This is a genomic window from Arthrobacter sp. YD2 (assembly GCF_030410475.1).
Taxonomy (GTDB): domain Bacteria; phylum Actinomycetota; class Actinomycetes; order Actinomycetales; family Micrococcaceae; genus Arthrobacter_B; species Arthrobacter_B zhangbolii.
This window is the reverse complement of record NZ_JAUHHB010000004.1, coordinates 170,059-284,673: the sequence shown is the minus strand read 5'-3', so window position 1 is coordinate 284,673 and position 114,615 is coordinate 170,059. Positions and strand designations below refer to the sequence as shown.

The 114,615-nt window shown below is 66.3% G+C and carries 101 protein-coding genes and 5 tRNA genes (2 of these 106 cut by a window edge); 42 read left to right on the top strand and 64 right to left on the bottom strand.

Annotated elements, in window-relative coordinates; translation table 11 throughout:
• Nucleotides 1-343, bottom strand: the 5' portion of a protein-coding gene (locus QWJ37_RS16080) for a phosphoglyceromutase (protein WP_227905191.1). It extends 410 nt beyond the left edge of the window; only the first 343 of its 753 coding nucleotides appear in the window; it begins with the start codon at nt 341-343; the stop codon falls past the left edge of the window.
• Nucleotides 344-499: 156 nt separating this feature from the next.
• On the opposite strand from QWJ37_RS16080, the gene QWJ37_RS16075 reads away from it, so the two are divergent.
• Complete coding sequence (locus QWJ37_RS16075) at nt 500-1,261, top strand: class I SAM-dependent methyltransferase (protein WP_290245929.1); 762 nt, start codon at nt 500-502, stop codon at nt 1,259-1,261.
• Between the two features lie 18 nt (nt 1,262-1,279).
• On the opposite strand, the gene QWJ37_RS16070 is transcribed toward QWJ37_RS16075, so the two are convergent.
• Nucleotides 1,280-1,606 carry a DUF2516 family protein gene (locus QWJ37_RS16070; RefSeq protein WP_227905246.1) on the bottom strand — a complete coding sequence of 109 codons (327 nt, stop codon included), beginning with the start codon at nt 1,604-1,606 and terminating at the stop codon, nt 1,280-1,282.
• Nucleotides 1,607-1,624: 18 nt separating this feature from the next.
• Entirely contained in the window at nt 1,625-2,776 is a 1,152-nt protein-coding gene (locus tag QWJ37_RS16065; protein WP_290245928.1) for a PLP-dependent transferase, read from the bottom strand.
• Nucleotides 2,777-3,040: 264 nt separating this feature from the next.
• Here QWJ37_RS16065 and tmk point away from each other — a divergent pair, with 264 nt between their 5' ends.
• From tmk to QWJ37_RS16040, 5 genes are all read left to right on the top strand, one after another.
• A complete protein-coding gene (gene tmk, locus QWJ37_RS16060; RefSeq protein ID WP_231710133.1) occupies nt 3,041-3,643 on the top strand; it encodes a dTMP kinase in 603 nt (200 codons plus the stop codon).
• Entirely contained in the window at nt 3,640-4,782 is a 1,143-nt protein-coding gene (locus QWJ37_RS16055) for a DNA polymerase III subunit delta' (RefSeq protein ID WP_227905183.1), read from the top strand. Before tmk ends, QWJ37_RS16055 begins: the two co-directional genes overlap by 4 nt.
• Nucleotides 4,782-6,398, top strand: coding sequence for an alpha/beta hydrolase (locus tag QWJ37_RS16050; RefSeq protein WP_290245927.1), 1,617 nt, complete (start codon nt 4,782-4,784; stop codon nt 6,396-6,398). The genes QWJ37_RS16055 and QWJ37_RS16050 overlap by 1 nt, the downstream gene beginning before the upstream one ends.
• Before the next feature lie 85 nt (nt 6,399-6,483).
• Nucleotides 6,484-6,559 (top strand) — tRNA-Thr (locus QWJ37_RS16045).
• 220 nt (nt 6,560-6,779) lie between these two features.
• Nucleotides 6,780-7,115 carry a hypothetical protein gene (locus tag QWJ37_RS16040; RefSeq protein WP_227905178.1) on the top strand — a complete coding sequence of 112 codons (336 nt, stop codon included), beginning with the start codon at nt 6,780-6,782 and terminating at the stop codon, nt 7,113-7,115.
• A 159-nt stretch (nt 7,116-7,274) separates the two neighbouring features.
• On the opposite strand, the gene csrA is transcribed toward QWJ37_RS16040, so the two are convergent.
• The 30 genes from csrA to QWJ37_RS15890 all read right to left on the bottom strand — a co-directional run bounded on the left by csrA (nt 7,275) and on the right by QWJ37_RS15890 (nt 32,547).
• On the bottom strand, nt 7,275-7,526 hold the full coding sequence (gene csrA, locus QWJ37_RS16035) for a carbon storage regulator CsrA (protein ID WP_227905177.1): 252 nt from the start codon (nt 7,524-7,526) through the stop codon (nt 7,275-7,277).
• An 80-nt stretch (nt 7,527-7,606) separates the two neighbouring features.
• Complete coding sequence (locus tag QWJ37_RS16030) at nt 7,607-8,629, bottom strand: hypothetical protein (RefSeq protein ID WP_290245926.1); 1,023 nt, start codon at nt 8,627-8,629, stop codon at nt 7,607-7,609.
• A complete protein-coding gene (locus QWJ37_RS16025) occupies nt 8,604-10,661 on the bottom strand; it encodes a flagellar biosynthesis protein FlhA (RefSeq protein ID WP_290245925.1) in 2,058 nt (685 codons plus the stop codon). The genes QWJ37_RS16030 and QWJ37_RS16025 overlap by 26 nt, the downstream gene beginning before the upstream one ends.
• Nucleotides 10,658-11,785 carry an EscU/YscU/HrcU family type III secretion system export apparatus switch protein gene (locus tag QWJ37_RS16020; RefSeq protein ID WP_227929414.1) on the bottom strand — a complete coding sequence of 376 codons (1,128 nt, stop codon included), beginning with the start codon at nt 11,783-11,785 and terminating at the stop codon, nt 10,658-10,660. The genes QWJ37_RS16025 and QWJ37_RS16020 overlap by 4 nt, the downstream gene beginning before the upstream one ends.
• A complete protein-coding gene (locus QWJ37_RS16015; RefSeq protein ID WP_227905170.1) occupies nt 11,786-12,544 on the bottom strand; it encodes a flagellar biosynthetic protein FliR in 759 nt (252 codons plus the stop codon).
• On the bottom strand, nt 12,545-12,820 hold the full coding sequence (gene fliQ, locus QWJ37_RS16010; RefSeq protein WP_227905168.1) for a flagellar biosynthesis protein FliQ: 276 nt from the start codon (nt 12,818-12,820) through the stop codon (nt 12,545-12,547).
• Complete coding sequence (fliP, locus tag QWJ37_RS16005; RefSeq protein WP_290245924.1) at nt 12,820-13,674, bottom strand: flagellar type III secretion system pore protein FliP; 855 nt, start codon at nt 13,672-13,674, stop codon at nt 12,820-12,822. Before fliP ends, fliQ begins: the two co-directional genes overlap by 1 nt.
• Nucleotides 13,671-14,180: a flagellar biosynthetic protein FliO gene (gene fliO / locus QWJ37_RS16000; protein WP_290245923.1), complete on the bottom strand. Its 510-nt coding sequence runs from the start codon at nt 14,178-14,180 to the stop codon at nt 13,671-13,673. Before fliO ends, fliP begins: the two co-directional genes overlap by 4 nt.
• Complete coding sequence (gene fliN / locus QWJ37_RS15995) at nt 14,180-14,878, bottom strand: flagellar motor switch protein FliN (protein ID WP_290245922.1); 699 nt, start codon at nt 14,876-14,878, stop codon at nt 14,180-14,182. The genes fliO and fliN overlap by 1 nt, the downstream gene beginning before the upstream one ends.
• Nucleotides 14,879-14,882: 4 nt before the next feature.
• A complete protein-coding gene (locus QWJ37_RS15990; protein ID WP_290245921.1) occupies nt 14,883-15,767 on the bottom strand; it encodes a flagellar motor switch protein FliM in 885 nt (294 codons plus the stop codon).
• A gap of 74 nt (nt 15,768-15,841) precedes the next feature.
• Nucleotides 15,842-16,654 (bottom strand): flagellar motor protein MotB, encoded by an 813-nt coding sequence (locus QWJ37_RS15985; RefSeq protein ID WP_227929410.1) that lies wholly within the window; start codon nt 16,652-16,654, stop codon nt 15,842-15,844.
• The gene (locus tag QWJ37_RS15980; protein ID WP_227905154.1) at nt 16,651-17,463 is read right to left on the bottom strand and encodes a MotA/TolQ/ExbB proton channel family protein; all 813 of its coding nucleotides are present in this window, start codon (nt 17,461-17,463) and stop codon (nt 16,651-16,653) included. The genes QWJ37_RS15985 and QWJ37_RS15980 overlap by 4 nt, the downstream gene beginning before the upstream one ends.
• The gene (locus QWJ37_RS15975; RefSeq protein ID WP_290245920.1) at nt 17,463-17,816 is read right to left on the bottom strand and encodes a flagellar FlbD family protein; all 354 of its coding nucleotides are present in this window, start codon (nt 17,814-17,816) and stop codon (nt 17,463-17,465) included. Before QWJ37_RS15975 ends, QWJ37_RS15980 begins: the two co-directional genes overlap by 1 nt.
• A 208-nt stretch (nt 17,817-18,024) precedes the next feature.
• Nucleotides 18,025-19,218, bottom strand: coding sequence for a flagellar hook protein FlgE (locus QWJ37_RS15970; RefSeq protein WP_290245918.1), 1,194 nt, complete (start codon nt 19,216-19,218; stop codon nt 18,025-18,027).
• 42 nt (nt 19,219-19,260) lie between these two features.
• On the bottom strand, nt 19,261-19,770 hold the full coding sequence (locus tag QWJ37_RS15965; RefSeq protein ID WP_341482045.1) for a flagellar hook capping FlgD N-terminal domain-containing protein: 510 nt from the start codon (nt 19,768-19,770) through the stop codon (nt 19,261-19,263).
• Between the two features lie 14 nt (nt 19,771-19,784).
• Nucleotides 19,785-21,392 (bottom strand): flagellar hook-length control protein FliK, encoded by a 1,608-nt coding sequence (locus tag QWJ37_RS15960; RefSeq protein WP_290245917.1) that lies wholly within the window; start codon nt 21,390-21,392, stop codon nt 19,785-19,787.
• Complete coding sequence (locus QWJ37_RS15955; RefSeq protein WP_290245916.1) at nt 21,389-22,084, bottom strand: C40 family peptidase; 696 nt, start codon at nt 22,082-22,084, stop codon at nt 21,389-21,391. Before QWJ37_RS15955 ends, QWJ37_RS15960 begins: the two co-directional genes overlap by 4 nt.
• Nucleotides 22,081-22,515, bottom strand: coding sequence for a flagellar FliJ family protein (locus QWJ37_RS15950; protein WP_227905141.1), 435 nt, complete (start codon nt 22,513-22,515; stop codon nt 22,081-22,083). Before QWJ37_RS15950 ends, QWJ37_RS15955 begins: the two co-directional genes overlap by 4 nt.
• A complete protein-coding gene (locus QWJ37_RS15945; RefSeq protein ID WP_227905139.1) occupies nt 22,516-23,847 on the bottom strand; it encodes a FliI/YscN family ATPase in 1,332 nt (443 codons plus the stop codon).
• A complete protein-coding gene (locus QWJ37_RS15940; protein WP_290245915.1) occupies nt 23,844-24,455 on the bottom strand; it encodes a FliH/SctL family protein in 612 nt (203 codons plus the stop codon). The genes QWJ37_RS15945 and QWJ37_RS15940 overlap by 4 nt, the downstream gene beginning before the upstream one ends.
• Entirely contained in the window at nt 24,445-25,488 is a 1,044-nt protein-coding gene (fliG, locus tag QWJ37_RS15935) for a flagellar motor switch protein FliG (protein WP_290245943.1), read from the bottom strand. The genes QWJ37_RS15940 and fliG overlap by 11 nt, the downstream gene beginning before the upstream one ends.
• A 26-nt stretch (nt 25,489-25,514) precedes the next feature.
• Complete coding sequence (fliF, locus tag QWJ37_RS15930; protein ID WP_290245914.1) at nt 25,515-27,110, bottom strand: flagellar basal-body MS-ring/collar protein FliF; 1,596 nt, start codon at nt 27,108-27,110, stop codon at nt 25,515-25,517.
• A complete protein-coding gene (fliE, locus tag QWJ37_RS15925; protein WP_227905133.1) occupies nt 27,110-27,415 on the bottom strand; it encodes a flagellar hook-basal body complex protein FliE in 306 nt (101 codons plus the stop codon). The genes fliF and fliE overlap by 1 nt, the downstream gene beginning before the upstream one ends.
• Nucleotides 27,415-27,807 (bottom strand): flagellar basal body rod protein FlgC, encoded by a 393-nt coding sequence (gene flgC / locus QWJ37_RS15920; RefSeq protein ID WP_227929404.1) that lies wholly within the window; start codon nt 27,805-27,807, stop codon nt 27,415-27,417. Before flgC ends, fliE begins: the two co-directional genes overlap by 1 nt.
• Nucleotides 27,807-28,148 carry a flagellar basal body protein gene (locus QWJ37_RS15915; RefSeq protein ID WP_227905129.1) on the bottom strand — a complete coding sequence of 114 codons (342 nt, stop codon included), beginning with the start codon at nt 28,146-28,148 and terminating at the stop codon, nt 27,807-27,809. The genes flgC and QWJ37_RS15915 overlap by 1 nt, the downstream gene beginning before the upstream one ends.
• Nucleotides 28,149-28,333: 185 nt before the next feature.
• Nucleotides 28,334-28,678, bottom strand: coding sequence for a hypothetical protein (locus QWJ37_RS15910; protein ID WP_227905127.1), 345 nt, complete (start codon nt 28,676-28,678; stop codon nt 28,334-28,336).
• A complete protein-coding gene (gene fliS / locus QWJ37_RS15905; protein WP_227929403.1) occupies nt 28,668-29,105 on the bottom strand; it encodes a flagellar export chaperone FliS in 438 nt (145 codons plus the stop codon). Before fliS ends, QWJ37_RS15910 begins: the two co-directional genes overlap by 11 nt.
• Before the next feature lie 2 nt (nt 29,106-29,107).
• Nucleotides 29,108-30,442 carry a flagellar filament capping protein FliD gene (fliD, locus tag QWJ37_RS15900; protein ID WP_290245913.1) on the bottom strand — a complete coding sequence of 445 codons (1,335 nt, stop codon included), beginning with the start codon at nt 30,440-30,442 and terminating at the stop codon, nt 29,108-29,110.
• A gap of 180 nt (nt 30,443-30,622) precedes the next feature.
• On the bottom strand, nt 30,623-31,549 hold the full coding sequence (locus QWJ37_RS15895) for a flagellin (protein WP_290245912.1): 927 nt from the start codon (nt 31,547-31,549) through the stop codon (nt 30,623-30,625).
• Nucleotides 31,550-31,704: 155 nt separating this feature from the next.
• On the bottom strand, nt 31,705-32,547 hold the full coding sequence (locus QWJ37_RS15890) for a sigma-70 family RNA polymerase sigma factor (RefSeq protein ID WP_290245911.1): 843 nt from the start codon (nt 32,545-32,547) through the stop codon (nt 31,705-31,707).
• A 304-nt stretch (nt 32,548-32,851) separates the two neighbouring features.
• Between QWJ37_RS15890 and QWJ37_RS15885 the strand changes: the two genes are divergently transcribed.
• The 4 genes from QWJ37_RS15885 to QWJ37_RS15870 are packed head-to-tail and all read left to right on the top strand — an operon-like array spanning nt 32,852 to nt 36,037.
• Nucleotides 32,852-33,337: a flagellar protein FlgN gene (locus tag QWJ37_RS15885; RefSeq protein ID WP_227905111.1), complete on the top strand. Its 486-nt coding sequence runs from the start codon at nt 32,852-32,854 to the stop codon at nt 33,335-33,337.
• A 19-nt stretch (nt 33,338-33,356) separates the two neighbouring features.
• The gene (gene flgK / locus QWJ37_RS15880) at nt 33,357-34,757 is read left to right on the top strand and encodes a flagellar hook-associated protein FlgK (RefSeq protein WP_227929399.1); all 1,401 of its coding nucleotides are present in this window, start codon (nt 33,357-33,359) and stop codon (nt 34,755-34,757) included.
• A gap of 3 nt (nt 34,758-34,760) precedes the next feature.
• Nucleotides 34,761-35,651: a flagellar hook-associated protein FlgL gene (gene flgL, locus QWJ37_RS15875; protein ID WP_227929398.1), complete on the top strand. Its 891-nt coding sequence runs from the start codon at nt 34,761-34,763 to the stop codon at nt 35,649-35,651.
• Complete coding sequence (locus tag QWJ37_RS15870) at nt 35,648-36,037, top strand: flagellar assembly protein FliW (RefSeq protein WP_227905105.1); 390 nt, start codon at nt 35,648-35,650, stop codon at nt 36,035-36,037. Before flgL ends, QWJ37_RS15870 begins: the two co-directional genes overlap by 4 nt.
• Before the next feature lie 69 nt (nt 36,038-36,106).
• Here the strand turns inward: QWJ37_RS15870 and QWJ37_RS15865 are convergent, their stop codons facing one another.
• From QWJ37_RS15865 to QWJ37_RS15835, 7 genes are all read right to left on the bottom strand, one after another.
• The gene (locus tag QWJ37_RS15865; protein WP_227929397.1) at nt 36,107-36,943 is read right to left on the bottom strand and encodes an aldo/keto reductase; all 837 of its coding nucleotides are present in this window, start codon (nt 36,941-36,943) and stop codon (nt 36,107-36,109) included.
• Nucleotides 36,944-37,047: 104 nt separating this feature from the next.
• On the bottom strand, nt 37,048-37,509 hold the full coding sequence (locus QWJ37_RS15860; protein ID WP_290245910.1) for a hypothetical protein: 462 nt from the start codon (nt 37,507-37,509) through the stop codon (nt 37,048-37,050).
• Nucleotides 37,510-37,519: 10 nt separating this feature from the next.
• Nucleotides 37,520-38,230 carry a bacterial proteasome activator family protein gene (locus tag QWJ37_RS15855; RefSeq protein ID WP_269437556.1) on the bottom strand — a complete coding sequence of 237 codons (711 nt, stop codon included), beginning with the start codon at nt 38,228-38,230 and terminating at the stop codon, nt 37,520-37,522.
• A gap of 44 nt (nt 38,231-38,274) precedes the next feature.
• On the bottom strand, nt 38,275-38,532 hold the full coding sequence (locus tag QWJ37_RS15850) for a hypothetical protein (RefSeq protein WP_290245909.1): 258 nt from the start codon (nt 38,530-38,532) through the stop codon (nt 38,275-38,277).
• Between the two features lie 131 nt (nt 38,533-38,663).
• The gene (locus QWJ37_RS15845; RefSeq protein WP_227905095.1) at nt 38,664-38,864 is read right to left on the bottom strand and encodes a YbdD/YjiX family protein; all 201 of its coding nucleotides are present in this window, start codon (nt 38,862-38,864) and stop codon (nt 38,664-38,666) included.
• Nucleotides 38,861-41,173 carry a carbon starvation CstA family protein gene (locus QWJ37_RS15840; RefSeq protein ID WP_227905093.1) on the bottom strand — a complete coding sequence of 771 codons (2,313 nt, stop codon included), beginning with the start codon at nt 41,171-41,173 and terminating at the stop codon, nt 38,861-38,863. Before QWJ37_RS15840 ends, QWJ37_RS15845 begins: the two co-directional genes overlap by 4 nt.
• 163 nt (nt 41,174-41,336) lie before the next feature.
• Nucleotides 41,337-42,314 (bottom strand): NAD(P)H-quinone oxidoreductase, encoded by a 978-nt coding sequence (locus QWJ37_RS15835; protein WP_290245908.1) that lies wholly within the window; start codon nt 42,312-42,314, stop codon nt 41,337-41,339.
• Nucleotides 42,315-42,376: 62 nt separating this feature from the next.
• Here QWJ37_RS15835 and QWJ37_RS15830 point away from each other — a divergent pair.
• A tRNA-Ser gene (locus tag QWJ37_RS15830) sits at nt 42,377-42,464 on the top strand.
• Between the two features lie 144 nt (nt 42,465-42,608).
• Nucleotides 42,609-43,658 carry an SMP-30/gluconolactonase/LRE family protein gene (locus QWJ37_RS15825; protein WP_290245907.1) on the top strand — a complete coding sequence of 350 codons (1,050 nt, stop codon included), beginning with the start codon at nt 42,609-42,611 and terminating at the stop codon, nt 43,656-43,658.
• 228 nt (nt 43,659-43,886) lie between these two features.
• Here the strand turns inward: QWJ37_RS15825 and QWJ37_RS15820 are convergent, their stop codons facing one another.
• Nucleotides 43,887-45,698, bottom strand: coding sequence for an NAD(P)/FAD-dependent oxidoreductase (locus tag QWJ37_RS15820; RefSeq protein ID WP_290245906.1), 1,812 nt, complete (start codon nt 45,696-45,698; stop codon nt 43,887-43,889).
• A gap of 203 nt (nt 45,699-45,901) precedes the next feature.
• Here QWJ37_RS15820 and QWJ37_RS15815 point away from each other — a divergent pair, with 203 nt between their 5' ends.
• Nucleotides 45,902-46,390, top strand: a complete 489-nt coding sequence (locus QWJ37_RS15815) for a MarR family transcriptional regulator (RefSeq protein WP_290245905.1) — start codon at nt 45,902-45,904, stop codon at nt 46,388-46,390.
• Nucleotides 46,387-47,016: a hypothetical protein gene (locus QWJ37_RS15810; protein WP_227905076.1), complete on the top strand. Its 630-nt coding sequence runs from the start codon at nt 46,387-46,389 to the stop codon at nt 47,014-47,016. The genes QWJ37_RS15815 and QWJ37_RS15810 overlap by 4 nt, the downstream gene beginning before the upstream one ends.
• A gap of 12 nt (nt 47,017-47,028) precedes the next feature.
• Here the strand turns inward: QWJ37_RS15810 and galK are convergent, their stop codons facing one another.
• From galK to QWJ37_RS15785, 5 genes are read right to left on the bottom strand one after another with little or no spacing between them, the layout of a single operon-like run.
• Nucleotides 47,029-48,237: a galactokinase gene (gene galK, locus QWJ37_RS15805; protein WP_290245904.1), complete on the bottom strand. Its 1,209-nt coding sequence runs from the start codon at nt 48,235-48,237 to the stop codon at nt 47,029-47,031.
• A complete protein-coding gene (gene galT / locus QWJ37_RS15800) occupies nt 48,234-49,328 on the bottom strand; it encodes a galactose-1-phosphate uridylyltransferase (protein ID WP_227905242.1) in 1,095 nt (364 codons plus the stop codon). The genes galK and galT overlap by 4 nt, the downstream gene beginning before the upstream one ends.
• Before the next feature lie 48 nt (nt 49,329-49,376).
• Nucleotides 49,377-50,339 (bottom strand): carbohydrate ABC transporter permease, encoded by a 963-nt coding sequence (locus tag QWJ37_RS15795; protein ID WP_290245903.1) that lies wholly within the window; start codon nt 50,337-50,339, stop codon nt 49,377-49,379.
• A gap of 1 nt (nt 50,340) precedes the next feature.
• Entirely contained in the window at nt 50,341-51,294 is a 954-nt protein-coding gene (locus tag QWJ37_RS15790; RefSeq protein WP_290245902.1) for a sugar ABC transporter permease, read from the bottom strand.
• A gap of 10 nt (nt 51,295-51,304) precedes the next feature.
• The gene (locus QWJ37_RS15785; protein ID WP_290245901.1) at nt 51,305-52,627 is read right to left on the bottom strand and encodes an extracellular solute-binding protein; all 1,323 of its coding nucleotides are present in this window, start codon (nt 52,625-52,627) and stop codon (nt 51,305-51,307) included.
• A gap of 177 nt (nt 52,628-52,804) precedes the next feature.
• Here QWJ37_RS15785 and QWJ37_RS15780 point away from each other — a divergent pair, with 177 nt between their 5' ends.
• The 4 genes from QWJ37_RS15780 (at nt 52,805) to QWJ37_RS15765 (ending at nt 61,349) form a co-directional block, all read left to right on the top strand.
• Nucleotides 52,805-53,803, top strand: a complete 999-nt coding sequence (locus QWJ37_RS15780; RefSeq protein WP_290245899.1) for a LacI family DNA-binding transcriptional regulator — start codon at nt 52,805-52,807, stop codon at nt 53,801-53,803.
• A gap of 143 nt (nt 53,804-53,946) precedes the next feature.
• Entirely contained in the window at nt 53,947-55,839 is a 1,893-nt protein-coding gene (locus QWJ37_RS15775; RefSeq protein ID WP_290245898.1) for a sugar-binding domain-containing protein, read from the top strand.
• Between the two features lie 84 nt (nt 55,840-55,923).
• On the top strand, nt 55,924-56,490 hold the full coding sequence (locus tag QWJ37_RS15770; protein ID WP_290245897.1) for a septum formation family protein: 567 nt from the start codon (nt 55,924-55,926) through the stop codon (nt 56,488-56,490).
• 362 nt (nt 56,491-56,852) lie between these two features.
• Complete coding sequence (locus QWJ37_RS15765) at nt 56,853-61,349, top strand: ExeM/NucH family extracellular endonuclease (protein ID WP_290245896.1); 4,497 nt, start codon at nt 56,853-56,855, stop codon at nt 61,347-61,349.
• A 156-nt stretch (nt 61,350-61,505) separates the two neighbouring features.
• Here the strand turns inward: QWJ37_RS15765 and QWJ37_RS15760 are convergent, their stop codons facing one another.
• On the bottom strand, nt 61,506-62,615 hold the full coding sequence (locus tag QWJ37_RS15760; RefSeq protein WP_290245895.1) for a glutamate--cysteine ligase: 1,110 nt from the start codon (nt 62,613-62,615) through the stop codon (nt 61,506-61,508).
• Nucleotides 62,616-62,793: 178 nt separating this feature from the next.
• Here QWJ37_RS15760 and QWJ37_RS15755 point away from each other — a divergent pair, with 178 nt between their 5' ends.
• Nucleotides 62,794-63,639: an alpha/beta fold hydrolase gene (locus QWJ37_RS15755; protein WP_290245894.1), complete on the top strand. Its 846-nt coding sequence runs from the start codon at nt 62,794-62,796 to the stop codon at nt 63,637-63,639.
• A gap of 67 nt (nt 63,640-63,706) precedes the next feature.
• Here QWJ37_RS15755 and QWJ37_RS15750 read toward each other — a convergent pair whose 3' ends face one another.
• Entirely contained in the window at nt 63,707-64,627 is a 921-nt protein-coding gene (locus QWJ37_RS15750) for a PRC and DUF2382 domain-containing protein (RefSeq protein ID WP_290245893.1), read from the bottom strand.
• 71 nt (nt 64,628-64,698) lie between these two features.
• Complete coding sequence (locus QWJ37_RS15745; protein WP_290245892.1) at nt 64,699-65,379, bottom strand: hypothetical protein; 681 nt, start codon at nt 65,377-65,379, stop codon at nt 64,699-64,701.
• 199 nt (nt 65,380-65,578) lie between these two features.
• Here QWJ37_RS15745 and QWJ37_RS15740 point away from each other — a divergent pair, with 199 nt between their 5' ends.
• The gene (locus QWJ37_RS15740) at nt 65,579-67,072 is read left to right on the top strand and encodes an aldehyde dehydrogenase family protein (protein WP_290245891.1); all 1,494 of its coding nucleotides are present in this window, start codon (nt 65,579-65,581) and stop codon (nt 67,070-67,072) included.
• 83 nt (nt 67,073-67,155) lie between these two features.
• On the opposite strand, the gene QWJ37_RS15735 is transcribed toward QWJ37_RS15740, so the two are convergent.
• Nucleotides 67,156-68,106, bottom strand: coding sequence for a zinc-binding dehydrogenase (locus QWJ37_RS15735; protein WP_227905045.1), 951 nt, complete (start codon nt 68,104-68,106; stop codon nt 67,156-67,158).
• A 213-nt stretch (nt 68,107-68,319) separates the two neighbouring features.
• Nucleotides 68,320-70,311 (bottom strand): FAD/NAD(P)-binding protein, encoded by a 1,992-nt coding sequence (locus tag QWJ37_RS15730; protein WP_290245890.1) that lies wholly within the window; start codon nt 70,309-70,311, stop codon nt 68,320-68,322.
• A 97-nt stretch (nt 70,312-70,408) separates the two neighbouring features.
• Here QWJ37_RS15730 and QWJ37_RS15725 point away from each other — a divergent pair, with 97 nt between their 5' ends.
• The 4 genes from QWJ37_RS15725 (at nt 70,409) to QWJ37_RS15710 (ending at nt 74,496) form a co-directional block, all read left to right on the top strand.
• Entirely contained in the window at nt 70,409-72,532 is a 2,124-nt protein-coding gene (locus QWJ37_RS15725; RefSeq protein WP_290245889.1) for a prolyl oligopeptidase family serine peptidase, read from the top strand.
• 83 nt (nt 72,533-72,615) lie between these two features.
• Nucleotides 72,616-72,706 (top strand) — tRNA-Ser (locus tag QWJ37_RS15720).
• Nucleotides 72,707-72,828: 122 nt separating this feature from the next.
• Nucleotides 72,829-73,443, top strand: coding sequence for a GNAT family N-acetyltransferase (locus tag QWJ37_RS15715; RefSeq protein WP_290245888.1), 615 nt, complete (start codon nt 72,829-72,831; stop codon nt 73,441-73,443).
• 12 nt (nt 73,444-73,455) lie between these two features.
• Nucleotides 73,456-74,496 carry an aldo/keto reductase gene (locus QWJ37_RS15710; protein ID WP_290245887.1) on the top strand — a complete coding sequence of 347 codons (1,041 nt, stop codon included), beginning with the start codon at nt 73,456-73,458 and terminating at the stop codon, nt 74,494-74,496.
• An 86-nt stretch (nt 74,497-74,582) separates the two neighbouring features.
• Here the strand turns inward: QWJ37_RS15710 and QWJ37_RS15705 are convergent, their stop codons facing one another.
• A complete protein-coding gene (locus QWJ37_RS15705; protein WP_290245886.1) occupies nt 74,583-75,131 on the bottom strand; it encodes a hypothetical protein in 549 nt (182 codons plus the stop codon).
• Between the two features lie 88 nt (nt 75,132-75,219).
• Here QWJ37_RS15705 and QWJ37_RS15700 point away from each other — a divergent pair, with 88 nt between their 5' ends.
• Nucleotides 75,220-76,056, top strand: a complete 837-nt coding sequence (locus QWJ37_RS15700) for a crotonase/enoyl-CoA hydratase family protein (protein WP_290245885.1) — start codon at nt 75,220-75,222, stop codon at nt 76,054-76,056.
• Here the strand turns inward: QWJ37_RS15700 and QWJ37_RS15695 are convergent.
• Nucleotides 76,032-76,610, bottom strand: coding sequence for a hypothetical protein (locus QWJ37_RS15695; RefSeq protein ID WP_290245884.1), 579 nt, complete (start codon nt 76,608-76,610; stop codon nt 76,032-76,034). The genes QWJ37_RS15700 and QWJ37_RS15695 overlap by 25 nt on opposite strands.
• Before the next feature lie 242 nt (nt 76,611-76,852).
• Here QWJ37_RS15695 and QWJ37_RS15690 point away from each other — a divergent pair, with 242 nt between their 5' ends.
• Nucleotides 76,853-77,698: an alpha/beta hydrolase gene (locus QWJ37_RS15690; RefSeq protein ID WP_290245883.1), complete on the top strand. Its 846-nt coding sequence runs from the start codon at nt 76,853-76,855 to the stop codon at nt 77,696-77,698.
• A gap of 9 nt (nt 77,699-77,707) precedes the next feature.
• Here QWJ37_RS15690 and QWJ37_RS15685 read toward each other — a convergent pair whose 3' ends face one another.
• On the bottom strand, nt 77,708-79,870 hold the full coding sequence (locus tag QWJ37_RS15685) for a RecQ family ATP-dependent DNA helicase (protein ID WP_290245882.1): 2,163 nt from the start codon (nt 79,868-79,870) through the stop codon (nt 77,708-77,710).
• A gap of 95 nt (nt 79,871-79,965) precedes the next feature.
• Here QWJ37_RS15685 and QWJ37_RS15680 point away from each other — a divergent pair, with 95 nt between their 5' ends.
• Both QWJ37_RS15680 and QWJ37_RS15675 read left to right on the top strand, forming a co-directional pair.
• Entirely contained in the window at nt 79,966-81,372 is a 1,407-nt protein-coding gene (locus QWJ37_RS15680; protein WP_227905028.1) for a phosphomannomutase/phosphoglucomutase, read from the top strand.
• A gap of 3 nt (nt 81,373-81,375) precedes the next feature.
• Entirely contained in the window at nt 81,376-81,831 is a 456-nt protein-coding gene (locus tag QWJ37_RS15675) for a hypothetical protein (RefSeq protein WP_227905027.1), read from the top strand.
• A 98-nt stretch (nt 81,832-81,929) separates the two neighbouring features.
• On the opposite strand, the gene QWJ37_RS15670 is transcribed toward QWJ37_RS15675, so the two are convergent.
• Nucleotides 81,930-83,813 (bottom strand): phosphoenolpyruvate carboxykinase (GTP), encoded by a 1,884-nt coding sequence (locus tag QWJ37_RS15670; protein WP_227905026.1) that lies wholly within the window; start codon nt 83,811-83,813, stop codon nt 81,930-81,932.
• A gap of 303 nt (nt 83,814-84,116) precedes the next feature.
• On the opposite strand from QWJ37_RS15670, the gene QWJ37_RS15665 reads away from it, so the two are divergent.
• The 4 genes from QWJ37_RS15665 (at nt 84,117) to QWJ37_RS15650 (ending at nt 88,598) form a co-directional block, all read left to right on the top strand.
• Nucleotides 84,117-84,192, top strand: a tRNA-Arg gene (locus QWJ37_RS15665).
• 97 nt (nt 84,193-84,289) lie between these two features.
• On the top strand, nt 84,290-85,714 hold the full coding sequence (locus tag QWJ37_RS15660) for an NAD(P)/FAD-dependent oxidoreductase (protein WP_227905025.1): 1,425 nt from the start codon (nt 84,290-84,292) through the stop codon (nt 85,712-85,714).
• A gap of 134 nt (nt 85,715-85,848) precedes the next feature.
• Nucleotides 85,849-86,535 carry an ABC transporter ATP-binding protein gene (locus QWJ37_RS15655; protein WP_290245881.1) on the top strand — a complete coding sequence of 229 codons (687 nt, stop codon included), beginning with the start codon at nt 85,849-85,851 and terminating at the stop codon, nt 86,533-86,535.
• Complete coding sequence (locus tag QWJ37_RS15650) at nt 86,532-88,598, top strand: YhgE/Pip domain-containing protein (RefSeq protein WP_290245880.1); 2,067 nt, start codon at nt 86,532-86,534, stop codon at nt 88,596-88,598. The genes QWJ37_RS15655 and QWJ37_RS15650 overlap by 4 nt, the downstream gene beginning before the upstream one ends.
• A 16-nt stretch (nt 88,599-88,614) precedes the next feature.
• Here the strand turns inward: QWJ37_RS15650 and QWJ37_RS15645 are convergent, their stop codons facing one another.
• From QWJ37_RS15645 to upp, 3 genes are all read right to left on the bottom strand, one after another.
• Nucleotides 88,615-89,139, bottom strand: a complete 525-nt coding sequence (locus tag QWJ37_RS15645; RefSeq protein WP_290245879.1) for a histidine phosphatase family protein — start codon at nt 89,137-89,139, stop codon at nt 88,615-88,617.
• A gap of 63 nt (nt 89,140-89,202) precedes the next feature.
• Nucleotides 89,203-90,069 carry a winged helix-turn-helix domain-containing protein gene (locus QWJ37_RS15640; RefSeq protein WP_227905015.1) on the bottom strand — a complete coding sequence of 289 codons (867 nt, stop codon included), beginning with the start codon at nt 90,067-90,069 and terminating at the stop codon, nt 89,203-89,205.
• A gap of 534 nt (nt 90,070-90,603) precedes the next feature.
• Entirely contained in the window at nt 90,604-91,236 is a 633-nt protein-coding gene (gene upp / locus QWJ37_RS15635; protein ID WP_227905014.1) for a uracil phosphoribosyltransferase, read from the bottom strand.
• A 74-nt stretch (nt 91,237-91,310) separates the two neighbouring features.
• Here upp and tadA point away from each other — a divergent pair, with 74 nt between their 5' ends.
• The 3 genes from tadA (at nt 91,311) to QWJ37_RS15620 (ending at nt 92,506) form a co-directional block, all read left to right on the top strand.
• Complete coding sequence (gene tadA, locus QWJ37_RS15630; RefSeq protein ID WP_227905013.1) at nt 91,311-91,781, top strand: tRNA adenosine(34) deaminase TadA; 471 nt, start codon at nt 91,311-91,313, stop codon at nt 91,779-91,781.
• 75 nt (nt 91,782-91,856) lie between these two features.
• Nucleotides 91,857-92,342: a pyridoxamine 5'-phosphate oxidase family protein gene (locus QWJ37_RS15625; protein WP_290245878.1), complete on the top strand. Its 486-nt coding sequence runs from the start codon at nt 91,857-91,859 to the stop codon at nt 92,340-92,342.
• Between the two features lie 74 nt (nt 92,343-92,416).
• Nucleotides 92,417-92,506, top strand: a tRNA-Ser gene (locus QWJ37_RS15620).
• A gap of 99 nt (nt 92,507-92,605) precedes the next feature.
• On the opposite strand, the gene QWJ37_RS15615 is transcribed toward QWJ37_RS15620, so the two are convergent.
• A complete protein-coding gene (locus tag QWJ37_RS15615) occupies nt 92,606-93,031 on the bottom strand; it encodes a nuclear transport factor 2 family protein (RefSeq protein ID WP_227905010.1) in 426 nt (141 codons plus the stop codon).
• Between the two features lie 439 nt (nt 93,032-93,470).
• Between QWJ37_RS15615 and QWJ37_RS15610 the strand changes: the two genes are divergently transcribed.
• A complete protein-coding gene (locus QWJ37_RS15610; protein WP_227929367.1) occupies nt 93,471-93,998 on the top strand; it encodes a DivIVA domain-containing protein in 528 nt (175 codons plus the stop codon).
• A 498-nt stretch (nt 93,999-94,496) separates the two neighbouring features.
• Here QWJ37_RS15610 and QWJ37_RS15605 read toward each other — a convergent pair whose 3' ends face one another.
• The 3 genes from QWJ37_RS15605 to QWJ37_RS15595 all read right to left on the bottom strand — a co-directional run bounded on the left by QWJ37_RS15605 (nt 94,497) and on the right by QWJ37_RS15595 (nt 101,035).
• A complete protein-coding gene (locus QWJ37_RS15605) occupies nt 94,497-94,970 on the bottom strand; it encodes a hypothetical protein (protein ID WP_227905000.1) in 474 nt (157 codons plus the stop codon).
• 22 nt (nt 94,971-94,992) lie between these two features.
• On the bottom strand, nt 94,993-100,518 hold the full coding sequence (locus QWJ37_RS15600; protein ID WP_290245877.1) for a DUF6531 domain-containing protein: 5,526 nt from the start codon (nt 100,516-100,518) through the stop codon (nt 94,993-94,995).
• Between the two features lie 235 nt (nt 100,519-100,753).
• Nucleotides 100,754-101,035: a pyrophosphorylase gene (locus tag QWJ37_RS15595; RefSeq protein ID WP_227904994.1), complete on the bottom strand. Its 282-nt coding sequence runs from the start codon at nt 101,033-101,035 to the stop codon at nt 100,754-100,756.
• 229 nt (nt 101,036-101,264) lie between these two features.
• Between QWJ37_RS15595 and QWJ37_RS15590 the strand changes: the two genes are divergently transcribed.
• From QWJ37_RS15590 to QWJ37_RS15575, 4 genes are all read left to right on the top strand, one after another.
• A complete protein-coding gene (locus QWJ37_RS15590; protein WP_290245875.1) occupies nt 101,265-104,156 on the top strand; it encodes a hypothetical protein in 2,892 nt (963 codons plus the stop codon).
• Nucleotides 104,153-105,496 (top strand): hypothetical protein, encoded by a 1,344-nt coding sequence (locus QWJ37_RS15585; protein WP_290245874.1) that lies wholly within the window; start codon nt 104,153-104,155, stop codon nt 105,494-105,496. The genes QWJ37_RS15590 and QWJ37_RS15585 overlap by 4 nt, the downstream gene beginning before the upstream one ends.
• A gap of 62 nt (nt 105,497-105,558) precedes the next feature.
• On the top strand, nt 105,559-109,929 hold the full coding sequence (locus tag QWJ37_RS15580; protein ID WP_290245873.1) for an FtsK/SpoIIIE domain-containing protein: 4,371 nt from the start codon (nt 105,559-105,561) through the stop codon (nt 109,927-109,929).
• A 72-nt stretch (nt 109,930-110,001) separates the two neighbouring features.
• Complete coding sequence (locus QWJ37_RS15575) at nt 110,002-111,987, top strand: serine/threonine-protein kinase (protein ID WP_290245872.1); 1,986 nt, start codon at nt 110,002-110,004, stop codon at nt 111,985-111,987.
• Between the two features lie 117 nt (nt 111,988-112,104).
• Here the strand turns inward: QWJ37_RS15575 and QWJ37_RS15570 are convergent, their stop codons facing one another.
• A complete protein-coding gene (locus tag QWJ37_RS15570; RefSeq protein WP_227929361.1) occupies nt 112,105-112,986 on the bottom strand; it encodes a manganese catalase family protein in 882 nt (293 codons plus the stop codon).
• A 163-nt stretch (nt 112,987-113,149) separates the two neighbouring features.
• On the opposite strand from QWJ37_RS15570, the gene QWJ37_RS15565 reads away from it, so the two are divergent.
• Nucleotides 113,150-113,449 carry a hypothetical protein gene (locus QWJ37_RS15565; RefSeq protein WP_227904971.1) on the top strand — a complete coding sequence of 100 codons (300 nt, stop codon included), beginning with the start codon at nt 113,150-113,152 and terminating at the stop codon, nt 113,447-113,449.
• 22 nt (nt 113,450-113,471) lie between these two features.
• Here the strand turns inward: QWJ37_RS15565 and QWJ37_RS15560 are convergent, their stop codons facing one another.
• Entirely contained in the window at nt 113,472-114,338 is an 867-nt protein-coding gene (locus tag QWJ37_RS15560; protein WP_227904969.1) for a patatin-like phospholipase family protein, read from the bottom strand.
• Between the two features lie 156 nt (nt 114,339-114,494).
• Here QWJ37_RS15560 and QWJ37_RS15555 point away from each other — a divergent pair, with 156 nt between their 5' ends.
• Nucleotides 114,495-114,615, top strand: the beginning of a protein-coding gene (locus tag QWJ37_RS15555; protein ID WP_227904966.1) for a 23S rRNA (pseudouridine(1915)-N(3))-methyltransferase RlmH. Its footprint extends 335 nt past the window's final position; 121 of the gene's 456 nt are visible here — the first part of the coding sequence; the start codon lies at nt 114,495-114,497; its stop codon lies off the right edge, out of view.

Genomic DNA, 114,615 nt, shown 5'->3' with positions numbered 1-114,615 from the left:
GCCAGAGCATAAACTGCTCCTCGCCGTATTCGGCCAGCGTCTGTGCCTTGTCCTTGCCCTGCAGCGCACCGTAGTGGCGCTCGTTCAGGCGCCAGCTGCGCTTGACGTCGATCCAGATGCGGTCAGCGGCACCAAGAGCCAGATTGGCCGTGTTGATGGCACGCTGGAGCCGGGAGGTGTAGAGGATGTCCGGGAGAACGTTGTTCTCCACCAGCAGCTCGCCGCCGCGGAGGGCTTCCTCGCGGCCGAGGTCCGTCAGATCCACATCCACCCAGCCCGTGAAGAGGTTCTTTTCATTCCATTCACTCTGCCCGTGGCGCAGAAGGATCAGTTTGTAGGTCATACCTGCATGGTATCGGAGAGCACACCCGGACGGGGAGGGCGGGGGTGCGTGCGGGCGCCGCGATGCCCGGGGTTCCCCAGCTCACCCCGGACCGGAGCATCCCCCGAGGGGCACTACCATTGTCTGGTGCAAAAACCGCAAAAACCCGTAGGAAATGTGACCCGGGGCACTACAAACCCGAACCGACTCCGACGGGTGGACCGCTGGTTGGCCGGCCCTGCGCGGTGGCGGCTGCGGCAGGCCGCGGATCCGCTGATCGTGGACCTGGGCTACGGCGCTGCGCCCACCACCGCCGTCGAGCTCCACGGCCGGCTGGGCCGGGTGCGTTCGGACGTGGAGGTGGTGGGCATTGAAATTGATCCGGCCCGCGTGCGCGCCGCAAAACCGTTGGAACGCAGCGGGCTCAGCTTCCGCCAGGGCGGTTTTGAATTGCCGGTGGACGGGCGCAGGCCGGTTATGGTCCGGGCCTTTAACGTGCTGCGCCAGTATGCGGAGGAGGATTACGCCCAGCATTGGGAGATGGTCTGCTCCCGGCTGGCACCGGACGGTATTTTCATCGACGGGACCTGCGATGAAATCGGCCGGCGGGCCACCTGGGTGGAACTGGATGCAAGGGGTCCGGTGTCGCTGAGCATTTCGCTGCGGTTCGGAGATTTTGACCGGCCATCCGATGTGGCCGAGCGGCTGCCCAAGGCGCTGATCCACCGCAATGTGCCGGGCGAACGGGTCCACGCGTTTCTGCAGGCCATGGACCGCGCGTGGGAGGAAGCTGCCCCGATGGCTTCCTACGGCAACCGCCAGCGCTGGATCGCGATGTGCGCCGCACTGAAGGCCGGCGGCGCGCCGCTGCTGACCGGACCGGCACGGTGGCGGCTCGGCGAAATCACCGTGGCGTGGGACGCTGTCCGGCCGGGGTAGGCCCTGACCGGGCCCGGTTTACCAGGGGCCGTACGGTCCCTGGCTGCTGCCGCCGCGGCCGCGGGAGCTTCCCATGGCCGGCTTTACATCGGCCAGATACACGCACGCGGCAATCACAGCGGCCAGCTGGAACAGCAGCAGGCTCAGCGGCGAGGGCAGCAGTACGGCAATCACGCCCACGGCGCTGGCACCGCCGGTAAGGCCAAGCCAGAATCCCTTGGTCCGTTTGTAGGCGCGCTCAAACTCGGCGGGTTTGCGCCGCACGCAGTCGAAGAAGGCCCACAGCTCGATGACGAGCGCAATGATGCCGAGCGCCACGTAAAGGTAGTGCTGAATCTGGAACATTAGGAACACAGCGCTAGCCTACCGTGTAAGTGCCTGCTCGAGGTCTTTCCAGAGGTCTGCGAGGTTTTCTATTCCGGTGGACAGCCGCAGCAGCCCCTCCGGAACGGTATGCGGTTCACCGGGCTGCCGCCGACGCCGCTCAATCAGGGACTCCACGCCGCCCAGCGAGGTGGCGGGCAGCCACAGGTTCACGGCTTCGGTGACTTTCTCCGCGGCGGCCGCGCCGCCGGCAACTTCAATACACAAAATGGAGCCGAAGCCGTTCATCTGGGCGGCGGCGCGGGAATGCCCCGGGTCATCCGGCAGCCCCGGATAGCGCACCCGTTCCACCTGCGGCAGTGTCTGCAGCCGCCGTGCCAGTTCCATGGCTGTGGCCTGCGAGCGCTCAATCCGCAGGGCAAGGGTTCGCAGGCCGCGCAGTGCCAGCCACACCTCGAACGGTCCGGCGACGGCGCCGTGCAGCGAACGGTAGCGCAACAGGCGGGCCAGCAGGTCCGGGTCGGAGGTCACCGTGGCTCCGAGTACGACGTCGGAGTGCCCGGCCAGGTACTTGGTCACCGAATGCACCACGACGTCGGCGCCGAGGGCCAGGGGCTGGGTGACCAGCGGGGTAGCGAAGGTGTTGTCCACAACCACCAGCGCCCCGGCGGCATGGGCGGCATCAGCCAGCACCGCGATTTCCGCCACCTCCAGCATCGGGTTGGTGGGGCTCTCCAGCCAGAGCAGGGACGCGCCGTCGAGCTGTGCTATCACCCCACGGGTGTCCGCGATATCCACGGTGCGTACGCTGAAGCGGCCGTTCTCCGCCTCGCCCGCCGCGAGCAGCAGCGAACCCTGATAGCTGTGCCGCGGCATCACCACTACCCCGCCCGGGGGCACCAGGGACAGTGCGGCCATCACGGCGGCCAGGCCGGAGGAAAAGACCAGGGCCGGTTGGTCGGCGCCTTCCAGGCCGGCAAGCGCTTCCTCGAACGGATCCCACGTGGGGTTCGAGTACCGACCGTAGCCCCGCTCCCCCGGTACCGGCGCACCGGTGCCGAAGAAAGTGGAGGTCAGGACGATCGGCGGATTCACCGGGGCGTCATGTTCACGCGGGGGACGTCCGGCCGAGACAACCAGGGTCTCGGGAGAAAGCTCCGCTGCGGGCCCGTCGGCAAAAGTGTGGCTCATGGTTGCCAGCCTAAACCGCCCGCCGGCTCCGCCGGGACTGCGTGTTACGCGCCGGCTCAATGAAGCTGCCGCCGGGAGCCGTGCCGGGGAAACGCTATCCGGGTGTCGTGGCCCTTCACACGCACGGCTCCGCCTCGACGCTTTGCCGCACCCCGGGCCTCCTGCTGCCCGCGGCCGCCCCGGCTCAGCCTTCCCAGACTCACTAGGTAGGCTAGGCGGGTGAGCACTTCTATTCCCCCCGAACCCCGCGGCCTGTTTATTGCCATGGAGGGCGGAGACGGTGCCGGCAAGTCCACGCAGGCACAGCGCCTGGCTGTCGCCCTGCAGGATCGCGGGCATTCGGTCCTGCGCACCCGTGAGCCCGGCGGCACCCCCGTGGGTGAGTCGCTTCGCGCACTTGTGCTGGAACACGGCAACGGCGAAATTGATGCGCGCACCGAAGCCCTGATCTTCGCCGCATCCCGGGCCGCCCATGTCCGGCAGGTGATCCGGCCGGCGCTCACTGCCGGAACCGTAGTGGTCTGCGACCGCTACATAGACAGCTCCGTTGCCTATCAGGGAGCGGGCCGCGGCCTGGGTACCGATACAGTGCGCGGCCTGAACGAGTGGGCCACCGAAGGCCTGGAACCGGACCTGACGGTGCTGCTCGACGTCGACCCTGAACGCGGACGGGACCGCAGGACCGCAGGCCAGGCCGCTGAAGACCGGCTGGAATCGGAACCGGATACCTTCCATCTGCAGATCCGCCGCGCCTTCCTGGAAACCGCGCAGGCGGACCCCGGCCGGTACCTGGTCCTCGACGCCGGCCGTCCCGTGGAGGAACTGGCCCGGACCATCCTGCAGCGCGTGGAAACCCTGCTGCCGTGAATGTCTGGGAGGACCTGCAGGGACAGGATCCCGTGGTGGAGCAGCTGCGCCGCGGGGCCGCGGAAGCCCGCCCCAACCACGCCTGGCTGTTCACCGGCCCGCCCGGCTCCGGCCGCTCCAACGCCGCCCGCGCATTCGCTGCCGCCCTGGTCTGTGACCAGGAAGATCCCGCCCTGCGTGGCTGCGGGGAGTGCAAGGCCTGCCGGACCGTGCTGGCAGGCTCCCACGCAGACGTGACGTCCGTGACCACGGAAAAGGTCACCATCAGCATCGATGAGGCCCGCGAACTGGTTCGCAAGGCACAGGACAAGCCGTCCACCGGGCGCTGGCGGGTCATCATTGTCGAAGATGCGGACCGCATGCAGGAACGCAGCACCAACGTGCTGCTTAAAGCCATCGAAGAACCCCCGCCGCGGACCATCTGGCTGCTCTGCGCCCCCAGCCCCGGCGATGTCCTGGTGACCATCCGGTCCCGCTGCCGCCCGGTGGGCCTGCGTCTGCCGCCGGTAGAGGATGTGGCCGAGCTGCTGATCCGCCGTGACGGCATCGATCCGGACGTGGCGCTCAGTGCTGCCCGCGCTGCCCAGAGCCATATCGGTGTGGCCAAGCGGCTGGCTACCGACGAAGGGGCCCGCACCCGGCGGGACAGTATTGTCCGGCTGCCGTTGATGCTGCGGAATGTCTCCGGGGCCATGAAGGCTGCCGCTGATCTGGTGGCGCTGGCAGAAGCGGAGGCAACCAGCTCCTTTGAACAGCGGGACGCTGCCGAGAAGGAGGCGCTGCTGGCGTCCCTCGGGGCGCCTGCCGGGGGCACGCTGCCGCCGGCGCTGCGCAGCCAGCTCAAGCGGCTGGAGGAGGACCAGGTGCGCCGGGCCAAGCGGTCCAAGAACGACTATTTTGACCGCGCCCTGACGGATCTGCTGTCCTTCTACCGCGATGTGCTGATGATCCAGCTCGGCAGCGGCGGACCGCTGGTTAACGAATCCCTGCGCCGCGAACTGGACGAGTTCGCCGCCTATGGTTCACCGGAACAAACGCTGATGCGCATGGAAGAGATCAACACGGTGCGCCGCCGGCTGGTGACCACCAACGTGGCCCCGCTGCTCGCCATCGAAGCCATGACGCTGAGCCTGCTGTAATGACCAACCCCGCCATGAGCGCTGACCTACCCCGCCAGGAGCATGACATGACCACCGCCACCGCACGCCGCCGTTTCCCGCGGCTGGCTGCCGCCGCCGCCTCGGTGGTACTTCTGGCCGCAGCCACTGCCTGCACCGCCGACACCGAGCCCAATGGGGAGGAAACCGGCAGCAGCGACACGGCCACCACCGCGGCTGCGGATGTCATCGGCACCGTGCCCGAGGACCTGATGGAGTTCTACAGCCAGGAGGTCACCTGGACGGACTGCGAGGGAAGCCTCCGCTGCGCCACCGTGGATGCGCCCCTGGATTATGCCGACCCCGGCGCCGGAACCGTGGAACTTGCCGTGGTAATGGCGGAAGCGGACAAAGCAGCCCAGGGCACCGTACTGCTCAATCCCGGCGGCCCCGGCGGCTCCGGGTACTCCGTGGTCAGCGAGTACGTGGAGAACGTCACCAGCGACCGGCTGCGCGAAAACTTCAACATCCTGGGCTTCGACCCCCGCGGAGTCGGCCGATCCACCCCCGTGGAGTGCCTCAGCGATGAAGAACTGGATGAAGCCCGCGCCGAATACGTGGACCCAAGTACCCCTGAAGGGCTGGCCGAGGCGCGGCTCAGCGCCAAGGAGTTCGCCGACGCCTGCGCCGCAGAGTCCGGCGAACTGCTCGGCTTTGTGGATACCACCAGCGCCGCACGCGACATGGACATCCTCCGCGCCGTCGTCGGGGACCGGAAGCTGAACTACCTCGGTTTCTCCTATGGCACCTTCCTGGGCGCCACCTACGCAGAACTGTTCCCGAACAACGTGGGCCGCCTGGTGCTCGACGGCGCACTGGACCCCGCGGCCAGCAACGAGGACGTCACGCTCGGCCAGGCCGCTGCCTTTGAAAAGGCCATCCGCGCCTACGTTGAGGACTGCCTCTCCGGCAGCAATTGCCCGCTTGAAGGCAGCGTCGACGAGGCCGTGGAAACCATCCAGGCCCTGTTCGCGTCAGTGGAGGAAAGCCCGCTGACTGCGGCGGACGGACGGACCGTGACCGTCTCCACCTTTGTCTCCGGCTTCATCACTCCCTTGTACGACGACGCGAACTGGCCCGCGCTGTCGCAGGCGCTTGAGCAGGTCCTGACCGAGGGCGATCCGACCTATATGCTCCGGCTCGCTGATATCAGCGCCGACCGCACCGATGACGGCACGTACGCGTCCAACAGCTTTGTGGTTTTCAACGCCATTAACTGCCTGGACTATCCGATGGTCTCCGACGACGCGCAGATGGCCGCGGACGCGAAGGAACTGGAAGCCGCTTCCCCCACCCTGGGCAAATACCTGGCCTACGGCGGCATCACCTGCGAGGCCTGGCCCTACGCACCCGTGAATGAGCCGCATCCCATCAAGGCATCCGGGGCGGATGAGGTGCTTGTCATCGGCACCACCGGAGATCCCGCCACCCCTTACGAGTGGGCCGAGGCCCTTGCCGCGCAGATGGAGTCCGCCGTGCTGGTGACCCTTGAAGGCGAGGGCCACACCGCCTACGGCCGCGGCAGCGACTGCATTGACAACATAGTGGACGACTACTTTGTGGACGGGACCCTGCCGGCGGAGAACACCGTCTGCTGAGCGCCCGGCTCATTTTGACCGCACCCGCCCGTACGTATAAAGTAGTTCCTTGTGGATTCTGGCCGGCAACGGACTGATGAAGCCCGCCTCCTTAGCTCAGTTGGTAGAGCGTCTCACTCGTAATGAGAAGGTCGCCAGTTCGATTCTGGCAGGAGGCTCCACAGCAAGAGCAAAGCCCCCGGCGCCATCGCGCCGGGGGCTTTTTTCGTCCCGGCAGCAGTCCGCACAGTCCCTGCCGGCCCCGGATGCGGTCTTGCGGTAATCCTGCGAAAAAATTCGGATGTCCTTGAGCCCGAGTTGAGGGTTTCCGGTGCCGCCGCACCTAATCTCAGTGGAGGAGCCAGACCGGCAGCAAACCGCCGGAGAATCGAGGAGACACGCATGGAAACCGCGCCGTTGGGCCACACCGCCCGCCGCTATACGCAGGTCCAGCGGGATAACTACCAGGCTCCCATCTGCGCCGAATGCAACCGCCGCATGGTGCCGAACTGGCTCGAGGACCGCGGCCGCTGGATTATCCGCAGCTTCCAATACCCCGGCGTCCGCTGCAGCGCGCATGAACGCCGCGTGCTTCCCGAGTATTTCGGACTCACCCCTCATAACCCGTCCCCCGGCCTGAGTGTACGGCGGGACTCTGCAACGTCTGCCCGGCGGGGTTCCGCCGGCAGCCGGTTCCCGTGGCTGGGTGCCAAACGCGCACAGCGAGGTATCTCCTAGCCGCCGGTCCCTTGATATGCCCGGCCGTCCCCGGGCAGTTGACCGGAAGCCCCCGATGTTCTCCCCAAGGAACAACGGGGGTTTCTGTTTTTGACGCTAAGAAAACAACGACGCCCCGGGGATACCGCGGGGCGTCGTTTTCGGAAGATCTGCTCTGGGTTACTGGCTTTCGGGCGGCGCGATACGGCCGGCCAGCAGCGCCTTGATGCGCTCTTCGGCGTCCGGGAGTGCCTCTGCGGAAGCCACGTTGGCTTCTTCCACGGCACGGACTACCTCGTGACGCTGGATCTTGACCCCGCGCGGCGCGTCGATGCCGATGCGTACGCCGTCACCGCGTGAATCCAGGACGGTAATGACAATGTCATCCCCAATCAGGATCTGCTCTCCGGACCTGCGTGTTAGCACCAGCATCCGCCCACTCTATCGCAACCGGAGAGCCCTGCCGGGAAGCTGCGGGCGGGCCGCGGCACCACGGGTGCGCGGGCGGGCAGCTACAGCACCGGTGAGGGTGAAGGTTCGCCGTCGAGCCAGCCGATCGGCAGGTTCAGCGCGTTCACTGACTGAGGTGTTCCGGTGGTGTCGATGCCTTCTACCGCCGCGCCGTCCACCGGGACGGCGTTGCGCACCGCCCCCACCCAGGCGGCAGTATCCTCCGGCTTGCGGCCGGCGTCCACGGCTACCCACACCTGGTCTGCAGCCAGTGCTGCGATCAGGGTGGCGTGCCGGCCCATTTCGGTGCCGGACCGGCCCAGCCCGTAGGCAAGATAGATGCTGTGCCCGGCCATCACGCCGGCGGCACGGGCCGTGGCCACAGCCCGGCGGTCTGCCGCCCGGCCCACACCCTCGGTCTCCAGCGCACCGGCAACCCTGACCGCGGCAGCACCGCTGCCCGCGAGTTCGGCCATGGACCGGCAGACTTCCAGCGGCTCATCCCCCAGCCCCACCACCATGACCAGATCACCGGCGTTGCCGAGCGGGGCGGGTGCCTGCGGGATGGCGCGGCGTTCCGGCTCCAGGCCCTGGTTGATCCTGCCCTGGTTCAGCGGCGGCGGATACAGCCGGGCGGCGTCCGCCTTCGCCACCCCCGGCGCAGCCGGTGCCGGGGCCGCCTGGGCGGCGGGTGTGCCGGTGCTGGCGGAGATGTTGTCGATCAACTCAGCGAACGCGAAGGACCCGGTGGAGACCGCCGGAGCGGCGGGTCCGGCCGGCGCGGCAGGCGCAGCGGGATGCAGCGTGGACTCCGCCCGTTCGGCTTCTTCAAGCAGTGCCGAAATGCCGGCCCGTGCCGCGGAGGCACGGCTGGGCAGGTCCGGTTCCACCGGAGCGCGGCGGCGGCCGCTGGGCGGCAGTTCCACCGTCACTTCATAGTGATGCCGGGACAGGAAGCCGCCTATCCCGCCTACCGTCACTTTTTCGGCAGCGATAATCCTTGCGCGCGGGCCGTGTTCGGCCAGCACCTTGGCCTTCAGCGCGTCCAGCGACGGCCCTTCAAGCTGAAATCGTCTCGGTTCCACGTACCACCCCTACAGTCTCGATATTGACATTACCTGCAGTGGCTTCCTGATAGGACAGGACAGGCAGTCCGCCGGCCTGGGACGTCACCAGCCGCCGGATGGCCGGGCGCAGGGCGGGTGCGCAGACCAGTACGGCATTGTAGCCGGCATTCTCCGCTCCCGCGACGGCGGTTTTCAGCGAGCCGAGCACCGCATCGATCCGTGCCGGGTCCAGCAGGATCTGGCTGCCCTGGTCCGAGGGACGCAGCGCCTCGAGCATGGACTGCTCCAGTGCCGGGTCGATCATGATCACGCGCAGGACGCCATCGGCAACGTACTGGGCGGCCAGGGCCGGTCCCAGGGCGGTCCGGGCTGTCTCAATCAGGCCCTCGGGATCGGGTGAGACCTTGGCCCGCAGCAGCAGCGACTCGTAGATGCGCGGCAGGTCATTGATGGGGATCTGCTCGGCCAGCAGTCCCTGCAGGACCCGCTGCACCTCGGCCAGCGAAAGCACGTTGGGTACCAGTTCCTCCACCGCGGAGGGGTTGACCTGTTTAACGCCTTCGGTCAGCACCCGTACGTCTTCACGGGTGAGCAGCCGTGCGGCGTTGGCGGTGATGACGGCGGACAGATGCGTCACCAGCACCGAAACCCGGTCAATCACCGTGGCGCCGGACATCTCTGCGGCATGCTGCATTTCCGCCGGTACCCATTTCCCGGCCAGGCCAAACACCGGTTCAACGGTGACGGTTCCGGGCAGCCCCTCCAGGGCGTCGCCCAGAGCCAGGATCCGGCCCGCCGGCGCCTCGCCGCGCCCGGCCTCCACACCGGCAATCCGGATGACATAGGTGGACAGCGGAAGGTCCACGCTGTCCCGGGTGCGGACCGGCGGCACCACAATGCCCAGGTCCATGGCGATCTTGCGGCGCAGCGCCCGGACGCGGGCCAGCAGGTCATCGGATCCGCCGGTGACAATATCCACCAGGTCCGGGGCAAGCATGATTTCCAGGGCATGCACCCGCATCTGCTCAATCAGGTCCTCGGTGGTTTCCGAGGTGGCAGGTGCGTCCAGGGCGGCCTGCGCCGCGTCCTTCTCCGCCTGCTCGGTTCCCTCACGGACCTTGATCCGCTGGGCCACCAGGATCAGCAGTGCGCCGATGACGATGAACGGGATCTTTGGCATCCCCGGAATCAGCGCCATCACGATGGCGGCGCCGCCGGCAATCATCAGCGCGTTGCGGGACTGCCCCAGCTGCGCGCCTGCAGTGGAACCCATGTCCGCTTCGGCGTTGGAGCGGGTGACGATCATACCGGTGGAGACAGCCATCAGCAGGGCGGGGATCTGGGTGACCAGGCCGTCGCCGATGGTCAGCAGGCTGTAGGTATTCACCGCTTCCCCGGCGGACATACCGCGCTGGAGCATACCGATGGCAATGCCGCCGATGACGTTGATGATGATAATGATCAGTCCGGCAATGGCATCGCCCTTCACGAACTTCGAGGCGCCGTCCATGGCACCGTAGAAGTCAGCTTCGGCAGAGACCTCCGCGCGGCGTTCCCGTGCCTGGGTATCGGTAATCAGTCCGGCGTTCAGGTCCGCGTCAATGGCCATCTGCTTGCCCGGCATGGCGTCAAGGGTGAACCGCGCCCCGACTTCCGCCACGCGCTCGGCGCCCTTGGTGACCACCACGAACTGGATGACCACCAGGATCAGGAAGATCACCGCGCCGATGACCAGGGAGCCGCCCACGGCAACGTGGCCGAACGCCTCGATCACCTGCCCGGCGTACCCCTCCCCCAGCACCAGCCGGGTGGAGGCCACGTTCAGGCCCAGCCGGAACAGGGTGGCGACCAGCAGCAGGGACGGGAAGACCGAGAAGTCCAGCGGCTTGCGGACAAACATGGTGGTCAGCAGGATCACCAGGGCCAGCAGGATGTTGATGATAATCAGGATGTCCAGCAGCCCGGCGGGCACAGGCACCACCAGCAGCAGGATAATGCCAACGACACCCACCGGGACGGCGAGTTTCAGGAGGTTGCGGTTGCGGTTCATGACGCGGCCTTACGGTGTTGTGGGGTGGTCACTGGTTCGGGCGGGGCTGCCGCCATGGTGTGCATCCCGTACGCGGCGCCGCGCCGCTTCAGGGACATCACGAACGCCAGCACGCGGGCCACGGCGTTGTAGAGTTCCACGGGGATTTCGGCATTGAGTTCACAGGCGCTGTGTAGTGCGCGGGCCAGGGGAATGTCCTGGACCATGGGAACGCGCTGCTTTTCGGCTTCCTCGCGGATGCGTGCGGCAATGTTGTCCGCACCCTTGGCCACGACCCGGGGCGCCGATTTGCCCGGCTCGTATTTGAGGGCGACCGCCACGTGCGTGGGGTTAACCAGCACGACGTCGGCATCCGCCACGGCGGCGATCATCCGGTTCCGGCTCATCGCCAGCTGACGGGAACGCCGCTGCGATTTGATCAGCGGATCACCTTCGGAGTTCTTGTTTTCATCCTTGACTTCCTTTTTGGTCATCCGGGTTTTCTTCCGGTTGCGCTTCATCACCACAAAAATGTCCGCCGCAGCCAGCACCAGGCCGGCGGCTACGGCTGTCTGCAGCAGCAGGGCGGTGCCGCCGCCCGCCGCTTCCAGCACCGCAGCAACCGGCAGGCCGCCGGCAGACATCAGGACCGGCATCAGCTGCTGGATTACGGCGTAGAGCACCAGTCCCACAACGGCGGTTTTCAGCAGTGATTTCACACCGTTCCACAGGGCCTGCGTGCCAAAGACACGTTTGAGCCCCTTGACCAGGTCAAACTGCTCGAACTTGCCCTTGAATTTCTTCACGTGGATACCGCCCTGCACCGCAGCGGTCAGCAGCACAACGGCGGCCACCACCCCCAGCATCGGCCCCAGGATGTAGCCCATGGCGCCCAGCCCCTCGGTCATGATGGCCAGGGCCAGTTCCGGGTCCGGGTTGGCGGTAATGGTGGATACGCCGTCGAGCATTTCCCCGCCGGCAGAGGAGCCGCGGGAAATGGTCAGCGGCATCATCATCGCCGTGGCGCCCACCCCCACCCAGGCGGTGAGGTCATCGGAGCGGGAGAGCTGGCCCTTGGAACGGACATCCTTCATCCGTTTTTGGGTGGCCTGCTCTGTCCGTTCCCCTGAGTCCGGTTCCGGCATCTACTCCACCCCCGTCACGGCGCGCACAATGGTGGAGACCAGCGAGGAGACAATCCGGGGCAGGGCCAGGAACACCATCGAGGCAAGGGTCAGCGTCAGTAAAATCTTGAGCGGGAAGCCGAGGGCGAAGGCGTTCAGCGCCGGGGCGACGCGGGTGAGCAGGCCCAGCCCGGCGTCGGCCAGGAACAGGACCACCAGCAGCGGGCCGGCAATCTGCACCGCGGCCAGGAACATCTGCGAAACGGCGGTGACCATTGCTGCCGCCGGTTCGCTCAGGTCCACTCCCCCGGTCAGCGGCAGCGCGGTGAAGCTGCGCAGCAGACCGCCGATGATGAGCTGGTAGCCGTCCGAAGCGAAGAGCAGTGCCAGGGCGGTGATCTGGAAGACGCGGGTGAACTGGGCGCCGTTGACCATGGACTGCGGATCGAAGGCCTGGGCCAGCTGGAAGCCGCCGAACGTATCGATCAGGTTGCCGGCGGACTGGACCGCGGAAAAGACCACCAGCACCAGGAAGCCAAGCAGCGCCCCGACCAGCAGTTCCAGCACCAGGGCCATAAAAAACGCGCCGGTGCCCAGTGCGCTGTAGCCCTGGCTGACCTGCGGCGCCACCGCGAGGGCAAGGCCGAGGCCGAGCATGGCCTTCACCCGGGCGGGAAAGGCGTTGTAGGAAAACGGCGGGGCGATCACCAGGAAGGCGACCATCCGTACCGACGCCAGCAGGAACGCCTCGATCCAGTTCTGGTCAAGGGTGATATTCACTTAGCTGCCGCCGAGCAGGGACGGAATCCTGGCGAACATTTCGTGGGTGAAGGACACTATTTCCGAAATCATCCAGTGCCCGCACACCAGCAGGGCGATTCCCACGGCCACGGCCTTGGGCACAAAGGAAAGCGTCACTTCCTGGATCTGGGTAATGGACTGCAGCAGCGAAATGGCGAAACCCACCACCAGTGCCGTGATCAGCACCGGCGCCGAGAGTTTCGCGGCAACCCACAGCCCCTGCAGGGCGATGTCCAGGACGGCATTCGTATCCATCAGGTGCCGCCCTGATAACTGTTGATCAGCGAGGTAATGATCAGGCCCCAGCCGTCCACCAGGACAAACAGGAGGATCTTGAAGGGAAGCGAGATCATCACGGGCGGAAGCATCATCATGCCCATGGACATCAGGGCCGCGGCCACCACCAGGTCAATGACCAGGAAGGGAATGAAAATGACGAAGCCGATAATGAACGCCGCACGCAGTTCCGAGATCATAAAGGCCGGTATCAGCGTGGTCAGCGGCACCGACTCCGGGTTCTCCGGGTTCTCCTGTCCCGCAGCCCGGGTCATCAGCGCAATGTCCTCTTCCCGGGTGTGGGCGAGCATAAACTGCTGCAGCGGTCCGGAGCCGGTGTCCAGGGCGGAGTCGAAGTTGATCTCGCCGTTGAGGTAGGGCTGCACCGCGATGGAGTTAATCTCGCTGATCACCGGCGCCATGATGAACAGGGAAAGGAACAGGGCCAGCCCGGCGAGCACCTGGTTCGGCGGGATGGAGGGCAGCGAGAGCGCGTTGCGCGTCATCGCCAGCACCACGAAGATCTTGGTGAAGGAGCTGAGCATCAGCAGCAGTGACGGCGCCACGGAGAGCAGCGTGATGCCGATCAGCGTGGTGACGGCCGTGGAGGGTCCGCCGTCCTGGCCGTTGATGTCGATGCTGAGTCCGCCGTCGTTCGGTTCGGCGGGGGCTGTCGGGTCCTCCGGCGCCACCGGGGGCGCGGGGTCCAGGGTATTGGCGTGACCGGCGGCGGCCCCGAGCAGGAGCAGGGCGGCGACGGCGAAGAGCAGTGCCGCGGCAATGGTCAGGGCGCGCAGGAGCGGAGCCGTGCGCGCTGTGGCGGCGGTGCTCACCCTTTGCGTCCGCGGCTGCGCAGGACGGCGCCTGTCTGGCGCCAGGTATCCGGCGAGAGGATGGAACCGTTCAGCGGGGATTTTCCGGGAGTAACCCCGGGCAGCGCATGCGCGCCGCGGCCCGCGCGGCGGGTGGTGGCGGTGTGCCCGGCCGGCACGGGTGCGTAGGGATCACGGCTGATGCCGTCCGCGCCTGCGGCCTTCAGCGACGCCGCGAAACCGGCGTCGGGCGCGGCAGAGGTGTCCGGTGCGGGTTCAGGGGCATCCGCGGTGTGCAGCACGTTCACGGACCCTTCGGTCACGCCCAGGAGGAAACGCTGGCCGCCGGTTTCCAGCACCACCACGGAAGCCTTCGGCGTGATCGGCTGCCGGCTGATCACCCGGACTTCCGGCTGGCTGGCCGCCGAACCGTTGGTGCGGGCGAACCGGCGCTGGAGCCACCACAGCAGCCCGAGCACGGCGCCGAGGGAAACCAGGACACGGAGTCCCAGAAAGAGGGTTTCCACTAATTGAGCCCCTCAACCACGTCCAGGATCTTGGTAATGCGCACCGCATAGTCCTGGTCAATGACCACTACCTCGCCGTTGGCGATGAGGCGTCCGTTCAAAAGAATGTCGGCGGGTGCTCCGGCGGAGCGGTCCAGTTCCACCACGCGGCCGGGTTCCAGGTTCAGGACGTCGCGGACCGACATCCGGGTGTGGCCGATTTCCACGGTCAAGGCCATCTCAATGTTGTTGATGCGCCCCATTTTGCCCACGATCGAGCTGTCCGGAGTGGCTCCGGCGGCACTGCTGTCCCGCAGGCGGATGGCGAACCAGCCGGCGGTGCCCTCGGGTGCGCGCAGCTCGAAGACGGCGGTGGCCGGGTCCGCGAACAGTGCGGCGGCGTCTTCGGTGCGGGCCTCGCCCAGGACACCGACGCCCAGCGTGGCGCTGGCGGCTTCCAGGGAAGGGCGCAGCACGTCCGCCGCGGAAACCAGCGGGGAGTCGGTACCGGCAACGTCGGCCAGCGGTGAGGAGCTGTCCAGGATCAGGGCCAGGTCCGCGGACTCGGAACCGACGAAGGAGGCGGTGACGGCAGCAGCGGTGTGCGCCGCCGGCACCCCGGCACCGGTGTGCGGGATCGGCTCCAGGACAATGGGGGTGGGCAGGCCGCGCACCAGGGCGGAAACGGCGTCGGCGTGCAGGCTGTGGGGGCTGGTCATAAGGTTAGTTCTCCTCGATGCTGACGATGCTGCCGGCCAGCCGGGAGCCGCTGGCTCCGACGGCTGCCTGGGCCAGGGTCTGACCGTCTACGGTCACGTTCAACGGGCGGTGGCGCGGGTGTCCAACGTTCAGGACGTCCCCCACGGCAAGGTTTAGGACCATGGCGGGCTTCACCACGATGGGTTCGAGCTGCAGGCACACCTTGACGGGCACGTGCGCCATCTGCAGCTGGACAAGTTCGGCGGGGGTGGCGGTGCTGGTTTGTGCGCCCAGCGGATCCAGCTGCGGAAGCAGGGCCGCTGCCGGAATGGCCACGGTGGCCGGGGCGGTGGTTTCGCCCACCGCCATGTCGAAGGTCGCCACGATCATGGGGTCACCGGATGCCGCCGCCTGGGCGAACTGGGAGTTGTACTGCACCGATGAAAGTGTCAGCGGGGCCGTCAGGAGGTGGCCGAGGGAATAGTGCAGGTCCTCAACGGCGTCGTCCATGATCTTGCCCAGGAGGGCCTGTTCAATGTGGGTGAACTTGCGGTCCGGCGCGGTCTGGAAGCCGGTGCCGCCGAGCATGTGTCCCACCCAGGACAGCGCTGCCGCCACCGGGAACTGGATGACGGCCTTGGCCGGAATGCTGCCCATGTTGAACAGCACCATGCCGGTGTTGTCCGGCAGGGACGCAGCGTATTCGTCATAGCTGAGGACCTGGACGTCCTCGGAGGTGACCTGCGAGAGCACACGCACCTTGGCAGTGAGCTGGGTGCCCCACTGCCGGGCGAAGGTATCGAAGGCCATTTCCAGCACCCGGGCATGCTCGCGGGCGAGGGTGGTGGGCCGGCTGAAGTCGTAGACCTCAACAGGCTTGGATTTGGAATGCGCAGCCTTTGCAGGCACGCCTAAGGAAGGTGATTCTTGGACCGTCACATTCCGCACTATCGGCAGCCGGGCCGGGCGCGTAAGCAGTGCTGCTAGGTGCCTGCCGTGGCATCGCGCTCGGCCACAATACCGGGAATCAGCGAGCGTACGTCCTCGCTCTGCCCGGACAGCACCACTATGTCCACCCGCCGGTTCTGGGCCAGCTCCGCCGCGGTCAGCCCGGGGGTCAGCGGACGCGATTCGCCGTAGCCCACGGCCTTGATGCGGTCCTGGACCACTCCACCCTGGGACACGAGGTAGCGCAGCACATTGACCGAGCGGGAGGATGAGAGCTCCCAATCCAGGGCATTGTCGGCAAACTGGCGCACCTGGGCGGTGTGCCCCTCAACGGAGACCTGGTAGGTGGTGGGTGCCAGGGCCGGCCCCACGGTATCCAGGACCCGCACGGCCTCGCCGGTCAGGTCCGCCAGGTCCGGGGCGAAGAACATTTCGGAGCTGACCAGGCGGATGGTCAGGCCGCGTTCATCCATCTCAAAGCGGACGGCGTCTTCCAGGCCCTTTTCCTGCAGGCCGGCATAGATAGCGTCCTGCAGCGCGGTCAGGTCATCGACTTCCTTGGCGGCCAGGGCCGCATCGGGTTCAATGACCTCCTCGCTGTCCACCTTGTCCGGAGGCACCACAATTCCGACGGCGGTGTCCACGGTGTTGGTCTCCTCGGCACCGAACCCGGTGGCCAGGGACTCCTTAAGCTGGGCGAACTTCTCCGCGTCCACGCTGGACATGGCGAACAGGACAATGAACATGCACATCAGCACGGTGACCATGTCCATGTAGGAGGCCATCCAGCGTTCGTCCGGGTGCTCGTCCTCCTCCACTTTGGGGCGGCGCCGTTTGCTGGCGCTCACGCGGCGTCCTGCACCTTATCGGCGCTGTCGCCCTTTTCTGCCTTCTCAGCCTTGGTGCCCAGGGCATGCGCGGGCACCATGGCCCGGAGCCGTTCGCCCAGAAGCCGCGGCTGGCTGCCTGCCTGCAGGGCGAGGACGCCTTCCATCAGCAGGGTCATTTCCTCTGCTTCCAGGTCCGCCAGGCGCTTGAGCCGGGCACTGATGGGCAGCCAGATGAAGTTTGCCGACAGCAGGCCCCAGAGGGTGGCCACAAAGGCAGTGGCAATCATGGGTCCCAAGTGGTCAGGGGTGGAGAGGTTCTCCAGCACGTGGGTCAGGGACACCACCGTGCCGATGATGCCGACGGTCGGCGCGTAGCCGCCCAGGCTGTTAAAGAATTTGACCGGGATCTTGTCGCTGGCGGTTTTGGTGGCCACTTCATCTTCGAGCAGCATCCGCAGTTCCTCACCGTCGGTGCCGTCGGCAATGTTCTGCAGTGCCGTGCGCAGGAACGGATCCTCCACCTCGGCGGCGTCCTGTTCGAGGGACAGCAGGCCTTCGCTGCGGGCCTTCTCGGCCAGCAGGACCACCCGGTCAATGGTCTCCTGCGGCTGCGGCGTTTTTCCCATAAACGCCCGCGGCACGGCCTTAAAGGAGATCAGGAAGTCCTTCAACGTTCCCCCGGCCAGGCCCACGGCAATGGTTGCGCCGAAGACCAGGATCATCGGGGCCGGCAGCAGCAGTGCGGAGACGTGGGCGCCTTCGAGGGTGATCATGGCATAGAGCGACCCGAAGGCCAGGACTAAGCCGATAATTGTTGCTGGATCCATTAGCTGTTCCTAGGGCGAAGGGGCACTGTCTTGCCGCCGGACGTACCGTCCCCGGCTGTTTTGTCACCGGTTTTGGCACCGGTTTTGACACCGGCCGGCTCCGCGGAGAAAACCTCCGGTACCAGGCCCAGACCGGGCCGTTCATAAATCTGCGGGGGAATGTCGCGGGCCATGGAAATCACCTGCGCCCGGTAAGCCGCAATGCGGTCAATGACCTCCTGCAGGCTTTCCGTCACGATGTATTTCGAACCGTCGACCATAACCAGCGTGGTATCCGGATTGACATGGATCCGCTCGATCAGGTCAGGGTTGATCGCAAACTGAGCATCATTGAGACGCGTAAGTACAATCATTGCCCCGTCCAGGTTCGGTTCCGCAGGACTCCGATAGGTCCTCACCCCTACTTTCGGCCGGAATGCCGCCGTCGTTAGGAAGACCCGGCAGCGGCACAGCGGGAACAACGACGCCGGGGCGCGCGCCGCGGGCGTCCGGCACGGGTTAAGCGCCAAACGGCCCCGCTGCACACCGTGCTGCGGAGCCGTTCGCCCTCAGGGGGCGGGATTAGCGCTTGAGGTTCGTGAGTTCCTGCAGCACTTCATCGGAGGTGGTGATGATGCGGGCGTTGGCCTGGAAACCGCGCTGGGCAACAATCAGGTTGGTGAATTCCTGCGAGAGGTCCACGTTGGACATCTCCAGCATGCCGGACCCGATTCCGCCGCTGCCGGCCTCGCCGGGGCCGGTGATGACGGCATTGCCGGAGTTCACCGTGGCGGTGTAGCCCGAGTTGCCGGCCTTCTCCAGACCCGCAGGGTTGGTGAAGGTGGCCAGAGCAATGCGGCCCAGGGCAATCTTGGACTCATTGGTGAAGGACCCAATCAGGGTGCCGTCCTTGGCAATGGAGAAGGATTCCAGGGTGCCGGCGCTGCGGCCGTTCTGGCCGGTGACCGAGGCGGTGCTGACACCGGCGTAGCTGGTCAGCGCCGCCAGGTCCACGGCCACGCCGTTCACTGTGAAGGTTTTGGGATTGCCGGTTGCCTGCACACCGTTTTCAAAGCCCAACCTGACATCGGTGGCACCGTCGGCCGACACCGTCCAACCTTCAGCTGCCCCGGCAGGTGTGCCTGCGGCGACCCGGGTGAAGGTCATGGTGACCACGGACACGTTGCCGTTGGCGTCGTAGACATTCATGTCCTTGACCACGGTGCCGCCCACCGCAGTTTCGGAAGGCAGGTTGCCGCCCATAGTCGCGGCGCTGGTGGCCGCGGCCGGAGAGATAGCGCCGTCGGGCAGGGTGATGTTGCCTACCGCGCCGCCCGTGTTGATGTTGCCGGCGGCATCCGCCGTCCAGCCCTGGACAATGCTGCCGTCGGTGGAGACCAGCCGGCCGGCGGCGTCGAGGTTGAACGCACCGGAGCGGGTGTAGGTGGTCTGCGCTCCCTGGCGGGTGATGAAGTAGCCGTCGCCGGAAATCATCAGGTCCTCAGCCCGTCCGGTGGACTGGGCCGAACCCTGGGTGAAGTTTGTGGTGATACCCGAGACGAGCACGCCGAGGCCCACCTGTGCCGGGTTGCCGCCGCCGTTGTTGGCGCCGGGAGCAGTGGCGCCCTGGGTCAGCTGAGAGAGGGTGTCCTGGAACTGGACGGCGGTGGCCTTGTAGCCGGTGGTGTTGACGTTGGCGATGTTGTTGCCGGTGACGTCGAGCATGGTCTGGTGTGAACGGAGTCCGGAGATGCCGGAGTAAAGGGAGCGAAGCATGGCTGGCGCCTTTCAGCTTGGGTGGTGCCGGGAGGTGGAGGGTTATGCAGTGGCTGGTGCGGGAACTGCTGCGGGGACCGGTGCGGTGTCTTCCGGAGTCCCTGGTGTGGCGTCCGGTGCTGTTGCCGGCGGTGCGGCGGCAGCTGTTGAGACGACGCCGGAGATGCTGTCCAGCTGGATGTCCACGCCGTCGACGTTGACGGTGGGAACACCGGCTGCGTAGGACACGGAACGGGCGATTCCGGTGACGGACTCCCCTGCTTCGTTGGTGTAGGTGACGCTCTGGCCAATCAGCGCTGCCGCGGCGATGCGCATCTGGAGGGAGAAGTTCTCTTCATCCATCTTGGCCATGGCGGTGAGCTGTTCCATGGATGCCAGCTGGGTGGTCTGGGCGATCATCTCGTTGGTGTCCATGGGCGAGCTGGGATCCTGGTTGCGCAGCTGGGTGACCAGCAGATGCATAAAGACCTCGCTGTCCAGGGTTTGTTTGGGCGCGCGGGTTGCTGCGGCGGTGTTTCCGCCGCCGATTGCCGCTATTGCGTCAACGGGCACAGTGGTCTCCTTTTCTAGGCCAGGAAGTCGATGGTTGAGGCCGTGCCGGTAAGTCCGGGACGGAACGTGCGGGGGGCGGTGTCTGCCTCGGGCCGGCGCGGGCCGGGCGGAGCATCTGTGCCGGTTCCGGGCCGCGGTTCCCCGTCACCGCGTTCGGTGCCTTCCCCGCCCGGGGAATCCTGTGAGGACAACGAAAGGTTGGCGCTCATCCCGGACCCGGCCAGGTCACGGCGGAGATCGGTCAGCAGGGTCCGCAGCGCATCGCGGCCGGCATCGGAGGGGGCGAAGAGTTCAATCCGCACACCGTCAGCTCCCACGTGGGCGCGGACGGTCACCGGGCCAAGGTTCTCCGGTGTGACGCTCAGGGTCATCACGTGCTCACCCTGCTGGGCGGTCGCGAGGCTGAAAAGCGGCTGCGCCACCTGGTTCAGCAGCGGTGCGGCAAGAGCCGGAGCAGGCTGCGCGGCTGCCGGGGCGGTGACGTTCTGCGGTGCGGCGGTCTGGGGAAGGGGGACGGCGGCAGGAGCAACCGGCGCGACGGCGGGAGCGGAACCTTCCGGTGACACCGCTCCGGCCGCAATAGCTCCGGTGGCGTCGGTGCCGGCCGCAGCCGAGAGCGTCGTGGCGAACACGGTGGAGGAAGCTGTGATGGAGGAAGCCGTGGTGGCAGCGGCGCTGAAGCCGGTACCGGCTCCTGCGGCGGCCGCACTATGCGCAGTCTGTGCAGCGGCACCGGGAAGGGCGCCGGGAAGGGTGCCTGCCGGGGTAACGGTGCCCTGCATGGGCAACACCGGAACGGCGTTCCCGGCAGCGGGGATGCCGGACGTTGCGGCGGCCGTCCCGGTGCCCAAGGGCGCCGGCGGTGCAACGACAGCTGACGCTCCGGAAGACGCGGCAGCGGATCCCGCAGGGCCGGCGGCTGAGGCGAACCCGGCAGCGCTGACGGCACCGGCCGTACCGATGGTCGCGGCGGTGGCGGCGGAGGCGTGGGTGGCGGTTGCAGCTGAAGTGGCCTGAGCCGCGGTGCTGTGCCCGGCTGGCACTCCGGTTTCTCCGGAGGTGGGCCCGGCAGGGGCAGCGGCTGCGACGGCGGACATCTCTTCCCCTGCAGTTGCGGTCCCTGCGGCTGCAGCACCGGAGGGTGAACCGTCCACCGGGGGCAGGGACAAGCCGGGCAGGCTGCTCCCGGCCAGGCCGGCAAACGCTGTGGACAGGGCTGCGCCCCCTGCGGTTTCCACCGTCAGGGAAGCACCGTTCAGGGAATTATCCGCCGGAGACGCGATCGCGGAATCTGCAGCAGCAGGCCGGGCAGCATCGGACCCGCCGTCGCCCTGAGCGGCACCAGTTCCAGCGCCACCAGTTCCGGCGGCCACGGTTGCCGCGCCGGCGTACCCCGGATCCGAGGCGGAGGAGGCACTGCCGCCACCCGCACTGTCGCGGGCCCCGGCGTCGTTGCGCTGGCTAGCCTTGTCGCTGCGGCTGGTGGCGTTGACGGCATCTTCGAGGGAAGAACCGAAACGCTGTGCGCCATCCTGCGAAGCGGACCCCGTCCGGGTGCCGGTCAGTGCGGAATCCCGAACCGTGGGGACGGCAGGCCGGAGGAGCCCGGCGGCGGCACTCATGCTGCCGAACCCATCAGTGCGGCCTGCGCGGCCCGGGCAGAGGCAACCAGGTCAGAAATGCCGGGAACACCGGCTCCGCCGGGAGCCGAAAGGGCTCCGGCGGTCCCCGCAGTCTCGGTAGGCAGAATGCGCCGGATGGTGGTGATGTTGGAATCGTTTTCCCAGGCATCCCGGATGGCGATGGTCTGGCCCGGCTGCGGGGCGTCCACTGCCTTTCCATTGCCCAGGTAGATGGCCACGTGGCCGCCGTCGTGGCTGAAGATCAGGTCGCCGGGCTGGGCCTGGGCCAGGGAGGCCACCTCGGTTCCGGAGTTCATCTGGTCCCAGGTGACGCGGGGAAGCGTGTAGCCGAGATCCTTGTAGACATTCTGTACAAAGGAGGAGCAGTCCAGCCCCTGAGCCGGGTCGTTGCCGCCCCAGATGTAGGGCAGGCCAAGGTACTTCTGCACGGCGTCGAGCACTTTGCCGTCCGCTGCGGCACCGCCGGCGGCGGCACCGGCGGTGCCTGCAGCTCCTGCGGTCCCCGTTGCCGCCGCAGTCAGGGAGGACAGGGTGGAGGCGAACTCCGTATCCGTTCCGGTGACGGAGGACGTCGTACCGAGCGCAGCCGTTTTGGGACCGGCGGCGCCGGAGAGCTGGCTCAGCGTGCTCCGGATTTCCTCGATCCGCCCCAGGGCGTCAGTCATACTCATGAATTGGCTTCCTTCTGCCGGCGGTGCCAGGCTGTGCCGGCAAGTTCATCCAGGATGGTTTGTTCGGCGCGCAGGTTCTCGGCGGCTTCGGCCTCGGCGTGCTTGCCCTGCAGTTTTTCCAGGCCCACGGACCGGGCGCGGGCGGCGGAAAACTCGGCACGCGCGGTTTCCACCTCGGCGGTCCGTTGGGCGCCCAATGCGTTCAGGTCCGCGAGCATGCTGCGGGAGGAGGCGCGGGCGGCGGCAATGGCGTTCATGGTGGCGGCGTCCACCGCGTCAGTGTTGGAGGTTTCCAGCGAAGCGTAGGCCTCGACGCGGGCCTGCCGGGCTTCCCGGTTCCGGGCGTTGGCGGCCGAGAGTTCACCGGCTGCGCGGTCCTGCTGCAGCTGGCGCAGGCGAAGCAGGCCGGCCAGTGGAAAGGCACGGGACATTTAGGACACCCCCAGCATCCGGGTCAGTTGGTGCAGCTGCGCCCAGGCGGTTTCCGCCGGGGTCTGTTCATCCATCCGCTGCTGCAGGAAAGCGTTGATGGCGTCTTCGTTATCCACTGCCGCGTCCACCAGCGGGTTGGATCCGCGCTGGTAGGCGCCGACGTCGAGCAGGTCCTGTGCCGCCCGGCGCGCGGCCATGACCCGGCGCAGGGTGGAGGCCGCGTCACTGCGTTCGCGCGGGTTCACCCGGGAGGCCACCCGGGAGATGGATGCCAGGGCGTCCACGGACGGGAAGTGGCCGGAGACGGCCAGCTTGCGGTCCAGCACCACGTGGCCGTCCAAGATGGACCGGGCACTGTCGGCAATGGGCTCGTTGTGGTCATCGCCGTCCACCAGCACGGTGTACATGCCGGTGACCGAACCGCGCTCGCCCGTGCCGGCACGCTCCAGGAGCTGGGCCAACAGGGAGAAGGTGGAGGGCGGATAGCCGCGGGTGGCGGGCGGTTCACCCACGGAAAGTCCGATTTCGCGCTGGGCCATGGCCACGCGGGTCAGGGAATCCATCATCAGCATTACGTCGGCGCCGCGGTCCCGGAAGGATTCGGCGATGCGGGTGGCCACAAAAGCGGCGCGCAGGCGCATCAGGGCCGGCTCGTCCGACGTCGAGACCACCACGATGGAGCGGGCCAGGCCTTCGGCACCCAGATCGTCTTCGAGGAACTCGCGCACTTCACGCCCGCGCTCCCCTACCAGGGCAATCACGGACACTTCGGCGTCCGTGCCGCGGGCAATCATGGACAGCAGTGAGGACTTGCCGACGCCGGAGCCGGCGAACAGGCCCATGCGCTGGCCGCGGCCCACCGTGGTGAGCGTATCCAGTGCCCGCACGCCCAGCTGCAGCGGGGTGTCGATCCGGGTGCGGAGCATGGCGGAGGGGGTTTCGTGGTCCAGGGGAACCAGGGCTTCGATGTCCAGCGGGCCCTTGCCGTCAATGGGCCGGCCCAGGCCGTCCAGCACACGGCCGAACAGTCCGGTGCCGGTGGGAACCAGCAGCGGGGTGCCCTTGGACCGGGCCGGAGCGCCGGCGGTCAGTCCGGTGAGCCGGCCAAACGGCATGCAGCGGACGCCCTCGCGGGTGGCTGCCACTACCTCGGCGTCCACGGCGGAACCGGGATCGCCGATGGACACCAGGTCACCCACGCCGCAGTCCAAGCCGGAGATTTCCACGCTGAGGCCGAGCACGGAGGACACCCGGCCAACCCGCTGCGGGGCGGCGGTGCGGAGGGCGGCGGCGAAACCGGCGCTGCGGGGCCGCCAGGCGGTGGCGGTCATCCGGCATCCTCAAGCAGGGCGCGGCGGACGCGCTCAATGGCTCCGCTGAGGGAGGCATCCAGGTAGCCGTTGGGGAACTCGGTCACGGCGTCTCCGCGCTGCAGGCCGGCGTCGCCAACAAAATCCACGCGGGCACGGCGAAGGGTTTCTTCGTCCAGGGCGGCCAGGTCCACCGGATGCATGCGCACCCGCTGGACGAGGTCCGTGTCCACGCCTTCCAGCGCCCGGGCCAGGGCTGCGCGGGCGGAAGCTTCGTCGTCGGCCAGTTCGCGGCGCAGCAGGGCTTCGGCCAGTTCAATGGCCGCAGCGGCGAGGGTGTCCTGCATGTCCGTGATCAGGGCGACGGTGCGGCCTTCAAGGCTGAACACCGCGGCGTTCAGGGCCGCGACGGTGCGGTTCACGAGTTCCTGCCCGCGGCGTACTTCATCCTCATGCTGCTCGCGCAGGGTGCGGCGCAGCAGCTCCGTATCGGCGGCGGCTGCGCGCAGGCCGGCGGCATACCCGGCGGCGTGGCCGCGGGCTTCCACCTGTGCATTGAGCTGTTCCTCGTCGGTGGCGCCCAGCGCGGTGTAGACGAGCCGGGAGAACGTCTGCTGCTCAGTAGACATATTCTTCCTCGTCCGCGTGGTGCACCTCGATGATGCCCTGGGCTTCCATTTCGCGGATGGCCCGGACAATGTTGGCGCGTGCCTCTTCCACCTGCGAGAGGCGGGCGGGGCCGGAAACCTTGATTTCGTCGTCGAGCAGTTCGCGGTTGCGCTCGGAGACGTTGGTGCGGATGGCGTCCAGCACCGCTTCGGTGGCCCCCTTCATGGCCAGTGCCAAGGTCCCGACGTCGATGCCGCGCAGCACCAGCTGCACGTCCCGGCGTTCGAGCTTGACCAGGTCCGCGAAGGTGAGCATCCGGGAGCGTACTTCCTCGGCAAGGTCCGGATCGCGTTCCTCGAGGGCTTCCAGCAGTGCGCGTTCAGTGACGGCATCGGAGCGGTTGATGATGTCCACCAGCGGCTGCACTCCGCCAATCGCATCCGAAGCCTCGCGGGCAGCGCCCAGCGCGGAGGCACGGGACTTCAGCGTTTCGGCGACCACCCGCACGGCTTCGGGCGTGGCCCGGGCCATGGTGGCGATGGCCTGCGCAACGTCGGTACGCAGTTCGGCGTTGAGGCCGGTGAGCACCGCGGAAGCACGCTGGGGGCGCATGTGCGCCAGGACCAGCGCGATGGTCTGCGGCAGTTCCCCGTCCAGTAGGGAGATCACCTGGTTCGGTTCGGCGCTTTCGAGGAATTCGAAGGACTTGCCGGCCATGGAGGACGCGAGCCGTTCCATCACACCGGAGGCACGCTCGACGCCGAAGGAGGCTTCGAGCAGGCCCATGGCGACGTCGCGGCCGCCGTGCGCACGGCGGCGGCCGTCCACGGTCATGTCGTAGAACTCGTTGATGGCCTTCTCGGCCAACCCGGCATCCACCCGCTTGAGCCGGACGATCTCCGCCGCGATCTGCTGGGCTTCGGCCTCGGTGAACTGCTGCATCACCACTGCGGCGCGGGAGGTCTCCAGCTGCATCAGGATGACGGCGGCTTTCTGGATCCCGGTCAGTTCCTTGGTTTCGGGCGCGACGGCGGTGCCCAGCGCTAGCGGCATCCCCACCGGGGCGGTGGCAAGCTCGGTCATGACCGGCTCTCCTCCATGAGGTTGCGCAGATAGTCAGCGGTGCGGACCGGATCCTGGGCCGCGAGGGCGTCAAGCTCTGCCCGCTTGCGGTCCTGGTCCACGGTGGCGGCAACAATCTGCAGTGAGGCAGTGTCAGTGGGAACTTCCGGCACCGGTTCGCCGAGCATGGCCAGTCCGGCGGCGGGGGCCAGCGGATCCAGTTCGGGCAGTTCGCCGAGGTCCACCACTTCGCGGTTCTGCCGGCGGGAGCGCATGGCGTAGGCCACCAGGGCCAGGATGACCACCAGCACGATGCCTGCCACGATGATGCCCATCTGCAGCATCTGGGCGCGGCGTTCGGCTTCTTCCGCTGCCTGCGCGTCGGCCAGTGCGCCCTGGGCCTGGGCGGCGCCGTCGGCGTTGAAGGAGACCATTTCCACGGTGATTTCATCCCCGCGTTCCACGTTGATGCCGGCGGCCGAGGCCACGAGTGCTTCCAGGTCCGCGACGTTGAGTCCGGCCGCGGCCTGGGTGTTCAGCGCCACCGAGACGGTCTGGCGGTTCAGTGAGCCGGCCGGGATCTCCCGGGTTTCGGTGACCTTGTTGACCGCGTTGTTCTTGGTGCTGGTCTCGGACCGGAAGGACCCGTCGTCGTTGCCTCCGTTGGGTACGGCAATGTTGTCCGGGCCCAGTACGCCGGCGGCGGTGTTGCCGTTGGCTCCGGTGTATTCCTCAACGCTGGTGGACTCGTTCAGTGCGGGGGTGTCCTGCGGTGCGTTGAAGGACTCCTCCACCCGGTTGGCGGATTCGTAGTTCATGTCCGCGGCCACTGCAACGGTGGCGTTGCCCGGCCCGACCACGCGGTCCAGCATGGACTGGACGGAGGCGCCGACGCGCTGTTCGTAGTCAGTGGCCTGTTTGTCAGCGGAGCCGGTGGCTCCGACGCCGACGGCGGACAGTACGGTGCCGGTGGCGTCAATCACTGCCACATCGGTGGACTGCATGCCGTCCACGGAGGCGGAGGTCAGGTGGACAATGGCCTGCACCTGGTCCGCGGTGAGCGTGGTGCCGTTGGCGGTTTCCACGAACACCGAGGCGGTGGGATCCGACTTTTCGGAGACAAACACGGTGTCTTCGGGGATGGCCAGCTGCACCGAGGCGTTCTTGACCCCGTCGATGGAGCCCACGGTCTTGGCGATCTCGCCTTCCAGTGCCCGCTTGTAGGTCACGGACTGCTGGAATTCGGAGGAGGTGACACCCATTTCGTCCAGTAGCGAGTAACCGCCGGTGGAGGCGGAGGGCAGGCCGGCACCGGCAGCCTTGAGCCGCTGGTCGTAGACGTTCTCCTCCGGCACCATCACGGTGCCGCCGCCGCCGGCAATTTCGTAGGGCACGCCGTCGGTCTTGAGCTGTTCCACAATGGCGTTGGCGTCCTCGGCCTGCAGGCCGGAGAACAGCGGGGTATACGCGGGCTTGGTCAGCCAGGAGGCCAGCAGCGCCACACCCAGGGCCAGCACGGCGACGCCGATAATGGCGATGGTTTTCTGGGCCAGGCTGAATTCCCGGATGGTGGAGCCGAAGCGGCCGGCCATCCCTTTTACTGCCGGCGGCATCAGGCCTGCATCCGCATGATCTCGTTGAACGCGTCAACACCCTTGTTCCGCACCGCGGCAACCAGTTCCAGGGTCAGGGATGCCCGGGTGGAGGCGATCGTGGCGGCGTGAATATCATCCAGGTCGCCGGTGACGGCCTGGACCGCGAGAGTCTTGGACTGGGCGGACAGATCGGTGACGTTGTCCACGGCCCCGGTCAGCGAGGCTGCGAAGGAGGATCCGTCAGTGGAGACGGCCGGCTTCACCATCTCAACGTAGGCCGTGGGCGTGGTGCCGCTGACGGCCGCGATGGCGGGGACAGGCATTAGGAGCGTCCAATCTGCAGTGCTGCTTCATATGTGCTCTTGGCACGGTCAACGACGGCGGCGTTGGCTTCATAGCCGCGCTGGGCGAGGATCAGGTTGCCCATCTGTTCCGAGAGGTCAATGTCCGGGTAGCGGACGTAGCCTTCCGCATCGGCCAGGGCGTGGTCCGGCTGGTAGACCATCCGGCCTTCGGCGTCGCCGTACTGGACGCCGGCAACGTAGACGCCGTTGCCCTCCGCACCTTCCTGCGCCACGACGTAGCGGGCCTGGAAGGCTGCACCGTCGGTGCTGGAGACGTTGTTGGCGTTGGCCAGGTTGTCGGAGACCGCGTCGAGCCACTTGCGGTGGGTGGTGAGGCCGGTGGCGGCAATGCCGATGGCGTCAAAAGTCATTAGTTGGTCCTCATTGCGGTGCGGAGGGAGTTGGCTTCCCCGCCTACGGCCTGGGTGGCGAACTGGTAGCGCAGCACTGTGTCGATGTTGGACAGGGTTTCCGTGTCCAGGTTGACGTTGCTGCCGTCCAGTCGGGTGGGCTCGAGGGAGCGGGAGGTGGTGGCGGCTGCCGCCCCGTTGCCGGCCTTGACCGATTTGGCGAGGGCGTCTTCGAAGCTGACGCGCTGGGCCTGGTAGCCGGGGGTATTCACATTCGCAATGTTGTTCGCGATGGCGCGCTGGCGGAGGGCGAGCCCGTCCAGGGCACTTTGCAGCGCAATGGAGGAAACGGAATCGAACACAGTGGAACCCAGTTCTCGCTAAGGGGACAGTGCGGCCGATCCGTGGCCTAAGACGTGAGCGATCCATGCTCACTGTGAGTTATCGGCATATCGCAAATCCATGTAAGTGGAATGCCGAGTAATTTTTATACTTTTTGCAGGTATGCGTTACACAAAAAAGTAAGCAGACTTTCCTATGTCTGCTTTCAGCCGTCCACTTCCAGGTAAACGGCCGACGACGACGGTCCGGGGACACTGCGGATCAGCATGGACTGCTTCCGGTTGGTCCGGGATTCGTTGCGCAGCTGCGCGTAGGCACGCGCCTGCGCCTTTGCCAGCAGGCGGGCCCGCTGGGTGAGTGCCTCGGGCAGTGGGCCGAGCTCGGCTGGCGGTTCCCATTCAGCGGCCAGCTCGTTGGCCTGTTCAGCCAGCGACTGTCCTTCCAGGAAGGCCTCGAGGTTGTCCTCGAGCTGCGTGAGTACGGTTTCCCAGAGCAGGAAGTTGGCCAGGTCCTCCGGTGCGGGGTAGGGCTCCGCGGATTCAGCCGACACCGAGGACCCCTCCCGGAACGCCCGCTACTGCCGGTGCTGCACCGGCGGCGGGCAGCTGGGTGGCGGCGTCATGCCAGGCCAACCGGATCGGCTCCAGCAGGTCAATGCACTCGCGGGTCAGTTTGGCGTCGCGGCCGATGTTGGCGTTCATCAGGGTGGAGAGCGAGTAGGTGTACAGGGCGTGCAGGTTCTCCCCGCCCTCCCACACGTCGGTCTTCAGCGTGCCGAGCAGTTCGGTGATGATGGCCTGGGCGTGGAGCAGGTTCTCGGAGGCAACCTGCCAGTTGCCGTTCTGCTGCGCTTCCTCGGCCCGGGCCAGGTCCAGCAGCAGCCGGTCGTAGAGCATGGTCAGCAGCCGCGCCGGTGAGGCGGAGAGCACTGCGTTGCGTGCGTATTCGGCGCGTTTGGCGGCAAGTCCGTAGTTCACGGTCACTTCTTACTCGAGTTGGCGGAGAGGGAATCAAGCTGGCCGGTCAGCCAGTCCATCTGGCTGTTCAGCGAGCCGAGTTTGACTTCCAGGTTGGTCCAGATGAGTTTCAGCGTGGATTCGCGGGAGGCCAGCCGGCGGTCCCAATCCTCCACCTGGGTGTTGAGCGTTCGCACCATGGATTCCTGGCTGGTGATCCGCTTGGTGATGGAGCCGTCGTATTTGTCCGAGGCGGCTTTGCCTGCGGTTTCGACCCGGGAGGCAATGGCACCCAGCGCGGCCTGGGTCTTCTCCGGATCGGCTGTGAGGGCAGCGGTGAACTTCTCGGCGTCGAACTCGACCGTGCCGTACTTGGTGAGGGTGATGCCGATGGCCGACGTCGAGCCCCCCTCCAGTGCGCCGGTGGCAGCGTCCATAATGGACTGCTTCAGGGAGCGGGTGGCCGAGTCTCCGGTGAACACTCCGCCCACGGTCTTGGTCACACCGTCCGAGGTATCAACGCTGACCGCGGAGTTCCGGTCAATGTAGGTGAAAACATCGGTGAGACTCGCGACCAGGGAGGCGGCAACGTCGGAAATGGCTTTGGTATCCCGGCTCACAGCTACGGTCACGGGATCGGCAGATACGGCGGAGACGGTGATGTCCACGCCGGGCATCAGGTCCGCGAAGGTGTTGGTGGCCGAGGTGATTTTTGTTTCCGCACCTGCCACGCCGGCCCAAAGGGTGACTTCGGCGTCCTGCCCGGCGCGGATGGCGCCCAGGTCGGTGCCGTTCTGGGAGACAGTGAATGCCCCGGCGGCGCCGGTAGCGGCGGCGGTGAACTGCATGCGGTACTGCTGTACCCCGTCCACGCTGCCGGCGGAGATCTTCACGGCGGTGACGCCGAGGTTGGCCTTGTTGACGGTGCTGATCACCTCATCCATGCTTTTGCCAGCGGTGTCCAGCTCGGTGATGGTTCCGTTAGCCGAGATGGCGAGGGCGTCACCGTTGGGCCAGGCGGCCATGGCGCCGGAGAGGGATACCTGCGCGGTGGCCAGTTTGTTGACAGTGAGGTCCAGCGACCCGGCGGCGGCTCCTGCCTTCACGGTGGCTTTGACCGTCTCCGCACCGGTGACGGCGGCGTACCGGTCGGTACCGCCTGCTTTGGCGATCTTTCCGGCGGCCTCGGCCAGGGAGGCGATTTTGGTGTTCAGGTTCTGCAGGGCCGTGGCGAACAGCTTGTTGGTTTCGACCTTTTGCTTGAGCATGGCCTGCGGGCGGGCTTCAATCTTCATCAGGTCAGCAATCATGGCGGTGGTGTCGATGCCACTGATCAGCCCGTCAATGCCTAGCGCCATGGAAATGCTCCTTGAGAAGTCCTGCTGGAAGAGTGCTGCCGGTAGTGCTGTGAAAAACCGAAGGCAGGGAATGGGCTGGCGGCGGGAAGCGTGAGGTCCAAGTCATGTTTCCCCGCCGCCAGCGGCCATTCACCTGCCGGCTCTGCGGTTACTGCTGATGAATCTGGTCAGGCGCTGCTACTACTGCAGGAGCGACATAACGCCGGAGTTCATCTGGTTGGCCTGGGCCAGCATTGCGGTGGCTGCCTGGGACAGGATCTGGGACTTGGTGAAGTTGCCCATTTCCTGTGCCATGTCCGTGTCGCGGATGCGGGAGTTGGCCGAGGAGAGGTTCTCCACGGACACCGCGATGGAGCGCGAGGTGGATTCCAGGCGGTTCTGCTGTGCACCGAGATCGGCGCGGGCCGTGGAGACGCTCTTGATCTGATCATCCAGAGTCTCGATGGCAGCGGAAGCCGCGGCCTGGCTCGCGGGTGCAGTCAGCGCAGCACCTGCGGCGCCGTCAGCACCCGGCGCAGCGTTGGTGATGTTGATGCCCTTAACCGCCGTGGCGATGGTGGCAACGTTGGCAAGGTTGATCGTGATTTCGTTGTTGGCGGTGCTTGCGGCACCACCGTCAGCGCCGACCTGGATCTTCAGCGCAGCCTTGTGAGTCGCTGCGTCTCCACCGGCGGCCAAGCCGTGGGTGTTGTCCAGCAGCTGGATGCCGTTGAAGTTGGTGCTGTTGGCAATACGGCCGAGCTCGTCACCGAGTGCGGTGATTTCCTTCTGGATCGCAACACGGGAGTCCGTGTTGTTGGTGTCGTTCGCACCCTGGACGGTCAGGTCCCGAACACGGTTGAGGATGTTGTGGACCTCGGTCAGGGCACCTTCAGCGGTCTGGATGAGGCTGATGCCGTCCTGCGCGTTGCGGCCGGCAACCTGAAGGCCGGAAACCTGGTTCTTCAGGCCTTCGGAGATAGCCAGGCCGGCAGCGTCGTCAGCCGCACGGTTGATGCGCATACCGCTGGAGAGGCGCTCCACCGACTTGGCCTGAGCCGTCTGGTTCAGGTTGAGGTTACGCATCGCGTTGAGCGACGAGGTGTTGGTGTTAATTGTGAAACCCATGATGTATTCCTCCGTGAGTGGGCCGTACTAACAGGCCCTTCCGTGGGCCTGCAACCATAGCTATCGGCGGAGCACCAACGGGCGTTAGGAATTCGGGAAAAGTTTTTTGCGCCTTTTTTCAACGACTTCTTCGCCTGAAGACGCAGGCGGAATTCCTAGGACGCGGCCGGATTGAACAGCGGAGGCAGTGCCGGAGCGGCAGGCATGGCCGGCGCCAGATGATGGCGGGTGATTCCGCCGGCTGTGCGGTCCCCCACCGAGGTGAGGTAGGCGTTGCGCCGGGCCGGGGCAATCCGGGACGAGATCTGCGGGGCTGCGCCTTCGTCCGAGTAATGCGTACCCAGTCCGTCGCGGAGCAGGCGGACGGCTTCGGCCCGCTGCTGGGAGACGGCCGAATGGGTGCTGCCCAGCTCTTCGGCCAGGTCCTTCACAGTGCGGTCATGGAAGTAGATTTCCTCCACGATGTACCGCATCTTCCCCGGCAGGGCGGCAACAGCTGCAGTCAGGTACTTCAACCGTTCCGAGGCCAGCAGGGACCCTTCCGGGGTGGGCAGGTCCGTCACCAGGAAGTCCGAGACGGACTCATCCAGGCTGGACACGGTGCGGGACGCATCAGACAGGGCATCTTCAGCCACCGTGCGGTCCACGCCCAGCGCGGAGGCAATCTCATCCACATTCGGGGTGCGGCCCAGGGCAGCGGTCAGCGTCTCTTTAACTGCGAGGGTTTCCTTGATCCGGCGCCGGGCGGAGCGGGTGGCCCAGTCGCTGGAGCGCATTTCGTCAGCGAACGCGCCAACGATGCGGCGGCGGGCGTAAGCACCGAACGGCACGCCCAGAGTCGGGTCGAAGGAATCCGCCGACGTAATCAGGGCTATGGACCCGGCGGACGCCAGGTCATCACGCGAGAGGTGCGTGGCCTTGGCGCAGACTTCGGATACTAGATAGCCAACCAGCGGCAGGTTTTCCACCACAAGGGCATTGCGTTCGGCGCGATTCAATTTTTGGACCCCCAAGCCCTTGTTCCCCAAATGACCCAACTGTTTTTTTCCAGTTGCCCAACTGTCTCCAGTTGTGCGCCGGCTTCGTGGTCAGTGGCTGAGTCCCCTGCGGTATCCACGCTCAAGCGCTTTAGCTGAAACATACCACTAACATTGAGAGGGAACCGGCCGATAGTGTTTTGTGGCGGACAAATAGCCAGATGTCCGCCAAACCGAAGACTTTTGCCGCAGGTTGGGGCCTGGAAGCAGACGTCTTAGTTCTGCTTATTGATATTCAGTGCACAACCTAGGAGGTGAGCTAAGCATGGGTACCCAGAAACTCTCGGCGCTTCTCTGGGAGGAACGCGAGTTATTGGAACTTCTTGTGTTCAAGCTCGAAGAAGAACAATTGCTGCTTACCTCCGGGAAAACCAAGTGGCTGACGCATGCCACCCGCGAAGTGGAGCAGGTCCTTGAGCGCCTGCGCGCGGCCGATCTGGGCCGCGCCGTCGCCGTAGCCGGTCTCGCCGCGGAATGGGGTACCGCAGAAGACGCGACCCTGCGCGAGCTGGTCGCCGCTGCACCTCCCGGACCGTGGACCGAAATCTTTGGCGCCCATCTGCAGGCCATGACGGAACTGACAGTGAAGATCCGCGAACTGCGGGACATCAATGAGCAGTTCCTGCGCACCGCCGCGCGCTCGGCGCAGGAAACCCTGGCCGGACTGAATCCCGAAGCCAATACCTACACGGCGTCCGGCACCTCGGCCGCTCCTACGTCAGCCGCACGGCTGGTTGACCAGAACATCTGACGTTAAGGACTCCTAAGCAATGAGCACCTTCAGCGGCCTTAACACGGCCTACACAGGCCTTTCGGCCGCCCGCAAGGGCCTGGATGTAGTGGGCCAGAACGTGGCGAACGCCAACGTGGCCGGCTACACCCGCCAGCGCCTGAACACCTCCGCCGCCCCCTCGGTGGCACCGACCGGCCGGTTCGCCTCCGGCACCGGCGTGGGCCAGGGCGTGTCCGTGGATTCCATCGCCCGCCTCGGCAGCCTGCAGCTGGACACCCGGGTGCGCAGCACCGCAGCCGTGGCCGGCTACTCCGCGGTCCGCGCCAATGCGCTGATCGATCTGGAGGACAGCTTCAACGAGCCAGGCGAAAACGGGCTGTCCGCAGCGCTGCAGAACTTCTCCGCCGCGTGGCAGGGCATCAAAAACAGCCCCGGCGACAACGCCGCCGCTGCCGTGCTGCTGAACGCGGCAGGCGCCGCCGCCGGACAGATTGCCAACGGCTACAACACCGTCAAGGACCAGTGGAACAGCACCCGCGGCTCGCTCAATGACATGGTGGGCGAGCTCAACGCCAGCGCCGCACAGCTGGCCGCCCTCAACGGCACCATCCGGTCCACGCTCGCCTCCGGCGCCTCCGCAAACGAGCTGGTGGACCAGCGCAATGCCCTCGCCACCACCATCTCTGCCCTGAGCGGCGCCACGGTCCGGGAATCCGCGGACGGCATGGTGGATGTGCTCATTGACGGCAACGCCCTGGTCTCCGGCACCAACGCCCGGACCCTGCAGGTCACCGGCGGCACCTCCATGGAGGACGCCCGGGAAACCGCCGTGGGCTGGACCGACCGGCCCGGAACGGCAGGAATCAGCAAGGGCGAAATAGCCGGCGCCGTTTCCCTGCTGGCTTCCGCCGACAGCGGCGGTGTGTTCGCGAAGGCCGCAGCGTCCTACAACGAGGTAGCCGCCACGCTGGCTGCCTCCGTCAACGATCTGCACCGCCAGGGCGCCACCACGGCCGGGACCACCGGCCTGAACTTCTTCGCCGTCGGCAATCCGGCAGCCACCACGCTGAAGGCGATCCCGACGGATGCCTCCGGCATCGCCGCCGGCTACCCGAATGCCGGTGCCCTGGACGGCAGCCTGGCCGAGGCGATCTCCCAGCTCGGGTCCAAGGCCGGTTCCGCGGACAAGGTGTGGAGCGGTTTTGTCACCGCCACCGCGTCCCAGAGCCGGGCGGAGCTGCAGCAGGCCACCCTGGCCGGCGTGGCGTCCTCCTCCGCCGTGGACCTGCAGCTGTCCAACGCCTCGGTGGATCTGGACGAGGAAAACGTGAACCTGCTGATGTACCAGCACGCGTATCAGGGCGCCTCGCGCGTTATGAGCGCCATTGACGAAATGCTTGACACCCTCATCAACCGCACCGGAATTGTGGGAAGGTAACCCGTGATCAGCCGCACCACCAACCAGACCATGGCCCGGACGGCCCAGCAGAACCTGCAGGCCAGCATGTCCCGGATGGCCAAGCTGCAGGAGCAGGTCACCTCCTCCTCCGCCATTGCCCGTCCCTCCGACGATCCCACCGGCACCGCCAATGCGATGAAGGTCCGGGCCGAAATCCGGGCCAACACCCAGCACGCCGCCAACGTGAGCGACGCCGAGGGCTGGCTCAGCGTGACCGACGGCGCCCTGGCCAACACCAACAAGATCCTCGGGCGGGTCAAGGACCTGGCGCTCAGCGCCAGCACCGGCACCATGTCCCCCACGGACCGGCAGGCCATTGCCACCGAGCTGGAGGGCCTGAAAACGGACCTGCTGCGCGAGGCCAACACCACCTACCTGGGCCGCACCGTCTTTGCCGGCACCTCGGACACCGGCAAGGCCTTCACCGAAAATCCCGCAGGCACCTACGACTACAGCGGAAGCGGCACCCCCACTACGCGCCGATTGGACAGCAGTACGCTCATGCGCGTTGATACCGATGGTGAAGCAGTCTTTGGCAAGGACGAGAATTCCGTCTTCCGGCTCGTGGATGACCTGGTCTCGGATCTGAAGGCGAACAAGGATTCCACCGGGTATCTCACCAAGATCGACGCGGCCGCCGACACCGTGCTGCGGGAACACTCGGCCCTGGGTGTGCGGCACGCAGCCACGCTCAAGGCCAAGGACACCCTGGCGGACCAGTCCATCAGCCTGGAAACCCGCCGCTCCGGCATCGAGGACCTGGATACCGCCAAGGTCATTCTGGACATGAAACTGCAGGAAGTCGCCTACCAGTCGGCCCTGGCCGTCACCGCACGGGCGCTGCAGCCGACCCTGATGGACTTCCTGCGATGAGCACGGGCCTGACGTTCCTGACGCCGCCTCCCGGACTGGCACCGGAAGTGCATTTCGAGCTGGAAGAGATCGACGGCGCCGCGGGGCTGTTCGCGCTCACCGCCGCTTCGGCATCCGGTGGCAGCCACCGCCTCTATGTGCTGGATGCTTCCGTGTACCTGCCGGACTACCACCCGGAAATCACTGACGACCAGCGCCGCCAGCTGGACCTGAACACCTCCGAGGACGCCGCGGTGCTGGTGGTCGCCAACCCGGCACTGGATGGCACCACCGTGAACCTGCTGGCACCGATTGTGCTCAACGTCCACACCGGCAGCTGCGCCCAGGTGATCCTGGAAGGCCAGGACTGGCCCGTCCGCGCTCCGCTCGAGCCGGTCGCAGCTTAGGCACAGCGGTCGCTTAACGCCAAAAGGCGCACACCCCGCGGGGTGTGCGCCTTTAGTGTTTCGCAGCTATTAGGCGAAGTCGGCCGTGGCCGGATCCGCACCGTAGCGGGTGCCGTTATCCAGCGCGTTGATGGCCTCAATGTCCTCATCGCTGAGCTTGAGGTTCAGCGCTTCCCAGTTTTCCCGGATCCGGGATTCGGTCACGGACTTGGGGATCACGATGCTGCCCAGGGCCAGGTGCCAGGCGATGACCACCTGGGCCGGGGTGGCGCCGTCGTACTTCGCGGCGATCTCCACCAGCTTGGGATCCTCGAGCAGGCCCTTGCCGGAGCCCAGCGGGGACCAGGACTCGTGCAGGATGTTGTGCTCGGCCTCGAAGGCGCGCAGGTCCGCCTGGTTCAGGTACGGGTGGGTTTCCACCTGGTTCAGGACCGGGACCACGCCGGTGGCGTCGATGATTTCCTGCAGGGCTTCCTTGGTGAAGTTGCAGACGCCGATGGACTTGACCCGGCCCTGCTTCTGCAGTTCCACCAGGGCCTTCCAGGTGTCCACGTACTTGTTCTGCTTCGGCTGCAGCCAGTGGATCAGGTACAGGTCCAGGGTTTCCAGGCCCAGGCGCTCCATGGAGGCGTCGAAGGCCTTCAGGGTCTCTTCGTAGCCCTGGTCTGCGTTCCACACCTTGGTGGTGATGAACATGTCCTCGCGGGGAACCGAAGTGGCGGCAATGGCGCGGCCGACGCCGGCCTCGTTGCCGTAGATCTTGGCCGTGTCGATGTGGCGGTAGCCAACCTCGAAGGCCTGTCCCACTACCTTTTCGGCAACCTCGTCCTCAACCTGCCAGACGCCGTAGCCAAGCTGGGGGATGGTATTGCCGTCATTGAAAGTCAGAACCGGTGATGTAGTCATTCCCACATCCTTATCCCGCGCTCCCCGGGATACAAAGCGGATATGCTCACCGCGAAAAGCCGGCTTAACGTATTCCCGTTTCCGGCGGTTATTTCCGGAATCTTCTACTGCAGTCCGGCAGCCTTCAGCGCACGCTCGGCCTCGGCTACGTCCTCCTCCACCAGGGCAGCCCGGCGGCGCACGTTTTCCAGCCCGGCCGAGGCAAACCCCCAGCGCTCACCTTCCAGCCGGGACATGGCTGCGGCTTCCGCCGCGGCGGCCAGCGAGTTGCCGCTGCGCGAGAGTGCCCGGTGCACGGCCGTCAGGGCACCGGGAATGTTCTGCCCGGTGCTGGGCAGCTGCCGCTGGGCGCTGGCGCACACCTCACGCACGCGCGGCAGCAGGGCCGCCAGGTCATTGGCCACCGTCACCAGACCGTTGTAGACGGCGTCATCCTCCACGCCTTCGAGCATCTGGTAATAGCGGTCCAGCCCGCGGGTGAACCGGTCGTGGGCACGGCGCCACACGCCCTTGCCGAGTTCAACATCGTCCTTCCGCCCCTGCCGGGCGGCTGCAAAAAGTGCCATTTACGTCCTACTACAGGTACTGACCGGGGCCCGCGTGGGGTTCCTGCCGCGGGCTGCCCGTTCCCTGGGGTCCCTGCGCGCGGTGCGGTTCCCCGTCATCTCCAATAACAACTCCCGGGGCCAGCATGGTCCCGGGCGGCAGCTGGCGCAGCTGCAGGCGGCCGGCGTTTAGCTGGTTGGCGGTCTGCTGGGCGGCGATGGCTGTCTGGATGCCGCGGAACAGCCCCTCCAGCCAGCCGACCAGCTGGGCCTGGGCAATCCGCAATTCGGCGTCGGTGGGGGTGGCATCGTCCAGGAACGGCAGGTTGATGCGGTGCAGCTCGTTCACCAGCTCCGGTGCCAGCCCGTCTTCGAGTTCGCTCACGGAGCGGGCATGGATTTCCGCCAGCCGGTTGCGGGCGGCATCGTCCAGGGGCGCGTTGCGCACTTCCTCGAGCAGCTGCTTGATCATGGTGCCGATCCGCATGACCTTCGCGGGTTCATCCACCAGCTCGTTCAGCTTGGCCGGGCCGTTTTTGTGTTTGGGGTGCCCGTCCTGCCCGTCAGCCTGTGCCGTGTCCGCGTGTGCCGTGTCCGCAGCGCGGTTCCCGTCCGTTGCCGCGCCGGAATCGGTCGCAGCGCCAGTCTCCGTTCCGCCGCCGTCCGGAGTCTCATGTGACTTCTGCCCGACAGGAGCGTCCGCGGCCTGCGGCCGGTCGGAGGATCCGTTCTGTTCAGTCATGGGCTTAATGCTCTCACGGTTGGTGGCCGTTGCCGCCGGGGCGGTCAGCTTTCCAGCTCTTCTTCGCGGCTTTTTGCGTATTCGCCGTCCGGGCTCAGCCCCGCCACCTGGGCTCCGGCGTTCAGCTGGCCGGCGGTGTAACGCCGGCTGTCGAACTCGGGGCCGGAGACCTTCTCCCCGGCCGGCAGGTTGATGTCCTGTTCCAGGTGCTCGTCGTCGTCCTGCACCTCGGGGGCCGAGGCTGCGCTGATGTCCTCGCGGAGGTGCTCCGGCAGTGCCTGCAGATCATCGTCTTTTCGCATTCCTCCACCCAACCAGCATCCGTGCGTGCACTCAAGGGGACGCAACAAAGGGACGCAGACGGACGACGGCGGTGCCGCAGCTTCTGAAAAAGCCGCGGCACCGCCGTCGGAATGGGCCGGCTATGCGGCCGTCAGCAGCAGCGCCCCTCGGGGTTGGCGTCCTGCCGGTCCATCTTGTCCCGCCAGAACTCCCGCTCGCTCATCAACGGCGACGAGCAGCCGGAGGCAGCGTGGAAGTCCGCGTACTTGCGGTAGGCGTCCTCCCCCATCACGTCCCGGAAGAAGCGCACAAATCCGGCCAGGCCCTGCCGGACGGCGACTGCGGCACTCATGAGTGTGCCGCCCGTTTCCCGGGCCGGCTCTCCTCCGGCAGCGCATCCCACTGAGCCATGATCTCCTTCTCCGCCGGCGTGGCCAGGAAACCTGCCGGTGCGAAGGTGCGGGACGGAACTGCCGGGTCCTCGGCGCTCGGGGCGCCGCCGGAGCGGAAGGACCGGATGGTGGCGATGATGGCCGTGATGATGACAATGATCGCCAGGGTCACAAACACCACCGAAAGCGTGGTCTGGATGAGCGTATTGCGCACCACTGCCTCCATGGCCTCCACCGTCTTGGCCGTACCGAAGCTGGTCTTGCCGTCGGCCAGCGCCTGCTGGAACGCCTCGTGGTTGGCCCAGTAGCCAACGCTCGGCACCGGCGAGAAGATCTTGTAGAACGACGCCGTGATGGTCACCACCGCAGCGAACGCCAGCGGCAATGCCACGATCCACAGCCACTTGAACGCATTGTTCTTGGCGATGATGGCCATGCAGATGGCCAGTGCAATGGCGGCCAGGAGCTGGTTGGCGATGCCGAAGAGCGGGAACAGCGTATTGATGCCGCCCAGCGGGTCCGTGACCCCCATGATCAGGATCGATCCCCATCCGGCGACCATGATGGCCGTACATATCCAGGCTCCGGGACGCCAGGCCATGTCCTTGAACTTCGGGGCCACGTTGCCGATGGTGTCCTGCAGCATAAAACGGGCCACCCGGGTGCCGGCGTCCACTGCGGTGAGGATGAACAGGGCCTCGAACATGATGGCGAAGTGGTACCAGAAGGCCATCATGCCGGGTCCGCCGATCAGGCTCTGCATGATTGTGGCGAGGCCGACGGCGAGGGTGGGCGCGCCGCCGGTGCGCGACACAATGGATTCCTCGCCCACGTCGGATGCCAGGGAGGAGAGCATGTCCGGGGTGAGGTTCACTCCGGCCAGGCCCAGGCTGTTTACGAAGGCGACGGCGCCTTCCACCGTGCCGCCGGTGGCGCCGGCGGACGAGTTCATGGCGAAGTAGATGCCGCGGTCAATGGAGATGGCCGCCACCAGCGCCATGATGGCCACGAAGGACTCCATCAGCATGCCGCCGTAGCCGATAAAGCGGGTCTGGCGTTCCTTCTGCAGCATCTTCGGAGTGGTGCCGGAGGAGATGAGCGCGTGGAAGCCGGAGAGCGCACCGCACGCGATGGTGACGAAGAGGAACGGGAAGAGCGGTCCGGCGACCACCGGCCCGTCGTCCCGGCTGGCGAACTCGCTGACCGCCGGAACGTTGATCTCCGGGCGGACGATGATGATGGCCACGGCCAGCATCACGATGGTGCCCACCTTCATAAAGGTGGAGAGGTAGTCGCGCGGGGCCAGCAGCAGCCAGACCGGCAGGACGGCGGCGATGAAGCCGTAGATGATGATGCCCCAGGCAATGGTGGTCGGTTCCAGGGTCAGGGCGTCGCCCAGCGGAGTATCGGCAACCCAGCCGCCGGCAATAATGGCGGCCAGCAGCAGGACGAAGCCGATAATGGAGACCTCGGTGACCTTGCCCGGACGCAGGTAGCGCAGGTACACGCCCATGAACAGGGCGATGGGGATGGTCATGCTGACGGAGAAGACGCCCCACGGGCTTTCGGCGAGGGCGTTCACCACCACCAGGGCAAGGATTGCCACGATGATGATCATGATGACCAGGGTGGCGATCAGGGCGGCGGTGCCGCCGATGAGTCCGAGTTCGTCCCGTGCCATCTGGCCCAGGGAACGCCCGCCGCGCCGCATGGAGAAGAACATCACCAGGTAGTCCTGCACCGCGCCTGCCAGCACCACGCCGACGATGATCCAGATGGTGCCGGGCAGGTAGCCCATCTGCGCGGCCAGGACCGGCCCGACCAGCGGTCCGGCGCCGGCGATGGCGGCGAAGTGGTGGCCGTAAAGAACCCGGCGGTCCGTGGCGGCGTAGTCCTTGCCGTCCGCCTTGTATTCGGCGGGGGTGGCGCGGCGGTCATTGGGCTTGAGCAGCTTCGCTTCGATGAGCTTGGAGTAGAAGCGGTAGCCGATCAGGTAGGTACAGACCGCGGCGAAGACAAACCAGATGGCGTTCACGGTTTCGCCGCGGACTACGGCGAGCATGGTCCAGCTCAGGCCGCCCAGCAGGGCGATGCCCGCCCAGATGGCAATTTTTGCCGGGGTCCAGCGGCGGTCCTCGGCGTCGAGGACTTCCGGATCCACGGCCACCGGCGGCAGTGCCGGGTCCTGTTCCAGGACGTCGCCGTCCGGCCGGCCGGTGGGGCCTGGCGTGTCCGGGGTTTCGGCCCGGCGCCGATGTTTCTCGCTCATGATGAATCCCTTTGTGTGCGGTGGCGTTGTCTGCGTTGACAGTCATACCGATAGGCAGGGAGTGGCCCTGCACCTAGAGATTACTACCACGGGGGTGTGTTACATCACGTTAAAGCGCGACGGCGGCCGCACCGGGTGGGCGGCCGCCGTCGTTGTCCTTCCGCTAGACGGTCAGCAGGATCTTGCCGGTGTGTTGTCCGGAGTCGAAGTACTCGTGGGCAGCGGCTGCCTCAGCCAGCGGGAAGGTGCGGTCCACCAGCGGGCGGATGGCGCCGGAGGCGAGCAGCGGCCAGACGTACTGGCCCACGGCAGACATGATGGCGCCCTTTTCCTCCACGGGGCGTCCGCGCAGGGTGGTGCCGATGACGGCGGCCCGCTTGGCCATCAGCTGGTTCAGGTTCAGTTCGGCCTTCGCCCCGCCCTGCAGGCCGATAATGACCAGGCGTCCGGCGACGGCGAGCGCGTCCAGGTTCCGTTGCAGGTATTTGGCGCCCACCACGTCCAGGATGACGTCGGCTCCGTGGCCGTCCGTCGCTTCCCGGACCGCTTCAACAAAGTCCTGTTCCTTGTAATTGATCAGCACCTTCGCGCCCAGCGACTCGGCCAGCTCCAGCTTGTCAGCGGATCCTGCGGTGACGATCGGGACGGCGCCGAACGCGGCAACCATCTGGATGGCCATGGTGCCGATCCCGCCGGAGGCACCGTGGATGAGGACGTAGTCCCCTTCCTGTACGGCGGCGGCCATAAAGAGGTTGGAGAAGACGGTTGCGGCGGTTTCCGGCAGCGAGGCTGCGGTGACCGCGTCGATGCCGTCCGGCAGGGGCAGGACCTGGACGGCGGGGACGGCCACCTGTTCGGCGTAGCCGCCGCCGGTCAGCAGGGCGGCCACCTCGGTGCCCACGGCCAGTCCCTCCACGCCCTCCCCCAGTGCGGCGATCCGGCCGGAGACTTCCAGGCCGGGATATTCGGAGGTTCCCGCCGGGACCGGGTAGTGCCCCTGGCGCTGCAGCACGTCTGCACGGTTGATGCCGGCGGCAATGACATCAATCAGCACTTCCCCGGGACCGGCTTCGGGCGCCGGGACATCCTGCACTTCCAGGGCCTCGGGGCCGCCGGGTGTTCCAATAACAATGGCTTTCATGCTGTCCTTCCTGCTTTGGGGAATTTTGGTGATTTCATCCCTTCTGCCAGACTACATAGTGAGGAAGGTTGTCCGAGCGGCCGATGGAGCTGGTCTTGAAAACCAGTGTGCGGTAACCCCGTACCAAGGGTTCGAATCCCTTACCTTCCGCACAGACACACTGGAAGCGGTCCCGTCACGGGGCCGCTTCCGGTGTTTAAGGGCTCCGTTCCGGGCGGCAGGGCACGGACTAAATAACTTAGGCTGGTCCTAAGTAATTGAGTCCGCAGTCCCCCACCACGTCGGAGCCGCAGTATGTCCCACCATCTCCAGCCCATCTCATGGAGGAAGCCGGCTGGCCTGGCCGCCCTCACCCTGACCCTTGCACTCACCGGATGCGCCGCCGGCAACGATCATGATCAGCCGGCGTCGGGCATCGGCATGCACGGGGTAGAGGAGCGCACCGCTGAGCGCGTGGTCCAGGTCAGCTCCGTCCATCCCGAAACCGGAATGACCCTCATCGAGGGCCCGACGTTCGGTCCCGACGGCGGCCTGTTCGTTGTTGATGTCACCGCCCCGGCCGGCGCCGCGAAGGTGATGCGGGTGGATGTGGAAGAGGAGTCAGTTTCCCCGGTGTACACCGAAGGCAACGGCGCCTACACCTCAGCGCAGTTCAGCCCGAAGGACGGCCGGATCTACCTGACGGACTTTGCCGGCGGAAAGATCGACAGCATCACCGCCGACGGTAAGGACCACAGGACCTTCTTCACCGGCGACGTTGACGGTGTCCCCATGCGCCCGGACGACCTCGCGTTCGACGAGGAGGGCAACCTCTTCGTCAGCGACTCCACCGGCTACGCCGATCCGGCGTGGGAAGCACAGGGCCGCGTGGTGCGGATCGACAAGGACACCGCGGAGGCCACCGTCCTGGCGGAGAACCTTGCCGCTCCGAACGGCATCTCCTTCAGCGAGGATTTCAAGGCCCTGTGGGTCAGCCAGTACATGGACAACCGGATCGACTACCTGGTGCTGAATGAGGACAAAACCGAGGTCGCCACGTCCCACCCCGGCATGCACTTCGACGGCGGCACGAGCCAGACGGATTCCAACGCCGTGGACGCCGACGGCAACGTGTACCAGGCCGTCCACGGTCAGCCCCGCATCTTTGTCTACAGCCCCGAGGGCGAACTGCTCTCCACGGTCACCGTCCCCACCGACGACGCCGACGGCCTCACCTCGGCCACCAACATCGCCATCAAACCCGGCACCACCGAGGCCTACCTGACGGCCAGCGGCCCGGACGGCGGTTTCATCTATGAATTCGACGCCCTCTCCACCGGCATCCGCCAATCAAACGGCGGCTAACCTCCACCCAACTAAAGGCGGCAACCTAGGACGCGCTGGCGGGGCCTGTTTTGTTGCCTGCCCCGGTGACGTACCGCCGTAGGGGCCTGGCGGAGGCGGCTTTAATATTCCAAGCGAGCTCTGCGAGCTCTGGAATTTCGTTGCCGCCGGAGCCAGGCCCCGCAGGCGGGGCCGAGCAGGCGGGGCCAAGGCTGCCAGGCCCCGCACACGGACCAGGACAAAGAGGCGCTACACCTCAGTCACGAGCACATCCTCGATGAACTCCCCGCGCCACTGCTCCAGCATCCGGTGGAACACCACCGGCCCCGGGCTGAAGGAGAAGCTGACGGGCGGCGGGTTACCCTCGCGGTTGTAGTAGCCCGGTGTGCACTCCGCGGCGAACTTCCGGTTGTCCGCCGCAGTGCGCTGGATGGTTTCCCCCCAGGCCGCTTCGGCTTCGGCCGTCGGTTCGATGTACCGGGCACCCACCTCGCGTGTCTTGCCGATGACGGCGGCAATATGGTTCGCCTGTTCCATCAGGATGTGGACGAAGTTCACTGAGTTGGCGTTCTGCAGCGATCCGAGGTGGAACAGGTTCGGGAAGCCGTGCGTGTAGAAGCCGTGCAGGGTCCGCGGTCCGCGCCCCCAGGCTTCCAGCAGGGTCTGCCCGCCGCGTCCGGTCACCGGCATGGCGCCGGAAGTGACACCTGAGACGCCCACCTCAAAGCCGGTGGCGAAGATGATGCAGTCCACCTCGTATTCCTCCTCGCCCACCACGACCGTGTTCTCCGTGATGCGGCTGATCCCGCCGAAGTCCGCGGTGTCCACCAGGGTCACGTTGGGGCGGTTGAAGGTCTCCAGGTAGTAGTCGCTGAAGGCCGGCCGCTTGCACATGTAGCGGTACCAGGGCTTGAGCTTTTCGGCCGTCTCTGGATCGGAGACTTCCTCATCCACACGGGCGCGGATGGCGTTCATTTTCCGGAAATCAACAAGCTCGTCGAGCCGTTCGCGTTCTTCAGCGGAAACGGACGTGTCGACGGCGCCGCTGATCATTTTGCGGTGCAGCTGCGGAACCGAGGTCCAGCCGTCCCGGGTCAGGTCCTCCTCCACCGGTTCCCCGGACACCACGGCCAGGAAGTTCTCCATCCGTTCCTTTTGCCAGCCCGGCTGCAGGGAAGCGGCCCAGGCGGGATCGGTGGGCCGGTTGTTCCGGATGTCCACCGAGGACGGTGTGCGCTGGAAGACCACCAGCTGCTCGGCGTCGCGCGCCACCATGGGGACCACCTGGATGCCCGTGGCACCGGTGCCAACCACCGCCACCTTTTTGTCCGCCAGCCCGGTGAGGTTACCGAACTGGTCTCCGCCGGTGTAGCCGTAATCCCAGCGGCTGGTGTGGAAGGTGTGGCCCTTAAAGGAATCGATGCCCGGAATGCCCGGGAGCTTCGGCTGCGTGAGCGTTCCGGAGGACGTGATCACAAAACGGGCCCGCATGGAATCGCCGCGGTCGGTGGAAACAATCCATTCCAGTGCCGCCTCGTCCCATACCAGCCCCGTCACCCGGGTGTGGAAGACGGTGTCGCGGTACAGGTCGAAGCGCTCCGCAATGGCCACGGCATGCCGGCGGATCTCTTCCCCCGGAGCGTAGCGTTCGCTGGGGATGTAGCCGACTTCCTCAAGCAGCGGCATGTAGACGTAGGACTCAATGTCGCAGCGGATGCCGGGGTAGCGGTTCCAGTACCAGGTCCCGCCGAAGTCTCCGGCCTCGTCCATCATCCGGATGTTTTCGACGCCGGCCTGCCGCAGGCGCGCTCCGGTCATAAGCCCGCCGAAGCCGCCGCCGATCACCAGTACCTCCACCGAGTCGCTCAGCGGTTCCCGCTCCGTGCGGGGAGTGTAGGGGTCCGTGGCGTAGTAGCCGAATTTCCCCTTGGCCGGCTGGTACTGGGAGGCTCCGTCCGGGCGGATGCGTCGGTCCCGTTCTGCCTTGTATTTGGCCCGGAGGGCCTCAACGTCCAGGCCGTCCGACAGGTCCCGTTCATTTGCGGGCGTTTGATAGCTCATTTGTTTCCTTACGTCGCTTGCGCGCCCTGGAAGCACAGCGGAGCAAGGAAGACGAACGACGCCGGGGCGCGCGGGAATGCAGCTTGCTCCCCCTACGCCAACCGGGAACGCCGGTATTACGTTCACCGCCTAAACGGTTAGCCTCACCCTAACTAAATTGGCTGAGTGTTTGCTGACTCCGGTGCTGCGGCTACGGTGAACTCATGAGCGACGGAAGCGGCGGCACAAGCAACGAGCAGCAGGAACGCGAGCGAATCCTGCGCGACCTCGAAGACCTCGCCGATTCACTGCAGTCCTCATCCGTACCCACCTTTCTCGACCCGCTGCTTTCCACGGACCTGACGGTGCGCCAGCTGAAGGTGCTCACCATCCTGGTCACGTCCGAGGAAGGGGCCACCGGGCGGGGATTATCGGAGTCCTTTGGCGTCTCGATGGCCTCCATGTCCGGGCTGATCGACCGCCTCGTCGCGCAGGGCGTAGCGGTGCGTTCGGAGGATCCCAGGGACGCACGGGTGCGCCGGGTGAAGGCCACGGAGCTGGGCCGCAGCGTGGTCCGCAGGCTCGTCTCGGGACGTCCGGAGCTGAACTTCGACATTCTGGCCAGGCTCGCCCTGGAAGACCTTCGCGCGCTGGAACAGGGCATGCGTGCCGTTGACGCCGAGGTGAACCGCGGGACGGACTCACCAAGATGATGACCGTCCCGCCGGCGCTGATCGCAGGCATCAGCCGGCTGGTCCAAGCGGCCGGGCTGGTGGCCTTGGCTTACCTGCTTGGCCGCTTCCGTGACGCCGGGACCTTGATCTATCTGGGCGGAGGAATCGGGTCCGGCCAGCTGCGGCTGGTTGCCCTGGCCGGAGCTTGGGGGTTCCTGCTCGGATCGTCGGTCGCGATGGTTCCCTGGTTCAGCGGCCTGGTCCGCCACGGGGTGTGGCGATGGTCCGCCGGCATCCTCGGCACAGCCGCCAGTTGCCTCGCGTTGGCACTGCTGGCCGGGTACGGATTCATTGCCCTCCTGAGTTCAGGGCCAGGCTATGAAAAAGTGTCGGCCCCGGCGGGGGAACATACACTGCTAATCAACAACCGGAGTTTCTTGCTGCTCGGGACGCATGTCGTATATGAACAGCAGCACGGACCCGTTTACGTCCTCCGGGACACCGTGCTGACAGATGACGGTTACGATCCGTTCGGCACCGGGGCATTTTCCGTGCAGTGGGGACGCGACAGCGCAACCATCTCCTACGCTGTGCAGTCACCGGTCGAGGAGGGCGACGCAGCTCCCCGGGACGGCCGGGCCGTCATTCCCTTCGGGCCCGGGTAACCCCGAGGCAGCTTAGAGCCGCCCGGCGCCGGCGGCGGGCAGGACGGTAAACAGTGCCGGTTCCTTCCAACCTTTGTCCTCGAAGGCTGCAAGCACGGCCGCCCGGACCTCGTCCTCGGCCTCAGCCCGGATCAGGGCTATGGCCGAGCCGCCGAAGCCGCCGCCGGTCATCCGTGCACCCAACGCACCGGCCGCGAGCGCTGCGTCCACAGCCAGGTCCAGCTCCGGGCAGGAAACCTCGAAGTCATCCCGCAGTGAGGCGTGGGAGGCAACCAGCAACTCGCCGATGCCGTCCACGTTTCCGCGGCGCAGTTCCTCGACCACGGCCAGTACCCGCTGGTTCTCGCCCAGCACGTGGCGCACCCGGCGCTGAACCTCCGCATCCAGTCCGGAGAGGTCCGCATCGGCCGGCACATCCCGCAGCGAGTCCGCGCCGAGGGCTGCCGCGCCGCGTTCGCAGGCGGACCGGCGGGCGCTGTAGCCGCCGTCGGCATGGCTGTGCGCCACCCGGGTGTCCATCACCAGCACCTCCAGCCCGTGGTCAGCCAGCGGAAGCGGCACGTTTTCGGCGTCCAGGGAGCGGCAGTCCAGGAACAGGGCACCGCCGTCCTGTCCCATCAGTGAGGCCGACTGGTCCATGATCCCGGTGGGGGCGCCGACAAACTCGTTCTCGGCATACTGGGTCAGGCGGGCCATCCCGGGCCGGTCCAGGCCCAGGCCCAGCAGGTCATTCAGCGCCACGATCACCGCCACCTCCACGGCGTGCGAGGAAGAGAGCCCGGCGCCCACCGGGACCGTGGAATCCAGCAGCAGGTCAAAGCCGGGTACGGAAACCCCGGCACGTTGCTGCAGTGCATAGACCACTCCCGCCGGATAGCCGCCCCAGCCCTCCGCGGCGCCCGGTACCAGGCCGCCGGTCCGGAACCGGGCGTGTGAGAGCCCCCGGCCCTTCTGCCCATAGGTGGAGGCGAGCCGGACGACGTCGGTCTCGTCCTCCGGATCCTGGTCCGGCCGGCGTAGCCGCACGGCGACGAGGGCACTGCGGTCGATCGCGAAGGGCAGCACAAATCCGTTGTTGTAGTCCGTGTGCTCCCCGATCAGGTTCACCCGCCCCGGTGCTCGCCACACGCCGTCGGGCTCCTGGCCGTAAACCTCGGCAAAACGCCGGGACAGGCTTTCCGCGCGGTCCTGCAGCGGTTCGGCGTTGACGGCGGCGCTCATGCGCGGACCTCCCGGAGTTTCGCGGCGGTCTGTTCCGCGGTGGTGTCATTGATAAAGGCCCCCATGGCGGCTTCGGAACCGGCCAGGAACTTCAGTTTGTCCGCGGCCCGGCGCGGACTGGTCAGCTGCAGGTGCAGCCACCCGGCCTCCCGGTCCGCAGCGGTGACGGGAGTCTGGTGCCACGCCGCAATGTAGGGGGTGGGAGTGTCATACAGTCCGTCCACGCGCTGCAGCAGGTCCAGGTACATACCGGCGAGCTCGTCGCGTTCGGCGCCGGACAGTGCAGCGAGGTCCGGCACCTGGCGGTGCGGCACCAGATGGACTTCCAGCGGCCAGCGGGCGGCATAGGGGACATAGGCGGAGAAATGCTCGCCCTGCAGCACCATCCGGTCCCCTGCCTCGGTTTCGGCGCGGAGCAGCTCGCCCATGAGCGGCTGCCCGTGGTCGGCCAGGTGCCGGCGGGAACGTTCGGCCAGCCGCGCCGCATACGGGGCGGCGTACGGGTAGGCATAGATCTGTCCGTGCGGGTGGTGCAGGGTGACGCCGATGTCCTGGCCGCGGTTCTCGAACGGGAACACATGCCGGATGCCGGGCAGTGCGGAGAGCTCCCCGGTGCGCTGCGCCCAGGCCTCCACCACGGTCCGTGCACGTTCATAGGGCAGCTGCCCGAAGGAGGCGTTGTGCTCGGGGGTGAACACCACCACTTCGCAGCGCCCGAACGCGGGCTCGGGGGTGCCCCACAACCGGGCGCCGTCGTCGTCGGCCGGCAGTTCGCCCAGGGCCGGGCCCAGGGACGGAAAACGGTTTTCAAACACAACGACGTCGAAGTCCCCGGCCGGGATTTCGGAGGCCCGGGTGTCCGTGGACGGGCAGAGCGGGCACTGGTCCGCGGGCGGCAGGTAGGTCCGGGACTGCCGGTGGGCAGCCACGGCCACCCATTCACCGGTCAGCCGGTCGAAGCGGACCTCGCCGTTGCCGGAGCGGGGATCGAGCGGACGGGCATCGGAGACCTTGTCCACCGGCCGGCCGCCGCGGTCCGTGAAGAACAGCGATTCGCGGCCGTCCGCCAGCTGATGGCGGCGGTGGACGATGGGCAGTGCGGCATTTTCCTGCCGCGCTGCCGGGGACGTGCTGGACACTTACTGGCCTCCCATGCCGGATGTCGCGAATCCGCGGATGATGTGCCGCTGGAAGAGCATAAAGACGATCAGCAGCGGCAGCGCACCGATCATGGCGCTCGCCATTTCGGATGCGTACTGCACACCATAGGCATTCTTCACCGTACCCAGCCCCACGGGGATCGTCATGATCTCCGGGGAATTGGTCACGATGAACGGCCACAGGAAGTTGTTCCAGGCACTGATGAACACAAAGATCGAGACCGCCGTGAGGATTGACCGGGAGAGCGGCAGCACCACGGAGAAGAACACCCGGAAGTCACTCGCCCCGTCCAACCGGGCAGCTTCCTCCAGTTCCACCGGAATCTGGTCGAAGAAGTTCTTCATCACAATCACCATCAGCGGCATCACCACCTGCGGCAGGGCAACGCCCAGGAGCGTGTCCGAAAGCCGCAGGGCAATCATCTGGTCAAACAGCGGAACAATCAGGATCTGCGGCGGCACCATCAGCGCGGCAATGGTCAGCACAAACAGCCAGCGCCGGCCGCGGAACTTCTGCCGGGAAAAGGCATAGGCGGCCAAAGCGGAGATGATTACCGTAATCACCGTGACCAGGGTGGAGACCAGGACAGAGTTCCAGATCCACAGGGGGATGTCTCCGGCGGCCAGCACGTTGCGGTAAGCGTCCGCCGTCCACCCGCCCTCGGGCCAGAACTGCAGCGGTGCAGCCGAAACATCGGCCTCGGATTTGAAGGACGAGAGAACAGCCCAGACCATCGGCAGTGCCCAGAGGGCAGCCAGGACGGCCACCACGGTGTATGCCGCAACCCGGCCTTTCCTGCCGGGGCCGAGGGTCAGGGTGCGCAGGTGTTCGGCTTCCCGCTTTTTCTGGGCCCGGGCGCGGGTCCGGGCGTCGACGTCGGACCCCACGGGTTCCCGGCCGGAGCCGGCCGGGGCGGTTGCCGCTGTTGTGGACGTAGCCATGTCAGGAGTCCTTCCGCTTCGCGAACCACATCTGGGCCAGGGAGACCAGAACAATCAGCGCGAAGAATATGTAGGAGGTCGCGGAGGCGTAGCCGAGCCGGTATCCGGTGAAGCCGGCGTCGTAGATGTACTGCAGGATGGAGCGGGTGGCGCCGTTGGGCCCGCCGGCGGTCAGCAGGAAGATCTGGTCAAAGACCTTCAGCGAGGCCAGTGCCTGCAGCAGCACAATCAGCCCGGTGGTGCTTTTCATCATGGGCAGCGTGATGGAGAACAGCCGCCGCCAGGTGCCGGCCCCGTCCAGCTGGGCCGCCTCATAGAGGTGGTCCGGGATGTTCTGCAGGGCGGACAGGTAGAGCAGGAAGTTGAAGCCCACCGTCCACCACAGGGTCACCAGGGCTATGGACCACATGGCCACCTGCTCATCGCTGAGCCAGCCGACCTGGCTGATGCCGAAACGGTCCAGCAGGCCGTTGATGAGCCCGAAGTCGTTGGTGAAGAGGAAGGCCCAGATGGCAGTGACCACGGAGACCGGCAGCAGGAACGGCGCGAAGAAGGTCAGCCGCCACAGCCACTGGCCCTTGAGCCCGGTGTACACGAGGTACGCCATGGCGAAGGAAACCAGGATCAGCGGCACCGAGGAAATGACCGTGAAGAACAGGGTGTTGCCCAGGCTGGACCACATCTGCGGGTCGGTCAGGGCCTCCGAATAGTTGGCTAACCCGGCAAACGAGGATTCGTCGTTGACCAGGGACCGGTCGGTAAGGCTCATCCAGAGGCCGTAGATAATCGGCCACACGAGGAAGACTGCGAAGAAGAACAGATACGGGGCCAGGAACCAGTATCCGGTGCGGGACGGGGCCGGCTGCTTACCGGGGCGCCGCCGGGGCGCAAGGCTTGTTCCGGCTGCGGCGGGCGGACGGGGCGTGCTGGCGGGACTGTTGGTGGTGGTGGTCATGGCTGGTTCCTCACGCAGTCGGGTTCGGGGCGGCGAGGAAACGGTCCATGGCGGAGAGCATGCCGCCGACGGCGTCCATTGGTTTCTTCAGTCCGCGGAAGGCATCGGCAAGGGCCTGGGACATCTGGTTCTGGAAGTCGGTGCCTGCCCCCGCGAACCATGCGGGCGGGTCAAACACCACATTGGCACCGGCGGCAGCGTAGTTGGACTGCGGCCGCAGGTCCCGGTATTCGGCGGTGTCCTGCGCCGGGAGGTAGGCGGGGATGTGCCCTGCCGTGCCCCACTGCGGTCCGCCGTCCCGGATGACCGAGGTGACGAATTCGTAGACCGAGCGGCGGTGTTCCGCCGTCATGGACCGCTGCCGCGGCAGCACGTAGCTGTGTGAATCGGCGTACGCGGCGGGGGTCCCGAACATGGTGGGCATCGGCATGGCACCGAGGTTGGGGACGGCGGCGCTGAGGCCGGCGACTTCCCAGACGCCCGAAAGGATCATCCCGACCCGTCCGCCATTGAAGGCCGCCAGGCCGCCCTCATAGTCCAGGTTGTCCGTCAGCGCCTTGCCGTCCATCCAGGACGCCACGGATCCGATCACCTGTGCGGCTTTGTCCTCGTCCAGGCCGGCTTTCCCGCCCGGCTCGAGGCTCCACTCGCCACCGGTCTGCCGGTACAGGCCCCAGAACAGCCGCCAGGCCTGCGCGGTGTCCATCAGGTAGCCAAAGCTGATCCCGTATCCGCCGGTGGCTTCCGCGAGTTTGGCTCCTACTTCCTGCAGCTGCTCCGGGGAGGAAATGTCCATGGTCCCGTCGCTGGCCAGTACCCCGGCACGCTCGGCCAGGTCCTGGTTGAAGAAGGAGATGAAGGGGTGGGTGTCCAGCGGCAGCGAGTACAGCTTGCCCTCGTACTGGCAGGATTCCCACACTGCCGGCGCGAAGTCCTTCTCGCTGACGCCCAGCTCTGCCAGCAGGTCCGTGTCCCACGGTTCCAGGAGGCCGCCGGGCGCGTAGCCGGGCATCCGTGACAGGTGCATGATGGCGGCGTCCGGCGGCTGCTGGGAGGCCGAGCTCATGGCGAGCTTGGTGTAATACGGCGAGCCCCAGGAAAGCGTGGTGGGCTCAACGCTGAGCCCGGTCCGTTCCTGGATGTCCGCGATGATGCCGCGCATGTTGGCGCCGTCGGATCCCTGGAAGGGATCCCAGACGGTCACCGGTGTCCGGCTGCCGCTGCCCGCGCCCGGGCTGCCGCAACCGGCCACTGCACCTACGCCGGCTGCCGTGACGGCAGCGGCCAGCGCTCCCCGCAGGAACTGCCTGCGGTCCGGATATCTGGTGTTCATCCTGCTCCATTCCTGGCCGTCGGTGCTGGCTCATCATTGAGGACAGACTCTGTGGTGAGCTGAACCACATGACGTGGATTCTAACGTTAGCAATCGGTAACCGTCTACTCTTGGTGTCGAAGCAATGAAATACCCGGCCCGGAACCTCAGGGTCCAACAAGGGAAGGGAACCGGCCAGTGAAGCGTGTGGGGATCAAGGAAGTCGCTGAGCGTGCGGGGGTGTCCTGGAAGACCGTCTCCAACGTGATGAACAACCGCCCGGTAGTGCACCCGGAAACGCGCGCCCGCGTCCTGCAGGCCGTGGAGGAACTGGGCTACACGCCCAACCTCATCGGCCGCCAGCTGCGCCAGGGCTCCACCCGGGCCATTGCCCTGGTGGTGCCTGATCTGCACAATCCCTACTTCGGTGTGCTGGCCCAGACCCTCGAGCATGCGGCCAAGCAGCGCGGCTACACCATCTCCATTGAAATCTCCGGCGGCACGGTGGATATCGAACAGCATTACCTGCATGGCTGGCACGGCCGCCTGTTCGACGGGCTGATCTTCTCGCCGTCGGCCGTGACCGCCGAGGCCATCGCCAAACGTACTGATCCCACGCCACTGGTACTGCTGGGCGAACGCATCATCAGCACCGATGTGCCCCACGTAGCCATCGACAATGTCGCCTCCAGCGTGGACCTGGTGCGTCACCTGGTGGAGGGCGGACGACGCCGGATTGCCTTCCTGGGCGCGGACAGCACCGGAGGCATCTCCACCGGAAGCCAGCGGTTCGAAGGTTACAAGGCGGCTCTGCGGTTTGCCGGACTGCCGTACGACGCAGCCTTGGTGGCGGCCACCAACTCGTGGTTCCGCCAGGACGGCTATGACCTCGCACAGCAGATCCTGGCCACCCCCGGGGTGGATGCCATTGTCTGCGCCAATGACCTGCTCGCCGTCGGCGCCCTGGCAGCAGCCCGGGACCTCGGCCGGCAGGTTCCCTCCGATCTGGCACTGGTGGGCTGGGACAACATCGACGAGGTCAGTTACACCTCCCCCGGACTGACGTCGGTGGCCCCGGACCTTCCGGCCCTGGCCGAGGCCGCACTGGATTCGGTACTCGGGGAGCTGGCCGGCGAGGTGGTCATTCCGCACCGCCTGGTGGAGCGCGAATCCTCCGCGCCGGCAGTCCGGGCCTGACTCGCCTCCCCTCAGCCCGCCCTGCCTGCGCCGGTCCTGACGGAGTCTGCTGGGCAGAAAGACGCAAAAATTCTAACGTTGCAATATTGCGGCCCCTGCGGTTGACTGGGATCACAATTTTCACGCCGCCCGAAGGATGTTCCATGACCCTCCCCGCGTTTGACCCGCCCGTAACCGCTACGGATATCCCCCGCCCCGAACACCCCCGGCCGCAGTTCGTGCGGAAAAACTGGGTGAACCTCAACGGCACCTGGGACTTCGAAATTGACCGCAGCGACTCGGGACTGGACCGCGGCCTGCTGGAACGCCCGCTCAACGCCTCCATTACCGTGCCGTTCGCCCCCGAGGCAGAGCTCTCGGGCATCGGCGACACCGATTTTATGGATGCCGTCTGGTACCGCAGGACCATCACCGTTCCGGCAGACTGGGCCGGCCTGCGTCCGGTCCTGCACTTCGGCGCCGTGGACTATGACGCCACGGTGTGGGCTAACGGCACCGAAGTTGCCCGGCACCGCGGCGGATTCACCCCCTTCGACGCGGATCTTTCCGGCATTGCGGCGCCGGGCGACGACGTCGAAATCACCGTCCGTGCCCGTGACCTGCACGGCGAAGTCCAGGCCCGGGGCAAGCAGGCCACCTGGTATGCCAACACGCACTGCCAGTACACCCGCACCACTGGAATCTGGCAGACGGTCTGGCTGGAAGGGGTCCCCCGCACGGCGGTGAACCGCATCCAGGTCACCCCGAACCTGGCCGGCCGCAGCTTCTCGGTCACCGCACCGCTCAGCGCCAACCTGCCCGGCGGCACGCTGACGGCCACCCTCACCGACATGAACGGGCGCACGGTCGCGGAAGCATCCGTGGGCACTGCCTATGACCTGGCTCCGTCCCTGGTGCTTACGGTTCCGGCTGAGGATGTCCGGATCTGGGATGTGGGCGATCCGCAGCTTTACGGCCTGGAAATCTCCCTGCGCACCGGAGACACCGAAGTGGACCGGATCAGCAGCTACACCGCGCTGCGGTCGGTTGGCATTGACGGCAACTCCTTCCGCCTCAACGGCCGCCGGGTGTTCCAGCGGCTGGTCCTGGACCAGGGCTACTGGCCGGAATCGCTGATGACGGCGCCCTCGGACCAGGCCCTGATTGACGACATTGAGCTTTCCCTCGCTGCCGGGTTCAATGGCGCCCGGCTGCACCAGAAGGTCTTCGAAGAGCGGTTCCTCTTCCACGCGGACATGCGCGGCTACCTGGTCTGGGGCGAGTTCGGGGACTGGGGCGTCTCCGGCCAGGGCCCGATGGGTGCCAACCAGAAACCGGATGCCTCATTTGTCTCGCAGTGGCTGGAAGCCGTGCAGCGGGACATCAACCATCCCTCGATCGTGGGCTGGTGCCCGCTGAATGAGACCCACCAGGTGCTGCATGACCGCATTACGGTGCTCGACGACGTCACCCGCGCCATGTTCCTTGCCACCAAACTGGCTGACCCGTCCCGCCCGGTCATCGACGCGTCCGGCTACTCGCACCGCGTGCTGGAGACCGACGTTTACGACTCGCACTCCTACGAGCAGGATCCGGAGGCCTTCAGCACCGAGCAGCAGGGCCTTGCCGAGGGAAGGCCGTTCCTGAACCGACCCGCCACGCTGGGTGAGATCGGCCTGCCGCACGGACAGACCGAGTACTCCGTCCCGTACGCCGGCCAGCCCTTCTTCGTGTCCGAATACGGCGGCATCTGGTGGAACGAGCAGGAAGCCGCCGAGGCGGAGCAGGAGCGCAAGGCCGTCGGCAGCGACCAGGCCGATTCCTGGGGGTACGGCGACCGTGTCCGGTCCGAGGAGGAGTTCTATGCCCGGTTCGAGGGCCTAACCAACGTCCTGCTCGATGACCCGAACATGTTCGGGTACTGCTACACGCAGCTGACGGACGTCTTCCAGGAAAAGAACGGCGTTTATGACTTCAAGCGGGGCCAGAAGTTCGACGTCGAGCGGCTGCGCAAAATCCAGCAGCGGCCGGCCGCCTACGAGGAGCGGACTGACTAAGGCACACCTGCCATAGGCTGTACGCATGGTTTTCGGCCGCCACGGGGGTGGGCCGCGACAACCGTCATCCAAGGAGTCTCACCGATGAATTCCCCGAAGACCTTCCGCCTGCGCGGACTGGTCCTCTCTGTCCTGCTCGCCGGCCTGCTCAGCGGCTGCGCCGGTTCCGACGAAGGGGAGCGTGAATCCGCGTCCCCCGCCCCGTCCGCCGAGGCAGACGGGCGGACCGCCTCGGCGTCGGCCTCTGAACCGGCCGCGCCGCCGGTTCCGGCCCGCAGCGTGGACGCGACAGAGCTAGCCCTTGGTGACTGCTTCTCCAATCCGCCGGCGGACGAGGAGCAGGCACAACTCACCGAAGTGGACGTCTTCCCCTGCGACCAGCCGCACGAGCAGGAGGTCTACGCGCTGACCACACTGCCGGCCGGCGAGTTCCCGGGCGAAGACGCCGTGGACACGGAGGCGCAGGAATTCTGCTCCGCCGAATTCGAAGGGTACGTGGGCCAGGCCTTCGGAAGCTCGGAGCTGGAAGCGGCCTACATTGTGCCCAGCCTTGAATCCTGGCAGTACGCCGACGACAGGGAAATTGTCTGCACGGTGCTGGGACCGATGGGTGAGCCCTCCTCCGAATCCTTCAGGGACGCGGACCGGTAGGGCGATCCTGCCACCCGCAAAAGCGCTGCCGTCCGCGGGGACGGCAGCGCTTTTTTACTGTCCGGGACGTACTCGGACTCCGGAAGTGGAAGTGGGGGCGGGAGCCAGTACACTGTGCTGGCAATCACTTTCTGTCATCCTGGGGGGCTGGCAGTATCGGCTGGCCACCGTGCCCTGCAACGTTGCAGGACACCTCACGGTCATCTGGTTGTAACCTGCGTCATTTAGCGTCATTCCGTACCACCCCGCCACCACCGCCGTCCGTCCGTCACGGAGCCGGACAGCATCACTTGCGCTACCCCCTTGCCGCACCGCGCGGCCATGACCCGTCGGCCCGCACGGCCGACCAAGGAGTATGAGGCATGAGACCTTCAACCTGGAAGGCCGTGCTGGGAACAACCCTCTCGGCCGGCCTGCTCGCCGCGCCGCTGACCGCGTTCCCGGCTTACGCACAGGACGGCAAAGCTGCCGTCCCCGGCATCATTATCAATGAGGCATATTTGTCCGGCGGCAGCGCCAATGCCCCGTTCAACACGAAATTCGTTGAGCTCTACAATCCCACCAGTGAGCCGGTGAGCCTGGACGGCTGGTCCCTCCAGTACCGCTCCTCCGGTGCCACTGCAGCTCCCACCGGTATTGGTGCGCTCTCGGGCAGCATCGCCCCCGGCGGCTACTACCTGGTTTCGGGCGCCAGCAACGGCACCACCGGTGCAGCACTTCCTGCCGCTGACGCCAGCATCGGAGCCAGCTTCTCCGGCGCGGCCGGCACCCTGATCCTCTCCAACCAGTCCACCCGGGTGGATCCCCTGCCCACCGGCTCGGTGACCGCCGCCCCCGGCGTCGTCGACCTGCTCGGCTACGGTGCCTCCAACACGTTCGAGACTGCTGCGGCCGGGGCACCGGCAGGAAATTCCGATCCGAAGTCACTGAACCGCACCGGCTTCGCAGACTCCAACAACAACGCCGCGGACTTCACGCTCAGCACCGCCGTCACGCCGACATCCTCCGCAGGTACCGTCACCCCGGAACCGACACCGACGCCCACGCCGACGCCGACCCCGACGCCGACGACACCGCCCGAGCCCGGCGCGGTGGTTCCGATTGCCGAGATCCAGGGCACCGGAGCTGCCAGCCCGATGATCGGCCAGTCCGTCACCACACGCGGCAAGGTCACCGCGGTGTACCCCACCGGCGGCTTCAACGGGTACTACATCCAGACCCCGGGAACCGGCGGAGACCTTGATCCCGCTGCGCACACCGCATCGGACGGCATTTTCATCTTCTCCGCGGCCACGGTCGGCCAGGTAGCCGCAGGCGACTACGTCGAGGTCACCGGCACCGTGGGCGAATACTTCGAGCTCACCCAGCTCACGGTTGCCGCCGGCGCGATGACCAAGCTCAGCGAGGCAGCACCGGAGGTCAAGCCCGCTGCGGTGGCCTGGCCCGCCACGGACGAAGCCCGCGAAACCCTGGAGGGCATGCTCCTCGCCCCGCAGGGGGACTTCACCGTCACCGACAACTTCTCCCTGAACCAGTACGCCGAAATCGGCCTCGCCGCCGGCACGTCCGCGCTGGTCCAGCCCACCGCCGTGGCCGCCGTCGGCACCGCGGAACACGCCGCAGTCGTGGCCGACAACGCCGCCCGGGCCGTAAAGCTCGACGACGGTGCCAGCACCAACTTCCTCAACGCGGCCAACATGGACAAGCCGCTGCCCTACCTCACACCCGAAACCCCGGTCCGGGTCGGGGCCGCAGCCACGTTCAGCACCGGCGTCATCCTGGACTTCCGCAACAGCGCCTGGAAATTCCAGCCGCTGACCGAGCTGACACCCGCCAACGCCGCAACGGTCCAGCCGGCGTCGTTCTCCGACACCCGCACCGCTGCGCCCGAGAGCGTGGGCGGCAACCTGAAGCTGGCCTCCTTCAACGTGCTGAATTACTTCACCACCACCGGAGACAGCCTGACCGGCTGCACTTTCTACAATGACCGCAGCGGAGCTCCCGTAACCGTCCGCGGCGGCTGCGATGCCCGCGGCGCCGCCAACGCGGCCAATCTGGAGCGCCAGCAGGCCAAGATCGTGGCCGCCATCAACGCGCTGGGCGCCGACGTGGTCTCGCTGATGGAGGTGGAGAATTCCGCCAAGTTCGGCAAGGACCGCGACGATGCACTCTCCCGCCTCGTGGCCGCACTGAACGCCGAGGCACCGGGCACCTGGGACTACGTCCGCTCCCCCGCGGCCCTGCCCGCGGACGAGGACGTGATCCGGACCGCCTTCATCTACCGCACCGGCACTGCAGAGCCGGTGGGCGAATCCACCATCCTGGACAACGAGGCCGTCTTCTCCAACGCCCGTGAGCCGATGGCGCAGGCCTTCCGGCCCGCCGGCGGTGACGAGGGTACCGAGATCCTGGCCGTGACCAACCACTTCAAGTCCAAGGGCTCCGCCCCGGCTTCGGGTGAGAACGCCGACACCGGGCAGGGCGGCTGGAACGCTGACCGTGTCCGCCAGGCCCAGGCACTGGTGGACTTTGCCGCCACCGCCTCGGAGGCTGCCGGCACCGACAAGGTCTTCCTGCTCGGTGACTTCAATGCCTACCACGCAGAGGATCCGCTGAAGGTCCTCACCGATGCAGGCTACGTTGACCTCGGTGCAACCACCGGCAAGCACTCCTACGCCTTCGGCGGCACAGTCGGCAGCCTCGACCACATCCTGGCCTCACCTGCAGCCAATGAAGCGGTCACCGGCACCGATATCTGGAACATCAACTCGGTGGAGTCCGTGGCGCTGGAATACAGCCGCTACAACTACAACGCCACTGATTTCTACGCCGCTGATCCCTACCGGTCCTCGGACCATGACCCGATTCTCGTGGGGATGGACCTCACCGCCGAGGGGACGGACACCTCCACCCTGAACCTGCTGAACATCAATGATTTTCACGGACGCATTGATGCCAACACCGTGCCCTTCGCGGGAACGGTCGAAGAGCTGAAGGCCGGCGCGCCGGAAGGCAGCTCGCTGTTCCTCTCCGCCGGCGACAACATCGGCGCCTCGCTGTTTGCCTCCTCGGTACAGCAGGATGCCCCCACCCTTGACGTGCTCAACGCCCTCGGGCTGCGGGCCTCCGCCGTCGGCAACCACGAGTTCGACGCCGGTTTGGAGGACCTCACCGGACGCGTGGCTTCGGCAGCTCAGTTCCCGTACCTGGGCGCCAATGTCTACACCAAGGGCACCACCACTCCCGCCCTGCAGGAGTACGAGATCATCGATGTGAACGGCGTGCAGGTTGCCATCATCGGCGCTGTCACCGAGGAGACCGGCACGCTGGTCACCCCGGGCGGCATCAGCACCATCGAATTCGGGGATCCGGTCGAGGCCGTCAACCGGGTGGCGCAGCAGCTCGAGGAACAGGATCTGGCCGACGTCATCATCGCCGAGTACCACGAGGGCGCCGGCAGCGGCACTCCCGACGGCGCGGATCTGGAGCAGGAACTGGCCGCCGGCGGGGCGTTCGCTTCGATCATCAATGACACCACCGAACTGGTGGACGCCATCTACACCGGCCACACCCACAAGCAGTACGCGTGGGACGCTGCCATTCCGGGCGGCGACGGCAAGACCCGTCCCGTGGTGCAGACCGGCTCCTACGGCGAATTCGTCGGTCAGATCAAGCTCGAGTACAACGCCGAAACCGATGAGGTGCTTTCCTACACCGCGTCCAACGTGGCACGTACCACCACTGCTCCCGCCGAGCTGGTAGCCACCTACCCGGCCGTTGCCGAGGTGAAGCGGATTGTCGACGCCGCCCTGGCCTACTCGGCCGAAATCGGCAACCAGCCGATCGGGTCCGTGACCGCGGATATCACTACGGCCTTCGTGGGCACCGCCCGCGATGACCGCAGCTCCGAGTCCACGCTCGGCGGGCTGGTGGCGGATTCGCTGCTGTCCACGCTTTCTTCGCCCGAACGCGGCGGCGCCGAAATCGGCGTCACCAACCCGGGCGGCCTGCGCGGCGAGCTCTACTACGGTGAGGACGGTGTGATCACCTACGCCGAGGCCAACGCCGTACTGCCCTTCGTCAACAACCTCTGGACAACCACGCTGACCGGCGCCCAGCTGAAGACGATGCTGGAGCAGCAGTGGCAGCCGGACGGCAGCTCCCGGGCCTTCCTGGCGCTCGGCCTGTCAGACAACATCACCTACACCTTCGATCCGGACCAGCCGCGGGGCTCACGGATCCAGAGCGTGACCGTCAACGGTGCCGCCCTGGATCCGGCCCGGGACTACCGGGTGGGTACCTTCAGCTTCCTGGCCCAGGGCGGAGACAACTTCACCGTCTTCCAGGAAGGCACCAACACCCGCGACACCGGGCTGGTGGACCGGGATGCCTGGATCAGTTACATCTCGGCCAACAGCCCGCTCTCCCCGGACTTCGCCCGCCAGGGCGTAGTGGTCAAGGGAGCACCTGCCACGGTGAAGGCCGGAACGGCAGCAACCTTCACGGTTTCCCAGCTGAACCTGACATCTCTGGGCAGCCCGGCCAACACCTCGCTGGCCGTCAGCTTCGTGAACGCCGCCGGCACGGCGACTCCGCTGGGCACCGCGCCGGTCAACGCAGGTTCGGCGTCCGTCACGGTGACCGTACCGGCGTCGGCCTCCGGAACCGGAAGCCTGGTGCTGACGGCTGCCGGATCCGGCACCACGGTCACCCTGCCGGTAACGGTGGAGAAGCCCGCCCCGCCGGCACCGGTCTGCAAGGCGCCCACGGCACCGAAGAACTGGTGGGATGTCCGCGGCTGGGTCCGCTACGCCGTCGAGCTGGCGCAGTACGTCCTGTGCCTGGCCGGACGGCGGTAAACCCCGCCCTGTGCTGAGTTCCGCCCTGTCCTGAGTATGGGACAGGGCGGACAGCACAGCACACCACAGGAAGCGCCGCTCCGGATATCCGGGGCGGCGCTTCCTGTGGTTGCGGGACGTGTTGGCCCGGGACCTGCGGTCGTTTCCGACGCCGGCTCAGGTGCGGTGGCGTTCGAGCAGCGGCGCCGTGCTGAGATTGCTGAGGCGAACGGCGTCGGACACCACCGCCGCCAAGCTGCCGGTGCGCGCAAACACGGCACGTTGCCGGCGGGACCCGGTCCCGCGGCCCAGCACCTGCCGGCCCAGGGATTCCACCAGGGCCACTTCGCCCTGTTCCTCCAGTACCGGCCGGACGTATTCCAGCAGTGTTTTCGCCACGGTGGGGTTGTCCGCAATGGCGGCGCCGAGCGGGTCCACCAGTTCCCCGTCCAGACCAAACCGCCCTGCCCGCCATGCGGCCAGCCGCAGCAGGCTTTCCGGGACCTCACGCGGCTGCGCTCCGCTCCGCCATTCCCGGGCAGCTGTTTCCACCAGCGCACGCACCAGGGCGGCCAGCAGGACGGCGTCATCCGGGTACAGGCAGACATCAGCTATCCGGACCTCAACGGTGGGGTGGCTGCGGCTGAGCCGGGCATCAAAGTAAATCTGCCCATGGTCCATGGGAACCTGGGTGGCCAGCAGGTCACCGACCAAACGGTGATAATTCCCTGCTGAGCCGAAGACCGGGTACGGTCCGGCCATCGGCCACCGGCTCCAGACCTGGGAACGGTAGCTGGCGAAGCCGGTATCCATACCGTTCCAGAACGGGGAATTGGCACTCAGTGCCGCGAGCAGCGGAAGCCAGGAGCGGATCCGGTCCAGAACCGCCACGCCCTCCTCATCGGATTCCACCCCCACGTGCACGTGGCACCCGCAGGTGAGCTGTTCCCGGGCAATCTGTGCGAACCGCTGCTCCATACCGGCGAAACGGCTGCCTTCCGTAAGGGTGGGCAGGCAGGGCAAGGGAGACGTAGCAAGTGCCGCAGCCCGTGCTCCGGCCGCTGACGCGGCCGAGTCGGCGAGCGCCCGGCAGGCAATCAGGTCCGCAGCGAGGGTATCCAGGGCCAGATGTACACGGGTGCCGGATTCGATCTGTTCCTGCTTGAACTCCGCCATCAGCTGTCCGTCCGCCGGGACCGACGCGCAGATCACCGGCCCCACCGGCAACGGCACGCCGGTGTCGCCGTCGACCAGAAGGTATTCCTCTTCAATCCCGACGGTGCGCATAGCTCCGCCCTTCAGTGGTGGATGCGGCGGGCCGTTGCTTGACCCGGAGCCCAACTGTAAGTCGGCTGACGATATCGGGCAAATACTCTGGCGTGGCAGCTGCTACCGGCTAGGGTGCTGGAATGAGTGTCCACACTGAGGCAGGCAACCGGTGACGGCGGCGGAACGGCGGAGTACGGTGCGCAGCAGGGGCGCCGATCTGGCGGTGTTCGAGTACGGGTCCCCGCCCACTGCGGAGAACCCAGCGCTCCTACTGGTGCACGGGTACCCGGATGATCATCATGTGTTCGACGCCGTAGTTGAGGCACTCGCTGCGGACCGGCATGTGATTACGTACGACACCCGGAATGCCGGGGCCTCACGCGTGGATACCGAGGAGACGGCGTCCTACCGGCTGGATCTGCTGGTGGAGGATCTGTACGCGGTACTGGACGCCACCGGAGCCGGCAGCGTTCATCTGGCCGCCCATGACTGGGGTTCAATCCAGGGCTGGGCCGCCCTGCAGGATCCACGCGCCGAGGAACGCATCCTCAGCTACACCAGCGTTTCCGGCCCGGACCTGGGACATGTTCGGAACTGGCTGGCGTCCCGGGTGCGGACTCCCCTGCGCTGGCCGCAGGCGCTGGAACAGGTGCTCCGCAGTTCCTATGTGGCGGCCTTTCAACTGCCGGCCGTCCCGGAGGCGGCGTGGAAGTACGTGCTGACCCCGCGCTATGAAAAACGGTCAGGGCGGAGCATCGGGGATAACGCCATCCGCGGACTGCAGCTTTACCGGGCCAATATGTTATCCGGGTCCACCCCGCCCATGGGCACGTATGCCGGTCCCGTGCAGGTGATCGTACCGCTGGAGGATCCTTTTATCTCTCCCCTGCTGGCCTCCGGTCTGAAGGACCGTTTCCCCAACGTTGAAGTAGTGGCAGTGGATGCCGGCCACTGGTTCCCGGAAGACAACAGTGCCGAGTTTGCACGCCTGCTGGATCGGTGGATCCGGTCGCATCCGGATAGAAGGACCAGTACCAGCTGACGTCTGGCAGCGGCGGGCCTTCCGGCCGCCGCTGCCATGTTGCGTCTATGGAGGTGCTTAGGAACGGCTAGGAGCGGTGACGCCCTTCCGTCCCGTGGCCGCCCTCGCCTTCCATTTCGATCTCTTCCTTGCTGACGTCCTCGCTGACGGTGGCCTCTTCGGTCACGGTTTCGGTGTCCAGCCGGACCCGTTCCACCGGAACGGTGTCCTTCTGTACCACCGGTTCCTCAGCGTGGAGGGTAACCTCGTGTTCCTCTTCGCTGATGGCAGGCCCATCCATTGCCGCGTCACGGTTGGCGTCGGTAATCGGCTCGCGGCGAAGCCTGGGCTCCTCGTGGCTCACCGGGACCGTCTTGGTGACGTTCTCGGTGGTGACATATTTCCGCAGGCGCGCCCGTCCGGATTCCCGGCTCTGCTTGCCCACCCGCAACTGTTCCTCTGACCGGGTCATCGCATCATCGGTGGTGGGACCGGAGGTGTCATGGCCCACCTTGGGTGCGTGCTGACCGCTGGACCGCCCGGACGCATCCACACCGGAGTGCGTTCCTGCGGAACCCGAGGTGCCGGACGAATCCGCCTGCATTCCCCCGGAACCCGAGGTGCCGGACGAATCCGTGTCCGTTACCGCAGAGCCGGAGGTGCCGGACGAATCCGTGCGGTGGCCGGTGGAGGAGGTGCCAACGGAGTAGTAGCTGTAGAGCTCGTCCTGTTCCTGTTCGCTGATGTGCCCGTCCTCGTCCACCCGCGGTGCGTCCTTGACCATGCTCTTGGAGTACGGCACCCGGACTACTGAACCTTCCAGGGTGGCGTCCGCCAGGGGAACAAAGGTCTCTGTTGACCCGAAGAGGCCGGTCTTGGTGGTAACCCAGGCCGGCTGCCCTGTTTCATCGTCCAGGTAGACCTCTCCGGCGGACCCGATTTTCTCGCCGTTGGGGCCTTCGACCGTCCCATGGTTCAGGATGGCGTCGATTTGTTCGGTGGTGATCACGATTGTCTCCTATGTCCGCGCCGCAGCGCCTGGTGCTGTGTTGGATCGTGCATCCCCCAAACTGTTAGCGCTCAGTCCCCCAGGCCGGCCTTGTCCACACGCCGGTGGAAGCGCATCCCGCCCAGGCCGCCCAATACGGCACCCAGTAGGGCCACGGCAGCGGCAATCACTGAGGCGATGACAGCCGAAGCGGTTGCATTGCCGCCAAGGGCAGGAATCTGCGGAAAACCGTTGAGTTGGACCAGGATATTGAACTGGTCTCCGGCAATTGCCGCTGCGATGGCGGCAACAACGGCAATGAGGAGAGCCCACACCCACACTGCTATGCCCTGTTTCATCCCGTTGAACCGGGCCATCCGCCCGGCAACGTAACCGCCGCAGTAATAGGCCACAAACAGGATGACCAGCAGCACGATGGTCCCGGTCACGCTGAGCGCGGCAGCGTCCGCTGACCCGGCATCGGTATTGGCCACCAGCGCCGCGCCGAGCGCCGTGGCCAGGGCACTGAGCAAAACCGTGGTGCCAATGGCGGTAAGCCAGCCGAAAAAGGCCGAGCCTATCTTCACCCCGCCGAAGCTGGCCTTCTCGCGCTCCACCACCCGCTGCCTGCTGCTGTCCCCCACATCGGTGGTGTCCGGCCGCAGATCTTCCGAACGCCGGCCGTCCGGTGTCGGGTCAGCACCGGCCCGTCGCCCTGCTCCAATCCCCTGCCCCCGCGCGCGGTCACCCGCAGCGCTCGCCCCTGTACTCATGAGGTGTGTCCTTTGCCGTTGGAACTGCCGGAAGCAATGCCTGTGTACGCCACACGGTAGGCGCAGTCGCCGGGAAAACAAAGGGTGCTTAGTTTAATATTCGTCTTGACTCTTTCCCGGCGCCTTCACATCGGGAATTCCTCGGCCCCCGGCCCGGTTATACCCCTCAACACACGTCAAGATTCATCAAGGAGAAGTCATGACAACGCAGGTTGAAGCAACGTCCCCCGCCCTCACGGATTGGATCCCCGCCAAGCAGTTCATCGGCGGCGAGTGGCGCGACGGCCGGTCGGAAAAGGTCCTGACAGATACCAATCCTTTCGACGGGTCCCAGTTGCTGACCATGCAGCAGGCCTCCCGGGAGGATCTGGATGACGCGTACGCTGCAGCTGCGGAAGCCCAGAAGGAATGGGCGGCGAAAACTCCCAACGAGCGCCGCACCGTGATTGCCCGGGCAGCTGAGATCCTGGATGAGCGCCGCGATGAGATCATCGCGTGGCTGAACGCCGAGTCCGGCAGCACCATGCTCAAGGCAAACATTGAGGTGGCTTCCGCCGCCTCCATCACCCGCGAAGCGGCAACGTTCCCGCACCGGGTCTCCGGCAAGATCATGGAATCGGATACTCCGAACAAGGAACTGCGTGTCTACCGCGCCCCGCTGGGCGTTGTGGGTGTCATCAGCCCGTGGAACTTCCCCCTGCACCTGTCCCAGCGCTCCGTGGCTCCGGCCCTGGCCCTGGGCAACGCAGTGGTCCTGAAGCCGGCCAGCGACACCCCGGTCACCGGCGCCCTGATCATTGCCAAGGTCTTCGAAGAGGCCGGCCTGCCCGCGGGCGTATTGAACGCCGTCGTCGGCGCCGGTTCGGAAATCGGTGACGCGTTCGTGGAGCACCCGGTACCCCGCATGATCTCCTTCACCGGCTCCACCCCGGTGGGCAAGAACATCGGGGCCCTGGCTGCCACCGGCGCCACGCTGAAGTACACCGCGCTGGAGCTCGGCGGCAACAGCCCGTTTGTGGTGCTGGCGGACGCCGATGTGGACCAGGCGGTCCGCGCCGCAGCGATGGGCAAGTTCCTGCACCAGGGCCAGATCTGCATGGCCGTGAACCGGATCATTGTGGAAGACGCCGTCTATGACGAGTTCGTGGAGAAGTTCACCGCACACGTGAAGACCCTGAACTCCGGTGATCCCACGGACCCGAAGAATATTGTGGGCCCGATCATCAACGCCAACCAGCTCGAGGGCCTGCAGACCAAGATCGAGACGGCCAAGTCCGAGGGCGCCCGTCTGGTGCTTGAAGGCGAAGTTAACGGACAGGTCCTCACCCCGACCGTCTTCGCCGACGTCACCAAGGACATGGAACTGGCCCGCGAGGAAATCTTCGGCCCGATCGCAGGCATCATGCGCGCCAAGGACGCCGAGGATGCACTGGCCCTGGCCAATGACACCGATCTTGGCCTCTCCAGCGCCGTGTTCACCTCCAACCTGGAACAGGGTGTGTCCTTTGCCCGCCGCATCAAGGCAGGCATGACCCACGTCAATGACTTCCCGGTCCAGGACGAGGCGCACATTGCCTTCGGCGGCGAGAAGAACTCCGGCCTCGGCCGGTTCAACGGCGAGTGGGCCATTGATGAGTTCACCACCGACCACACCATCAGCATCCAGCACGCTCCGCGCGACTACCCGTTCTAAGCGGCACAAGGGTATAACGCACGACGGCGGCCCCGCACCTTTGGTGGTGCGGGGCCGCCGTCGTTTACGGGGTGGAACAGAAGCTAGTCCCCGAAGCGGGCCACGAGCCTGCCCAGGACCTGGTTGTTCTTCAGCCGTTCCAGGCCCTCACCCACCTGGTCGAAGCCGATTTCCTCGTACGCAGGGGTGATTTCCCCGCGCAGCATCAGATCGAAGACTTCCTCAATGTCGGCCACGGTGCCGCCGAGCGACCCTTCGATGGACTTACCCAGGATGGTGTTGGTCGCCACGGTGAAGGTGGGCTTGCCCAAGCCCACCTGGACCACCTTGCCGCCGCGCCGGACGGCGTTCACGGCCTTCTGCGTGGTGTCGAAGCCTGCGTAGTCAACGATGAGGTCAAAGTCGCCGCCACGCCGGGGATCCGTCACCCATTCCGCGGCATCCCTGACACAGGAAACGGCTCCCACTTCCCGGGCCGCCTCCCATGCTTCCTCTTTCATCTCTGCCACGTGCACTTCGGCGCCGGCGAGTACCGCTGCGCGGGCCCCGATCTGTCCCAGCCCGCCGAAGCCGATAACGCCCACCTTCATGCCCTTGCCGGCACCACCGACCTTGATCATCGCGTGGTAGGAGGTCATGCCGGCGTCGGTGGCCAGGGCGGCGAGGGAGAGATCCAAGCCGTCCGGGACCCGGGCGAGGTCACGGTAGTCGGCCGCCAGCTTGTCGGCGAAGCCGCCGGGGGTGAACATGCCCAGGGGCGGCTGAACGCCGGAGGAGCACACCCCCACCACATCGCCCACCTTGAAACCGGTAACCTCGGAGCCGAGCGCGGTAATAACACCGGCATTTTCATGGCCCTGCGTCATCGGCAGGAACGGCATGGCGGAGTCCCCCACCTCCATGTACATCACATCCGAGTGGCAGAGGCCGGCGGCCTTCACATCGATGAGGACCTGGGTGGGGCTTAGGACGGGTTCCGGGACCTCGTTCAGCTGGATCGGCTGACGGTTCCCCATGTACTGCCAAGCTTTCATCGGACGGTTTCCTTTCGGGACGGGAAGACCAAGCAACCGGACCTGCCGGCGCCTGCCGGAGCACGTACCTCGACCATGCCCTTGCCCTAATTTTAAGTTTTTGGCAGCTGCCGGCCCCAGCGGTTCGCGCGACGCTGAGTCCCGGGCGTGGCAGAGATAGCAGTGCCGACGCCGCTGGTAGTCTGCGACGCACAGGCCCCGGTGCGGGAACGGTCAGGTGCCGGCCGGCACAGCCGGCATGCCGGCGTCTTCCCGGGTGCCGAATCCGATACCCCTGAGCACAGCGGCGGCAATGTCGTCCGCGTCGCGGAGCGTCCGCGAACCTTCCGCGGCCGAGGACCCGGCTTCCGCGGCGATGGCGGTGCCCCACTGGACCGAGGAGAGCTGCAGCCCCAGGACGTACAGGTTGGGGACGGGTTCACCGCTCACGCTCACGCTCCGATACGGCGGCAGCGTGACATCCAGTCCGGGCGTCACCACCGGCGTACCGTCGGCGGACATCATCACCTTGGGCCGGGCCAGTCCGTCGCGGATCAGGCCGGCCAGCAGCGGGGACACGCTGCGGTCCACCCGGTTGGGCGGCATCATCGCCTCCATCAGGGTCCGTGCCGCGTACTCCGTGCCGACCCATGGCGAGGAGGCGGTAAACACGCCGCGCGCCTCGTCCACGTCGAACCGCGGGTCTGGGCCGACAAAGTGCACCAGGCCGGCACGGACCAGCGCGGCCAGCTGCTCAATCCGTTCCGGGGGCGGACCGCTGGCCAGGCCCTCCACCAATGGTTCAAACCATCCGCGCAGTTCCGCCAGCCAGGATGCCTCGGCCAGCCCACCGTCCGCCACCACGGATTTAAGCAGGCTGCGGCCGGCGTTCAGTGCGCCGATGAGCATCTTCAGCGGATCGTCCTCCCCGGCGGCGGACCCGGCGGCGTCGTCTTCCAGGTAGGCGAGAACGGCGTCATCGAGTTCCTGCGGACCGGAGAACGGGCGGCGGCCCAGCGGCTGGGCAAGACCTTCAAGGTTGGTGCGCCGGCCTGACGGGACGTAACGGTCCAGCACCGCTTCCTTCGCCGCGTCCCATTCCGGTCCGGGCAGGTGCAGTGCGGCTTCGAGCTGTTCCAGGAATTCCTGCGGTGTTCCGTTCAACTCGTCCCCGGCCACCCGGGCCAGGGTGCTGTAGTAGGCCCAGACGGCGTCGCGGTGCAACAGCGGCCACAGGTCATGGTCGAAGCCGGGCTGCAGCCCGTCCGCCTTGAACGCCTGCGCAGCTTCCCGGGTGAGCCAGCGCAGCCGTACGCTGCGCGGCACATAGGAGTCCAGCCGGGCCTTGGCCCGGTACGGTGTGCCCCGGCGGGATGCGGCAATCAGCTGCGGCTCCCGCCCGGACGGTTCGTAGCGCAGGGCCCGGCCGGCCGGCTGCCCGGTCGCCACGAACCGGCCGCCGCGTCCAATGGTCACGGCGGCCATCACATCAAAGAAGTTCAGCCCCAGCCCGCGGATCAGGACCGGCTCTCCCACGGGAAGGCGGGAGAAGTCGACGTCGGCCGGTACCGCCGGCGGCAGGTAGGTGAGGTGATGGCGCTCGGCGGCGTCCTGCAGGCGCGCCTGCTCGGGCGAGAGCAGTGCCGGCAGGTGGCCGATGGCCAGGACGACGGCGTCCGCGGCCAGCACCTGCTGTGCCTCCAGTTCCACCACGAGCCGGCCATCGGGCGCCCGCGTGACGCTGAGGGCTTCGGTACGCCGGTGCACCAGCTCCACGCCGTCTTCGGCAGCGGTTTTCTTCAGCTGCTCGAACATCCATTCCAGATACCGGCCGTACAGCGGACGGCTGGGGAAGTCCGCCGCGCCCAGCGCGGCGAGTTCCGCTTGGTCCCCGGCCGGGAGCCCTTCGGCGGCATGGCCGCGGGCAGACATCAGCTCGCGCCACTGATTAAAGGAGAGCCCCTCCGGTGAGGGCAGCAGGTCCCGGACTGTGTCACCGGCGGGAACCACCGTGGGAAACAGCGCCGGAGTGTTCATCAGGAAAAGCCTGGACTGGCCGGTGCGCCAGACGTGGCCGGGACCGGGGTTGAAGGGATCCACCAGCTCAACGGTCAGCGGCCGCCGGTCCTCCGACGCGCGGCGGTGGCTAAGCAGCCGGTCCAGCACCGACAGCCCGCGCGGGCCGGCACCGATGACAGCTACCCGGAGACTTTGCGTGGAACCCATGCCTCTAGGGTATCGGCAGTCCGTGCCCCGGATTCCCGCGCCTACCCGCAGGAGAGGTGTCCCGGCCTCGGGCGGTGTTCGGAACTAGAATGGGGCCATGACTTCGGCGAACCCTGACCAGGCCCCTGCAGAAACCGACGAGTTCCTCTGGCTGGAGGACATTTATGGCGACAGGCAGCTGGACTGGGTCCGCCGCGAGAACGCCGTGACGGAGGAGCTGCTGTCCCGGACGGGCTTTGAGCGCACCGAGGAACGGCTGCTGGAGGTGCTGGATTCCACCGACCGCATCCCCATGGCCGGAAAACGCGGGGACCACTATTACAACTTCTGGCGCGACGCTGAACATCCCAAGGGCCTGTGGCGCCGCACCACCTGGGAAAGCTATGTGGCACCGGATACCGAGTGGGAGGTGCTGCTGGACCTCGATGAACTCAGCGCCGCCGAGGGCACCGAGTGGGTCTGGGGCGGATCTCTGTTCCTGCGTCCCGCGGACGGCGTTTCCTACCGGCGTGCCCTGCTGGTCCTTTCCCCCGACGGCGGGGACGCCGCCCGCTACCGCGAGTTCGACGTCGTGGACCGCGCCTTTGTTCCCGGCGGTTTTGACATCCCCACGGCGAAAAGCCGGATCAGCTGGGCCGGTGAGGACAGCCTGTACGTAGGCACCGATTTCGGTCCAGGCTCCATGACCACCTCCTCCTACCCCCGCACCAGCAGGATCCTGCGCCGCGGCCAGGAGCTGGCGGACGCCGAGCTGTACTTCGAGGTCCCGGAAGACCACATGATGGCCGTGGTGCAGCGGGACCAGACGCCCGGGTTCGAACGCGACATCGCCGTGGACATCATCGACTTCTACAACACCCGCACCTTCCTGCGGGAGGGCGGCGAATGGGTCCAGCTGGACGTACCGCTGGATGTGAACGTGGATGTGCACCGGCAGTGGCTGCTGCTGCGTCCACGCACCGACTGGGAGCTCGACGGCGAGACCCACCCGGCCGGGTCACTGCTGGCGGCGTCATTGGCGGACTTCACCGGCGGAAACCGGAAGGTGCACCGCATCTTCACCCCGGAACCGTCCACCTCCCTGCAATCCTGGAGCTGGACCCGCGACCGCCTGCTGCTGAACCTGCTGCGCGACGTAAGCTCCCAAATCACCGTCCTGGCACCGGAGGAGGGCTGGCGGGCGGAACTGCTGGACGCCTGCCCGCCGCTGCACTCGGTGGATGCCTACGCGGTGGACGACGAGGATGAGGAAGCCGGCAACGATTACTGGCTGATCAGCACCGGGTTCCTGACCCCGTCCACTGTTTCCCGGGGAACGCTGGCTGTGGGCGGGTCCGAAGGAAGCACCGCTACGCCAGTAAAGACCTCACCGGCGTTCTTCGACACCTCCGGGCTTACCGTCGAACAGCATTTCGCTGTTTCCGCCGACGGCACCCGGGTCCCGTATTTCCAAGTGGGCCCCAAGGACCTGGTGCTCGACGGCGGGAACCCGACCCTGCTGAACGGATACGGCGGATTCGAGGCCTCCCTGACTCCTGCCTACAGCGGCATGGTGGGCCGCGGCTGGCTGGAACGCCGCATCACCGATGCCGGCGGTGTGGAACGCCGCGGGGTGTATGTGCTGGCCAACATCCGCGGCGGCGGGGAATACGGTCCGGCATGGCACCGGGCCGCACTGCAGGAGAACCGGCACCGAGCCTATGAGGATTTCGCTGCCGTGGCAGAGGATCTGGCCGCGCGCGGCGTCGCCTCCCGGGAGCATCTTGGCTGCACCGGCCGCAGCAACGGCGGACTGCTGGTAGGCAACATGCTCACCACGTATCCGCACCTGTTCGGTGCCGTGTCCTGCGGGGTGCCGCTGCTGGACATGCGCCGCTACACCAAGCTTTCGGCGGGCTATTCCTGGATTGCCGAATACGGGGATCCGGATGATCCGGCGCAGTGGGAGTTTGTGCAGACCTTCTCGCCCTACCACCTGATCAGGGAAGGCGCGTCCTACCCGCCCGCGCTGATCTGGACCGCTACCAGCGATGACCGGGTGGGACCGGTGCAGGCCCGCAAGATGGCCGCCCGCATGAAGTCCATGGGCGCCGGCAAGGTCTGGTTCCATGAGGCCCTGGAGGGCGGCCATGCCGGTGCGGCGGACAACCGGCAGAGCGCCCGCATGTACGCCATGTCCTACGAATTTCTCTGGGAAGCGCTGACCGGCGGGCTTGCCTGAGGCGTTTTGCCGAAACCGGCCGCTTGCCGGTAGTCTTGTCAGGCTGGCAGCGGAAGCTGCAAGCCATGCTGAATCAGTATGTTGGAGACGTGCCAGAGCGGCCGAATGGGCTTCACTGCTAATGAAGTGTGGGCCTAAAGCCCACCGGGAGTTCAAATCTCCCCGTCTCCGCCACTAGTCCCCCGGTTTTCCGGGGGACTTTTTGCGTTCACCCCCGGGACGGCGGCTTATCCCCTCCTTTTCGGCGCGCATCCCTGCTCCGGCAACTGCGCTCCGGCTCCGGTAGATTCAGCTCCGTGCCGACTAACAACTTCCCGCGCAGGGGACCACGCAGGGGACCGCGCGTGACCCTGCGGGACCTCATGCCCACCGATTTCGACGCCGTACATTCCTTCGCCTCGGACCCGGCGGTGGTTCAGTGGTCCACGTGGGGGCCCAACACGCCCGAGGAAACCCGCTCTTTTCTTGACGGCGCCGTCGCGGAAGCTGCCGCGCCGGAGCGGCCCGGCTTCACGCTCGCCGTCACGGTGAACTGTGAGGTAGTGGGCACGGCAGCGGTGTGGACCACCAGCCCCGCGGACCGGAACGGGGAACTGGGCTATACCCTGGCGAAGGATGCCTGGGGGCAGGGCATCGGCACCGAAACCGCCGGGCTGCTGCTGGACCATGCCTTCGACACCGTGGGACTGGAACGGGTGGAAGCCACCTGCCACCCGGACAACACCGGCTCGGTGCGGGTGCTGGAGAAAAACGGCTTCCGCTTTGAGGGCAGGCTGCGCGGCCATAAGAGCGTCAACGGGCAGCGGCGGGATTCCCTGCTGTTCGCCGCATTGCGCATCGATCGTATGCCACTGCGTTCGGAGCCGGAGCCGGATAGGCTGGCAGCCGGTCCGTCAGCATCCCAACAGTGAAGGAAGCCCCCCATGGAAATGCGACTACTGGGCCGCAGCGGCACTGCGGTGAGCAACTATGCCCTCGGCACCATGACCTTCGGCAACGAGTCAGACGAGCGCGTCTCGCACGCCCTGCTCAATGACTACGTGGCCGCCGGCGGCAACTTCATCGACACCGCGGATGTCTACACCGCCGGTGCATCGGAGGAAATCATCGGCCGCTGGCTGCACGCCAATCCCGACGCCGCCGCCGACGTCGTGCTGGCCACCAAAGGCCGTTTCCCCATGGGCTCGGGCGCCAATGACCTGGGCACCTCCCGCCGGCACCTGCGCCGCGCCCTGGATGACTCCCTCACCCGGCTGGGCGTGGACCACGTGGACCTGTACCAGCTGCACTCCTGGGATCCGTACACTCCGCTGGAGGAAAGCCTGGGCTTCCTCAATGACGCCATCACCGCAGGCAAGATCAGCTACTACGGTCTCTCCAACTTCACCGGCTGGCAGCTGACCAAGGCCGTGTATGTGGCCCGCGAACACGGCTGGGCGCTGCCGGTGACCCTGCAGCCGCAGTACAACCTGCTGGAACGTGAAATCGAATCGGAAATTGTTCCGGCGGCACTCGATGCCGGCCTGGGCCTGCTGCCCTGGTCCCCGCTGGCCGGCGGCTGGCTCACCGGCAAGTATGACCGGGAGACGGTGCCTGCGGGAAACACCCGCGTGGGAGATAACCCCACCCGCCAGTTCCAGGGCTGGGATCTGCGCAGCCACAACGAACGGACCTGGCGGATCCTGGACGAGCTGCGCACCGTTGCACACGCCCACGGGGCAACGGTGGCACAGGTGGCCCTGGCCTGGCTGGCAGGACGCCCGGGAGTGACTTCGGTGATTCTCGGTGCACGGACCACCGACCAGCTGGCAGACAATCTGGGCGCAGCGTTCCTCACGCTCACTCAGGAGGAGACCGAGAGGCTCACCGAGCTGAGCATGCCGCAGGTAGGGAACTATCCCTATGGCCCCGACGGGCTGAACCAGCGCGAGCGCCTGCTCGGCGGCGGACGCACCGGACGCTAAGCTCCCGACGCAGGGAGAGCCCCGAAGAACAGCAACGCCGGACCGGGCTGCCGGTCCGGCGTTGCTATTTCAGGTTCGTAGAGCCGTCAGGGCTTCAGGAAATCCTCGGGCCGCAGCTGCTGCGCCCATTTGCTGATTTCCTCTTCCTCCACCGGATCGGCCTTGCCTGCCTTCGCGGCGGCGTCCGGTGTCGCAGCACCCTTTGCGGGGGCGGCATCGCTCCCGGATTCGGGTGCGGGGTCCGGGATGGGGCGCACGTACGGCTGCGGGTGTGCGGCCATGTTCTGGATGGCGGCACCCGAGGCGCGGATACCGGCGCCGGTGAACATGGCGTAAAGCTTCAGTGCCTTGACCGGCTGGCCCTGGCCCAGTGCTGCATAGATCTGCCGGTGCTGGTCCGCGCTAAGCAGGGCGGCCGCGTCCTTGGCGGCCTGCGGCGAGGTGCCGGTCTCCCCGGGTGCGGGACGCGGGCGCGACGGGCGGGCAGGCCTGGCCGGCTGCCCGTCGGTGGGGCGCGGTTCGGCCGGGGCCGGACGGTCCTTGGCCGCGGCGGCGCGGCGCTTCTCGAACCTGCCCACGAGCGCGCTCACAACAGCGATGGATAGGACGAAGAGGATGATAACCGCAAGCTCCATACCTTGATCCTAGCTTCGCTTTCTCCGGGCCCTAAAACGGCCGGTATATTGACGTTCGACACATGCACGGCCAATCAACGGAGATGCCATGACTTCCAGCGCCACCACTTTGCCGGGACTGCGGTCCCTCCGTGTCGAAATTCATGCCGGCGTAGCCGAGGTCCAGCTGATTGGCCCGTCCAAGGGCAACGCCATGGGCCCGGATTTCTGGACGGAGCTCCCCGAGGTCTTTGATGCCCTGAGCACCAATGACGACGTCCGGTCCGTGCTGCTGTACGGGTCCGGCGGGAACTTCAGCTACGGCCTGGACCTGCCGGCCATGGCTCCCGTCTTCGCTCCGCTGCTGGGTGCCGGCGGGATGGATGCCAGGTTGCGGGAGGTTTTCCGCCGGCAGATCCGCGCATTGCAGGACGCCGTCAGTTCGCTGGCCCGCTGCGCCAAACCCGTGATTGCCGCCGTGGACGGCTGGTGCATCGGCGGGGCCATTGATGTGATCGCCGCGGCGGACATCCGCATCTCCTCCCCTGCCGCACGGTTCAGCGTCCGCGAAGTGAAGGTGGCCATCGTGGCCGATCTCGGCTCGCTGCAGCGCCTGCCGGCCATCATCGGTGAGGGTGCCACCCGGCAGCTGGCCCTGACAGGCGAGGACTTCGACGCCGCCCGTGCCCGTGAACTGGGCCTGGTCACCGAAGTGGCTGACGACGTCGTCGCCCGGGGCCGTGAGCTGGCTGCCCAGGTGGCAGCGAACCCGCCGCTGGTGGTGCAGGGCGTCAAGCAGGTAATGAACCGGCGGACGCAGAACTCCGTGCAGGACGGGCTGGATTATGTGCAGGTCTGGAACTCCGCGTTCCTGGCCAGCCACGACTTCGGTGAGGCCACCGCCGCGTTCACCGAGCGGCGTCAGCCGGTTTTCCGCGGGGAGTAGCCAGCGCCGCCCCGGCCGTGGCGGGAGCGTGTCTGCACAACGACGGCGAACGCGGCTGCGGCAACCAGAGCCAGGATCGGCGCCGCGAAGGGCAGGTCCGGGAAAAAAGCCAGCACCAGGGCCGCCGCCAGTGCCGTTCCACCCATGGCTGCGGTGCGGAGGTCCCGGGTCCGCACCGAGAGCAGAATCAGCGCAAGACCGGGAACCGGGCTGAAGACCAGTGCGGGAGTAAACGGAATACAGAAGACGCCCAGCCCGGCCAGTGCCGCCAGGGCTCCGCGCTGCTGTCGGATCCCCAGGCGTTCCTCCGCGCGTGCAGTGAGGAACCAGGCGGCCAGCAGCAGGGCCGCCGCCAGGATTCCGGCGCCGAAGGCCATCAGCAGGGAGCCGGCCTGGTTCTGCGGAACAAACGGCAGCCCGCCGGCTCCCGCCAGCCACACCATCCCGAGCGCTGCCGCCGTGCCTGTGGCAACGTACAGCCACAGGGCCGCCCGGCGGTCGGCGGAATGCGCCGCATCCGTGCCCGGTGTGGGCGCTGCCGTTTGGGTGCCCATGGTTCTCCCCCGTGTGTCCCCTCGTCCTGCCGGGATGCCCTAGTCCGTGGGTCGGGTCCCGGTGTCGGGAAACCTAGCACGCCGTCCGCGGTTCCGCTGCCGCGGCGTCGGCGGGCCGCGAACCCGTTTCCCCGGCCACGTCTTTACGGCGCGACACTGCGGAAATAGTGTCACCTTCGACGCAGAGCGGGTACTGCGCAGCGGATCATTGGTTCCGCAGGGACCGGGAAGAGGAAACCAGCATGGGATACATTGCCGCAGGCACCGAAAACAGCACCACAGTCCACCTCTACTACGAAGACCACGGCGACGGGCAACCGGTGGTGCTGATCCACGGTTATCCCTTGGATGGCTCCAGTTGGGAGCGGCAGACCCGTGAGCTGCTGGCGGCCGGCTACCGCGTGATCACCTACGACCGCCGCGGGTTTGGCCGGTCCGCCATGGCAGGGACCGGATACGACTACGACACGTTCGCTGCGGACCTGAACGCACTGTTGGAGACCTTGGACCTGAACAACGTGGTTCTGGTCGGTTTTTCCATGGGCACCGGCGAGCTGGCCCGGTACGTCTCCCGGTACGGTGCCGGGCGCATTTCAAAACTCGCCTTCCTCGCCTCGCTTGAACCCTTCCTGGTGGCCCGGGAGGACAACCCGGACGGTGTGCCGCAGGATGTCTTCGACGGGATCGAAGCGGCCGCCCGGGAGGACAGGTTCGCCTGGTTCACCAGCTTCTTCTCCGACTTTTACAACCTGGAGGAGAACCTGGGCACGCGGATCAGCCAGGAAGCGGTGACCGCCAGCTGGAATACCGCCGCGGGCAGCGCGCCGATGGCCGCCTACGCGGTGGTTCCCACCTGGATTGAGGACTTCCGGGCGGATGTGGAGGCGGTCCGCGACAGTGGGAAGCCGGTATTGATTCTGCACGGCACGGCGGACAACATCCTGCCCATCGATGCCACTGCCCGCCGGTTCCGCACACTGGTGCCGGAAGCCGGGTATGTGGAGATCGACGGCGCACCCCACGGCCTGCTGTGGACCCACCACACCGAGGTCAACAAGGCACTGCTGGATTTCCTCGCCGAGAGCTGAGGCTGCCGGTCAGGCCTTCAGCGCCAGGACAAAGGGCAGCACCGACTCAGCACCGGCCTCGCGCAGCACCCGGCCTGCTTCGGTCAGGGTCCAGCGGCTGTCCGCGAAATCGTCCACCAGCAGCACCGGACCCGGGTTGGCAGCGAACCAGGCAGCGCCCTCGGGCGGGACCGCGAACTGGTCCCAGACCGACGCGAGCCGGAAGGCGCTGTTGCCGCCCGGGCCGCCGGTGGGGCCGCCGTGCGGGGCCAGCAGGGCGCCCAGATACGGGATCCGGCCCAACTCGGACAGGCCGCGTGCCAGCGAATCCACCAGCTGCGGATGAGACCGGGACGGGACGGACACAATCGCCACCGGGCGCTGCTCCCAGCCCCACTGCGCCAGCACCTGGACGCAGCCGTTGATCAGCGCGGGATCCGCCGGAGCGTCCCCGGCGCCGGGAGCGAAGATTTCCCGCAGCCGGCCGCCCCAGCCCAGATCGGTAAGCCGGGCCAGCGCACGCCCGGAGGAGACCGCCTGGGCCGGCTTGATCTTGCCTTTCACCGGCACGCCCAGCCGGTCCATGCCCGAGGGGTACATACCCCGCGGGTCCACATCCACACCCACCTTGTTCAATGCCTGCCCGGCGTTGTCCGCCGCCTCCTCGGCAACATCGGAGGCAAACCAGCGTCCGGCACAGTTGTCGCACCGTCCGCACGGCGCCGCAGCGGGATCATCGAGCTGCAGGGAGAGGAACTGCATCCGGCAGCCGGAGGTGCTCTCGTAATCCAGCATTGCCTGCTGTTCCTTCACCCGGGCTGCGGCAATCCGCTCGTAGCGTTCGCGGTCGTAGTGCCACGGCTGCCCCGTGCCCCGCCAGCCGCCGGTCACCTTTTCCACGGCGCCGTCCACGGACAGCACCTTCAGCAGCAGTTCCAGCGGCGAGCGCTTGAGGTTGACCCGGGTTTCCAGGACCCCGGTGGACAGCACCGCGCCGTCGGCCAGTTCCGCGAGCACCGCGTTGGCCGGGCCTTCGGCGGGCATGGAGGAGGTGGCGAAGTACTGCCAGATGTCCCGGTCCTCGGCACCGGGCAGCAGCAGGACGTCGGCGTTGGGAGTGCCGCGGCCGGCGCGTCCCACCTGCTGGTAATACGCCACCGGGGAGGAGGGTGCACCCAGATGGATCACGAAGCCCAGGTCCGGTTTGTCGAAACCCATGCCCAGCGCACTGGTGGCCACCAGCGCCTTGACCCGGTTCTCCTTCAGTGCCGCTTCGGCTTCCTCCCGGTCCGCCGGATCGGTGCGCCCGGTGTACGCGAGTACCGGATGCCCGGCCTTCTGCAGCAGCCGGGCCGTGTCTTCAGCGCCGGATACCGTCAGGGCGTAGATGATGCCGCTGCCTGGCAGCTCCTCCAGGTGGGTCAGCAGCCAGGCCAGCCGGTCCCGAGGATTGGGCAGCCGCAGCACTCCCAGCCGCAGTGACTTCCGTGCCAGCGGACCGCGGATGGTGAAGACGTCTTCCCCGCCTGCGGCCAGCTGGTCCTCTATGTCCTTTACCACACGGCTGTTGGCGGTTGCCGTGGTGGCCAGCACCGGCACGGTGGCGGGCAGCTGTTCAATCAGGTTCCGGATCCGGCGGTAATCCGGGCGGAAATCGTGGCCCCAGTCGGAAATGCAGTGCGCTTCATCAATCACCAGCAGCCCGGAGCGGCGGATCAGTTCGGGCAGGTGCTGTTCCCGGAATCCCGGGTTGTTCAGCCGCTCCGGGGAGACCAGCAGCACATCCACCTCATCGGCTTCCAGCTTGGCGGAGATCTCCTGCCATTCCAGCTGGTTGGCGGAGTTGATGGCCTCCGCCCGGACCCCGGCACGCCCGGCGGCGGCCACCTGGTCCCGCATCAGGGCCAGCAGCGGGGAGACAATCAGTGTGGGTCCGGCACCGCGGGCACGCAGCAGGAGGCTGGCGACGAAGTACACGGCGGACTTTCCCCAGCCGGTGCGCTGGACCACCAGGGCACGCCGTCCGCCGGAGACCAGCGCCTCAATGGCCTCAAACTGGTCCTGGTGGAACTGCGCCGAATCGTTGCCCACCAAGGCCCGCAGCAGCTGCACGGCTTCAGCATGCAGGGCGGGGTTCCGGGCCGCGCCGTCAGAAGGGGCGTCAGAGGGGGCGTCTATATCCGTGCGTTCCATACCTCCACTATCCCAGCCTCCTCTGACTGTTTCCTGCGCCGGATTTCCGGTGTGCACAAGTCCCGTGCCGCAGGCGGCCCTATAGACTGGCCCACGTGAACAATGCATTCGACCTCTCCGCGTCCTTTAAGGCCTATGACGTCCGCGGCGTCGTGGGCGAGACAATCACCCCGCAGATCGTCGAGGCCGTAGGGGCCGCGTTTGTTGACGTCCAGGGCCTGGCCGGACAGACGGTGCTGGTAGGCGGTGACATGCGTCCGTCCTCGCCCGAGTTCATCCGGGACTTTGCCCGCGGGGCCACCGCCCGCGGCGCCGATGTGCTGCTGCTGGACCTGATCTCCACAGACGAGCTGTACTACGCCTGCGGTGTGCTCAACGCTGCCGGTGTCACGTTCACGGCCAGCCACAACCCGGCACAGTACAACGGCATCAAAATGGCCAAGGCCGGAGCCGTGCCCATCTCTTCCGAGACCGGCCTGCGGGAAATCCAGGCCCTCGCCGAGCAGTACCTGAACGGCGCGGGGTTTGACACCGTGGCCCAGCCCGGCCGGATCTCCGTCCGCGACGTGCTCGCCGATTACGCCGGCTACCTGCGCAACCTGGTGGACCTTTCCGGTATCCGCCCGCTGAAGGTTGTGGTGGACGCCGGCAACGGTATGGCCGGCATGACCACCCCGGCGGTGCTGGGTGACAGCATCCTGCCCGGCCTGCCGCTGGATATTGTGCCGCTGTACTTTGAACTGGACGGGTCCTTCCCGAACCACCCGGCCAACCCGCTGGAGCCGGAAAACCTGCGGGACCTGCAGGCCGCCGTCATCGAACACGGCGCCGACATCGGCCTTGCGTTCGACGGCGACGCCGACCGCTGCTTCGTGATTGATGAAAAGGGCGAGCCGGTCAGCCCGTCCGCCGTCACCGCGCTGGTGGCCCGCCGTGAAATTGCCCGCGCCAAGGCAGCCGGGGAGCAGACCCCGGTGATCATCCACAACCTGATCACCTCCCGTGCCGTGCCCGAACTGGTGGCGCACGACGGCGGCCGCGCCGTCCGCACGCGGGTGGGCCACTCCTTCATCAAGGCCGTCATGGCCAGCGAAGGAGCTGTCTTCGGCGGCGAGCACTCCGCGCACTACTACTTCCGCGATTTCTACAACGCGGATACCGGCATGCTGGCGGCCATGCACGTCCTGGCCGCCCTGGGCGAGCAGAACCGCACCCTCTCGGACCTGGCCCGTGAATACGAACCGTACTTCTCCTCCGGCGAAGTGAACTCCCGGGTCGAGGACGTCCCTGCTGCGCTGGACCGCGTCCGCGCCGAATACGGGCGCGACGGCGTCACGGTTGACGCGCTCGACGGCCTGACGTTCACTTCCGACGACGGCGCGTGGTGGTTCAACCTCCGCGCCTCGAACACAGAACCCTTCCTGCGGCTGAACGCTGAAGCAGAGGACCTGCCCACCATGGAGCGCGTCCGCGACCACGTACTTGAACTAGTGAGGAAATAAAACATGGCAGATGTAGAACTGAACGGCAGCGAACCCTCCGCCCAGGTCCAGGAGGATCTGAACTCCCTGATCGGCACGGCCCTGGGCGTCGCCCAGGAGCAGCTGGAAGCGCAGGGCGCGTTCCTGCCCGCCGCACTCGTGGTGCAGAACGACGGCGAACTGCGGATGATCGCTGTTGCACCGGAGGAAAGCGACGAGGACCTCGACGCCGACGCCATGATCGATGACATTTACACGGTGCTTACCGAGCAGAAGGGCGAGAACCGTGCAGTGGCGGTCTTCTCCGACATCCACCTGCCGGAGGAAAACACCGACGCCATCCACGTGGTGACCGAACACTCCGAAGGCGTCTGCATTTCCGCCATCCAGACCTACTCCTCCAACGGGGAAGAGTGGACCTTCAACGAGCCCATCTGGGAGGCCGGCGAACCGATCGTCTGGGCCGCAGAGGAAGCCTAAGCCTCAGCAGTAAAACAATCAGCAGTAAAACAAAAAGGGTGGTCCCGCCGGATTCGGCGGGACCACCCTTTTTCTTCTTCTATCCGTGCGGTTCAGCCTCAGGCTGCGAAGCGTTCCTTCAGCTCAGCCAGCCGGTCCTGAAGCTCCTGCGGCAGGGTGGACCCGAAGCGGGCGTACCACTCGTCGATACCGTCCAGTTCGGTGGCCCATTCCTGCGGATCAACCCGCACTGCCTGCTCCACGTCCTCGGGCGTCATGTCCAGGCCGGTGAGGTCAATGGAATCCCCGGTCGGCACAAAGCCGATGGGGGTTTCCACGGCGCCGGCCTTGCCTTCGAGGCGTTCAATGACCCACTTGAGCACCCGGGCGTTGTCGCCGAAGCCCGGCCACGCAAATCCGCCGTCAGCCGTCCGGCGGAACCAGTTGACCAGGAAGATCTTGGGCAGCGTCTCCTGGTTGGCCTTGCCGCTGAGTTCGATCCAGTGGCGCAGGTAGTCCCCGGCGTCGTAGCCCATAAAGGGCAGCATGGCCATGGGGTCGCGGCGGACCACGCCCACCTGGCCGGCAGCGGCCGCGGTGGTTTCGGAGGACAGCGTGGAACCCATGAAGATGCCGCTGGCCCAGTCACGGGCCTCGGTCACCAGCGGGACCGTGGTCTTGCGGCGGCCGCCGAAGAGGATCGCGGAGACCGGGACGCCGTTCGGGGAATGGTACTCGTCGGCCAGCATGTCAATCTGGTCAATCGGGGTGCAGAACCGCGAGTTCGGGTGCGCTGCCGGGCGGCCGGACTCGGGGGTCCAGTCCTGGCCGAGCCAGTCCGTCAGGTGCGCCGGCGCTTCGTCCGTCATGCCCTCCCACCAGACTCCGCCGTCATCGGTCAGAGCCACGTTGGTGAAAATGGAGTTGCCCTTGGCGATGGCGCGCATGGCGTTGGGGTTGGTGCTCCAGCCGGTGCCGGGGGCAACGCCGAACAGGCCCGCCTCGGGGTTGACTGCGCGCAGTTCCCCTTCCTTGCCGAACCGCATCCAGGTGATGTCATCCCCCAGGGTTTCCACCTTCCAGCCCTCGATCGTGGGATCAAGGAGGGCCAGGTTGGTCTTGCCGCAGGCCGAGGGGAAGGCGGCGGAAACGTAGTAGTCCTTCTGCTCCGGGCTGGTGAGCTTGAGGATCAGCATGTGCTCGGCGAGCCAGCCCTCGTCGCGGGCCATGATGGAGGCAATACGCAGGGCGTAGCATTTCTTGCCCAGCAGGGCATTGCCGCCGTAACCGGAACCGTAGGACCAGATGGACCGGTCCTCCGGGAAGTGCACAATCCACTTCTCGTCGCTGCAGGGCCAGGCAACATCCTCGGCGCCCTCGGCCAGCGGGTAGCCCACGGAGTGCAGCGCCGGCACGAAGAAGGCATCCAGCTCTTCCATCTTCCGCAGCACATCGGTGCCGATCCGGGCCATGATGCGCATGGAGGCCACCACGTAGGCGCTGTCGGTGATTTCGACGCCGAACTTCGGATCTTCGGCCTCGAGGTGGCCCATCACGAAGGGAACAATGTACATGGTGCGTCCGCGCATGGAACCGGCGAAAAGCCCGTTCAGCTTGGTACGCATTTCGGCCGGGTCCATCCAGTTGTTGGTGAACCCTGCGTCTTCGCGCTTTTCCGAGCAGATGAAGGTCTGCTCTTCGACGCGGGCCACGTCCTTCGGATCGGAGAACGCAGCGAAGGAGTTCGGGAAGGTTTCCGGGTTCAGCCGGACCAGGGTTCCGGCGTCCACGAGTTCATCGGTCAGGATCCGGTTTTCATCCTCGGAGCCATCGACCCAATACACGCGGTCAGGCTGCGTCAGCTCGGCAACTTCCTTCACCCACGCAAGGAGGGCCTGGTGGGTGGTCGGGGCATCAGCCCCACCGTCTATGCTGTCCAGCGGCTGGCTAGCAGCGTTTTCGCCGCTCTCATCGAGAACTAGCTGACGCGCGTCATCGCCCATGACTCTTCCCTTCGTTGGGTCAGTGGTGTGTTTTGATGCTAGTTGCGCCTTCCGGACGGCTTCGGCTGGAAAGGTCGCACCTTTAGCCGCTGCGACTCAAAGACTCCCTGAAATCCACGAGTTATGTGCCCTCAACCCCAAGTGAATGTGACTAACGTCACATAGACCGGTCTAGTGACGGAGACGTCATCACTCTCGATTGGCGCTCCCCTCAAAACCCCGCTATAGTTATCTACGGCCAAACAGCCACGGAAGAACTTGAAAGAAACCGGTGAGAATCGGTTTTGATAGACTAGTTCTTATGCGTGCGTAGCTCAACGGATAGAGCATCTGACTACGGATCAGAAGGTTGGGGGTTCGAATCCCTTCGCGCGCACCACTCGGACCCGGCCCGATCAGGACAACCTGATCGGGCCGGGTTTTTTGTTGCCCGCCCACAGGTTGCCCCGGCACCGCGGCAGTGCAAGGCTCGGTCCATGACTGAGACTCTGCAGACCGACGTAATTGTTATCGGCGCCGGCGCCGTCGGCGAAAACGCGGCAGACCGCGTTGTCCGGGGCGGACTTTCCGCCGTCCTCGTTGAAGCGGATCTGGTGGGCGGCGAGTGCTCTTACTGGGCCTGCATGCCTTCGAAGGCACTCCTGCGACCCGGCACCGCACTGGCCGAGGCCCGGGCAGTGGCCGGTTCCCGCGAAGCCGTCACCGGCGCCTTGGACACCGGCGCCGTACTGGACCGCCGGAATTCCTTCACCTCTCAGTGGGATGACGCCGGGCAGGCCGACTGGGTCGCCGACGCCGGGATCGAGCTGGTCCGCGGGCGGGCACGGCTGAGCGCACCGCGCGAAGTGGACGTCCGGACCACCGACGGCCGGACCCTGCGCATTTCCGCACGCCACGCCGTCGTGCTGGCCACAGGGTCCACGCCTACCCCTCCCCCGCTTCCGGGGCTGGACACCGTTGATTACTGGGGAACCCGGGAAGCGACCTCCGCACAGGAGATTCCCGGCCGGCTCGTGGTGATCGGCGGCGGAGTTTCCGGCGTGGAGCTGGCCCAGGCCTACGCCCGGCTCGGTTCGGCCGTCACGCTGCTCGCCCGCGGCCCCCTCCTGAAATCCTTTCCGGAACCGGCGCGCAACCTGGTGGAGCAGGGACTGAAGAACGCCGGCGTGGACGTACGGACCAACACTTCCCCCGCCTCGGTCCGGGGAGCCGACGACGGCGGCGTCCACCTTGAGCTCGAGGGCGGCGAAAGCGTAGCGGCAGACAAACTGCTGGTTTCCACCGGCCGCCGTCCGGCACTGGCGGACCTCGGCCTGGAAGAGGTGGGCCTGGATCCGCGCACCCTGGAAGTCGATGACTCGGGACAGGTGGCGGGTGTGGACGGCGGCTGGCTGTATGCCGTGGGCGATGCCGCCGGAAAGGAACTGCTTACCCACCAGGGGAAATACGAAGCCCGCGCCACGGGTGATGCCATTGCAGCCCGGGCTGCCGGGAAACCCGCGCCTGCCTCGGCTGCCTGGACCCGCTACACCGCCACCGCGGACAAGTACGCCGTACCGCAGGTGGTGTTTACCGATCCCGAGCTCGCCATGGTGGGGCGCACCGTTGAACAGGCACGGGCCGACGGGCTCAACGTGTCCGAAACCTCGCTGGACATTGCCGTGGCGGGCTCAGCGCTGTATGCGGATGATTACACCGGCTGGGCGCAGATGGTGGTGGATGAGGACCGCCGCGTACTGGTCGGGGTGACCTTTGCCGGCCCGGGCGTCTCGGAGCTGCTGCATGCCGCCACCATCGCCATTGTTGGCGAAGTACCCCTGGACCGTTTGTGGCACGCCGTCCCGGCCTACCCCACCATCAGCGAAGTATGGCTGAGGCTGCTGGAGAAATACGGGCTGTAGGACTGCCGCGTGCTGGGACGTGGCGGAACTCTCCGCACCACTATTTGCACTGACCAGTCAGTTTCGCCTAGGTTGGCAGATGCGCCCCGCCGTATGCCCGGCGCGAAGCATCCACGGACAAAAAGGCGAAGACCATGCTCAGTGCGGACAATCTATTCGTGAAGGGGCGCCACAGCCCGCTTCTGCCGCCAACGTCCCTGACGGTCCGCGCCGGGGAGCTGTTCCTTGCCTGCGGCGGCAATCAGTCCGTCCGGACGGCCCTGGCACTGACCCTTTCAGGCCGCATGCGCCCCACCTCCGGTTCCGTTTCCTGGGGCCGCGATCCCCGTCCGGAACATCTGCGCCGGCACGCAGCACTGCTGGATTCGCCCGAGGTCAGCGAACCGGAGCGGCATCTGCGCGTCCGGGACCTGGTGGCGGAGGACCTGGCACTGATTCCCCGCCGCAGCCGGCCGCGAACGGGCGCGTCCGCCTGGCTGTCCGGCGAAGGCCTGGCGGACCTGGGGCCGCTGTGGATTGAGGAACTGGACGCCTCGGCACGGCTGGACCTGCTGCTCCGCCTGGCGCTGGCGGATGCTGCCGTGGACCTGCTGGTGGTTGACTCACCGGACCGCCACGGACCGGACCCGGATGCCTGGCTTCCCCTCCTGGCGGAAGCCGTTTCCGCGGCCGGGCGGCAGGTGACCGCCGTTGCCGTGGTTGCGCAGCTGCCTGCGGAGTGGACCGGACCCTCCGCCGTTGCCGGCGACACGGCAGATACCAATGCAGGTTCCGGGGCGGATACCGCCGGGACCGCCCAAACCGCGAAGGCTTCCGCATGACCGTCTTCCGCCTCGCCCTGAGCGAGCTCAAACGCATGACCGCCGGCATCCTGCCTAAGCTGGCCATCCTTGCCCTGTCCCTGGTGCCCCTGCTGTACGGCGCCATCTACCTGTACGCCAACTGGGACCCTTACGGAAACCTCGACGGCGTCAAGGCAGCGCTGGTGGTTGACGATAAAGGTGCTGACACCGCCGACGGCCGCCTCGACGTCGGCGCTTCGGTCCGGGAGAACCTGCTGGAGGACGGCACCTTCGACTGGGAGATTGTTGACGGGGCCGGTGCTGCCGATGAGGGGGTCCGTGCCGGCAGCTACGAATTCGCCCTGGCCATTCCGGCGGATTTCTCCGCGAACCTCGCCTCAGCCGCAGACCTCGGCGGCGCCCGACAGGCCACCCTGCACGTCACCACCAATGACGCGAACAACTACCTGCTCAGCAGCATCGTGGACAAGCTCACCGCCTCGGTCCATGACACGGTCGCCGCCGAAGTGGGCGAAGAAACGGCCAGCCGGCTGCTGACCGGTTTCAGCACCGTGCACTCCCAGCTGGAGGAGGCCGCCGATGGTGCCCGCCAGCTGGCCGACGGCGCTGCCTCCGCGGACTCCGGCGCCGCGGAGCTGGGCACGGGCCTGGACTCGCTCGCCTCCGGAGCCGGGAACCTGGTGGCCGGACAGGAACAGTTGGCGTCCGGTGCGGATGCCCTCGCTGCGGGGTCAGCTGACCTGTCCGCCGGCGCGGACCAGCTGTCCTCCGGTGCCGGCGAGCTCTCCGGCGGCCTTGGCCAGTTGTCCGACTCCACCGCGCAACTGCCGCAGCAGACCCGGGCCCTGGCCGACGGCGCACGGCAGGTGGCCGATGGGACGGCCACTCTGAACACCACGGTTGCCGAGACCGCCAGGGCTGCCCGGCAGAACGTTACCGACGCCGTCGCCCGGCTGGTGGGCAGCGGCGTCCTGACGCCGGCACAGGCTGCGGCGCTTCAACAGGAGCTGGCCGGCACCCAGACCGGCACGGACGGGCTGGAACAGCTGCAGGCCCTGGCCGACGGCGCCGCAGAGGTTGCCGCCGGAGCGGAGTCCCTGGCCTCCGCCACGCCCGCACTGACGCAGGGCATAGGTGCCGCCAACGACGGCGCCTCCCGGCTTGCCGCCGGCGCTGCGGATCTCTCCGCCGGTGCGGGCGAGCTTTCCGAGGGCGCCGGCACCCTGGCCGCGGGCGAGCAGCAGGCGCTGGAGGGTTCCCGGCAGCTGGCCGCCGGGGCGGATTCGGCTGCGGCCGGTGCCTCGACCCTGCAGGACGGACTCGGCGAACTGAAGGAAGGATCCGGGGAACTGGCCGGGCGGCTGGCCGAGGGCGCAGGCAATGTCCCCAACCCGAATGAGGAGGAGAAGGCCACTGCCTCGGCAGTGATCGCGGACCCGCTGACCGTCAGCACGGTGGACCAGGCTGAGGCCGGAACCTACGGTGCCGGCCTGGCGCCCTACTTCCTGACCCTGGCCATGTGGGTGGGCATTTTTATGCTGGCGCAGGCCATGCGGCCCATCAGCCGCCGGGCCCTTGCCTCCAATGCTCCGCCCTGGAAGATCGCGCTGGGCGGTTGGCTGCCGTTCCTGGCCGTCTCACTGGTTCAGGCCACCGTTCTGTACGCTGCCGTGCGCTTCGGCCTGGGGCTTGATCCGGCCCATCCGGTGCTCGCCTGGGTGCTGCTGCTGATGGCCGCCATGGCCTTCTCGGCGCTGATCCAGGGCATCGTGGCCCTGCTGGGCTCGGTGGGCAAGTTTGTGGTGCTCATCCTGCTGGTGCTGCAGCTGGTTTCCTCCGGCGGCACCTTCCCCTGGCAGACCATCCCGGACCCGCTGCATGTGGCACACAACGTGCTGCCAATGGGACACATGGTAAACGGGCTGCGGCAGCTGCTCTACGGCGGGGACCTGGGGCAGGTGGGCACCGTTGCAGCGGGGCTGCTGCTCTACACCGCCCTGGGGCTGGTGCTGTCCCTGGCCGCGGCGAAGCGGCACCGGCTGTGGACGCTCAAGACTTTGCAGCCGGAAATCGATATTTAGCGCTTAACCGCGGGGCTCAGCCCCGGCGCACCACAAAGTCGGTAATCCGGGCGTCGCGGCCGTCCAGTTCCGCCCACGGCAGCGGGTGTTCCATCACGGTGAGGCCCGACGTCGGATAGCGCGTGGCCATCTCCATCACGGCTTCTTCATCCGAGTCAGGGGAGGCAAGGCGCATGGCCAGTTCCTGCACGCCGGGCAAGTGGGCGATCACCAGCAGGCTGGTCACGGTTTCCGGGACGTGGTTGATGAGGCTGAGGATGCGTTCGGGGGAGGCTGCGTAGAGCCGGTCTTCCAGCTTGGCGGTGGGCGCCTTGTCACCGAGTTCCTTGCAGACCCAGGTGCAGGTCTGCCGTGCCCGCAGTGCCGAGGAACAGAGGATGAAGTCCGGGATGCTGCCGTGCTCACGCATCCACTCACCCGCCAGCGGTGCATCCCGGTGTCCCCGGCCGGAGAGCGGGCGCTCGTGGTCTGCAACATCGCGCGGCCAGTCAGCCTTCGCGTGACGCAGGAGCTGGAGTTTTTTGAGATGGTGGCCGGTCATTTGCCAAGTCTAGCTGCGGACGGAACCCCCGTTCCGTCCGCTGACCGGCCACGCCTCCTGCGCCTAGATGCTGTATTCCGGTGCAGCCCAGACAACAACCTCGGGGTGCTCGTAGAAGCGGTAGCCCTGCCCGCGGACCGTGCGGACGGTGTTGGCCAGGCGGCCCAGCTTGGACCGCAGGCGCCGGATGTGGACGTCGATGGTGCGCTCGTTCGGCACTTCCTCGGCATTGCGCCACAGGCCCGCGAGCAGCTCTTCCCGGCCCACTGTCCTGCTGGCGTTCTCCACCAGGTAGTTCAGCAGCTCGAATTCCTTGAACGTGAGGTTCAGGGTGTCCCCGTCGAGGTGGACTTCCCGCCGTGAGAGGTCAATCAGGACGCCGGACGGGCGCGTTGCCGGCGGAACCTGCGGTGCCGGTACAGGCTGGGCCGCAGGCTGGCGGCGGGCCACCGTGGGATCCCCCAGCGCCTGGCGGACCACCTCGATGTCCGTGCCGGTGGCGCTGGCCGGAGCAAGGGCAACCGCGGCGTGGCTCTGGGCGCCGGGGACCAGGGTCTGGACGTGGGCCCGGATCTCCTGCGCCAGTTTTGTGAGGGACGTGCCGTGCGCGGCAGCGGTGTCCTCATCAAGGCCCACATAAATAACAAACCCGCGGGCAGACGTGTCAGTGCTGACAGACTGCGGACCGGGAATCCCGTTGGGTGTCACCACCGGCATAGGCGCGGTGACGGGGTTGGCATCCTGTCCGGGAAAGGTGCGGAGCGGACGGGCCCCGAGGGTGGACTGGACGCTGTAGGACTGGTTTCCGAACGGCTGGACACCGTAGGAACGGTCGAAACCGCCCCCGGCGGACTGGCGCGGGGAACCTGATCCGGCGCGATTCTGCGCATTGCGCAGAGAGATGTGGACGTAACCGGATGCTACTGACATGTGGAACCTCATCGTGAATCGCCGTCATCACGGCTCGAATGCAGGGGGTGTGCCCGGTCGAGATGGCGCCTGTTATGCCCGTACTTGGGCCTGAGTCTTATCTAAGGAAGGGGGTGGCTCCAGAGATATGCATTCGACAACAGCACGTCTCCTGCGTGGCGCGGACGCCACCGGGGAAGACTGCGACTGGTGCTGTCGTGTTGGTGTTCACGCTTCGGATTATTGCATGTAACAAAGGGGGGCGCGCAAGTAACAATGTCGCTTCCGTCTCACATGGTGGACAGAATGGGTCGTTTTGTGACGTACTTCACAAAACGACATACTGAATAGCTATGCATAAATATGCATAAGGTCTAAACAAGATCGCCGCCGCACCCGTCAGGGGTTTCGAGAACGATGCATGCCTGTCAATAAAAAAGGCATCCGCACCATAAGCAGGCTTATGGAGCGGATGCCGTCAAGAAAAGAAAGTTGTCCACATACTGGACGGTCCGCGGTGCAAAGCGGGCCGCCCAGGGATGGGAGCCGGTGGGCTTAGACCACGCCGTAGAGGCGGTCTCCGGCGTCGCCGAGCCCGGGCACAATGTACGCCTTTTCATCCAGGCGCTCGTCGATGGAGGCCAGCACCACAGTGACATTGGCATCCTGCAGCTCCTCCTGGAGCACCGAGAGGCCTTCCGGGGCAGCAAGCAGGCAGATGCAGATAACCTCTGCAGCGCCGCGCTTGAACATAAACTTGATGGCTTCACGCAGGGTTCCGCCGGTAGCCAGCATGGGATCCAGAACGAAGACCTGGCGGCCGGTGAGGTCATCAGGCAGCCGCTCTGCGTAGGTGATGGCCTCAAGCGTCTCTTCATTCCGGGCCATGCCCAGGAAGCCGACTTCGGCGGTGGGAACCAGGCGGGTCATGCCTTCCAGCATGCCAAGGCCTGCGCGCAGGATGGGAACCACCAGCGGCGTGGGCTTAACCAGCCCGGTGCCTACAGCGGAGGTCACAGGTGTTTCGATGGGGACCGGCTCTACACGGACAGTCCGGGTGGCCTCATAGGCCAGGAGGGTAACCAGTTCCTCGGTCAGCTGACGGAAGACCGGTGACGGTGTGTCCTTGTCGCGGAGAACGGTGAGTTTGTGGGCAACGAGGGGGTGATCCACTACAAGTACGCGCATACCTCAAAACTACCATTCCGGCCCGTCCTTATCCGCGTTCGCCCGCGGGTATGCAGATGCGGGACGATGGTGGCATGCAGCACCTTTCCCGCACCCACGAAGCGTGGATGGACCTTGCCCTCGCCGAGGCCCGGCTGGCCCTGGACACCGGAGACGTGCCCATCGGCGCCGTCGTCCTCGGTCCTGACGGCCGGATACTGGGCACCGGGCGCAATGAGCGGGAGGCCACCGGGGATCCCACGGCGCACGCCGAGGTGCTGGCGATCCGGGCAGCGGCCGAGGCGGTAGGCGAATGGCGGCTCGCCGGCTGCACCCTGGTGGTGACCCTGGAGCCGTGCGCCATGTGCGCCGGCGCCATTGTGCTGGCCCGGGTGCCGAAGGTGGTGTTCGGCGCCTGGGATGAGAAGGCGGGCGCCTCCGGTTCCGTGTTCGACATTCTCCGCGAACGCCGCCTGAATCACTGGGTGGAAGTGTTCCCCGGCGTACGCGAGGAAGAGTCGGCCCGTCTGCTGCGCGACTTCTTCGGCTCGAAGCGAAACCCCTAGGCCTCCGTTCCACCTGCCTGCATTTATACGTAGGCTTACTAAATCCGGAACGCTACAAGCAAAGGAGTTTCCGCAATGGCATCAGAGCAGGACGGACGGGACATTGTTGTCAGCATCCTCGAGAAGGCCAAGATCGCCACGGTAACCACCGTGGACCTGCAGGGAAACCTGGTCAGCCGGCCGCTGCAGCTGCAGGAGGCAGATAAGGACGGGAACCTGTGGTTCTTCACTCCCGACCCCTCCCCCAAGGCCGACGAGGTCCGTGCGAATCCGCACGTGAACGTGGCCATCAATGACTCCAAGGGTTTCCTGTCCATCAGCGGCACCGCCACGGTGACCAAGGACCAGGAGAAGATCGAGGAACTGTGGAAGAGCTCGGTGGAAGCCTGGTTTGAGCACGGCCGCGAGGACCCGGCGGTGGCACTGTTGAAGGTGGATTCGCATACTGCCGAATACTGGGCCTCGGATGAGCCGAAGATCGCCAGCATGTTCAAGATCGGCAAGGCTGCCGTGACCGGCGGAACGCCCGACGTCGGCAAGAACGACGTCGTCGACCTCTAGTTTCCGAGGCTTCAGCGGCGGTGGCGGGGCTGCTTTTGGGTGTTGGGCCCTGAACCCGGTAAGGTTGACGCGTTGGTGACGTGTCCGAGCGGCCGAAGGTGCAACACTCGAAATGTTGTTTGGTGTAAAAGCCAACGTGGGTTCAAATCCCACCGTCACCGCCAGTGAAGAAGGCCCCGGTTCCCTTGCAAAACAAGGGAACCGGGGCCTTCTCGCTATCCCGGGAAATTTTCAGCCGACCTCCCGTTCCATGAACCTCGGCTTCAGTTGAGAACGTTTACGCCGTCACTCATATAAACGTACACACGCTTGAACTTTCCATTTTCCAGGTAAAAGAAATTGGAGTTGGTCAGCTGTACAGCGTTTCCGTCGTTGTCAGTCAGCTCAACGACGAACTGTGAGGCGATCCTTCCGTTTTCAGTGTCGACCACGTGTCGGAAGTGAATGTGCCGCATATGTGTTCTGTAATTTTCAAACAGTTCTTCGTACATCCTCCGAACGTTTGTGTCGCGCCCTTCGTGGACAGATCGAGCGCTTTGCACGGTGGCCACCGCGTCCTCAGTGAAGCAACTCAGCACGCCTTCGATATCGTATGTATCCACAAAATTGAAATACCGCTCAACCATGTCGATCAAATAACCATAGGTCAGTCCATTGGCTTGAACGGGCAAAGTAGTCAATTCAGTCATGCCATCTCCTTCGAACGAAACCGTCCTGCTGAAAAACACAGGCAAAGTGTTGGAATGGTGCTGCCAACCTAGTCTCTTCGGATGCCGCTGGATACAGTCTGGTGAGAAATTCGCCTGGGCGTCCGTTGGAGGCACAGGATCAAAGAGTAGGAGCCCTTACTTCATCCGGCCTCAAAATGCCATGGATAGTTTTGGCGGCTTCGGCCGATCCCCTGCGCCCATCGAAAGACGACTTTCCGTGTACCTAAATACCCAGCACGTACCGCGGACACATCACACACCGGAAGGGATGGCATTCCTATATGGCTCGGTAGACTGAGGCAACAACGCTCAAAAGGATCCACCGGCCGATGGCCCGAGATTGATCGGGCCATAGACCATGCACAGGTGGCCAGCTCGCGAAAGGTTGCACTACATGTTCACCGGAAGACTGTCTGCAGTGGTGCAGAACGAAACGGAAAACGGCGGCGCTTCTCTGCTGCTCTGGCTGGGGATTGCCGTAGTGGTTTTGGTCTTGATTTATGTGCTTGCCAAAACAGTGAAAGCCAAGGCCGGAGCCGCCACGAAACCCGGTGCCAAATTCCGGCCTTCCCTGACCGCCGAGGACGTCGAGGGCATCAGGTTCAGGCCTCCGCGGCTCAGGGAACGTGGGTACGACGTGGAGCAGGTCAGTGACCTGTTGGACCAAACGGTGCTTGAACTGCGGCGGCTGGCCGACGAGAACCTACGCCTCCAGCAGCAAAAAGCCGATCCCCTAAGCCAGCCAGTCCTGGTGGGCAGCCCGGTGATTACGCCGGATCAGGTAGTGAACCGAAAGTTCCAGACACTGAAAATTCGGCAAGGTGTTTCGCCGGCCGAAGTGGACGATTTCCTGGACCGCGTTGTGCTTGGTCTCCGTCAGTGGAACGCCGAAAATGCGAAGCTCAGGTCTGAGCTTTCAGGCAACACTCTGGGCAACGCTTCCTGATCTGGAAAACGGCCCCAGCCACGGACCGCTTTTCGCCTCCCGGCTTAGCGCCGTCCTTCACCAGAGCGTTTCGTCCTTCGTCAAGCCGCTGACTCGCGGTTTCTTCGGCAGCACTCCGGCATCGACGAACAACGATTCAGCGAATACCCAGTGAAAAACCGGGAACAACAGAACAAAAGGGACACCGAGCCACTAGACACTCATCCGCCCGCCCTTTCCTTGTCGTGCGCGTCCGGCTTTCGAGTAGAGCGCCACATGAAGAACGCACACAGCGAGGCCAGGCCCATAGCAGCACCGCATAGTTTTCGGTTGTGCTCACCCTTCGGCAATGGAACACCGAATACGCGAAGCTCAGGTCCGAGATTTCAGGCAACACTGTGGGGCCTTTTCTCGATCTCTAACTCATGCCCAAATGCCGCAGGTAATGGCAAGGTCCACCAACAGACAGTTCCCCTATCCGCCTGCCTCGGGGAGGCAGGCGGATAGACCTCGGTTGAGTCAGTCGACTTTTTCGTAGGAAGAGACCACCGGCTTCATACCTATGACGTCAAAGAAACCCATCAAGGTGCGCGTCGCTTGGCCCAGTTCGAACTCGAACCTACCTCCCTGCGCCAGCTCGGAAGCCATCTCATCGTTGGCCGCCTGGCCAGATGTATGAATCAAGGTCAACGTCCCGCAGTCCGACGTCCTGATGATTAGCTCCGGCCTCGATCCGACATTACGACCGGCACCACTGTAGGTGCCTCCCTCAGCATCCGTGACAGTGCATTCCATCCGAACCCGGTGGTCGTCGTCATAGGAGTTAATAACGAACGGTCCAACCGTCAGCGCTAGGAAGAGCACCGCAAAGGTGGGCAAAATTCCCCAAAAGGCCAAATTACTCTTCCAAGACCGTGACGGCTTCTTCGGCGGATCCGCTGAGATGTTGCCCTCGGCTTGTGGGTTCAATTCATCCTCCTCTCCTTTACCCAATTAAATCTGTTCCTCCTAGATACTAATTTGGTAACTCATGGTGCTGAACGATGGGCCCACCGGAGCCGTTTAGTCCGCCGCTGATAATGGCCGGAACTAGATCTTCCGAGCTGGGGATGCCCCCTGCATCAATCGTCTCCTCAATCACCGCCTGGGTAACCCCGGCTACGCGACCCACCGCGTCCTCCACTATCGGTGCCCAAGGTGAAGTAGGAGCCACATGAGCGTTGGCCCCTGGCGGCAGGGGCGGAATCGGCAATCTTGCGGTGGCCACTTCAGAGAGCTTGCCGCTGCCGTAGCCGAACCCTGCATTGACTACGAAGCCCACTCCTCCCGCCTGGATATATCCCCCCGCGGTTCTCTCCCCATCGGGGGTGTTGAGTCTGTAGTCAGCAACGCCGGATGTAGCCCCGGAGACTCCCGCTGAGAGCACACCACGCACCGTACTGCTGGTGGCCTTACGGATAGCGGTTTGCACCGCCTGACTTGCCCCCGATGCCGAGGCTGTCCGAGCCGCTGCCACCGCGCCTTTGGTCAGAGCCCCTGCTGCCACACCACCGGCGAGGCCGCCAAGGCCGCCGACCAGAGCGTCTTTGCCGGCCTGGGCCCAGTCCACTGTCCCGTTCTGGGCCTTCGACGTTGCTATCGACATGCCTCCGCTGATCAATGCACCGGATGCGGCACCAATCAGCGCCACGCCCACCGGACCACCAACACCGGTAAACATAAGGGCTACGCCCAGTGCGACGGCAGCACCTGCCGCCACATATTCCCAGTGACTCCCCAGCGACTTCTGGAAGTCCGCCAATTCAGCATCCGTCAGCGGGCTCAGACCCGTTGGGTCGCTGGCGTTCAGCGGGTTGTTGCCCGCATAGGAATAGGGGTTGCCGTCCCATCCGGCGCCGAGCACCGGGGCCAGCGGGTCAGTGGACAGGAAACCGCGGGCAGCCGGGTCATATGCCCGGGCGCCCAGCCACTCGAGCCCCGCGATGTCCAAGCCTCCGTCGGCTGTCAGACCGATCCCGGCCGGCAGTCCGCCTGCCATCCCGGACAACCCCGAGCCACTGCCGGAAACCATTCCCGGCCCCGGGATAACCGAGGCGCCCAGAACAGCCCACGGATCGGCCTGGTCCGTGGCTCGGGCAGCACGCCACCCCGGCGCCAGCCACCCTTCCCCCATTCCGGTAACCCCTCCGGGCAGGGTCAGGACCTGTTCCGAGCCGAACCCGGCCAAGGCCGGTATTGAGCTGGCGCTGTCCCACCACACCGGGCAGCTATCCACGGAGGACAGCTCACCCAAGGCGTCCACCCACACCTCATGCCGGCGCGTTTCCGTACCGTCCGGGGTGCGGTCCAGCGCGACCTGCAGGTAACCCGTGGGGCCCCAGGCGTACTCGGTCCATGACCCGTCCGGACCGATGAGCCGGGAACGGCGTCCCAGGCCGTCATGGACGTACTCCGTCCGACTGCCGTCCTGATTCGTGACAGCTGTCAGTTGGCCTGCGGCATCGTAGTTGTAGTTTCGGGGACCGTCTGGGGTCATTTCCCGCACCAACCGCCCACCGGCGTCATATTCCCACTCGAAGACGGACGTTGCAGAACTGCCCGTGGTTGCTGCGGCAACCAGCTGGCCGGCATTGTCATACCCGTATCGGGTGACGGCCCCGGCACGGGTCAGTCCGGTGATCCTGCCGTCCCCGTCCCTACCGATCAGTGTGGTTTCGGAGGGACTGTCGGTCTCTGCCCGGTCGGTGCGGGTGTGCTCCGCGATGTAGCCGTTCCGGTATTCCCATTCCTGGACCAGCTCCCCGGCCGTGGCCCCAGTCAGGCGTCCGGCCGGATCATAGGCGAACACAGCTTCACCCAGGCGGGGGTTGCGCACGGTTGTCACCCGGCCGACGGCGTCCCGAAGGTAGGTGGTAGTGGTTCCGGCAGCGTCGGTGAACGATGTGCGGTTACCATCCGCGTCATAGTTCCAGGACAGCCCCTGCCCACCGCGGGTACGTGAGACCAGTTGGCCCCGCCGGTTGAAGCCGAGTTCATGCTCCACCGTCAGCCCGTCCGCGCCGGTGTAGTCGGTAACTACCACACGCCGGTTCAACCCGTCACGATGAGCGCTGGCCAGGAGTTTTCCGTTGTAGGACGTGCTCTCTTCCCGCCCGGCAGCGTCATATACCCAGGTGGTGGTGTTGCCGTCAGGGTCGGTCTGGGAGAGCTGGCGCCCGGCCGGATCGTAGGTCGCCGTGGTGACACGTCCCAGCGGATCGCTGACCGACTCGACTTTGTCGGTTTCCGTGTAGGTGCGGGTGGTCACTCCGCCCAGCGGGTCAGTGACCCGGACCAGCCGGCCGCGGAGGTCGTACTCGAACCGGGTCCGACCGCCCACACCGTTAACCGTTTCAACCAGTTCTCCGGCCGCGTTGTACCTGAACCGGCGGGTGCCGTACCAGGAATCCTGGGAGAAGTTCAGCCGTCCCGCCTTGTCATACCCGTAGCGGGCATTGCCCTGACCGGGGGTCAGCCGCAGAACCAGCCTGCCGCAGAGGTCGTACTCAAAGGTCTCAGCTTCGCCGGTGGGCAGGATCCGGGCAGCCACCCGCTGGTCCGCGTCGTAGACCAGTTCAGTGACCGCGCCCAGGGGGTCGACGGTCTTCCAGGGACGCCCACAGATGTCGTATTCGTACCGGGTCACCGCTCCGGACGGCGAAGTCACGGAGATGATCTTCCCGGAGACATCACGGCCCAGGCGGGTCAGTCCGCCTTCGCCGTCCACCAGTTCCACCGGGTTGCCGGCGGCGTCGTACGTGACCAGCTTCGCGGAACCGTCTTCGGCTTCCTCCCGGATGGGGCGCCCGTACGCATCAAAGCTGTAGCCGGAAGTAGCGAAGGCGCTGGAGACGCTGGACCTGCCTCCTTTCCGGTCCGTGCGTGCCTCTGCACGGACACCGGTCGGGTCGACGACGGCGGTGAGGTGCCCGATCCTGTCATACTCGCGCACCCAGTCATGGCCATCGGGGTCGGTGACGCCGGTCAGGCGGGACAGGGAGTCGTGCGTAAAGCCCCAGCGGGCCCCGTCGGGCAGGATCGCCGCGGTCACGTTGCCGAGCTCGTCAAACACCCGCTCGTTGGTCCGGCCCAGCGGGTCGATGGTGCGCACCAGTTCGCCGTTGGCAGCGTACTGCAGCTCGGTCCGGCCCCCGTCGGGGGCGATGGACGCGGTGATCCGACCGGCGGCATCGTGTTCAAAGGTCCAGACGGCACCGTCGGCTTCTTCGCGCCGGACCAGCAGCCCGGCAGCGTTATAGGTGAACCGTGTGGCGGCCCCGGACGGCATGACGGATTCCAGCGGGCGGCCGGCTGAATCACGGAGGATCCTTGCGGTCTCCCCGAGTGCGTTGCGCGTGGCAACCAGGTCCCCATACACGTCGTGCTCAAAGGCGACCGTGACTCCAACCGGATCGGTGATCCTGGTCAGGAGACCGCCCTCCCAGGTGAGCTCGGTACGCCCGCCGAGCGGATCGAGGATCACAGCCGGGTCCCTGGTCAGGTCATCGGCGTATTCATAAGTGACAACGGACCCGGACTCGGTCACAACGGTAGTGATCCGGTCCTGCTCGTCCCACCCATAGGTCAGGTCCGCGCCCTCGGGCGTCACGGTGCGGATCCGGCGGCCGCGGTCGTCATAGGCGTGCACGGTGACGGACCCGTCACGTTCAGTGAGGGACACGAGATTGCCGTGCCGGTCATACGCCATGGACTGGCGCTGATCGTGCGAATCCAGCACCCCGACGAGACGGCCCTTGGTGTCCGCGATCCAGGAGTTGGACCGGGTCCCGTCCTCATCCGAGACAACCGTGACCCGTCCGGGCAGGTACGCGAAGCGGGTGCGGCGGCCGTGCTGGGTCAGCTGCAGGATAACCCGGCCCTGCTCGTCGTAGGTGTTTTCCGCCTCCAGCACCCCGGCGGCGGAGTAGACGGCGTCGATCAGGCCGGCGTCGTTCCACCGGTAGGTCCGGGTTCCGGTTTCCGTGGTGACGGAGATGAGCCGGCCGGCGTCGTCGTAGCCGTACTCCGCCCGCCGCCCGTCGGAGGCCCGCACCACGGCGGCGCGGCCGTTGACATACTCCACGTCGATAAAGCGGCCGCGCACATGTGACAGACGGGTTACTCGACCCGGAACTCCGGTGTCGTCAGATGAATCCTCCCGGTGCACGGACATGGTGCGGCCCGGACCGGACCCGGCACCGAGCCAGACCCCGGCCTGGGTGTAGGCCCACCATGAACCCTCATTATTCTTCACAAGGAGGATCTCTGCGGTGCCTTCGGGCAGGCTCAGTTCCGACCAAGGCCCAGCTGCAACCGGCTCACGGGTCAGCCAGTAGTTCTCCCCCACCGCCCGGCCCCAACCATCACCTTCGCGGGGAAAGTCCATGGCGCGGCCGTCGGCCAGGATCCATCGGCCGCCTTCGTCCGAGAGAACCAGCTCCTGATCCAGCACCGAGGACCAGCCCGGACCGAACACACCGTGGGCTTCCTGCGGCGCTAGGGAGTTGTACATCCGGGACAGGACAAGGTTCGAGGAGGCACCGGAACATGCCAGGTCCGTTTCCGGTTCGATGAAGTTGCCCGTGGCTGTGTTGACCGGGTCATTGGCATACCCGGTGGTCGGGACCGCGCCATAAGCCTCGGGTGGATCAATGGTCAGTCCGTCCCGCGCTATATCAACGCCGGCCGCAGCCAACGATGAGGCGAGGGCGGCGTCCGACACCACCGAGATGCCCCCGTTGCTGCCGGCGGATTCGAACGCACCGGCAACGAGGCGTGCCCAGCGGACATCGTTACTATTGGCCGTCAAATAATCACGGTAGGCACGCATCACGCCGGAGGCATCAACAGCTCCCCACCTGCACTGGTCCTTCAACGTGGACAGGTGGTTGTCCAATGTCACCGCGGCTGATTTCAGCTCGTCGTCCAGTGCGTGTGAGCCGTCCGCGAACGTCCTCAGGTTGTTCGGCCGCGCGGAGGATGTTCCGCCGCCATAGCCTCCGCTGCCGGGGTTCGGGTCATTCCTGACGCCCACTATAGGAGCCACCGAGGAAAAGACTGGCCCCGGCAGGGGATCCGTGTTCGGCGGTTCTTCGCCGTCCACCCCGCCGTTCCACCAGTCAAGGAATTTTTCCCACCCGTTGCGGTTCCGGTATTCCCGGATGTACTCGTTGTTCTCTTTGCGGCGGTTGTTTTCCTGCTCAGCGTGGAAGATCACCTCGCGGATCAGCCCTGCCACGGAGCTCAATGCGCCGGCCAGGTCCTCTGCACTTTTCGCTGCGGTGACGGCGTTGGTCTGGAACAGCTCCGAGAAGTAGCCCTGAAAGTCCGTTTTACCTTCGGAGACCAACGCGGCCCTGGAGCCGGACTGCCCGTAAATCCGCTGTGCTTCGTTGTCGAACGCTGTTGCCGCTTCCCAGGCCACGGAGAAGTTGAACGGCCCGCCTCCGTAACCGACTGGCGACTCCGGCAACAACTTCATTTCAACAACATCAGAATCCATAATCAGTGCCCCCCACTGAACAAAAACGGAAAATAGAACAACGCATGCAGTTGCCGCCGCCCGGGAAAAACCGCCGGGAAAGGCAGCAGGAAATGAGCGTCCGCGAGGGACACCATCAGAAACGGACCCGGGATTTTTCGACCGGGCCGGTGAACCGTGCAATGCCCGGGCAACCAGCCACCGCCGCAGCGGCGCCGGCTACCCGGGCATGTACACGATGAGAATTGCCAGGCGCTTAGGCGCCGCCGCCTGCGGAGAAGATGTTCTCCGAGATCTTCTGCAGCTGTGTGCGAAGCTCTTCGAGTTCCTGGCGGGCCTTATCCAGGGCGGCCTTGGTTTCCGGCCACGTGGATCCCCGGAACTGGGCGGCCAGCGGCCCGTCCCAGGTGTTCGGATCGGACAGGATCTTGCCCTGCGCATCCAATGCCGAGATCTGGTCGGTGAAACCGCCGTTGATAATGGACTGCACTTGGGTGATGGCGGACTTGGCCTGTTCTGTGGACAACACGCGTGACATAAAAATTTCCCCCTATTGAGTCACTGCTTCGACACCGGACAGATAGCGCCGGTGACCGGACGGACGGAACCCTACCAACAACTCATGAACCCGACAAGGAGCTGATAATCCGATTCGGATGTGGCGACGTCGACTGAATAACAAGTAAACAGAGTCAAAATGGTTGTTTTTTAGCAACCAGCCCTTATGATGCTCAAGGCACAGCGAACGGATGAGGGGACGATTCACCATGCCCAGACAAACTAAAACCCACCTGCCGAACCCGCAGCGTAAAACCGCACGGAGTCGCCTGCTGGGCGTGGTCCTTATATCCACGGCGCTGATCGCCACAACCTCGTGCACCCCGGAGGAGGAGCCGGAACCGGTATCCAACCCGGTCAAACTCCTGCAGAGCGTGCACGTGGGACTGTCTCCGGCAGCCGGGGTCCAGACCATCGAGGGAACCACCATCTCGGTGGCCGCCGACGGCGCGTCCTCCGCGGAAGACACCGAGTACACCGCCGAAGAGGTGGTCGGTGAACTTCCCGTCCGTGTGGGCCTGCAATACCGTGCCGGCGAGAAATCCGGTTCCGACCTCGATGAGCTGCAGGGCCATACCGGCCCGGTGGAGATCAACCTGACGGTGGAGAACCTGACGGTCAAGCCCCAGGTCATTGAATACGACGCCGCGGGCCAGACCCGTTCCGAGACCGCTTTGGTGGGCGCTCCGCTGACCATTGCCGCCTCCACCAAGCTCGACGGCGTGCGGGTGGATGACATCACCCCCGGCTCCGCTGACGGGACGCTGGGCACCAACGGCGTCCTGAGCCGGGCAGACGACGGAGCCGCCGTCGTCCAGTGGGCCACCGTGCTGGCACCGCCGCGTTCCGGCGCAAGCACCACGCTGCGCCTCGTCGCCGACGTCAAGGACTTCCAGGTCCCCGCCATTGACGTGGCCGTCCAGCCCGGCATCAGCACCAATATGAGCGCAGAAGGTGTGCTCGCCGGTGCCTTCTCCTCCGGCGCCGGTTCCGAGATGGAGCTGCAGACCCGCACCATTTCCCTGGTATCGGATGTCAACACCGTGCTGATCAAGGCCGGTGCCACCATCACCGAAGTCCGAAAGAACCTGGAAACCACCTCCCAGACCCTGGGCGTGAAGACCGCCGGCGAGCTGCGGGACAACTCCGAGGCCCTGGCCGGCACCATGTCCGGCCTGAAGAGCCAGCTCACCTCCCTCGGCGCCGATCTGGAAACCGCAACCAAGGGCACCGAATCGGTGACCATGGCCCAGTTGCAGCAGACCGTTGCCGCTGTGGACTCCATGCTCGGCGATACCTCCGCTACGCCTCCGCCCGCGGAAATCAGCGAAGACGGCTGTGCCGCCGTCGTCACGAAACCGGAGCAGGCGGGCACCGTGTACGGCAGCATCCTGACCATGGCCTCCCAGCTGGACGCCTACGCAACGGTCAGCGCGGACTGCCGCGAACTGGTTGTCGCGGACATGCGGACCGCCATCGGGCCGGAGAAGCCGACCGCTGAGGTTTGTGCGGCCGAAGCCGAGAGCGGCGAAAAGGGCGCAGTCTCCATTACCTGCTCGCTGTACGGCTCCAATGCAACAATCTCCGCTGCCCTGATCGGTCTGGTCGAAGACGGAGACGCACTGGTGGAGGAGCTCAACCCGGAGCTTGTCACGGAAGCCATTGCAGAGCAGGAAGCTTCCGCCAAACAACTGGCAAAAGTGAGCGAAGGCCTCACCGCCCTCCAGAACCGGGCGAAGCCGAAGGATGACTACACCGCGGCGCTGAAGGGGGTCAATGACGCCATCGAAGCTGCCAAGGCATCCCTCGAGGCTTCCCGCGGGGCGTCCAAGGCCGCGAAGGACAGCATCGACGGACTACGGGGACAGCTGGAGATTATCGGAGGCACTGCAGAGGACGCCCAGTACGAACTTGGCGTCGGGGCGCCCTGGGATAAGTCAATGACGAAGCAGAACGAAGCACTCTCTGCAGAGATTTGCCGATTGGTGGACAGGAGGAACCCTGAAGACCCCGGCGAGGGCAAGCTCTCCGCCGAGCAGGCCGAGGTGCTGCGTTCCTATCTGACCGCGGTCCCGTGCAATCCCGAGGCTGCTGACGGCACACCGGTCCCGGCCCTGACGCCGCCCGCCGGTTTCTCCAACCCGCTGGACACGCGCCTATCTGAGCAGTCCACGGCCTGGGACAACGTTCTTGCCCAGGTGGACACGGAGAATGCTGACGCAGCAATCAACCAGGCGTTCGCGACCCTGGACGAGTCTTTCGATACGACCAGTGCCAAGCTGGATGCCGTCACCAAGGCGGTCAAGGCTCTCGACGGTACGGCCACCGGACGATACGACGACACCGAGGTTGGACTCAAAACCCTGGAAACGGACCTCGGAGTCGCCATCGACTCCTACACCGGAGTCAGCACCAACCTCGCAGCACTGGAAAAGCAGCAGCGTGAACTCGGGGACAACATCAAGGAAGCCCTGAAGGGCGTCCAGGAAAACACTGCAGAAGCGGTGCGGGAAGCCGTGGACGGCCAGGTGCGCGAAGTCACCGATGTTGGCGACAAGAGCACCGATTCCGTCACCACCGCCTTCAATAACTCCATCTCCGGCCTGAAATCCACGTCGGACCAGGTAGTGGGCGACGCGGGCGACACCGTGGACAAGCAGCGAGGTGAGCTGCAGGAGGAAAGCGGTGCCCTGGCCGGCGCGCTGGCCGAGAGCACCCAGGCATCCCTGGAGCGCATTGCCTCCAGCACCTCTGGTTCCACCCGCGATGTCGAGGGTGCAGACGCGCTCCTCTCCTCCAGCCTCAACAAGGTGATGCTGGACCTGGGTGACCGGACAGTCAACGGATCCGGCCTGCTCGGATCCATGACCACCAGCGCCGCCAAGGCGGATACGGCCGATTACCAGCTGGCCCTGGCCGCACAGAATGCGGAAGGGTATGCCAATATCCGTTCCCGCGACGTGGACGGGCTGCTGCTCCGCCAGGCGCAGTTCAAAGCCGCGCTCACCGCTGTGGACGCACTGCCGGCGTTCCACCTTGAGGTGCCGGCCGGCGCGTCATCGCAGACCCTGTACACCCTGCGGATCGGCGGCGGCGAATGAGCCCCCGCACCCGCCTTATGACCCTGCTCATCGCAGGGGTGGCAGTTGTTGCCGCTGCTGTGATCGCATTGACGGTCACCCTGAACCGGCCCAAGGAAGTTCCGCAGACCGACCCGGTGGCTGCCACGGTTCCCGTAGCGCTGGACGCTGACGGCCTGGCGAAGGACTTCTCGCTGGGGATTGTCCTGACGTACGGGTCCTCCGGCGAACCCGGTTCGGAATACAACGGCGCCGCACAGGGCGCCGTGGTGGCCGCCCACCGTTTCAGCCAGAGTGGCGCCGAGGTGACGCTCTCGCCCATGAATGACCGGGGGACGGAAGAAGGCGCCCGCGAAGCCGTGCGCGCCCTCGCCGAAGACGGCGTCTCCGGCATTGTGGTGACCAGCACCGGGCCGCAGGCACTGGCAGCAGCCAAGACCGCGGAGGAGCTGGGGCTGCCCGCCATCCTGCCGTACGCCGAGGCTTCCGATCCCGCGGACTCCACCTGGACCACCAAGGCCTCCGGCGTTGAACTGGAAGAAGCCCTCGCCGCCGCACTGGACGGAAAGTCCCGCATATTGGTGGTCAACGACGGCGGACCTGTTCCTTCCACGGTCCAGGCGGCTCAGGCCCTGAATCTCCAGGATTTTGAGGACGTTACGGCCCTGGCCCAGGACGCGGCCATCCAGACCGGCAACCAGCCGCTTCCGCCGGTGGAAGGGGCCCCGGCGGACGCAGAGTCCGTCCGGATCACCAACCCGGCCGACGCCGTCGTTGTTTCTGCCGCCACACCGCAGCGGCTGGCCCGCCTGGTGCAGGCGCTGCAGGCACGGGATGTCTCCGTGCCGCTGGTCCTGCCCAATGGGGCAGATGCACCGGCCTTCGCCGCCGAACTCGCCACACTGGATGGGGCCGCCACCGGCCAGCTGATCACCCTGGCACCGGCCGGAGGCGACGGTTCAGCCCTGCAGCAGGATGCCCAGGGCCGCGGCATGTCCGCCTTCCTCTCCGCCGTGCGCCTGGCCTCCGGGGATACCAAGGTCAGGAACCTGACCGGCGATGCTCCGCTGGCGGAGTCCGCGTGGGCGGCCGACACATCCAGCCATGACGCCGTCGTCGCGCTGGTCCGTGCGGCAGCGCAGGCTGAAAGCAACGAACCGGCGGAGGTCGCCGATGCGCTGCGCACCATGTCCTTCGGCCCGGGCGAGGGCCTGGCCGGACCGGCCCTGGACTTCACCAGCCCGCTGGCGCTGACCGTGACACCGGTCCCCGTCCATGCATCCGCCCAGGATCTGGGCCTGCGCCCGGCGGACGCGAACGCTCCCCGGCTCGTTTGGGTACCCTCCCCGGCAGCCCCCTGACTCCCCGGCCCCGGCCCGTCTAACCGGACGGGGCACTATTCCTCAATGGAAGGAACGCCCCGGTGCGTTTGCTGATCGATCTGGACGAGCGCCGCTTCGAGTGCGAAGTGGCGCACGCCGCCCCGTCCACCACGCTGGCAGACCTCGTGGAGACGGCCGGCGGGCCGCGCCTCGCCCCTGACGAGGCAGTGTTCCTGAACGAGTCCGAGGTCTCCGGTTCCACCCCGGTCTCCGAACTGGTGCTGCTCGAAGGCAGCCGCATCGCCCGCACACCGTGGCCGTCCACACCGCGGGTGCGCGGGTGGAGCGTGACCCTGGCCGGCGGCAAGAGCGCCGGCAGCGTGACCAGTGTCCCGCAGGGCCGGGAAATGCTCATTGGCCGGTCGCCGCACGCGGACCTGACCCTTCCGGCCGAAAGCGCCTCCTGGGACCACTGCCGCCTGCGGCGGGAAGAGGACGGGCTGCGGGTCCTGGACAGCGGGTCCACCAACGGCACCCTGGTCAACGGCGAGCCCGTGGGTGAAGAAGGCATCCTGGTGGAAGACACCGCGACCGTCACCGCCGGCGGCACCGTTCTTCTCCTGCGACGCTCGCTGGACGAAACCCCCGCCCCGGCGCCCGGCAGCCTGCACAACCTCACTCCGGCAGCAACGGCACCGTTTAACCGTCCGCCCCGCCCGGGGCAGGCCCCCGCCGGGGACGCGTTGGTGCCGCCGACCCGCAAGGACGTACCGCCGGCCAGCAAGTTCAGTTACATTACGGTGCTGGCACCGCTGGTGATGGCGGGCGTGATGGTGGCGGTCCTGGGCGATATGCGCTTTGCCATGTTTGCCATGCTCAGTCCCGTCATGGCCGTGGGCATGTGGTTCGAGCAAAAGCGCCGGCATACCCGCGGCTTGAAGGACGAGGACGAACGCTTCACCGGGGCGATTCAGGAATTCGAGCAGCAGATCCGCACGGCTGCCGAGGCGGAGACGGCCCGCCGCCACCGGATGATTCCGGATCCCGCCACGGTGGTGCGCCGCCCCGCACTGCCTGCCACCTCCCTGTGGCAGCGCCGGGCCGACGCGGACGATTTCCTCGCCCTGCATGCCGGCACGGGTGACGTGCCGTGGAAACCCGAGGTGGACCGCGCCGCATCCTCCCGCCTGGACGAAAAGGTCAAGGAATCCCTGGCCGCCGCGCGGCTGCTCGCCGCGCCGGTTCTGGTGGACCTGACCGACGCCGGCGTGGTGGGCATTGTGGGTCCGCGCGAGGGTGCACTCGCCCTCGCGCGGTCGCTGCTGGTCCAGGCCGCGGTGCATGTGGGTCCGGCGGACCTGACCGTGGGCGTCTTCTGCGACGCCGGCCGGGCTGAGGAGTGGGAATGGGCCTCCTGGCTGCCGCATACGCGCCAGGCCGGGAGCAGCAATGGCCAGCGGTGGATGTCCTCCCACCGGGAAACCAGTGTCGCCATGCTGCGGGCGCTCAAGGACACCGTTGAGGAACTGCCCACCCCGGCCCTGCTGGTGGTGCTGGATTCCGAGGTACTCACCGAAGGGCGCGACGCCCCCGCCCGCGCCCTGCTCGGTATGGGCCGCTCCGCGCCCGGAGCGCACGTCAACCCGAAGGACCGGCCGTCCCGGGCCGCCGGGATCGTGATTGCGACGTCGGAGGAACAGCTGCCTGCCTCCTGCACCTCGATCATCAGGGTGGGGGAAGACTCGGCGGCCACACTGGATCAGCCCGAGGACCTCACCCGCGTTGAAGATGTCATCCTGGCCGGGCTCGATCACGAGGAAGCCCTGCGCTGCGCCATGCGCGTGGCGCACTTCGACGATCCGGAACTCAACGTCCCCGGCGCCTCACTGCCGCCCCTCGTCCGGCTGCCCGACCTGCTGGGCTACAGCCAGCCCGACGCCCCGGCCATCCGCCGGCTCTGGGACGCACCCACCGGAATATCCGCTCCCATCGGCACCGGCGAGGACGGGGCCCTGAGCCTGGACCTGGTCAAGGACGGCCCGCACGGGCTCGTCGGCGGCACCACCGGATCCGGCAAGTCCGAATTCCTGCGCTCATTCGTAGCCGGCCTCGCGGCACGCAATGACCCCACCCGGCTGAACTTCATCCTGATCGACTTCAAGGGCGGTGCAGCGTTCAAGGCGTGTGAACGCCTGCCGCACACCATCGGCACCATTTCCAACCTGGACGAACAGCTCGCGGACCGCGCCCTGCAGGCCCTGGAAGCCGAAATGGAACGCCGGCAGCGTGTATTCGCAGCCGCCGGCGAAGGCATCGACAACCTTCCCGCCTACATGGCCACCAACCCGGCCGAGCCGATGCCCCGGCTGCTGCTGGTGATTGACGAGTTCGCCATGCTGGCCAAGGACTTCCCGGACGTGCTGCAGGCGCTGGTCAGCGTGGGCGCCGTGGGCCGTACCCTGGGCGTGCACATGATCCTGGCGACGCAGCGGCCCGCCGGCGTCGTTAATGACGACATCCTGGCCAATACCAACCTGCGCGTGGCCCTGCGGGTGCAGAGCCGTGAAGACTCCAACAACGTCATCGGTGTCCCCGACGCCTCGGCGATCGGCCGGGCCCAGATGGGGCGTGCCTACGTGAAACTGGGCCAGGACGACATCACCCCCGTGCAGACCGCGCTGGTCACCGGACGCGCGCAGATTGGCGGCGGACCCGCGGTGGATGTCCGCGAGATCGGCCCGTTCGGCGTCCCGGTCCCGCCGCCCGCACCGCCGCGCTCCGCCGTCGCAGACGAGAATGATCTGGACCTGCTCATTGACGCCATCGTCGAGGCCAACGCCGACGCCGGGTACGCCCCGCCGCGGCCGGTCTGGCCCGAAGCCCTGGGTGAACGCGTGGAACTCGCGGGCTTCCTCCCCCACACCGGCACGGAACACGCCGGCACCGAACCGGGTGAGACCGCACCGGGTGAAACCGAAGGGTCCGACGACGTCGCGCCGGACGGAACGACGACCACAGACCCCGCCGTCCCGGCGGTGGGCGGAGTCGAGGGTTCCTCGGTCCTTGTCACCCTGATGGACGAACCGGAGCTGCAGCGCCAGTCCCCCTCCGGGTGGGACATGAATGCCGGAAACCTGATGCTCCTGGGCGTGGCCGGTTCCGGCACCACGACTACCCTGGCTTCCATCGCGCTGACCCTGGCCAGCTCCACGGATCCGGCGGATCTGGACCTGATGATCCTGGACATGGGTTCCCGGGAGCTCGAAGTGCTCAAGGACCTGCCGCACACCGTGGCCTATGTGGGCACCGGCGCCGGCGCCAAGGAGCAGCAGGCCCGCTTCCTGCGGCACCTGCACACTGAAATGGAAGCCCGCCGCGCGGATCCGAGCAGGAAGAGCCGCACCGTGGTGCTGCTGGACGGTCTGGCGTCATTGCGTGATGAGTTCCAGGACTATGAAGGCCAGCAGCTGCTGGACCTGCTGTACCGGGCGTACGCTGACGGCCCTGCCCTGGGCCTGTCCTTCGCCGTCTCCACCACCCGCGCCAAGGCGGTTCCCACCGCCATGAACGAAGTGACGCTGCAGCGCTGGCTTTTCCGCCTCGCGGACACCTACGACTATTCCTCCCTCGGCATCCGCGGCAAAGCGATCCCCGCTCCCCTTCCCGGACGCTGCGTGGATCCGCGGAACACGCTCCAGATGCATGTTGCCACCCCCGCCGTCGGAATAGCAGCGGCAGTGGAACGGGTCCGGCAGATCTGGGGGGACGTGCCCGCGAAGGCTCCGGCCATCCGGCGCCTGCCCTCAGACATCACGCTGGAGGAGCTGGGCGCACGGCCGCAGTTGGAGGGCGAGCCCTGGCTGATCCCGGTGGGTATGCAGGAAGCCGATTTCTCCCCCGCCTTCCTGGAGATTTATGAGGGTGAGCACGCCCTGATTGCAGGTCCGGCCCGCTCCGGAAAGTCCACGCTGCTGCTGGCCCTGGCCGGCGCCCTGCGGGGTGCGGTCACGCCGCAGGGGCCGGCGCAGGTGTGGGGCATCTGTGACCGCCGCTCTCCACTGGCCTCCGCGGACCTGGACCGGGTCGCCGTCGGCACGGACGAAGTGCCCGCCCTGCTGGCTTCGCTCCGGCTCGAGCGCGGACCGGTGTTCCTGCTCATTGACGACGCCGAGCGGTTCGAGGACGCCGATCAGTCCATTGGCGGCGTGGTGGCCTCCGGGCAGGCCGGACTGTGTGTCATCGCGGCGGGACGCTCAGCGGATCTGCGCGGGCTGTACAGTCATTGGACCAAGACAGTGCGCAAATCCCGGCTGGGTGTCCTGCTGCAACCCGATGTAGATTACGACGGCGAGCTGCTGGGCGGCATGCTCCCGCGGAAGGCCCCCGTGGCCATCACCACCGGACGCGGGTACATCGGAATCGGCGGCAGGATGGCGCTGATCCAGTCGATCAGCGCCGGGGTCGGCTCCTAGCCCGCTCCTGCAGCGGGCCGGGAAATGTGGCGGTGCTTGGGGAAACAGAACATCAGCGTTGGGGAGTAAGGCATGCAATTGGCACAAACGGGCCAGGCCCTGGGAGCGTCCTACCGCTTCGGCGAGCGCGTGGGCTCGGGTGCTGCCGGCGAGGTCTGGACGGTTACGTCCACCGAAGGCCGGACGTTTGCTGCCAAGATCCTGCGCCCCGAACATGCCGATGATCCCTCGCTGGTAGAACGGTTTGTCCGCGAACGGTCGGTGCTGCTCGGACTCCAGGGTTCGAACATTGTTACCGTGCGCGACATGGTGGTGGAGGGCTCGCGCCTGGCCATCGTGATGGATTACGTGGCCGGCGGCTCCCTGCGCGAAGTAGTGAAGGACGTCGGTCCGCTCCGGCCGGCGGACGCCCTGACCGTCGCCGCCGAAGTCTTCGATGCGCTGGCGTCCGCCCATTCCAAAGGCATCACTCACCGCGACATCAAGCCGGACAATGTCCTGCTGGATCAGCCCTGGCCCCAGTGGTCCCCGGGCGACGTCCGGGTTTCGGACTTCGGCATTGCCGATGTGGTGGGCGAACGGATACGCGAGACCACCGGACTGATCGGCACGCCGCAGTACATGCCGCCCGAGCTCATCAGCCGTGGGCGGTCCGGCCCGGCCGGTGACGTGTATTCCACCGGGGTTCTCCTCTACGAGCTCCTTGCGGGCCGCACGCCGTTTGCCGGTCCCGGACCGGACTTCAGCGTCGCCTACCGCCATGTGTCCTCCCGGCCCCCGCGGATCCCGGTGGATGATGAGCTCTGGGCCGTCCTGGACGGGCTGCTGTCCAAGGACCCGGCCGGCAGGCCCACCGCCCCCGAAGCCGCCGCCAAACTCCGCCGCCTCGCGCCCCGCCTGGCGGATCAGGCTCCCCTGCCACGCGGGGAGGCCCCCACCGAGTTCGACGAGATCGAACGCCCGGCCACCCTGGTCCGGGGAGCGTTTTCGGACGCGGACCTCACGGACCTGGCCTCACCTCCGGCGGAGGGCGTCAGCACCGTGGTGCCCGAACTCGGGGAAGCAGGCAATGCCACCATTGCCCGGCCCATGCCGCGCCGCGAGCTCTCCTCCCGTTCAGAGTCCGCCGCAGCCGCGGAACCCGAGGAGACGCCGTTCTGGCGAACCCGCAAGGCACTGCTTCTTGCCGGCACTGCAGTGCTCCTCCTCGTTGCCATGGTGGTTGGGTTCGTGGTCCTCGCGCCTTCCGGAAAGAAAGCCGATACCGCAGTTGCCGCCGAGCGCCTCTCCACGCAGGTGGCAGGAACCGCCATGCCTACCGGCCTGAGCATTTCCCGGAGTGCATCCTTCGAGCCGTCCAGCGGGAAGGTCCGGCTTACGCTCGCCTATGCGGCACAGAAGGCCCCCTTGTCCGGTGATTTCCTTGAAGTCATCCCGGGACTGGCCGAAGCTGACGGGTGCCCCGCGGTCACCTGGGAGGGTGCTGCGGTGAGCCGGAACCAGGCCTCCATTACCGGTCTGGACGTGGAGTGCGGCTGGAAACTTTCAGATTTGGAGGTTCCGGCCGGAGGGTCAGTGGAGGTTAGCGCCGAAGTGGCGGTGGCACCGGCTGACCAGCAGGCATTCGATCAGTGGCTGCGTGCCGGGGCCGAGGCCACAGCCGCAGCGGCACAGGATCCCGATGTGAAAGGCACGGCGTACCCCGCCCAGCGCCTGATGGGCGTGGAAGTACGCACCCCGGCCCGCGTGGTGACGCCCAGCCCCCTGAAAATCACTCTGCTTCCCGTATGGGCCGGCGGCGCCGACGAGCTTAACCCGCTGTACGTCAGTCCTGCCTCCGGCAGGCCCTCCCAGATGCTCACCGCGGTGACCGGTGGGGAAAAGGGCCTGCGCTTCTCCGACGGATGCGGCGGCGCCCTGGCAGTAGACAGCTCGGGCCTCACCGTGACGGCCCTGCAGATCTCCCCGCAGTGCACGGTGCGGGCCAGCGTCGGGAACTTCACCGAGCTGCAGTCCCCCGCCTTCAGCATCACCTCGCGCGAAAGCTCGGGCGAGTAGGTTCCGCCGGCCGGATGGCGTTCCAGCCGGGGTGCGCCCGCAGGCACAAGGGGCCCGGAGGCCGCCACCTGGCCAGGTTGCGGCCTCCGGGCCCCGTCCCGCTAACTCACGACGCAGCTACTCGCGGTGCAGTTTGTCCTGAACCGTGCCAGCTACCTTTTCCACCACATTGGGAACATCGGTGGTGCCGTAGTAGCGCGCATCGGGGCGGGTGACATCCGGCATGGGCGCCGTCGTCGTCGGGCCCTCGTGGTAGCTGAACTCGCCCTTGCCATCCGGGGTGGGGCCGGAGGCCCAGGAGCCCTCGGACGCGTGCTTGCCGTCGGAGAAGTTCAGGTACTGGTAGGACACTTCACGCTCTTCCTTCTTGATCGGGAAGTTGCTCGGCACCGGCAGGAGCTCGTAGCCCTCTTCCTGCAGTTCCTTCGCAGCTGCGGTCCACTGGTTCTGGTGCATGGTGTCGCGGGCCAGCAGGAAGGAGAGCAGATCCCGCACGCCCTTGTCATCGGTCATGTGGTAGAGCCGCGCCACGGCCAGACGGCCCTGCATCTCGGCGTTGGCGTTGGCCGTGAAGTCGGCCAGCAGGTTGCCGGAAGCGGTCACGTAGCCGGCAGTCCACGGGTTGCCGTTGCTGTCCACGGGACGGGCGCCGGCACCGGCCACAATGGCGTGCTGCACATCCATGCCGCCCACCACGGCTGCGATGGTCGGGTCGGACTGGACGGCGTCGTCCGTAATCCCCAGTGGTGCCTTTTCGAGCAGCTGGGCGATCATGATGGCCAGCATTTCAACGTGGCCCATTTCTTCAGCGGCAATGCCGTAGAGAAGATCCCGGTACTTGCCGGGAAGGTGTGAATTCCAGGACTGGAAGCCGTACTGCATGGCTACGGTGATTTCCCCGTACTGGCCGCCGAGCACTTCCTGGAGTTTGCGTGCGTAGACGGCATCCGGCTTATCCGGTGTGGCCTTGAACTGAAGTTCCTGCTTATGGAAGAACACTATTCACCTCCGCAAATCTGGCCCGCATCGGATTAGGACGCCAGACGTGGCGACCAGCAGGCCGATGACAGAAAACTAGCCCAACCCATAGGTACTAAGCAAACTTACTAAAGCCCATCCGGCCATCTCCGCATCGACCGCTGGCCTTTGTAGGATGAAGCACATGGACAACAACGGATCACAGCCCACCCTTGCCCAGCTGCGCAACCGCCAGACGGAGCTGGTCCTGGCCCTGGCCAACGAGACCCGCACGGACCGGCTGCAGCAGTACAGCGACGAACTGGAGTTCCTGGTCAAGCACATTCAGGAACGCGAAGAGGCAGAGGCGGCGGGCGCCCCTGCCCCTTCAGCTGGACCGGACCGGGAGCAGGCACAGGGTGCCGGCGTTGAACAGCGCGAAGACGGGGTGGTCATCGAGCCGGGCTCCGATCTGGAAGCCGACGTCGACGCCGACGGCCGCTAGGCGGGGCGAGCCCGCCTGGGCGTCAGTCTTCCCAGAAGCGCCGGACGTCGTCGGCAATCTCTTTCGCCTGCCGCCGGCCGGCAGCCAGGGACGGTTTGCGGGTGGAGTCCAGGAGCATGTTGGTGCCGAAAGCCTGCAGCGCCTGGGCATCGGCCTCGATGAGGAATGATTTGCCATCTTTGCTAATGGTTTTCAGTGCCTGCGGCAGGGTGGGGCCAAACGGGCTCTGCGGTGCCTCCAACCCGCAGGAAATCACCAGGACTTTGTGGTGTCCGGCGGCGACGTCCGCATTGGTCCCCGAGCGCATGCCGCCATCCATGTAGACCCGGCCGTTGATGTGCACCGGTGGCCACACCGTGGGAACCGTACAGCTGGCGGTGACGGCCAGCCCCAGGTCTACGCCGGACCCTGAATCGAACACCGTGAAGCTGCCGTCCTCGGCGTCAACGGCGGTGACGCCAAGGGCTTTTTCCGGCCAGGCCGGGTACGGAACCAGCATCCTGATGCTGTTCACCCAGGCCTCCTCGGTCAGCTGGGTGTCGGCCTTCAAGGCCAACCGGCCCAGCCGTGCACGGGCGGCCTTTTCCCCGCCGCCGCCCTGCCCGGCGGCGGCCATGATGTTCATAAACCGCTCACCGTCGAACGAGTCGGGCTCCCGGTAGTCCTCGGCGCCGGCCCCGTCCTCAGCGGTTTCCTGCGCGGCCACGGCGGCCGGCACCTGCCCGAACCGCAGGGCGGTGCCCACCACGGACCCCGCCGAGGTTCCCACCACCAGATCCGCCTCGTTCAGGTCCACCCCCAGATCCAGCAGTTCCGCCAGCAGTCCTATTTCCCAGGCGATGCCGGCAACTCCGCCGCCACCCAGTACCACCGCACGCGTTGAACGCATGGTCATTCCTCCTTGGCTTCCGCCGTCGAAGACAGGCCGGAGTTCCCCGGCCCTTCCTTGTTGGGCAGTGTAAGCCCCTTCACCGCCGGGCGGGACATACCGGCGGTCGGTTCCTCCGGTTACCTCCGGAGCGGGGTTCCGGGCTTCAATGGACCTATGGCATTAAGAGTTCTGATGGTGGGCCGCAAGCACGAGGACTGGGTGGTTGACGGTATTCGGCGGTACGAAAAGCGGCTGAAGAAGCCCTTCGACCTGACCTGGGTTCCCATTCCGCATT

Coding starts and splice junctions, on each gene's coding strand:
- QWJ37_RS16070 (WP_227905246.1), bottom strand. CDS start 1,606: ATGTTCCAGATTCAGCACTACCTTTACGTGGCGCTCGGCATCATTGCG.
- QWJ37_RS16065 (WP_290245928.1), bottom strand. CDS start 2,776: ATGAGCCACACTTTTGCCGACGGGCCCGCAGCGGAGCTTTCTCCCGAG.
- tmk (WP_231710133.1), top strand. CDS start 3,041: ATGGAGGGCGGAGACGGTGCCGGCAAGTCCACGCAGGCACAGCGCCTG.
- QWJ37_RS16050 (WP_290245927.1), top strand. CDS start 4,782: ATGACCAACCCCGCCATGAGCGCTGACCTACCCCGCCAGGAGCATGAC.
- QWJ37_RS16040 (WP_227905178.1), top strand. CDS start 6,780: ATGGAAACCGCGCCGTTGGGCCACACCGCCCGCCGCTATACGCAGGTC.
- csrA (WP_227905177.1), bottom strand. CDS start 7,526: ATGCTGGTGCTAACACGCAGGTCCGGAGAGCAGATCCTGATTGGGGAT.
- QWJ37_RS16025 (WP_290245925.1), bottom strand. CDS start 10,661: ATGAACCGCAACCGCAACCTCCTGAAACTCGCCGTCCCGGTGGGTGTC.
- QWJ37_RS16020 (WP_227929414.1), bottom strand. CDS start 11,785: ATGCCGGAACCGGACTCAGGGGAACGGACAGAGCAGGCCACCCAAAAA.
- fliQ (WP_227905168.1), bottom strand. CDS start 12,820: ATGGATACGAATGCCGTCCTGGACATCGCCCTGCAGGGGCTGTGGGTT.
- fliN (WP_290245922.1), bottom strand. CDS start 14,878: ATGACCAGCCCCCACAGCCTGCACGCCGACGCCGTTTCCGCCCTGGTG.
- QWJ37_RS15980 (WP_227905154.1), bottom strand. CDS start 17,463: ATGGATCCAGCAACAATTATCGGCTTAGTCCTGGCCTTCGGGTCGCTC.
- QWJ37_RS15975 (WP_290245920.1), bottom strand. CDS start 17,816: ATGATTGTACTTACGCGTCTCAATGATGCTCAGTTTGCGATCAACCCT.
- QWJ37_RS15970 (WP_290245918.1), bottom strand. CDS start 19,218: ATGCTTCGCTCCCTTTACTCCGGCATCTCCGGACTCCGTTCACACCAG.
- QWJ37_RS15960 (WP_290245917.1), bottom strand. CDS start 21,392: ATGAGTGCCGCCGCCGGGCTCCTCCGGCCTGCCGTCCCCACGGTTCGG.
- QWJ37_RS15955 (WP_290245916.1), bottom strand. CDS start 22,084: ATGAGTATGACTGACGCCCTGGGGCGGATCGAGGAAATCCGGAGCACG.
- QWJ37_RS15950 (WP_227905141.1), bottom strand. CDS start 22,515: ATGTCCCGTGCCTTTCCACTGGCCGGCCTGCTTCGCCTGCGCCAGCTG.
- QWJ37_RS15945 (WP_227905139.1), bottom strand. CDS start 23,847: ATGACCGCCACCGCCTGGCGGCCCCGCAGCGCCGGTTTCGCCGCCGCC.
- QWJ37_RS15940 (WP_290245915.1), bottom strand. CDS start 24,455: ATGTCTACTGAGCAGCAGACGTTCTCCCGGCTCGTCTACACCGCGCTG.
- fliG (WP_290245943.1), bottom strand. CDS start 25,488: ATGCCGCTAGCGCTGGGCACCGCCGTCGCGCCCGAAACCAAGGAACTG.
- fliF (WP_290245914.1), bottom strand. CDS start 27,110: ATGCCGCCGGCAGTAAAAGGGATGGCCGGCCGCTTCGGCTCCACCATC.
- fliE (WP_227905133.1), bottom strand. CDS start 27,415: ATGCCTGTCCCCGCCATCGCGGCCGTCAGCGGCACCACGCCCACGGCC.
- flgC (WP_227929404.1), bottom strand. CDS start 27,807: ATGACTTTTGACGCCATCGGCATTGCCGCCACCGGCCTCACCACCCAC.
- fliD (WP_290245913.1), bottom strand. CDS start 30,442: ATGGCGCTAGGCATTGACGGGCTGATCAGTGGCATCGACACCACCGCC.
- QWJ37_RS15895 (WP_290245912.1), bottom strand. CDS start 31,549: ATGGGTTTCACAATTAACACCAACACCTCGTCGCTCAACGCGATGCGT.
- QWJ37_RS15885 (WP_227905111.1), top strand. CDS start 32,852: ATGGGTACCCAGAAACTCTCGGCGCTTCTCTGGGAGGAACGCGAGTTA.
- flgK (WP_227929399.1), top strand. CDS start 33,357: ATGAGCACCTTCAGCGGCCTTAACACGGCCTACACAGGCCTTTCGGCC.
- QWJ37_RS15870 (WP_227905105.1), top strand. CDS start 35,648: ATGAGCACGGGCCTGACGTTCCTGACGCCGCCTCCCGGACTGGCACCG.
- QWJ37_RS15865 (WP_227929397.1), bottom strand. CDS start 36,943: ATGACTACATCACCGGTTCTGACTTTCAATGACGGCAATACCATCCCC.
- QWJ37_RS15860 (WP_290245910.1), bottom strand. CDS start 37,509: ATGGCACTTTTTGCAGCCGCCCGGCAGGGGCGGAAGGACGATGTTGAA.
- QWJ37_RS15855 (WP_269437556.1), bottom strand. CDS start 38,230: ATGACTGAACAGAACGGATCCTCCGACCGGCCGCAGGCCGCGGACGCT.
- QWJ37_RS15850 (WP_290245909.1), bottom strand. CDS start 38,532: ATGCGAAAAGACGATGATCTGCAGGCACTGCCGGAGCACCTCCGCGAG.
- QWJ37_RS15845 (WP_227905095.1), bottom strand. CDS start 38,864: ATGAGTGCCGCAGTCGCCGTCCGGCAGGGCCTGGCCGGATTTGTGCGC.
- QWJ37_RS15840 (WP_227905093.1), bottom strand. CDS start 41,173: ATGAGCGAGAAACATCGGCGCCGGGCCGAAACCCCGGACACGCCAGGC.
- QWJ37_RS15835 (WP_290245908.1), bottom strand. CDS start 42,314: ATGAAAGCCATTGTTATTGGAACACCCGGCGGCCCCGAGGCCCTGGAA.
- QWJ37_RS15825 (WP_290245907.1), top strand. CDS start 42,609: ATGTCCCACCATCTCCAGCCCATCTCATGGAGGAAGCCGGCTGGCCTG.
- QWJ37_RS15820 (WP_290245906.1), bottom strand. CDS start 45,698: ATGAGCTATCAAACGCCCGCAAATGAACGGGACCTGTCGGACGGCCTG.
- QWJ37_RS15815 (WP_290245905.1), top strand. CDS start 45,902: ATGAGCGACGGAAGCGGCGGCACAAGCAACGAGCAGCAGGAACGCGAG.
- QWJ37_RS15810 (WP_227905076.1), top strand. CDS start 46,387: ATGATGACCGTCCCGCCGGCGCTGATCGCAGGCATCAGCCGGCTGGTC.
- galK (WP_290245904.1), bottom strand. CDS start 48,237: ATGAGCGCCGCCGTCAACGCCGAACCGCTGCAGGACCGCGCGGAAAGC.
- QWJ37_RS15795 (WP_290245903.1), bottom strand. CDS start 50,339: ATGGCTACGTCCACAACAGCGGCAACCGCCCCGGCCGGCTCCGGCCGG.
- QWJ37_RS15790 (WP_290245902.1), bottom strand. CDS start 51,294: ATGACCACCACCACCAACAGTCCCGCCAGCACGCCCCGTCCGCCCGCC.
- QWJ37_RS15785 (WP_290245901.1), bottom strand. CDS start 52,627: ATGAACACCAGATATCCGGACCGCAGGCAGTTCCTGCGGGGAGCGCTG.
- QWJ37_RS15775 (WP_290245898.1), top strand. CDS start 53,947: ATGACCCTCCCCGCGTTTGACCCGCCCGTAACCGCTACGGATATCCCC.
- QWJ37_RS15770 (WP_290245897.1), top strand. CDS start 55,924: ATGAATTCCCCGAAGACCTTCCGCCTGCGCGGACTGGTCCTCTCTGTC.
- QWJ37_RS15765 (WP_290245896.1), top strand. CDS start 56,853: ATGAGACCTTCAACCTGGAAGGCCGTGCTGGGAACAACCCTCTCGGCC.
- QWJ37_RS15760 (WP_290245895.1), bottom strand. CDS start 62,615: ATGCGCACCGTCGGGATTGAAGAGGAATACCTTCTGGTCGACGGCGAC.
- QWJ37_RS15745 (WP_290245892.1), bottom strand. CDS start 65,379: ATGAGTACAGGGGCGAGCGCTGCGGGTGACCGCGCGCGGGGGCAGGGG.
- QWJ37_RS15740 (WP_290245891.1), top strand. CDS start 65,579: ATGACAACGCAGGTTGAAGCAACGTCCCCCGCCCTCACGGATTGGATC.
- QWJ37_RS15735 (WP_227905045.1), bottom strand. CDS start 68,106: ATGAAAGCTTGGCAGTACATGGGGAACCGTCAGCCGATCCAGCTGAAC.
- QWJ37_RS15730 (WP_290245890.1), bottom strand. CDS start 70,311: ATGGGTTCCACGCAAAGTCTCCGGGTAGCTGTCATCGGTGCCGGCCCG.
- QWJ37_RS15725 (WP_290245889.1), top strand. CDS start 70,409: ATGACTTCGGCGAACCCTGACCAGGCCCCTGCAGAAACCGACGAGTTC.
- QWJ37_RS15710 (WP_290245887.1), top strand. CDS start 73,456: ATGGAAATGCGACTACTGGGCCGCAGCGGCACTGCGGTGAGCAACTAT.
- QWJ37_RS15705 (WP_290245886.1), bottom strand. CDS start 75,131: ATGGAGCTTGCGGTTATCATCCTCTTCGTCCTATCCATCGCTGTTGTG.
- QWJ37_RS15700 (WP_290245885.1), top strand. CDS start 75,220: ATGACTTCCAGCGCCACCACTTTGCCGGGACTGCGGTCCCTCCGTGTC.
- QWJ37_RS15695 (WP_290245884.1), bottom strand. CDS start 76,610: ATGGGCACCCAAACGGCAGCGCCCACACCGGGCACGGATGCGGCGCAT.
- QWJ37_RS15690 (WP_290245883.1), top strand. CDS start 76,853: ATGGGATACATTGCCGCAGGCACCGAAAACAGCACCACAGTCCACCTC.
- QWJ37_RS15685 (WP_290245882.1), bottom strand. CDS start 79,870: ATGGAACGCACGGATATAGACGCCCCCTCTGACGCCCCTTCTGACGGC.
- QWJ37_RS15675 (WP_227905027.1), top strand. CDS start 81,376: ATGGCAGATGTAGAACTGAACGGCAGCGAACCCTCCGCCCAGGTCCAG.
- QWJ37_RS15670 (WP_227905026.1), bottom strand. CDS start 83,813: ATGGGCGATGACGCGCGTCAGCTAGTTCTCGATGAGAGCGGCGAAAAC.
- QWJ37_RS15660 (WP_227905025.1), top strand. CDS start 84,290: ATGACTGAGACTCTGCAGACCGACGTAATTGTTATCGGCGCCGGCGCC.
- QWJ37_RS15655 (WP_290245881.1), top strand. CDS start 85,849: ATGCTCAGTGCGGACAATCTATTCGTGAAGGGGCGCCACAGCCCGCTT.
- QWJ37_RS15650 (WP_290245880.1), top strand. CDS start 86,532: ATGACCGTCTTCCGCCTCGCCCTGAGCGAGCTCAAACGCATGACCGCC.
- QWJ37_RS15645 (WP_290245879.1), bottom strand. CDS start 89,139: ATGACCGGCCACCATCTCAAAAAACTCCAGCTCCTGCGTCACGCGAAG.
- QWJ37_RS15640 (WP_227905015.1), bottom strand. CDS start 90,069: ATGTCAGTAGCATCCGGTTACGTCCACATCTCTCTGCGCAATGCGCAG.
- upp (WP_227905014.1), bottom strand. CDS start 91,236: ATGCGCGTACTTGTAGTGGATCACCCCCTCGTTGCCCACAAACTCACC.
- tadA (WP_227905013.1), top strand. CDS start 91,311: ATGCAGCACCTTTCCCGCACCCACGAAGCGTGGATGGACCTTGCCCTC.
- QWJ37_RS15625 (WP_290245878.1), top strand. CDS start 91,857: ATGGCATCAGAGCAGGACGGACGGGACATTGTTGTCAGCATCCTCGAG.
- QWJ37_RS15615 (WP_227905010.1), bottom strand. CDS start 93,031: ATGACTGAATTGACTACTTTGCCCGTTCAAGCCAATGGACTGACCTAT.
- QWJ37_RS15600 (WP_290245877.1), bottom strand. CDS start 100,518: ATGGATTCTGATGTTGTTGAAATGAAGTTGTTGCCGGAGTCGCCAGTC.
- QWJ37_RS15595 (WP_227904994.1), bottom strand. CDS start 101,035: ATGTCACGCGTGTTGTCCACAGAACAGGCCAAGTCCGCCATCACCCAA.
- QWJ37_RS15590 (WP_290245875.1), top strand. CDS start 101,265: ATGCCCAGACAAACTAAAACCCACCTGCCGAACCCGCAGCGTAAAACC.
- QWJ37_RS15585 (WP_290245874.1), top strand. CDS start 104,153: ATGAGCCCCCGCACCCGCCTTATGACCCTGCTCATCGCAGGGGTGGCA.
- QWJ37_RS15575 (WP_290245872.1), top strand. CDS start 110,002: ATGCAATTGGCACAAACGGGCCAGGCCCTGGGAGCGTCCTACCGCTTC.
- QWJ37_RS15565 (WP_227904971.1), top strand. CDS start 113,150: ATGGACAACAACGGATCACAGCCCACCCTTGCCCAGCTGCGCAACCGC.
- QWJ37_RS15560 (WP_227904969.1), bottom strand. CDS start 114,338: ATGCGTTCAACGCGTGCGGTGGTACTGGGTGGCGGCGGAGTTGCCGGC.